Source organism: Allomuricauda sp. CAU 1633 (assembly GCF_017313225.1).
Lineage (GTDB): Bacteria > Bacteroidota > Bacteroidia > Flavobacteriales > Flavobacteriaceae > Flagellimonas.
On the sequence record NZ_JAFLNE010000006.1, the window covers coordinates 57,672 to 172,244 of the forward strand.

Annotated in this window: 83 protein-coding genes (1 of these 83 cut by a window edge); 33 read left to right on the forward strand and 50 right to left on the reverse strand. The window is 41.7% G+C overall.

The features are described 5' to 3' along the window. From J0X14_RS15460 to upp, 6 genes are all read left to right on the forward strand, one after another. Window positions 1–143: the final stretch of a hypothetical protein gene (locus J0X14_RS15460; RefSeq protein ID WP_207098716.1), read on the forward strand. Its footprint begins 238 nt before the window's first position; only the last 143 of its 381 coding nucleotides appear in the window; the start codon falls outside the window, past its left edge; the stop codon is at window positions 141–143. Window positions 144–231: 88 nt separating this feature from the next. Beyond that, window positions 232–636: a hypothetical protein gene (locus J0X14_RS15465; RefSeq protein ID WP_207098717.1), complete on the forward strand. Its 405-nt coding sequence runs from the start codon at window positions 232–234 to the stop codon at window positions 634–636. 1 nt (window position 637) lies between these two features. Then, complete coding sequence (gene deoC / locus J0X14_RS15470; RefSeq protein ID WP_207098718.1) at window positions 638–1,276, forward strand: deoxyribose-phosphate aldolase; 639 nt, start codon at window positions 638–640, stop codon at window positions 1,274–1,276. Between the two features lie 9 nt (window positions 1,277–1,285). Next, window positions 1,286–1,990, forward strand: coding sequence for a purine-nucleoside phosphorylase (deoD, locus tag J0X14_RS15475; protein ID WP_207098719.1), 705 nt, complete (start codon window positions 1,286–1,288; stop codon window positions 1,988–1,990). A 166-nt stretch (window positions 1,991–2,156) separates the two neighbouring features. Then, entirely contained in the window at window positions 2,157–2,678 is a 522-nt protein-coding gene (locus J0X14_RS15480; protein ID WP_207098720.1) for a flavodoxin domain-containing protein, read from the forward strand. Between the two features lie 71 nt (window positions 2,679–2,749). Beyond that, complete coding sequence (gene upp, locus J0X14_RS15485; RefSeq protein WP_207098721.1) at window positions 2,750–3,403, forward strand: uracil phosphoribosyltransferase; 654 nt, start codon at window positions 2,750–2,752, stop codon at window positions 3,401–3,403. Here upp and J0X14_RS15490 read toward each other — a convergent pair. From J0X14_RS15490 to J0X14_RS15510, 5 genes are all read right to left on the reverse strand, one after another. Then, entirely contained in the window at window positions 3,398–4,768 is a 1,371-nt protein-coding gene (locus J0X14_RS15490) for an MBL fold metallo-hydrolase RNA specificity domain-containing protein (protein ID WP_207098722.1), read from the reverse strand. The genes upp and J0X14_RS15490 overlap by 6 nt on opposite strands. Window positions 4,769–4,775: 7 nt before the next feature. Next, window positions 4,776–5,597 (reverse strand): ATP cone domain-containing protein, encoded by an 822-nt coding sequence (locus J0X14_RS15495; protein ID WP_207098796.1) that lies wholly within the window; start codon window positions 5,595–5,597, stop codon window positions 4,776–4,778. Between the two features lie 78 nt (window positions 5,598–5,675). Continuing rightward, window positions 5,676–6,656 (reverse strand): MlaD family protein, encoded by a 981-nt coding sequence (locus J0X14_RS15500; RefSeq protein WP_207098723.1) that lies wholly within the window; start codon window positions 6,654–6,656, stop codon window positions 5,676–5,678. Between the two features lie 4 nt (window positions 6,657–6,660). Further along, a complete protein-coding gene (locus J0X14_RS15505) occupies window positions 6,661–7,443 on the reverse strand; it encodes an ABC transporter ATP-binding protein (protein ID WP_207098797.1) in 783 nt (260 codons plus the stop codon). Next, a complete protein-coding gene (locus J0X14_RS15510) occupies window positions 7,443–8,222 on the reverse strand; it encodes an MlaE family ABC transporter permease (RefSeq protein WP_207098724.1) in 780 nt (259 codons plus the stop codon). The genes J0X14_RS15505 and J0X14_RS15510 overlap by 1 nt, the downstream gene beginning before the upstream one ends. Window positions 8,223–8,365: 143 nt before the next feature. Between J0X14_RS15510 and J0X14_RS15515 the strand changes: the two genes are divergently transcribed. From J0X14_RS15515 to J0X14_RS15530, 4 genes are all read left to right on the forward strand, one after another. Next, a complete protein-coding gene (locus tag J0X14_RS15515) occupies window positions 8,366–8,752 on the forward strand; it encodes a hypothetical protein (RefSeq protein WP_207098725.1) in 387 nt (128 codons plus the stop codon). Window positions 8,753–8,993: 241 nt separating this feature from the next. Beyond that, window positions 8,994–10,070 carry an efflux RND transporter periplasmic adaptor subunit gene (locus tag J0X14_RS15520; protein WP_207098726.1) on the forward strand — a complete coding sequence of 359 codons (1,077 nt, stop codon included), beginning with the start codon at window positions 8,994–8,996 and terminating at the stop codon, window positions 10,068–10,070. Further along, on the forward strand, window positions 10,067–13,165 hold the full coding sequence (locus tag J0X14_RS15525; RefSeq protein WP_207098727.1) for an efflux RND transporter permease subunit: 3,099 nt from the start codon (window positions 10,067–10,069) through the stop codon (window positions 13,163–13,165). Before J0X14_RS15520 ends, J0X14_RS15525 begins: the two co-directional genes overlap by 4 nt. Beyond that, window positions 13,155–14,465 carry a TolC family protein gene (locus tag J0X14_RS15530; RefSeq protein ID WP_207098728.1) on the forward strand — a complete coding sequence of 437 codons (1,311 nt, stop codon included), beginning with the start codon at window positions 13,155–13,157 and terminating at the stop codon, window positions 14,463–14,465. The genes J0X14_RS15525 and J0X14_RS15530 overlap by 11 nt, the downstream gene beginning before the upstream one ends. Window positions 14,466–14,715: 250 nt before the next feature. Here J0X14_RS15530 and J0X14_RS15535 read toward each other — a convergent pair whose 3' ends face one another. Both J0X14_RS15535 and J0X14_RS15540 read right to left on the reverse strand, forming a co-directional pair. Beyond that, complete coding sequence (locus J0X14_RS15535) at window positions 14,716–15,237, reverse strand: DUF5004 domain-containing protein (RefSeq protein WP_207098729.1); 522 nt, start codon at window positions 15,235–15,237, stop codon at window positions 14,716–14,718. A gap of 134 nt (window positions 15,238–15,371) precedes the next feature. Next, window positions 15,372–17,702 carry a TIM-barrel domain-containing protein gene (locus J0X14_RS15540; protein ID WP_207098730.1) on the reverse strand — a complete coding sequence of 777 codons (2,331 nt, stop codon included), beginning with the start codon at window positions 17,700–17,702 and terminating at the stop codon, window positions 15,372–15,374. A 463-nt stretch (window positions 17,703–18,165) separates the two neighbouring features. On the opposite strand from J0X14_RS15540, the gene J0X14_RS15545 reads away from it, so the two are divergent. The 3 genes from J0X14_RS15545 (at window position 18,166) to J0X14_RS15555 (ending at window position 26,098) form a co-directional block, all read left to right on the forward strand. After that, entirely contained in the window at window positions 18,166–21,174 is a 3,009-nt protein-coding gene (locus tag J0X14_RS15545) for a SusC/RagA family TonB-linked outer membrane protein (RefSeq protein WP_207098731.1), read from the forward strand. A 9-nt stretch (window positions 21,175–21,183) separates the two neighbouring features. Beyond that, the gene (locus J0X14_RS15550; RefSeq protein WP_207098732.1) at window positions 21,184–22,671 is read left to right on the forward strand and encodes a RagB/SusD family nutrient uptake outer membrane protein; all 1,488 of its coding nucleotides are present in this window, start codon (window positions 21,184–21,186) and stop codon (window positions 22,669–22,671) included. Between the two features lie 100 nt (window positions 22,672–22,771). Beyond that, a complete protein-coding gene (locus tag J0X14_RS15555) occupies window positions 22,772–26,098 on the forward strand; it encodes an FG-GAP-like repeat-containing protein (protein WP_242528057.1) in 3,327 nt (1,108 codons plus the stop codon). Window positions 26,099–26,110: 12 nt separating this feature from the next. Here J0X14_RS15555 and J0X14_RS15560 read toward each other — a convergent pair whose 3' ends face one another. The 3 genes from J0X14_RS15560 to J0X14_RS15570 all read right to left on the reverse strand — a co-directional run bounded on the left by J0X14_RS15560 (window position 26,111) and on the right by J0X14_RS15570 (window position 34,069). Further along, a complete protein-coding gene (locus J0X14_RS15560; protein WP_207098733.1) occupies window positions 26,111–30,253 on the reverse strand; it encodes a two-component regulator propeller domain-containing protein in 4,143 nt (1,380 codons plus the stop codon). Between the two features lie 595 nt (window positions 30,254–30,848). Then, a complete protein-coding gene (locus tag J0X14_RS15565) occupies window positions 30,849–33,392 on the reverse strand; it encodes an ABC transporter permease (protein WP_207098734.1) in 2,544 nt (847 codons plus the stop codon). Further along, on the reverse strand, window positions 33,392–34,069 hold the full coding sequence (locus tag J0X14_RS15570; protein ID WP_207098735.1) for an ABC transporter ATP-binding protein: 678 nt from the start codon (window positions 34,067–34,069) through the stop codon (window positions 33,392–33,394). Before J0X14_RS15570 ends, J0X14_RS15565 begins: the two co-directional genes overlap by 1 nt. A 77-nt stretch (window positions 34,070–34,146) precedes the next feature. Between J0X14_RS15570 and J0X14_RS15575 the strand changes: the two genes are divergently transcribed. Next, window positions 34,147–34,818 (forward strand): arylesterase, encoded by a 672-nt coding sequence (locus tag J0X14_RS15575; RefSeq protein ID WP_207098736.1) that lies wholly within the window; start codon window positions 34,147–34,149, stop codon window positions 34,816–34,818. A 24-nt stretch (window positions 34,819–34,842) separates the two neighbouring features. Here J0X14_RS15575 and J0X14_RS15580 read toward each other — a convergent pair whose 3' ends face one another. The 19 genes from J0X14_RS15580 to cobA form a co-directional block, all read right to left on the reverse strand. Then, window positions 34,843–35,826, reverse strand: coding sequence for an arabinan endo-1,5-alpha-L-arabinosidase (locus tag J0X14_RS15580; protein WP_207098737.1), 984 nt, complete (start codon window positions 35,824–35,826; stop codon window positions 34,843–34,845). A gap of 3 nt (window positions 35,827–35,829) precedes the next feature. Continuing rightward, window positions 35,830–36,822, reverse strand: coding sequence for a glycoside hydrolase family 43 protein (locus J0X14_RS15585; RefSeq protein ID WP_207098738.1), 993 nt, complete (start codon window positions 36,820–36,822; stop codon window positions 35,830–35,832). Between the two features lie 90 nt (window positions 36,823–36,912). Continuing rightward, window positions 36,913–40,170, reverse strand: a complete 3,258-nt coding sequence (locus J0X14_RS15590) for a VCBS repeat-containing protein (RefSeq protein ID WP_207098739.1) — start codon at window positions 40,168–40,170, stop codon at window positions 36,913–36,915. Between the two features lie 7 nt (window positions 40,171–40,177). Beyond that, window positions 40,178–43,525 (reverse strand): VCBS repeat-containing protein, encoded by a 3,348-nt coding sequence (locus tag J0X14_RS15595; RefSeq protein ID WP_207098740.1) that lies wholly within the window; start codon window positions 43,523–43,525, stop codon window positions 40,178–40,180. Between the two features lies 1 nt (window position 43,526). Beyond that, window positions 43,527–44,117 (reverse strand): hypothetical protein, encoded by a 591-nt coding sequence (locus J0X14_RS15600; protein WP_207098741.1) that lies wholly within the window; start codon window positions 44,115–44,117, stop codon window positions 43,527–43,529. Next, window positions 44,114–47,494 carry a VCBS repeat-containing protein gene (locus J0X14_RS15605; RefSeq protein ID WP_207098742.1) on the reverse strand — a complete coding sequence of 1,127 codons (3,381 nt, stop codon included), beginning with the start codon at window positions 47,492–47,494 and terminating at the stop codon, window positions 44,114–44,116. Before J0X14_RS15605 ends, J0X14_RS15600 begins: the two co-directional genes overlap by 4 nt. Window positions 47,495–47,602: 108 nt before the next feature. Beyond that, entirely contained in the window at window positions 47,603–49,138 is a 1,536-nt protein-coding gene (locus J0X14_RS15610; protein WP_207098743.1) for a RagB/SusD family nutrient uptake outer membrane protein, read from the reverse strand. A gap of 12 nt (window positions 49,139–49,150) precedes the next feature. Then, entirely contained in the window at window positions 49,151–52,099 is a 2,949-nt protein-coding gene (locus J0X14_RS15615) for a SusC/RagA family TonB-linked outer membrane protein (protein WP_207098744.1), read from the reverse strand. A 431-nt stretch (window positions 52,100–52,530) separates the two neighbouring features. After that, complete coding sequence (locus J0X14_RS15620; protein WP_207098745.1) at window positions 52,531–53,970, reverse strand: rubredoxin; 1,440 nt, start codon at window positions 53,968–53,970, stop codon at window positions 52,531–52,533. 2 nt (window positions 53,971–53,972) lie between these two features. Further along, window positions 53,973–57,506: a nitrate reductase gene (locus tag J0X14_RS15625; RefSeq protein WP_207098746.1), complete on the reverse strand. Its 3,534-nt coding sequence runs from the start codon at window positions 57,504–57,506 to the stop codon at window positions 53,973–53,975. 133 nt (window positions 57,507–57,639) lie between these two features. Next, window positions 57,640–58,329: a response regulator transcription factor gene (locus J0X14_RS15630; RefSeq protein ID WP_207098747.1), complete on the reverse strand. Its 690-nt coding sequence runs from the start codon at window positions 58,327–58,329 to the stop codon at window positions 57,640–57,642. Window positions 58,330–58,431: 102 nt separating this feature from the next. Further along, window positions 58,432–59,718, reverse strand: coding sequence for an alginate export family protein (locus tag J0X14_RS15635; protein WP_207098748.1), 1,287 nt, complete (start codon window positions 59,716–59,718; stop codon window positions 58,432–58,434). A 44-nt stretch (window positions 59,719–59,762) separates the two neighbouring features. Then, window positions 59,763–60,596 carry an ABC transporter ATP-binding protein gene (locus J0X14_RS15640; protein WP_410548708.1) on the reverse strand — a complete coding sequence of 278 codons (834 nt, stop codon included), beginning with the start codon at window positions 60,594–60,596 and terminating at the stop codon, window positions 59,763–59,765. An 18-nt stretch (window positions 60,597–60,614) separates the two neighbouring features. Continuing rightward, window positions 60,615–61,454, reverse strand: coding sequence for an ABC transporter ATP-binding protein (locus J0X14_RS15645; protein ID WP_207098749.1), 840 nt, complete (start codon window positions 61,452–61,454; stop codon window positions 60,615–60,617). 10 nt (window positions 61,455–61,464) lie between these two features. After that, the gene (locus J0X14_RS15650; protein ID WP_207098750.1) at window positions 61,465–62,571 is read right to left on the reverse strand and encodes an ABC transporter permease; all 1,107 of its coding nucleotides are present in this window, start codon (window positions 62,569–62,571) and stop codon (window positions 61,465–61,467) included. 12 nt (window positions 62,572–62,583) lie between these two features. Next, the gene (locus J0X14_RS15655; protein ID WP_207098751.1) at window positions 62,584–63,969 is read right to left on the reverse strand and encodes a CmpA/NrtA family ABC transporter substrate-binding protein; all 1,386 of its coding nucleotides are present in this window, start codon (window positions 63,967–63,969) and stop codon (window positions 62,584–62,586) included. Between the two features lie 341 nt (window positions 63,970–64,310). Next, window positions 64,311–64,973 carry a Crp/Fnr family transcriptional regulator gene (locus J0X14_RS15660; protein WP_242528058.1) on the reverse strand — a complete coding sequence of 221 codons (663 nt, stop codon included), beginning with the start codon at window positions 64,971–64,973 and terminating at the stop codon, window positions 64,311–64,313. Window positions 64,974–65,089: 116 nt separating this feature from the next. Further along, entirely contained in the window at window positions 65,090–66,508 is a 1,419-nt protein-coding gene (locus tag J0X14_RS15665) for an MFS transporter (protein ID WP_207098753.1), read from the reverse strand. Between the two features lie 186 nt (window positions 66,509–66,694). Further along, complete coding sequence (gene cobA / locus J0X14_RS15670) at window positions 66,695–67,459, reverse strand: uroporphyrinogen-III C-methyltransferase (protein ID WP_207098754.1); 765 nt, start codon at window positions 67,457–67,459, stop codon at window positions 66,695–66,697. 131 nt (window positions 67,460–67,590) lie between these two features. Between cobA and nirB the strand changes: the two genes are divergently transcribed. The 5 genes from nirB to J0X14_RS15695 are packed head-to-tail and all read left to right on the forward strand — an operon-like array spanning window position 67,591 to window position 73,359. Next, window positions 67,591–70,107, forward strand: a complete 2,517-nt coding sequence (gene nirB, locus J0X14_RS15675) for a nitrite reductase large subunit NirB (protein ID WP_207098755.1) — start codon at window positions 67,591–67,593, stop codon at window positions 70,105–70,107. Window positions 70,108–70,122: 15 nt separating this feature from the next. Continuing rightward, window positions 70,123–70,500, forward strand: a complete 378-nt coding sequence (gene nirD / locus J0X14_RS15680; RefSeq protein WP_207098756.1) for a nitrite reductase small subunit NirD — start codon at window positions 70,123–70,125, stop codon at window positions 70,498–70,500. A gap of 20 nt (window positions 70,501–70,520) precedes the next feature. Next, window positions 70,521–71,111 carry a DUF4202 domain-containing protein gene (locus J0X14_RS15685; protein ID WP_207098757.1) on the forward strand — a complete coding sequence of 197 codons (591 nt, stop codon included), beginning with the start codon at window positions 70,521–70,523 and terminating at the stop codon, window positions 71,109–71,111. A gap of 27 nt (window positions 71,112–71,138) precedes the next feature. After that, a complete protein-coding gene (locus tag J0X14_RS15690; protein WP_207098758.1) occupies window positions 71,139–72,974 on the forward strand; it encodes a type IV pili methyl-accepting chemotaxis transducer N-terminal domain-containing protein in 1,836 nt (611 codons plus the stop codon). Window positions 72,975–72,984: 10 nt separating this feature from the next. Next, a complete protein-coding gene (locus J0X14_RS15695; protein ID WP_207098759.1) occupies window positions 72,985–73,359 on the forward strand; it encodes a DUF7009 family protein in 375 nt (124 codons plus the stop codon). Window positions 73,360–73,389: 30 nt separating this feature from the next. Here J0X14_RS15695 and J0X14_RS15700 read toward each other — a convergent pair whose 3' ends face one another. After that, the gene (locus tag J0X14_RS15700; protein WP_207098760.1) at window positions 73,390–73,821 is read right to left on the reverse strand and encodes an RrF2 family transcriptional regulator; all 432 of its coding nucleotides are present in this window, start codon (window positions 73,819–73,821) and stop codon (window positions 73,390–73,392) included. A gap of 116 nt (window positions 73,822–73,937) precedes the next feature. On the opposite strand from J0X14_RS15700, the gene J0X14_RS15705 reads away from it, so the two are divergent. The 13 genes from J0X14_RS15705 (at window position 73,938) to J0X14_RS15765 (ending at window position 84,440) form a co-directional block, all read left to right on the forward strand. Beyond that, on the forward strand, window positions 73,938–74,450 hold the full coding sequence (locus J0X14_RS15705; RefSeq protein WP_207098761.1) for a c-type cytochrome: 513 nt from the start codon (window positions 73,938–73,940) through the stop codon (window positions 74,448–74,450). A gap of 5 nt (window positions 74,451–74,455) precedes the next feature. Next, window positions 74,456–75,037: a fasciclin domain-containing protein gene (locus J0X14_RS15710; protein ID WP_207098762.1), complete on the forward strand. Its 582-nt coding sequence runs from the start codon at window positions 74,456–74,458 to the stop codon at window positions 75,035–75,037. A gap of 33 nt (window positions 75,038–75,070) precedes the next feature. After that, the gene (gene nosZ / locus J0X14_RS15715) at window positions 75,071–77,023 is read left to right on the forward strand and encodes a Sec-dependent nitrous-oxide reductase (RefSeq protein WP_207098763.1); all 1,953 of its coding nucleotides are present in this window, start codon (window positions 75,071–75,073) and stop codon (window positions 77,021–77,023) included. Window positions 77,024–77,147: 124 nt separating this feature from the next. Next, window positions 77,148–77,759: a hypothetical protein gene (locus J0X14_RS15720; RefSeq protein ID WP_207098764.1), complete on the forward strand. Its 612-nt coding sequence runs from the start codon at window positions 77,148–77,150 to the stop codon at window positions 77,757–77,759. Window positions 77,760–77,770: 11 nt separating this feature from the next. Then, on the forward strand, window positions 77,771–78,205 hold the full coding sequence (locus J0X14_RS15725) for a nitrous oxide reductase accessory protein NosL (RefSeq protein ID WP_207098765.1): 435 nt from the start codon (window positions 77,771–77,773) through the stop codon (window positions 78,203–78,205). A gap of 2 nt (window positions 78,206–78,207) precedes the next feature. Next, window positions 78,208–78,675: a pyridoxamine 5'-phosphate oxidase family protein gene (locus J0X14_RS15730; protein WP_207098766.1), complete on the forward strand. Its 468-nt coding sequence runs from the start codon at window positions 78,208–78,210 to the stop codon at window positions 78,673–78,675. Window positions 78,676–78,789: 114 nt separating this feature from the next. Next, on the forward strand, window positions 78,790–79,989 hold the full coding sequence (locus J0X14_RS15735; protein WP_207098800.1) for a nitrous oxide reductase family maturation protein NosD: 1,200 nt from the start codon (window positions 78,790–78,792) through the stop codon (window positions 79,987–79,989). Further along, entirely contained in the window at window positions 79,986–80,696 is a 711-nt protein-coding gene (locus J0X14_RS15740; protein WP_207098767.1) for an ABC transporter ATP-binding protein, read from the forward strand. The genes J0X14_RS15735 and J0X14_RS15740 overlap by 4 nt, the downstream gene beginning before the upstream one ends. Further along, complete coding sequence (locus J0X14_RS15745) at window positions 80,689–81,471, forward strand: ABC transporter permease (RefSeq protein ID WP_207098768.1); 783 nt, start codon at window positions 80,689–80,691, stop codon at window positions 81,469–81,471. The genes J0X14_RS15740 and J0X14_RS15745 overlap by 8 nt, the downstream gene beginning before the upstream one ends. Before the next feature lie 21 nt (window positions 81,472–81,492). Next, the gene (locus tag J0X14_RS15750; RefSeq protein WP_207098769.1) at window positions 81,493–82,728 is read left to right on the forward strand and encodes a hypothetical protein; all 1,236 of its coding nucleotides are present in this window, start codon (window positions 81,493–81,495) and stop codon (window positions 82,726–82,728) included. An 88-nt stretch (window positions 82,729–82,816) separates the two neighbouring features. Continuing rightward, window positions 82,817–83,251, forward strand: coding sequence for an RrF2 family transcriptional regulator (locus J0X14_RS15755; RefSeq protein WP_207098770.1), 435 nt, complete (start codon window positions 82,817–82,819; stop codon window positions 83,249–83,251). Window positions 83,252–83,304: 53 nt separating this feature from the next. After that, window positions 83,305–84,033, forward strand: coding sequence for an iron-sulfur cluster repair di-iron protein (gene ric / locus J0X14_RS15760; protein ID WP_207098771.1), 729 nt, complete (start codon window positions 83,305–83,307; stop codon window positions 84,031–84,033). Window positions 84,034–84,092: 59 nt separating this feature from the next. Continuing rightward, window positions 84,093–84,440, forward strand: coding sequence for a hypothetical protein (locus J0X14_RS15765; protein ID WP_207098772.1), 348 nt, complete (start codon window positions 84,093–84,095; stop codon window positions 84,438–84,440). Window positions 84,441–84,486: 46 nt separating this feature from the next. On the opposite strand, the gene J0X14_RS15770 is transcribed toward J0X14_RS15765, so the two are convergent. The 10 genes from J0X14_RS15770 to J0X14_RS15815 all read right to left on the reverse strand — a co-directional run bounded on the left by J0X14_RS15770 (window position 84,487) and on the right by J0X14_RS15815 (window position 103,725). Then, window positions 84,487–86,115: a sulfatase gene (locus J0X14_RS15770; RefSeq protein WP_207098773.1), complete on the reverse strand. Its 1,629-nt coding sequence runs from the start codon at window positions 86,113–86,115 to the stop codon at window positions 84,487–84,489. A 5-nt stretch (window positions 86,116–86,120) separates the two neighbouring features. Further along, window positions 86,121–88,388, reverse strand: coding sequence for a beta-glucosidase BglX (gene bglX, locus J0X14_RS15775; protein ID WP_207098774.1), 2,268 nt, complete (start codon window positions 88,386–88,388; stop codon window positions 86,121–86,123). 14 nt (window positions 88,389–88,402) lie between these two features. Then, on the reverse strand, window positions 88,403–90,175 hold the full coding sequence (locus J0X14_RS15780; protein ID WP_207098775.1) for a discoidin domain-containing protein: 1,773 nt from the start codon (window positions 90,173–90,175) through the stop codon (window positions 88,403–88,405). A 3-nt stretch (window positions 90,176–90,178) separates the two neighbouring features. Beyond that, complete coding sequence (locus J0X14_RS15785; protein WP_207098776.1) at window positions 90,179–90,967, reverse strand: prolyl oligopeptidase family serine peptidase; 789 nt, start codon at window positions 90,965–90,967, stop codon at window positions 90,179–90,181. A 1-nt stretch (window position 90,968) separates the two neighbouring features. Beyond that, the gene (locus J0X14_RS15790) at window positions 90,969–92,351 is read right to left on the reverse strand and encodes a glucoamylase family protein (RefSeq protein ID WP_207098777.1); all 1,383 of its coding nucleotides are present in this window, start codon (window positions 92,349–92,351) and stop codon (window positions 90,969–90,971) included. 1 nt (window position 92,352) lies between these two features. Then, window positions 92,353–93,714: a glucoamylase family protein gene (locus J0X14_RS15795; protein WP_036383688.1), complete on the reverse strand. Its 1,362-nt coding sequence runs from the start codon at window positions 93,712–93,714 to the stop codon at window positions 92,353–92,355. 41 nt (window positions 93,715–93,755) lie between these two features. Beyond that, window positions 93,756–96,131: a LamG-like jellyroll fold domain-containing protein gene (locus J0X14_RS15800; protein ID WP_207098778.1), complete on the reverse strand. Its 2,376-nt coding sequence runs from the start codon at window positions 96,129–96,131 to the stop codon at window positions 93,756–93,758. 24 nt (window positions 96,132–96,155) lie between these two features. After that, window positions 96,156–97,700: a RagB/SusD family nutrient uptake outer membrane protein gene (locus J0X14_RS15805; protein ID WP_207098779.1), complete on the reverse strand. Its 1,545-nt coding sequence runs from the start codon at window positions 97,698–97,700 to the stop codon at window positions 96,156–96,158. Window positions 97,701–97,710: 10 nt separating this feature from the next. Continuing rightward, window positions 97,711–100,752, reverse strand: a complete 3,042-nt coding sequence (locus tag J0X14_RS15810; RefSeq protein ID WP_207098780.1) for a SusC/RagA family TonB-linked outer membrane protein — start codon at window positions 100,750–100,752, stop codon at window positions 97,711–97,713. Window positions 100,753–100,986: 234 nt separating this feature from the next. Further along, a complete protein-coding gene (locus tag J0X14_RS15815) occupies window positions 100,987–103,725 on the reverse strand; it encodes a Two component regulator three Y domain-containing protein (RefSeq protein ID WP_207098781.1) in 2,739 nt (912 codons plus the stop codon). 276 nt (window positions 103,726–104,001) lie between these two features. Here J0X14_RS15815 and J0X14_RS15820 point away from each other — a divergent pair, with 276 nt between their 5' ends. After that, window positions 104,002–106,392: a family 78 glycoside hydrolase catalytic domain gene (locus J0X14_RS15820; RefSeq protein ID WP_207098782.1), complete on the forward strand. Its 2,391-nt coding sequence runs from the start codon at window positions 104,002–104,004 to the stop codon at window positions 106,390–106,392. Window positions 106,393–106,457: 65 nt separating this feature from the next. On the opposite strand, the gene J0X14_RS15825 is transcribed toward J0X14_RS15820, so the two are convergent. The 10 genes from J0X14_RS15825 to J0X14_RS15870 all read right to left on the reverse strand — a co-directional run bounded on the left by J0X14_RS15825 (window position 106,458) and on the right by J0X14_RS15870 (window position 114,457). Further along, window positions 106,458–107,237: an alpha/beta hydrolase gene (locus J0X14_RS15825; RefSeq protein ID WP_207098783.1), complete on the reverse strand. Its 780-nt coding sequence runs from the start codon at window positions 107,235–107,237 to the stop codon at window positions 106,458–106,460. A 225-nt stretch (window positions 107,238–107,462) separates the two neighbouring features. Beyond that, window positions 107,463–108,194 carry an iron-sulfur cluster repair di-iron protein gene (gene ric, locus J0X14_RS15830; protein ID WP_207098784.1) on the reverse strand — a complete coding sequence of 244 codons (732 nt, stop codon included), beginning with the start codon at window positions 108,192–108,194 and terminating at the stop codon, window positions 107,463–107,465. A gap of 26 nt (window positions 108,195–108,220) precedes the next feature. Beyond that, window positions 108,221–108,520 (reverse strand): SUF system Fe-S cluster assembly protein, encoded by a 300-nt coding sequence (locus tag J0X14_RS15835; protein WP_207098785.1) that lies wholly within the window; start codon window positions 108,518–108,520, stop codon window positions 108,221–108,223. A gap of 37 nt (window positions 108,521–108,557) precedes the next feature. Further along, a complete protein-coding gene (locus tag J0X14_RS15840) occupies window positions 108,558–108,872 on the reverse strand; it encodes a 2Fe-2S iron-sulfur cluster-binding protein (protein ID WP_207098786.1) in 315 nt (104 codons plus the stop codon). Between the two features lie 4 nt (window positions 108,873–108,876). Further along, window positions 108,877–109,773 (reverse strand): tryptophan 2,3-dioxygenase family protein, encoded by an 897-nt coding sequence (locus J0X14_RS15845; protein ID WP_207098787.1) that lies wholly within the window; start codon window positions 109,771–109,773, stop codon window positions 108,877–108,879. Next, window positions 109,770–110,207 (reverse strand): hypothetical protein, encoded by a 438-nt coding sequence (locus tag J0X14_RS15850; RefSeq protein WP_207098788.1) that lies wholly within the window; start codon window positions 110,205–110,207, stop codon window positions 109,770–109,772. The genes J0X14_RS15845 and J0X14_RS15850 overlap by 4 nt, the downstream gene beginning before the upstream one ends. A 1-nt stretch (window position 110,208) precedes the next feature. Beyond that, the gene (locus J0X14_RS15855) at window positions 110,209–110,604 is read right to left on the reverse strand and encodes a group III truncated hemoglobin (protein ID WP_317194458.1); all 396 of its coding nucleotides are present in this window, start codon (window positions 110,602–110,604) and stop codon (window positions 110,209–110,211) included. 11 nt (window positions 110,605–110,615) lie between these two features. Continuing rightward, the gene (locus J0X14_RS15860; RefSeq protein ID WP_207098789.1) at window positions 110,616–112,853 is read right to left on the reverse strand and encodes a nitric-oxide reductase large subunit; all 2,238 of its coding nucleotides are present in this window, start codon (window positions 112,851–112,853) and stop codon (window positions 110,616–110,618) included. A 369-nt stretch (window positions 112,854–113,222) separates the two neighbouring features. Continuing rightward, window positions 113,223–113,666 (reverse strand): hypothetical protein, encoded by a 444-nt coding sequence (locus J0X14_RS15865; protein ID WP_207098790.1) that lies wholly within the window; start codon window positions 113,664–113,666, stop codon window positions 113,223–113,225. A 110-nt stretch (window positions 113,667–113,776) separates the two neighbouring features. Beyond that, window positions 113,777–114,457 (reverse strand): alpha/beta hydrolase, encoded by a 681-nt coding sequence (locus tag J0X14_RS15870; protein WP_317194459.1) that lies wholly within the window; start codon window positions 114,455–114,457, stop codon window positions 113,777–113,779. Between the last annotated feature and the right edge of the window lie 116 nt (window positions 114,458–114,573).

Sequence of the window (114,573 nt, forward strand, 5' to 3'; positions counted from 1 at the left end):
CACACTATCGATCCTACAATTTGAATCGTTCTCGTTATGAACGCATACGCAATTATTATGAAGATGATATTCAACGTTATCACCAGCAGAAAAATGTCGATAGAGGCCGTAGCAATAGAACTGTACAACGAAGGAACAACTAGGTAGCCAATTGCTGGCCAAGACCATGATCATTGTCATAAAAAGCAATGGAGATTGGTGCTACCTTTAATTGAAAATAAAAATGTAGCCATGCTCAATTCAGAAAAAATAGGAAACGAATTCTACCAAAATCTCGGTATGCTCTTTTATGCAGTGGCTATTGCCGATAAAAACGTTAGACCTGTGGAAATAAAAAGGCTACGAAAATATGTCCGACAACATTGGTTGAACGTTGATGATTTTGAGGATGAATTCCATACTGATGCGGCCTATCAGATAGAAATTGTTTTTGATTGGTTGGAAGATGAGGAGAAAGACGGGGAAGAATATTTTAATGAATTTAAGGAGTTCTACAAAGATCACCCCGAAAAATTCACTCCAAAATTAAAGGCCCTGATTGTAGAAACCGCAAAGAGCATTGCCTATTCCTTTGCAGGGAAAAACAAGTCGGAGATGTTGATTATCTTTAGATTGAAACAGCTCTTTAACCATTGATATGTTTTTACCGGATTTTATTGACCATACCAATCTAAAGCCCACCGCACTTCCATCGGACATTAAAAAACTGTGCGAAGAAGCCATAAACCATGGTTTTTATGCCGTTTGCGTCAATGGATGCCATGTATCGTTAGCAAAGGAAGCACTGAAAAATTCGAAAGTAAACCTTGCTGCCGTGGTCGGTTTTCCCTTGGGTGCCATGTCTACCAAAGCCAAAGTATTTGAAGCAAAGGATTGTGTGGAAAATGGTGCGGACGAAATAGACATGGTCATTAATTTGGGTTGGTTAAGATCCAATAATTATGATTTGGTACGCAATGAGATCCAATCCATAAAACAAACTATCGGCAGTACCATTCTAAAAGTAATCATAGAAACCTGTTACCTTACCACACCGGAAAAGGAAAAGGCTTGCACCTTGGCAGTTGAGGCTGGTGCCGATTTCGTTAAAACCTCCACAGGATTTGGAAGTGGCGGGGCCACTTTTGAGGATATTATTTTAATGAAAAGAATGGTAGGTGATAACGCAAAAATCAAAGCCTCAGGAGGAATAAAGGACAAAGAGACCGCCTTGAAATATATTGAATTGGGCGTGTCCAGAATAGGAACCTCTTCAGGGCCTTCATTATTGAACTAAACCATACTGATGAGCATACACATTGAAGCCAAAAAAGGTGAAATTGCAGATACGGTCTTGATGCCGGGAGACCCCTTGAGGGCCAAGTGGATTGCAGAAACGTTTCTGGAGAATCCCGTTTGCTATAATAGGATTCGTGGTATGTTGGGCTATACCGGAACCTACAAAGGGAGAAAGATTTCCGTTCAGGGAAGCGGTATGGGCATGCCCTCTTCCATGATTTATTTTCACGAATTGATCAAGGATTATGATGTGAAAAATATTATTCGGGTGGGGTCCGCAGGATCCTATCAAGAAGATGTAAAGTTGAACGATGTGGTGCTGGCCATGGCGGCTTCCACCACTTCGGGGATGAACAATTCAAGATTTATTAATTCTGACTATTCCCCTACGGCCGATTTTGAACTGTTCCAGAAAGCGGTGAACTACGCCCAACAGCAAAATATTCCCATAAAAGCGGGGAACATCCTTTCTTCGGACGAATTTTATGTGGATAATCCCGAAGAATACAAGCTCTGGGCCCAATATGGCATTTTATGTGTGGAGATGGAAACTGCTGGATTGTATACCATTGCGGCTAAATATAATATCCGGGCACTTACTATTTTGACCATCTCGGACTCTTTGGTCACTGGAGAACGTCTTTCCGCACATGAACGAGAAACTTCCTTTACCAATATGGTTGAAATTGCATTGGCGGCTGCCATGCCCTAAAATAGATTCCCTTTTCTAAAAAAGTACACCCAAAATCGCGGGCAACTTATCCTACCTGCAAAGCAGTGGGCATTATTTTTTTCCATTGACGAATGTCATTTCAGCAATAAAAAGCAGCTCTTACATTTACAATCATTCAATGCATTCAATCTAAAATCTTAACCTGATGAAAATTCTTATCGTTTACGCCACAAGTGAGGGACAGACCCGAAAAATTTCCCGCTTTATGGAAGAGATCCTACAATCAAAGAACCATAGCGTAGTGATTGCTGATGCAACCGAAGACCCACCATCACCAGAAAAATTTGATGCCGTACTGATTGGTAGTTCCATCCATATCCAGAAGTACCATTCCTCCATCAAAAATTATGTCATGCAGAATTTGGATGAACTTAATAGAAAGCATTCTGCCTTCTTTTCGGTTTGTATGGCTGTAGCTTCAGATATTAAGGAGGAGCATGAGGAAGTGAAGAAAATCGCGCAGCACTTTTTGGACCAAACGGGATGGAAACCCAATGAAATTAATCACATAGCCGGAGCGCTCAAGTATACCCAATACGACTATTTTAAAAAGCTTATCATGCGAATGATTGCTAAAAAAGAAGGTGGGTCCACAGATACGTCCAAAGACCATGAGTACACCGATTGGGATGCGGTGCGGTCTTTTGTCTTGGGTTTTGCAAAATAAAGGTGGTTTCCATTTTCTGATTACTTTTAGGGGTATTGTTCAATCTTTGAATTGACCTAAAACGCCATTCCATGATAATCCATCGTTTTGACTCAGAGAATTCAATCCTCAATACTTTTATGGCAGAAATTCGGGATAAAACCCTTCAAAAGGACTCCATGCGATTCCGAAGAAACATTGAACGCATTGGTGAGGTACTCGCTTATGAATTGAGCAAGAGACTGGATTATGAACCTATTGTGGTTGATACCCCTTTCGGAACAAAGAAAAGCGCGCAAACCATAGATTCGTTGGTGCTTTGTTCTGTACTCCGCGCCGGATTGCCCTTGCACCATGGCATTTTAAATTATTTTGATGGAGCAGAAAACGCATTCATCTCTGCCTACAGACATCATCCAGATGGTGGAGACGATTTTGAGGTCATTGTGAAATACTTAGCGGCTCCTTCCCTAAAGGGAAAAACCTTGGTTTTGACTGACCCCATGCTGGCAACAGGAAAGACCTTGGAAAATGTGTTGGAAGCCCTTAGTGGACACGGCACTCCTAAGAAAATCCACATTATTTCCGTGATAGGTTCAAAAGCTGGGGTAGCCCATGTACAGGAAATTTTTCCGGAGGAGACCGAATTATGGATAGCGTCGGTTGATGAAGAGCTTACCAGCAAAGGTTATATTATTCCGGGTCTTGGTGATGCCGGAGACCTGTCCTACGGTGAGAAATTATAATAGGATTTCAACCATTTCGTGAAGCGCAGGAATATGACAATGCCACCCATAGGTTTCATGTATCTTGTCCTTAAAGGCATATAGAGCTTCATCTTCACCATGAATCAAAAAAACTTTTTCTGGAATGTTTTTTATGGCACCCATCCAATGCAATAATTCGTTTTGGTCTGCATGTGCGGACAAGCTTTCCAGATGCTCAATTTTTGCCTTCACGGGAATATATTTTCCAAAGATTTTTAATTCTTGGGCACCTTCCAACAGTTTTCTTCCCCGAGTTTCTTCAGCTTGATACCCCACAAGCAAAACGGTGGTGGATTTTAAATCCATCAATTGCTTTAAATAGGTCAAAACCCTTCCGCCCGTAACCATACCGCTCCCTGCAATGACAATTTTGGGCCGTGGGTCATCAATGGTTTCCCAAGTTTCTCGATACGAGCTTACTAAGTTCACATGGTTGCACATGTTGTGATACTCGCTCATGGAAAGTTTATGCCACTCTGGAAAGTTTCCAAATACATCCAAAACATTGGTGCCCATGGGACTATCCACAAAAATTGGGATGTTGGGAATCTTATTTTTGTCGTACAGTTTCCATAGCAGATACATTAAGGATTGTAACCGTTCCACGGCAAAGGAGGGGATGATTAAAGTGCCTCGGTTTTTCAAGGTTCGTTGTACAAGATCCTTAAAAATGGTTTCCACATCTTCTTCAGGGTGGTCTTTGTCCCCATACGTGCTTTCCACAAAAAGATAATCGGCCCATTCCGGTTGTAATGGTGGGTCTAATAAGTCATCGTTCAATCGGCCTACATCTCCAGAAAAGACAAGTACCTTTTCATGGATGTTCAGTTCAATAAAAGTGGATCCTATAATATGCCCGTTGTATTTAAAACATGCACTGCAATTAGGAGCAAGTTCAATGTTCTCCCCTTCCTCAATACGCTTAAAATAATTTAGGGTTTGTTTTACATCTTCTTGATCGTAGAGTGGCAATGCTGGGTCATGTTTGCTGTATCCCTCTTTATTGGCTCTTTCAGCTTCTTCCTCATGTATTTTGGCACTATCATTCAATATAATTTCGGCTATGGCCAAGGTAGGTGCGGTACCCAGAATGTCTCCCACAAAACCTTGTTTTACCAAAAGAGGGAGATACCCGCAATGATCTAAATGTCCATGGGTCAAGAGTACCACATCAATCTTGGGTACATCAATGGGGAGAGGGAGCCAATTTTGCTGCCGTAGTTCTTTGGTTCCTTGGAACACCCCACAGTCCACCAAAATGTTGATATCTTCAGTCTGTAGATAAAATTTGGAACCGGTCACGGTGCCAGATGCCCCTAAAAAATGGACTTTAAGTTTTTTCATAGCGTGTTTATCCAATACACAATGATTTCATTTCGTTAATGATTCTTTCCTTTCTACCATTGGAGACCCCCAAATGATCGAGGTAAAACATATCTTCCCGCAATTGCCTGCAGAGTACCACATTTCTATCCAATAGAAATTGCTTTTCCCTGTTGGTGAGCAAAGTGGAAACGGTTATTGGATAGAGTCCCAATCGGTCAATCCTATCCTTAAGACCATCTCCTTCAGGATGGTCCCAACTCAACAAATAGAGTCCAACGCATTTTCCGTATTGCAGGGCATCCTCCGTAAAGCGGGTATTGGTGACCACCCAACCCAAGGTGTACTTATACTCTTTTTCCTTTTGGGATTCCAGTGGTCCCTTTACGTCATTGTATCTAGAATTGATGTACAAAGGCACTTTGATGTTGCAATTGAGACCGCCATCTCCATGGAATTTGCATTCGATGATGTTCAGGGTACCATTTTTAATGGCCAGTACATCAATTTCATGGGAAACACAATCTCCCTGGAGCACTTCGCCAACCTTGGTTCGGTACCCGGAGTAATGCAAAATTCCCGCAACAAAACGTTCAAATGGAAACCCTGTTGGACCCAGCTCATAAATGGCTTTTTTTAATTTGTATTTGGAAGCATATACTGATTTGGCCTTTTTCAATAAAGCAAATGCCCGATTATAGATTTCCCGGGTGGTAATTTCTGGATACAGCTCATCCATCACCTGATCCACAATTTTATTGATTACATTATGGGTGGCACCACTTGATTTTAAGGAGTTTCGCAATTTTTCAACAGAAAACCGGGTCTTCTCCCCTGAGGATTTTATTATATCGAATTCCTTTCTTTCATTCTTCTAAAATAGCATCAATTCTATAATCGTTTAAACAAAAAAGCGATCTACAATTGCCTAGTCCTTATTTTCCTTACTTGCTGCTTTTTCCTGTTTTCTAAAATACCTACGAGTCAAAAAATTATGCTTTAGGGCTTCCATGTTTTCATTAAAGCGTGCCGTTCCTTCCTCGATACTATGCATGGTTCGTTCCAATTGGTTTACCAGAACGGTGTCTGTCGCTAAGTAGTTTATGGTTCCTTTTCCTTTGGAAATTGTTGAGGAAAGACTATCGAGCGTATGGGAAATTGATACCATTTTTTGGCTCGAAGCCTCTAAGTTTACCAAGATGTTTTTCATCTGCTGACCAGAAATGGAGTCGCTCAATAATACATCGGCCACGCTATTTTCAAAATTAATATCGGTTATGATACCATTGAGTATTTCTAGGGTAACATTTGCTTCGTCACTCATCTTTTTTAGGTTGATGGAAGTTTGTAAAAGGTTGTTTGACATCACTGAGTCATTGAGCAACCTTCCCAAGGTTCCCTTGTTGTGTTTTAATTTCTCTGTTATTTCCAACAGATCAGCCGTTAAAAGCGCCGCATTTTCATTGGTGACATTCAAGGTGCTCAACATATCATCCGATCCTATCTTGCTGTACGAAACAATTTGATCCCCAGATACAATAGGCTCCCCTCCTCCACGTCCTGGTACAATGTTCACGATCATACTTCCTACCAAACCATCCGAGCCAATGCTGGCGATGGCATTTTTTTGGATATGTTGCAGCATTTTCTCTTGAATGACCATGGCAACTACAATCGTGGTGTCATTTAACATTTCTATCGAATTAACGGTTCCAATATCAATTCCGGAGTACCTCACATTATTGCCTTTTTGAAGACCGTTCACGTTTTTAAAAACTGCATTGATGGTAAAGGTGTTGCCAAACAGATTTTGTCTATTCCCAATAAAGTAGGCTGCAAGAACCAGCAAAATGGTCCCCAAGGTGACAAAAACCCCTAGCCTTATTTTTTCTGTTGTTGTTTTATCCATTTCGTTATTTTTTAAAAAATGCCTGCACTTTTGGATCATTGGAATTGGTAAGATCCTGAAAAGTGCCCTCAGCATAATTGACGCCATCAACGAGTAAAATCATTCGTTCGGAAATTACCCGGGCACAGTCCACATCATGTGTTATGATTAATGAAGATGTGCCATATTCTTTTTGGATATTGCGCATAAGTTCTATAATTTCTTTTGAAGTGATTGGATCCAGCCCACTTGTGGGTTCATCATATAAAATGATTTTTGGGCGCAATATAATGGCTCGTGCCAAGGCCACCCTTCTTTTCATACCTCCTGAAAGCTCTTCGGGCATTAAATCCATGGTATGCTCCAACCCAACACTTTTAAGGGCTTCCAAGACAAAGGGAGTGGTATCAGTGACCACACCCATTTTCTTTTGGTGCCTTCTCATGGGGAATTCCAGGTTTTCTCGAACCGTCATGGAATCGTAAAGAGCACTGCCCTGAAACAAAAAACCGATATCCGCCCGCAAAATATCAAGGGCTTCTTGGTTGAGTTCATTGATATCCTGACCCATGACAATGATTTTACCAGCATCGGGCTTTACCAAACCCACTAGACATTTTATCATTACTGACTTGCCTGAACCTGATTTGCCCATGACCACCAAATTCTCCCCCTCGTATAGATTCATGTTGAAGCCATTGAGTACATGGTTATCACCAAAGCTTTTGTACAATCCTTCAATGTGAATCATCTCTTTAAGGGCTTGACCCGGTACGGCTTCAGTCACTATTTTCTTTTCCTTGGACATCATAGTTCATAAAAAATATCGGATATAAACACCGCTATAAAATCAATCACAAACAATAGCATGGAAGTAAAGACCACAGCGGTATTTGCCGCCATCCCTACGCCGGCTGTCCCTTTTTTGCTGTAATATCCCTTGTAACATCCCACAAGACCAATAGCAAAACCAAAAAAGAATGATTTTATGGTAGCAGGGATCAAATCTCCGTAAGAAAGGGCACTGAATACTGCATTAAAATATAATTGAAAGGAAACATTGCCCTTAAAATTCTCTACGAGTGCTGAACCATAAAGTGCAACGGTATCTCCCAAAATAACCAAAAGGGGCAGCATTAATGTGGTGGCCATAATCCGGGTAACAACCAAGAATTTAAATGGGTTGGTTCCAGAAACCTCCATGGCGTCAATCTGTTCCGTTACCCGCATTGACCCCAGTTCAGCTCCTATTCCAGATGCTATGCGCCCTGCACAGACCAAGGCTGTAATCACTGGACCAAGTTCCCTTACAATGGAAATACCTACCATATTGGGCATCCACGAAACCGCGCCAAATTCAATAAGGGTGGGTCTGGATTGCAAGGTGAGCACCAAACCAATAATAAATCCCGTGACCAAGACCAAAACCAAGGAGCGATTACCCATGTTGTAGCACTGCCGTAAAAATTCCCTGAACTCAAAAGGAGGTTTAAAACCCACTTTAAAAAAACGTCCGGCTAAATAAGATAGCTCCCCAATCTCTATGAAGAACTTTCGTATTCGTAAAGTAGCTTGTGACGTTTGCATAATTCCATCATTTGAAGCAAGTCATTTTCAAAAGTAAAACTTGAGATAGGTTGTGGGAATGATTGAAATCATAATACTGACCGATATCATTTTGGCAGATAAGCGCAAAAACTAACTTTAAGAATCCTATAAAAACTTGCAAGATGGAAACAAAAGCGACGTATAACTCAGATTTACATTTTGAACATCTACAATGGGAAAAGGAGCTTGAATTTTGGGAAGATGAGCTTAAATCCTTTCAAAATAGACTTGATGAATTGGTAAACCGTTGGACAAATGAAAAAGTCTTGGCAGAATTAAGTGAGTTCCAAAACCAGTTTTTCATCCATAAATCCAAAATGGAAGAATTTAAGGAAAGGATACGGGAACATGAACTCAATATCTCCAGACACTTGGAAGCCCATGAAGATGTCATAAATCGATTACATTTTGAGCATCATACAAAAATCAGGGAGGGTATGGAAACAGAAAGGGGTATTTACAATGACCTGAAAAAACAGTTCTTTCGTTTCCTTTCTAAATATATGTGATAGGAGAAGAAATTTTTCTGCAAAAAAATGCCATTGCCATGGAATGCAGCTCTTTATTTGTGTTGCACCAAAAACACCTGTGGTTAAAGGCTCCATTATTGTCGTTGACCCCAAACTTTTGACCGTTCGCCCAATTTTGGGAGTTTAATAACATTTTGCCTTTCTATAAAATAATGCGTTCGGATTATCTTTGCCCAAACCCGTTTCTGGCCCCGATGGTGTTTGCTTTTTTTCAATCCGTATGAAAACAAAACATATCGTTTATACCCTACTGGGTATTGGAATTTTGGCACTTATTGGTTACCGAATAAAATCCAACGCTGAAATCGGTAAGGTAGAGAATACCGGTCCCACAATGCCCACAGTAACCGGAATCATCCTAAAACCTCAAGTATTTAAGGATAACATATCACTTTCCGGTACTTTGGAAGCCGATGAACAAATAGATATCCGAAGCGAAGTTTCCGGTGTAGTGGAAAGTATCAACTTTCAGGAGGGTGCCAAGGTATCACAAGGACAAGTGCTGCTGAAAGTAAACGATATTGAATTACAAGCACAACTTTCCAAAGCATTGACAGCAAAAAAATTGGCTTCGGAAAATGAACGAAGGGCCAAATTACTTTTGGAAAAACAGGCCATTAGTCAAGAAGAATATGACATTGCAAGTGCCGACTTTCAATCTGCCTCAGCTGAATCGGAATTAATTGATGCCCAATTATCCAAAACATTGGTACGCGCGCCCTTTTCTGGAACCATAGGATTGCGTTCCATTTCCAAAGGGACTTATGTTACCCCAACAACTACCATTGCCAAATTGGTGAACACCGATGAGCTGAAAATCACCTTTTCCGTTCCTGAAAAATATGCTTCGCAAATTCGTGTGGGTACGGTCCTGACCTTTACCACTTCAGATTCAAATGAAGAATATGAAGCCACCATCTATGCCATTGACCCTGAGGTAGACATTGCCACCCGGACCTTACGAATGCGAGCTGTAATGGACAATAGGGACAAGGGACTTTACCCTGGTGCCTATGCAAATGTAGAATTGCCCTTGGAAACGGTCAACGATGCCCTATTGGTACCCACCGAATCCTTGATTCCCGTACAAAACGGTAAAAAAATCTTTGTGTACAGAAATGGTAAAGCCCAAGAGGTGGATGTTGAAATTGGTGCCCGTACCGGTAGCGTTGTCCGGGTATTGACCAATCTTCAGCCCGGTGATACCATATTGTCTTACGGTGTTATGGCATTAAAAGATGGTGCACCGGTTGATGTAGTCCTACAAGAACTCCAACCTTTAACGGTAGCACCATGAATCTCTCGGCAATATGTATTAAGCGGCCCGTTCTTACCATTGTAATGAACATTTCCATTATCCTATTCGGGATTATTGGCTATACGTTTTTGGGTGTTCGGGAATTTCCTTCCATTGACCCTGCCATAGTTTCGGTTCGCACCAGCTATTCGGGCGCCAATGCGGATATTATTGAATCCCAGATTACCGAACCTTTGGAGAAGGCCATAAACTCCATAGACGGTATCCGAAATATTACTTCCAACAGTGTTCAAGGGTCAAGCTCCATAAACATTGAGTTTAATCTGGATAAAAATTTGGAGGATGCCGCCAACGATGTCCGTGATAAGGTTTCACAAGCGGTACGAAGCTTGCCTGATGACTTGGATGCCCCTCCCGTGGTTTCCAAGGCCGATGCGGATGCCCAACGAATCATTTCCATGACCGTGCAGAGTGACAATAAAAACATTTTGGAGCTATCCGATTATGCCGAAAATGTCATTGCTCAACGTGTTGAAACCATTCCGGGAGTAAGTGGCGTTCAAATATGGGGGCAACGCCGATATGCGATGCGATTGTGGATAGACCCCTTAAAACTGGCTTCCTATGGCTTAACGGTTGCTGATGTTCGAGCTGCCCTTTTGGCTCAGAATGTAGAGCTTCCCTCCGGAAAATTGACCGGTGATAATACAGAATTGACCGTAAAGACGATTGGAAACCTGAATACCGAAGAAGAATTCAATAATATCATTATTCTCGCTGATGGCGAAAAACTCGTTCAACTCCGTGATATAGGACAAGCTACTTTGGAAGGAGAGAATATGGAGACCAAAATGAGCGATTCAGGTCAACCCATGATTGCGGTGGCCGTTGTGCCACAACCTGGTACCAATTATCTTGAAATTGCCGATGCCTTTTACGAAGAATACGATAAGCTTCAAAAAGACCTTCCTGAAGATTTTAAATTGAATGTGGTCATTGATGATACCGTTTTTGTAAAAAGAGCCGTCACTGAAGTGGCCGAAACCATATTAATATCCATCATTCTGGTTATTCTGGTCATTTACCTCTTCTTCAGGAATTGGTCCTTGGCCCTTCGTCCACTTTTGGATATTCCCGTCTCTTTGATTGCCACCTTCTTTTTTATGTGGTTGTTCGGTTTTTCCATTAATGTACTGACCCTTTTGGCCATTGTTTTGGCAACGGGACTTGTTGTGGATGATGGAATTGTGGTCACGGAGAACATCTACAAAAAGATAGAAGAAGGAATGAGTCCCATTGAGGCTGCCGTGAAAGGATCCAAAGAGATTTTCTTTGCGGTTATCTCCATATCCGTTACCCTGGCAGCGGTGTTTCTTCCCGTTATCTTTTTAGAAGGATTTGTAGGTCGACTTTTCAGGGAATTTGGCGTAGTGCTTGGTGCAGCCGTTATGGTTTCCGCCTTTGTTTCGCTCACGCTCACTCCCATGCTCAATGCCTATTTGACCAAGCCAGGTAAGCAAAGTAGGTCGCGTTTCTATCAAGTCACGGAAAAATATTTTGTGGCCATGAACCAATCTTATGCCAGTGCATTGGAAAAGTTCATGCAGAAAAAATGGTTGAGTCTCCCTATCCTTTTTGGGTGTATTGGTCTTATTGTTATGTTCTACACACTACTTCAAAAGGAAACAGCTCCTTATGACGATAGAAGTTTTGTAAGATTGAATGTTAGTGCTCCAGAGGGATCATCCTATGAATATATGGATCGTTTGATGACCGGAATCACGGAACTCATCAACGATTCCATTCCCGAGAAAAAGGTGAGTTTGGTGTTGACTTCCCCGGGATTTGGTTCCTCATCCGTGAACAGTGGACGGGCCAATATTGCATTGGTAGAACCCCACGAGAGAGACCGTTCCCAACGAGAAATTGCCGATGACCTTGGAAGATGGGCCAAAGCTTTTGTAGGTGGAAGAACCAATGTTTCGGAACGACCTACCATCTCGGTAAACCGTCGCGGAGGACCTCCGATTCAATTTATCATTCAGGCCAAAAATTTCCAGAAATTGGAAGAGAAGATACCCGAGTTTATGGCTGAGGCTGAAAAAGACCCTACTTTTTCCTTTACAGATGTCAACCTGAAGTTCAACAAGCCCGAAATTTATGTGACCATTGATCGTGAAAAAGCGGAAAGCTTGGGAGTTTCGGTGCGGGATGTGGCACAAACGCTTCAACTGTCTTTGAGTGGTCAGCGCTTTGGGTATTTCCTAATGAATGGGAAACAATATCAGGTTATTGGCCAATTTGACAAGCAAGATCGTGATGAGCCTATGGATTTGACTTCCATATTTGTAAAAAATAAGGAGGGGCGCCTTATTCAATTGGATAATCTAGTGACCACGAGCGAGCACAGCAGCCCTCCCCAACTGTTTCACAACAACCGTTACATGTCTGCCACGGTTTCGGCCAATTTGGCCCCAGGTATGAGCATTGGTGATGGTATAGACGCCATGAATGCCATAAAAGATAGGGTTCTGGACGACACATTCACCACTGATTTGGGAGGTGAATCACGCGATTTTGTGGAAAGTAGCTCCAATACCGCATTTGCATTTGCTCTAGCTTTTTTGTTGATTTTCCTCATTCTGGCTGCCCAGTTTGAAAGTTTCATCGACCCATTCATTATTATATTAACGGTGCCCATGGCTGTTGCCGGAGCCATGTTCTCACTTTGGTTATTCGGTGAAACTTGGAATATTTTCAGTCAGATTGGAACTATCATGCTTATAGGTCTGGTGACCAAAAATGGAATTTTGATTGTAGAGTTTGCCAACCAATTGCAAGAAGAAGATGAAAGCATCTCTAAAATGGATGCCATTATGAAAGCTTCCGTATCCAGGCTACGTCCTATTCTTATGACCAGCCTTACGGTTGCCTTGGGCGCACTGCCCATTGCACTATCGCTTGGTGCTGCTTCGGCAAGTAGAACCGGAATGGGAGTGGTAATTATTGGCGGAACCCTGTTTTCTTTGGTGCTTACCTTGTTTGTTATTCCAGCGTTGTATTTTATGTGGTCCAGAAAAAAAGTACTACGACCCGAATTCAAAAATCTTGAACTTTCCTCACATGCTCATTAAGAAAAGAATAGGTGTTTTATTATGGGTAATTGGAAGTGTTTTTTGGGCAGATGCACAAGAAATCCTTACGGTGCAGGAAGCTGTAAAAATAGCCCTTGAGAACAATTATCAGATACAAACCGCACAAAACGAACTGAAGATTGATGAATTGGGAGTCACTCCGGGGCAAGCAGGTATTCTTCCAAGGCTAGATGCCAATCTATCGGACAACAATAGTGTTCAGAATTTATCCCAGCTACGAAACGATGGTACCCTTCAGGAACGGGACAATGTAAAGAATAGCAGCTTAAATTATGGTGTGGCACTTGAATGGACCGTGTTTGACGGTCTCCGCATGTTTGCCAATTTTGAGCAGTTGAAGGAAACCAAGAAATTGGGAGAAGCAGAGCTGAAACAGGCCATTCTGACCACAGTGGGCGAAGTAATGATCACCTACTATGACCTAGTGCAACAGCAACAGCAATTATTGGCACTGGACAGTACCTTGATTATTTCGGAACAGCGTGTGGAACTTGCACAGAACCGGTTTACGATTGGAAAAGCTTCCAAACTGGAGGTACTGAATGCGCAAGTAGATTTGAACACGGACCAAACCCTGATGCAACGCCAGCAAGAACTTTATAAAAACACCAAAATCCAGTTGAACGAACAATTGGCGCGAGACCTAAAGACTGATTTTAGTGTGATTCCAGAAATCTTTGTGGACCATAAACTGGCATTGGAGGAACTGGAAACCAAGGTAGCTTCGGAAAATCCGCAGTTACAGGCCGAAAAAATCAACAAGCGTATCAGTGAATTGGAACTCAAACAAATAAAGGCAGCGCGTTACCCCTCTGTATTTGTCACCTCCGGGTACAACATAGGTAGTTCCAAATCCGAGTTGGGGTTTGCCACAAGCTCAGAATCGAGAGGTTTTAATTATGGGTTTGGTGCCACACTCAACCTATTTGATGGTTTTAATCAGAACAGAAGAGAGAAAATGGGAAAAGTGGCCTTGGAAAATGCGGAGATAGCCATAGCCCAGCAGGAACAGGAATTGACAAGTCTTGTAAATTCGACCTATCAGACCTATTTGACCAATATCAGTTTGATAGAACTGGAAGACAGAAATGAGACCATAGCCAAGGAAAACTTGGACATAACCGTTGAAAAATATAGAATTGGAATTATCCCAACCATCGAATTTCGGACTGCACAATTGAACTACATCAATGCTAGGGTTCGGCATAGTAATGCAAAATTCCAGGCCAAGCTCTCGGAAATCATCTTAAAACAACTGGCGGGAAATCTGAATCTCTAACCCCTTTTGCTGAAAAAGTGGAGAACCTAAGTTCTATCCACTCTAGTCTTGCAACAACCCTCGTATAAAACAAAACGGCCAGCAATAGAAATTGCCAGCCGCATAGTTAAATCAAAACCAAATTTCTGAATTTGATGTGACGGTCAATATCCAGATTCAGTATTAATCAAAATCAGTCCAAAATTAGGAAAAAAAACAGTATTGTCCTGATCCCAATATAAGTTGTTGTTTTTGTGGTTACTCTTTAAAACTACGGAACCAAACTATAGGTAAAACTGACATTTACCTCACTGGTAGTTCCATTGACATCGGTAATATTAAAATCATCGGAAAATGTGAATTCTGTTTCGCTTCCGTTAAAAGTAATCGTCAAATTTTGAAGAATACATGCATCTACAAAACTCAGCGTGTTTGATGACAATTGCCATGTACCATCAAAAGTACCTCTGTTTTGGCAATCAGTACCGTTTAGACCTTGTTCAAACGTATATGTCCTATTTGCATTGAAGGTATATACACCATCTTTTTGGCAATCATTATATTGGGCAAAAAGATCGGTGCTCGGATTTTCTTGGTCATCATCGGTGATATCAACAGCCTCGTCTGCAACAATGGCGCTAAGCACCCATTCTCCGACCAGTTTCTCTTCATTGGCCACCAATGCCCCAGTAAAATCTTCAGGGCAATCAGAAGAACCATCATCTGTGCTACAAGAAACCATAAATCCACCCATCAAAAGCAATGTACCGACACTAAAAATCATTCGTTTCATAGTAAAAATCAAAATTTTAAGGTTTCTAGTTTGATGTAACAAACCCAAGAAGGTTGCATCAAAACAACATAAAAATTATACTTGCCAGATTAACCCATACAAAACCTTCACGCAAATCAAAAGATAATCGCTATCTAAAATTGTACTTCCATTGATGAGCCCGAATATGTAATTCGTTTTTGTTCCCCACTTGGCATCAACTCCACGATAAATTCTTTCTTGGAGTTATCCTCATTTTCTCCTTTGCCATCTTCAAGAGTCAAAATTCCATCTGTATCGTTCCACTGAAACTTGGTGATTTCATATTCACCCCCCAGATAATCCAAGCTCTTCCCATCATCGTTATAGAGTTCAAAGGTTCCATCGGCTCCAGTCCATATTTTTATTGTAGTTGGGGCATCTATTTCTTCCTCAGTATACTGTCTGATGGGGTCCATTGGTATAATGGCCCCGGCTCCAACGTAAATGGGCATGGTAGCCAAGTCTACTTTCTTTTGGATGGTCTTTCCTCCTTCTTCCAATTTTCCGGTCCACCAATCGTACCAAAGACCTTCCGGAAGATAAATTTCTCTTGATGTCGCCCCTTTTTCAAAAATGGGTGCTATAAGCATTTTTTCACCCCACAAGTATGCATCCCCAACGGATTTGGCCTGAACATCATCGGGATAATGCAACCAAAGTGACCGCATCATGGGCAAGCCTTCTTCCCTAGCTTCCCAGGCCAAGGTATAATTGTAGGGCAACAATTGGTACCGAAGTTCGGAATAGGCTTTGGCGATGGGTTCAATGGTCTGATTATTCATTTCCGATTCCAATGGTGGTGTCTTGGTTTCCAAAGGACCTCTTTCACTTAAACCCCATCCCCATGGAAGGTGTGTCCACCATGTTCTTCCGTGTGATCTAAAAGATGGGCAAAAAGCACTAAATTGAAACCATCTGGTGAACAACTCCGCGGTATATTCCTCATTGGGATAGAATCCTCCAATATCTGAGCCCCAAAAGGGTGACAAACTCATCGAAGAGTTAATCCCAACAGCAATTTGCGCTTCCAAGGTTTTCCATGAGGAGTCGGTATCTCCGGACCAAATCCAACCGCCCCATTGCGCAATCCCCAAATAGCCATTTCTGTGCAAACTCCAGGGTCTTACATTTGGTTTGGTCTGCAACGGGCCTTGGTAGTACATTTTGTGCCGCTCCATGCGTTCAAACAGATTGAACCAATCCCCTTCATCGGGCCAAAATGCATCAATTCCCATGTTCATCAGGGGCACATGCTCTTTCCAATGGGTCAGGATATGGGAACTATCAACCTTTTCATCTGTTTTAGGGGGGATTGAGCCATGTAATGTAGATAGTTTATCCCTATCCCATGGCACCACATGTAATACCATTTTGGCATTTTTGCTGTGAATTTCATCAATCACCGTTTGGGGCGACCTTTTAAAAACTTCGGGGTTAAATTCAAATGAAGGCTGTTCCTTGTTCCATCCTGTAGGAGTGAAACCTGTGCCCAAATAGATAACGGCATCCATGGGAATTTCCTTCTCACGGAATTTGTCCACTATGCCTACCATTTCTTTATCGGTATCCAAAGTTCTATGGGATTGCATATAACCCATGGTCCATTTGGGAGGCATAACCGCTGGACCACTAATGGTTGCAATATCTTTCATTAATGCTTTTGGGTCATGGCCATCAAATACATAAACATCGTAAAGTCCCTTAATATATTTAGGCGGAATGCCCTTTCCCGTATTGTCATGCTGATTTTTTTGGTGCTGTTGCACATAATAGCCGTCTTCCGGTGTAAATGGGGTATAGATTCCTTTGGTGTCGGAGGTCAGATCAATCTGCCCCCATGGTGTGACCATCCATAGTCCCCAACCTTTTGTACCAACCAACATGGACACCGGATTTCTTGAGCCATAGGCATTGGCCTGCCAACGGGGCAACATGTTGTGCAATCTGCCTTTTCGATCATACTCAATGGAATCCTCTCTCCAGTTTGTATCTTTTTCGGGTTTTGGACCACCTTCACCCAAACCAAGAATGGGAAACTCATCTATGGCGAATGATAGATTTCCATCGGCATCAAAAACCAGTTGCTGTACCAATTCACCTTTATCATTACTTACGGTGACCGTCAATGGGTTTATAGAAACGTTGACTTCCAATCCATTTATGGTTTTGGTCAATACGCCATTGATATCAGTAATATCAATGGCATATTCCGTCTGTTTTTTATCCTCAAAAACAATATGCCCATAGGATTCCATATCGTAGTCCAGAGGTTTTAGGGTTACCCGCAATGCATGATTTCCAGCAACGCCAATCTGTAGTTGGGCAGGTTGCCCCATGGTGGTAATTGGTTGGGACTGGATACAGGATCCAAGTACTAAACAAATAATGATGAAAGGTACAAAGGCAAATTTCACATTTTTATGGATTAAAAAAATCTTGAGCATAGTTGTCATTTTTATGTGTGGCTATAATAAATATATAAGATTAACCGAGACCATCCTCACATACATCACAAACTCGACAATATAGGTCCATAGTCTGATAATATTATACCAAGATTCAATACTTAAAAATATGATTCTCATCGAGTGCCCCTGGAGAATTAGCAAAATTGTGGTCATTCTTCCATTTATACTCCCTTTAATAGTATCCGAAATTTAACTGGAATAACCATGGATGTTACGGGCATAACACAAATGCACAAAGTTAGACATTGTTATTTTTTTGCATAAAAATTCACCGAAATGACAATATCAGTGGTTCATATATAAGATATTCCAATTTTAAGGGTGCTTATGCATCATATTTTACATGATATGCATCATTTCTTTTAGTGTCCACAGAACACCACCAATATCTTTGTTCTACAATGCATATAATACATTGACTAACTTAAACTTGTAGATTATGATTAAACTTAAACATGCGGTCATAACCCTATTAATAATGATTGGGCCTTTGGCATATTCGCAATCATTGACCGTATCGGGAACTGTTACCGATGAAACGGGGTCTCCTCTTCCTGGTGCTTCAGTAGTGGTATCTGGAACTACCAATGGAACCCAAACAGATTTTGATGGGAATTACACTATTTCCGATGTATCTTCCAATGCCACATTGGTATTTAGTTACATAGGTTACCTGAATCAACAAATTCCTGTAAATGGTAGAACTTCCATCAATGTAACCTTATCTGAAGATCTTGAGACACTGGATGAGGTTGTAGTTGTAGGTTACGGTACCCAATCCAGGGCAGAAGTAACGGGAGCCATCTCAACCGTAGGAGCGGAAGAGATAGCTGCATTACCCATAGCAACTGCCGACCAAGCATTACAAGGTAGAGCTGCTGGTGTTACCGTATTAAATACCGGTTCACCGGGTACGGCACCCGTAGTTCGTATTCGGGGTCTAGGTACCATGAACAACAACGACCCACTGTATGTAATAGATGGTATTATTGCAGGTGGTCTGGGAGATCTTAACCCAAATGACATTGAATCCATCAACATTTTAAAAGATGCCTCCACAACTGCTATCTATGGTTCATTGGGATCTAATGGTGTTGTAATGGTTACTACCAAAAAAGGGAAAAGAACAGGCAAAACGGTAGTCAATGTAGATTCCTACACTGGTATTCAGTATACCAACCAACGATATGATGTACTGAACACACAGCAATATTTACAGTTTGCACAGCAAGCTTTCGGTTTTACACCTACTTCTCCCCTTTCCTCATCCGGCAACAATACGGATTTTCAAGATGCTCTTTTTAGAACTGGGGTAATGAACAAGGTTGACTTGGGCATTTCTGGAGGTTCTGAGGATAGTGATTTCAGATTCTCTGCAGGGTACCAAAATCAAGAAGGTGCCATCATTGAGACCTCTTTTGAACGGTTCTCTTTCCGTGCCAACAGTAACTTTACTGTGGGTAAATTCAAATTCGGAGAAACTATGACGGTTGCCTTCAACAAGCAAAATCCTGAAAGAAACTTGGGCGCTCGTTCCTTATTGGAGCACGCTATTAAGATTCCACCATACCTGCCCATTTATAACCCAGATAACCTAGGAGGTTTTCAAGGGCCAAGTAGTGGTTTGGATGGACAGGATGCTGAAAACCCTATTCGGGTGCAAACACTTGGTGAGCAAATCAATAAGTCATCAGCCATTATTGGTAGTATTTTCGGTGAATTTGAAATCTTGGATGGGCTAAACTTTAAGAGTCAAGTTGGTTTGGAATACCGAAATTCAAATACCGACATTTTCCGTCCATCGTACAATGATGACAGTGAGGGCGCCACACATGCCTCTGATTTTGCTGCCATTACTAAAAACTCAAGCATACGGAAATCCATTATCATCACCAATAGCTTAAACTATGCCAAAACCTTCAACGACGTTCACAATTTGGAAGTTTTATTGGTAGCTGAAAAACAGGATAGAACAGATGATATTTTAAACTCGAACAGTCAAAATCCAATTTCAAACGATATCAATCAAGTATCCAATGAGCAGTCTTTTTTACAATCAACCTCATTTGAGTACAATAGAATTGGATACTTGGCCCGTTTAAACTACAACTTTGACCAAAAATATCTTTTTGCTGCCTCCATACGTCGTGATGCATCATCACGTTTCGGTTCCAATAACCGATGGGGTACCTTCCCTTCCCTTTCAGTAGGATGGAACATGGCCAAGGAGGATTTCATGACAGACACGCCTTTTAGCACCTTAAAATTGAGAGGTAGCTGGGGTGTTACCGGTAACGATAGAATTGGGGATTACCAATATAGTGCAACGCTTTTGGCCAATTTCTTCTATCCCATTGGCACTGGATTGGGCACTGGAACCACCCCAGGTGGTCTTGCCAATCCTAATTTGAAATGGGAGGAAACCACCATGATCAACGCCGGTCTTGACTTTGGTCTTTTTGATGGACAATTTACCGGTGCCATTGAATACTACAAGAATACCAGCGATGACCTCCTAATGAGTCGTCCGTTACCAGGTTCTTTGGGAATTCATTCCGGTGCTGTTACCGAAAACGTGGGAAGTGTTGAAACCAATGGTTTTGAAATCAGTTTGGGTTACAATGACTTTGAAGGTGATTTCACGTGGTCTGCCAACCTTAACTTGGGTACTACCACCAATGAGGTCAAATCATTGGGTGTAAACGAATCCCTTTCTGGAGGTACTTTTGAGGCTCAACAAATTTCTAGAATAGAAGTGGGTGAGCCCTTGTTCTTCTTCTTCGGTCTAGAAACTGACGGTCTGTACCAAACCCAAGAAGAAGTTACCGCACATCTTGGAGCAGGTTCGGACAAATTGCCTGGTGATATCCGATTTGTAGATCAAAATAATGATAATATGATCAATGCCGATGACCGAGTGAAAATAGGAAATCCATATCCAGACCTTACCTATGGTCTAAACTTGAATGCAAACTATAAAAAGTTTGACATGAATATGTTTATTTCGGGTGTTGCTGGTGTAGATGTTTACAATACCAACATTTATGACTTGGAAGGGATGCCTAGATTGTTCAACTCAGGTACCAATGTTCTAAATCGATGGACAGGACCGGGTACTTCAAACTCGGTACCAAGGGCAGATGGTTCTCCACAGAACTTTAACTCCATCTCTGATCGTTTTGTTGAAGATGGCTCCTATACGAGATTGAAAAATATCACTTTCGGGTATACTTTTCAGAGTCCCTCTTTGGACAAGTACCTTACCAAGTGTAGGGTGTATGTTAGTGGTCAAAACTTGATTACTATCTCAGATTATTCCGGTTTGGATCCAGAGATTGGTAACCCATTGACCAACAATGGCGGAGGAAGTCAGTACGAATTAGGAATTGATAGAGGAAACTATCCGCAACCAAAATCGATCTTATTAGGAGTTCAATTATCATTCTAAAAAAAAGTTATGAAAAAAAATAGATTAATATTAGCGATTCTGGCCACCATAGGCCTCGTGTTATCCTGTAATGAAGATTCGTTGGAGTTGAGCAACCCCAATGAGCTATCTCCAGATACATTCTTAACAAATGCCACCCAAGTGGAGTCTGCAGTTATTGCTGTGTATTCCAACTTGCAGACTAGGGGTCTTTTTAGCCGTCATATGTTTTTTATGATGGACAATATGGCCCATGAAAATGGAGGGAACAATCAGTTGGAAGCTGATAAACGGCAATATTTGGATTTTTCCTTTGATTCCAGCCACGGTGCCATTGGCGCCTATTGGGAAAGTTGCTACAGAGGTATCAACAAAGCAAACTATGTTATTGAAAACAAATCGCTCATTGATGAGATTATTCCTTCGGTAATGAGTAATGCCGATAAGGCAAAAGCCATTGCTGAGTCCAAGTTTTTAAGAGCTTTGTTCTACTTTTTCATTGTTACCCGATATGGAGATGCTCCATTGATCACCACTCTACCCCCAGACGATGGTGCAGGTTTTGGAAAAAGCACTAGTGCAGAGATCTATGCGCAGATTATTCAAGATTTGCAGGATGCCATACCAGATTTATTGCCTAAAGGGCAGGAGGAAAATGGTAGGGCCACAAGAGGTGCTGCTCAGGCTCTTTTAGGCAAAGTATATCTTTTCTTGGAGCGTTATGACGATGCCTTGGGTATGTTCAATGCACTTCAAGGTTACGATTTGGAAGATAATTACTTCGATAACTTCATGGAAGAGACCGAGTTTGGTGTTGAATCCATTTTCGAAATCCAATATGATGATGACCTAGGCTTTAGCGCCCAGTGGAATTCAGACAGAAGTGGAGAAGGACCCAATGAGGCTACCTTTAGAGGGCAAGAGTATGGCTTTAATGACTGGTTCAACGTTTTCCCATCAGATGATTTGTTGAATGAATACGAGCCCGGTGACATCCGCTACGAGCAAACGTTCTATGTAAATGGGGACACTTTTGGACCCGATGGTAGTTTAACTGTAACTCATTTTCCAAGTAACGGAGGTGGTAATGCGGGTTGGGCCAAATATCAGAACTATTATAAAGATGCCAATGAAGACCAGACTTCTGGTATAAACTTTAAATATTTAAGATATGCCGATGTGCTTCTTATGATGGCCGAGTGCGAAAGCATGAGACCTGGAGGAGATCAAGATGTGGCAGTAGGTTATATCAACCAAGTTCGGGAAAGAGCTGGATTGGCTGATTTACCCACTGGTATGTCTGCAGCACAAGTTTTTGACGCCTTGGTTCACGAACGCAAAGTTGAACTGGCCGGAGAACAGTGCAGGTTCAATGATATCATTCGCTGGGGTATTGCAGGTACAGAACTTGCCGGCACCAATTTTCAAGCAGGGAAACATGAGCTTCTGCCCATTCCCCAACCGGAAATTGATTCCAATATCAACCTAAGTTCTGCGGATCAAAACCCAGGATACTAAGATTTTAATTTTGAGTTAGTTTTTTTGAATTAATTTTAGTGAAAACAGCGTGTATTTTACACGCTGTTTTTTATCATTATAAATTTGAGCATTGTTTAAAATGAATTTTAGAAAGGTTTTTAAAAGTCCATATCTTTTCGTTTTTGGATTGGTAAGTTTAATCGTATTGCACAACTGTGCTAAAAAAGAATCGCCGGTCACAGAAACAGACCCAATGATTTTTTCATCCCGAAACGCTACAGAGACTGGAGTGGATTTTGCCAATCACCTAACTGAAAATGATTCATTGAACTATTTCACCTACTCTTATCTTTACATGGGAGGTGGTGTGGCCACTGGCGACATTAACAATGATGGCTTAGTAGATCTCTATTTTACAGGCAATCAAGTCTCAAATAAACTATACCTCAATAAGGGCAATCTACAGTTTGAGGACATTACCCAAAGTGCCGGTGTTGGAGGCGACGACAGATGGTACACAGGCGTAGCCATGGCAGACATTAATGGGGATGGATATTTGGATATCTACTGTTCCGTAAGCGGTAAGTTTGGCCTTAAAAACAACCAATTGTTTCTCAACAATGGTGATGGCACCTTTTCTGAAAAAGCGTCAGAATACGGTTTGGACGACCCTGGAAATAGCGTTCAGGCTACCTTTTTTGACTATGACAAAGATGGGGACTTGGATTTGTACGTGGCCAACTACCCACCCACTCCCTTTAGCTCGCCCACCTTTGTGTATACCTACAGAATGAATAATCTAAAGGACATTGAATCTGACCATCTCTATAGAAATGACGGCTCAACTTTCACGGATGTTACCTCAGAATCTGGTCTTAGGGTCTTTGCCCTCTCCTTGAGTGCCACCGTTGGCGACCTCAACAATGATTCATGGCCCGATCTCTATGTTTCCAGTGATTTTAATTCGCCAGACCTCATGTATTTGAACAATCAGGACGGTACATTTAAGGAAGTGGTTAAGGAAGCAACCTCCCACACAGCGTTCTATGGGATGGGTGTTGACATTGCCGATTTTAACGATGATGGCAATCTGGATATTTTTCAGGTGGATATGGATGCCCAAACCAATCGTCGAAAAAAAGCAAATATGGCCAGCATGAACCCAAAACTGTTTTGGGATGTGGTCGATGCAGGTTTCCACTACCAGTACATGCACAACTGCCTCCAATTGAATACTGGGTTCTATGAAGATGGAATGCCTCATTTTTCAAATGTTTCCAGAATTACGGGAACTTCATCCACAGATTGGAGTTGGGGACCACTCTTTGCCGATTTTGACAATGATGGGCTCAAAGACCTCTTTGTCTCAAATGGTACACGAAGGGAAATCAACAACAACGACTACTTCAACAAGCTCGAAGAAATGGATAACAAGGGGGACAGCCTGCTCCAATTAAGTCTGCACATCCCTTCAGAAAAAATAGACAACTTCATCTTTAAGAATAAAGGGAATCTTAAATTTGAACGATCCAACGAAAAATGGGGAATTCAATACGAAGGGTTTTCCAATGGATGTGCTTATGCTGATTTGGACAACGACGGCGATCTGGAAATCATCACCAATAACCTCGATGACTTTGCTTCAATCTTTGAAAATAAAAGCGCTGAACACAACAGCTATGTAAAAGTGGCCTTTTCTGGGCAACAAGGAAATGCTTTTGGGCTAGGCACACGGGTCTATGTCACCACAGATGGGCACACCCAAATGCAGGAATTGACCACAACCAGGGGATTCCAATCTTCGGTAGCACCAGAACTACATTTTGGGTTGGGTTCCTTCCAAAAAATAGATGAACTCAAGGTAGTGTGGCCCGATGGGAAGATACAAACGATGAATGATATTGACTCCAATCAAAAATTGGTCATGAACTATTCGGAGACCGACACTCCCAAAGAAAACATGGCAATTGCATCAAACTTGTTCCAAAAAGATAATACCCAACTTTTTCCTGAGTATGTACATCAGGAAAACAAAAACGATGATTTTGCCAAACAGGTGCTTCTTCCCCATAAAATGTCATCCTTTGGTCCCGCACTGGCTGTAGGTGATGTAAATGGCGATGGATTGAGTGACTATTTTGTAGGGGCATCCAAAGGCAGTTCAGGTGCGCTTTTTATACAGACCTCAACTGGATTTAAAATGGGCAATTCACAGTTTTTGGAACAGGATAAAGACAGTGAAGACAACGGTGCCTTATTTTTTGATGCTGATGGCGATGGAGACAACGATCTGTACGTGGTCAGTGGCGGGTATGAGTTTGAACCAAATTCGAGCCAGCTAGCAGACCGATTGTATATCAACGATGGAACAGGAAATTTTACCAAGGCCGACACGACTGCAATGCCGTCCTTACCTATAAGTGGGTCAAGAGCCTACAATGGTGATTTCAATAAGGATGGAAAAGAAGATTTGCTGGTGTTGGGGCGACAAGTGCCCGGAAACTATCCCTCCCCTGCTCAAAGCTATATTTTAATGAACAATAGCACACCCGAGCAAATTTCCTTTGAACCAACCCAGAATATGCAGCCTGAAGGTTTTGATGCATTGGGTATGGCCACCAGTGCCGTTTTGACCGATTTTAACAATGATGATCAGTTGGATATTATTGTAGTTGGGGAATGGATGCCCATTAGGGCTTTCAAGAACACAGGGGCAGGTTTTGTGGAAACTTCCGAAGAAATGGGTCTAAATATAGATAGCACAGGTTGGTGGTGGAGCATTGAACAGGGGGATTTTGATAAGGATGGCGATATGGATTATGTGGTTGGGAACAACGGCCTAAACTATAAATACAGAGCTACCGAAGAAGAGACCTTCGATATTTTCGTAAACGATTTTGATAAGGATGAGAGTGTGGATATTGTCCTCAGTTACTACAACGAGGGGAAACAATTCCCACTCAGGGGAAGAGAGTGTTCTTCCCAGCAAATACCCGGAATAAAAAAGAAATTTGAAAACTATGAAAGCTTTTCACAGGCCACTTTGGTGGATGTGTATGGTGAAAAGCAATTGGAGTCTTCACTGCATTATCAGGTAAAATCGTTTGCAAGCGTTTATTTGGAAAACAAAGATGGTAAGTTTGTAATGCATGATCTGCCCAGAGAGGCCCAACTCTCCAGTATCAACCAAATTTTGGTGGATGACTATGATAAAGACGGCCATCTGGACTTTCTAATTGCGGGGAATCTATATGTTTCTGAAGTGGAAACTCCTCGTAATGATGCTGGTTACGGACTTTTGCTAAAAGGTAACGGAAAAGGTAATTTTGAAGCAGTCAAGGCTTCAGAAAGCGGTTTTTTTGTTAAAGGAGATGTGAAAAATATGGCCGCTATTGAAGTCAAAGACAAAAAATACCTCCTTGTTGCCAAGAACGATGCCGCCATGCAGTATCGACGTATAAATTAAGTACAATACTCGCTATTTCAATTCTGTGGGCAACACACCAAATTGCGCCTTAAAGCATTTGGTGAAATAGGATGGTGATGAAAACCCAACTTTGTAGCATACTTCACTTATTGACTCTGTGCCATTTTCAATAAAGCGTTTGGCATGTTCTAGGCGTATTTTGCGTAAAAACTCTGTTACCGTAAGACCGGTCATGGCTTTGATTTTACGATACAACTGACTTCGGCTCAAATGTAATTCTTCTGCCAAAGACTCAACATTGAGGTTTTCATCGGCAATATTCTTTGTGATGTAATGCAGCACCTGGGTCATAAAGTTTTTGTCAAGGGAAGAGGTATTATCCGGAATTTTAAAATTATCCGAATCACTCAAATATTTATTGAACAAGACCTGCCTACTCTGGATAATTTGTCGGAGCTGAGCTCGAAGAACCTTCATCTCAAAAGGTTTCCGCAAATAGACATCGGCCCCAGAATCGATTCCCTTGACCCAATCATCCGTCATCGCCTTCGCAGTTAACATAAGAACTGGGATATGGCTGGTTTTTAAATCCTGACGAATTCGTCTACAAAATTCAAACCCGTCCATTTCAGACATCACCACATCGGTAAGAATAAGATCTGGAGGTCTTTTAAAGGCAATTTCCAGCCCTTGCACCCCATTGACCGCCTCAAATATGGCATATTCACTTTCCAATTCGTTTTTAAGATAGGTCCGCAATTCTGCATTATCCTCAACAATGAGCAGCGTTCTGTTGGAACCAGCACTGGTATATTCCATTTCAATGGCACATTCAGGCAATGGCAAGACCGCCGCATTGTCTTCAACCTCAGGACAGTGCAAGAGTTCATTTTCTTTGAAGTGATTATTGCCTAAGGGTAGGAAAATCCTAAACTTGGTCCCAACACCCTCTTCGCTCTCCACAATCACTTTACCTTTTAATAGATCCACAAAACTTTTAACCATTTCCAAGCCAATACCAGTGCCACCATAATACTGACTGTTCATTTCCTTTACCTGATAGAATCGCTCAAATATTTTTTCGAGTTCATCCTTTTTAATGCCATGTCCCGTATCCTCTATATAAATCTCCAAAGCTTGTACCTGCTCTTGGTCATCTACCAATGGAAAAACAATTTCTTGGCCACATTTAAAGACCCCTACGGTTATAAATCCATTATCCGGGGTGACCTTAAATGCATTGGATAGAATATTAAAGATTACTTTTTCCAATAGTGAGGGGTCACTCCATAAAGAAATTCGGTCATCATCGGATTCTACCATGAGAATAATGTTCCGTAATGCAGCTTCTTCATCAAAATGACCAGCGATCTCTGTAACAAATGATATGACTTCCAGTTCAGAAGCTTTAGCGGAAAACTTATTAATCTCCAACTTTCTAAAATCCATCAACTCGTCAATAAGTCGCTTTAATCTTGAAGTGTTTTTATGGATGGTACGGAGTTTTTCATGCGTTAATCTAGACAGTTTATGCCTAGAATCTGAAAGTACATCTTCCAGTGGGTTTAAAATAAGCGTCAAGGGAGTTCTAAACTCATGTGAAATGTTGGTGAAGAACTGTATTTTCTTATCGTTCAGGGCCTCTTCTTGAATTCTTCTTTCCCTTTCTGCTTCAACCGTTCTTTTTTCACGTATTCGCTGCGACATGAATTTGGCTAAAAAATAGGAAATAAGAAGTATGGCCAATAGGTAAGACATTAAGGCCAAATTGGTTGCCCACCAAGGGCTAAGAATGGTTATGCGCAAGGTTTTTGGGGTTTCGTTCCATACCCCATCATTGTTTGCAGCCTTTACTTTAAAGGTATAGTCTCCCGGCGAAAGGTTGGTATACGTGGCACTTCGGGTTTGACCAACGTAGTTCCAGGCATCATCAAAACCCTCTAGAATATAAGCATATTGGTTTTTTTTGGGTCTCGTAAAATTTATGGCGGCATACTCTATGGTAAAGACCGATTGTTTGTGTTTTAAAGTAAGTTTATCCGTCTGGGAAATAATCTTATCCAAAGGGGATTCCTCATCATTGGGTCCCACCCTTTTGTTGAAAAGTCTGAAATCTGTAAAGTAGATCTCGGGTTTATTGGTATTGGTTTTTACATGATCTGGGTCGATATAATTGATCCCGCCATAACTGCCAAAATACAGTAGTCCGTTATGATTCTTAAACGCTGAATTAAAGTTAAAGTCGTTTGCCAACAGCCCGTCATTAATATCAAAATTCTTAAAAGATTGATTTTCAATATCTAAGTGCGACAAACCGTTATTTCCACTAATCCAAAGGTCACCATTGTCATCTTCCAGAATGGAGGCAATGGTTTCTTGTTTTAAACCTTCATTTTGGCCATACCACAAAAAGCTGTCGCTGTTGAAATCGTACTTGCAAAGACCACCACCATCTGTACCGATCCAAATATTACCCTGACTGTCTTCGTACAAAGACACAACAGCATCCACCACAAGGGGATTGCCCAAGCTTTTGTACATGGGAACCCGCAATGGAATTGCTTTTTGTTCTTGGATGGGCGCACCAGCGACTTCAAGTTTATAGAGGCCTGCGGTGGTTCCCATCCAAATGGTTTTGTTTCTATCCACAAGTACGATACGCATAGCTCCTTCCCCTGGCGTTGGGTCATCAAATATCTGTTCATTATGGTGAACAAATTTTTTGCGCTTTGGATGATACGAGTGCAAACCTTCCACAAAAGATGCGATCCATATAGTTCCTTTTGAATCTTCGGCAAAGCTCATGATCCGATCAGACTTTAATCCCCCATCAGTGTTTGAAGCAGTATGGTTGATAAACGTTCTGGAGCCATTGGGGAGATGATAAATGCCCGAATTCCAAGTGCCAATCCAAACGTTATTACCACTATCTATAAAAAGGGCGGTGACATCTTCTGCGTTTAAATAGGCCCCAATTGAATTTCTTGGATTGGTAAGGTGTACTATATTCCCAGTTTTGGGATTGTATACATCAACACCACCTCCATCCAGACCAATCCACATTTTTCCATTCTTATCACTTGCCATTGCACTTACCGATGGGGATTGCAAAGAGTTGCTCACATTGGCAAGGCTACGTATGTCTTTAAACTTGTCATAGAGTTTGTCATAGACCCCTACCCCATTATTGTAGTAACCAATCCAAATACGGTCTTGTTTATCCACAAATAGGGACCATATTGAATTGGCTTTTATACTATTGACATCAAATTTATTGTACCGGTAGTGCTTCACCAGATCTCCATTCCTTTTTAATGCAAAAAGGCCATCGTTTTCGGTACCGCACAATATGTTCCCGTCCGGTGCTTGTGCTATGGATAGAATACGCTCAGTGCTTATCCTGTAATTATACGTTTTGAAGGAATTTAAAGGATTTATTTCAACTTTTAGCAAACCATTCTGAAAGGTTCCCATCCATATAGATCCCTCGTCATCTTTAATCATGGAGACAATGTAAAATGGAGTATTGTTATTACCTCCCAGATTTCCAAAATCCAACGAAACCTTAGCCACTTTTCCCTCTTCATAAGAAAAAAGACCTTCATTGGTGCCTATCAATAATTCCTTTTCCCTGTTCTTTATAATACTGTTTATCTGCAAGGAAGCGATATTGGTATCGCCCATAGGAATATTGTGTCCGGTCAAGGTTTCTGGGTCTACCAAAAAAAGTCCATTATAGCAAGAGCCCACAATAAGTTTCCCTGTTGCACATTCATGAATGGCCCAGATGGGAACACTTTCCAAAGCAACCGAATCACGATACAATGTTACTTGTTTGAAGGTGTCATTATCCCGGTCATAGAAATTTAATCCGGCCTCTGTACCTACCCACAATCGATTGCGTTGATCAACAAATGCTTTGTAAATCAAAGAGCTGTTCAGTGAACTATTATCGGTGAAATCTTGTTTATAGGAAACAAAATCGAAACCATTGTATTTTTGAAGACCAACCCCGTTGGTTCCCATCCAAATTAGACCCAGGCTATCTTGCACGATGGTAGAGACCGCTCGCTGTGAATTTAGCTGATCTATATTCACAAAATTGTATTCATAATCTGAAATCTGTGCATTAGCCCCTACACATTTCAAGAATATGAACCCAAGCGCAATTTTTAGTAGTTTAGTTGTTTTCACGAGGTTCAATGAAAAATCAATTTTGCAATTAGCTTTCAATTGGTACAAAATTTACAGATAAATTTTGCGAAAAATGGTGCTCAACACCTCCAATTTTTAATCTTGTTACTTTCTGAGTATCACAATCTGCACTTATAAAACACCACTTTTACCTGCATGTCTTTCATCAAAATTTGCAGTTTTTTTATGAATCATATCCAACTTGGAAAACCACTGGAACAGTAGAATTTGAATGAATCCATATACTCAAAAAACCAAATTATATTATTGACTTATAGTGTGTTGTCAGTCAATTTTGATAAGCTTTGTGCATTATGTAATGCCAGTTGGGTAGCATAAAAGAGAGAATGCCAACCTTGAAGAATAGAGTTTCATTTGAGTTTGTTTTTAGTTAAGGTTAATTAATTTTAGTTATTCAATTTACTCATTATTCTGAAATAATCGAAATCTGCATATCCTGCATTTCATAATGAGCCCCGAAAAAATCATTTTATGGCTGTGCTGCATAGGTGATTCATAGGTATCCCTATTCGTATCACGAACATTTCCAGTACATCTGTAAAAATGGTGATGGAGGTTTGGTTTTTGGCGTATCCTACTCCTTCTCTTTTCTCAAAACAACCAAAGGGGAGTTTCTAACGATTCCCAGGCTGTTCCCAACTCCTAGAAGAAATACCAACAGAATAATCAGTGGCATGATAATAAGAAATGGTGCAGCTGAAGGGGTAAATGTCATATCAAACAGCATCCATGCCAATAAAAAGTTGGCTAAAACGGCCAGTATCACCCCCATAAACGCTCCTAAAAACCCTAAAACGGCATACTCAATGGATAGTATACTTAAAATCTGTGACCCTTTGGCTCCCAAGGTTCTTAACAAAGCTCCCTGTTTTACCCGTTGATGTTTACTGCTGTAAATGGCTCCCATAAGCACCGCCACGCCAACAAAAATGCTAAAGAAGGCCATAAAGTTTATCACCCAGCTGATTTTGCCCAAAATATCTTCCAAAAGGGTCAGCATTCGATTCAAGTCCAAAATGGAAACATTGGGAAATGCCCTTACCAATTTTTGCTGAAGTTGTGCCGAACTTTTATCGTCTCCTGTTCTGGTCGTCATAACTTTAAATTGAGGTGCATTCTCGAGAGTGCGGGAAGGAAAAACTATGGAAAAATTGGGTTGTAACCTACTCCAATCCACTGCTCTGATACTTACCACACTGGTAGGGATTATTCTTCCTTGCACATTGAAGCTAACTTGGTCCCCCACAGCTATCTGGGACATTCTTGCAAAATCTTCACTCACCGAAATTGGAGGGTCACTATATTCCAGTGAAGGAGGCCATTCGCCCTCAATAGATTGCTCAGAGTTGATGAGGCTATCGCGATAGGTGACCCTGAACTCATGGTTCAATATCCAGCGATTGACTTGTGAAGTAGTATCCCTTCTGAGCTCTTCTACATGCTTTCCCTTTATGGTTTCCACACGCATGGTCACAATGGGAATCAAGTCTATCACATGCAATCCCGAAGCCATAATGGTATTGGAAATTGCATCAGCCTGCTCCGTTTGGATGTCCATTAAAATCATATTGGCGCTATTGGCATTATCCTCAATGGACGCCTTTTGCAAGAGCATATCCTTGGTAAAATATAGTGTGCTGATCAGAAAAGTCCCAATTCCTATGGACAGTACCAAAATAAGGGTCTGGTTTTGCGGCCTAAAGAGATTCCGTAACCCTTGTCTGGCCGTAAAACTCCAAGAATATGGGAAAAATCGTTTCAATAATGCCATAAAAAGTTTGGCCACGCCAGTAAGAACGAGAAAGACAACACCTAAACCAATCACAAAATAGAGTGACCTCTCAAAATCTCCCAGAAGCCAAAATGAGAAACCGAGCACAAAAAGGACTATACCCGTACCCACTGCTAGGGTTGCCTTGGAAGAACGGAAACCTTCCTCTTCCACAACGCGCAACGCTTGTAAAGGAGAAACATGCAATGTCCTGATCAAGGGGTACACTGCAAACAAAACGGACATGGTAATCCCTAAAGCGACTCCCAATACAACATCTTGGAGGGAAAGGGAAATTCCAACATCAATGGGCAGTAAATCTCCTAAGAGCGCTGGAAACAATCGCTGGATAAAATATCCAAACAACGTACCCAATAGCCCACCAATCATTCCCATACAGGCAATTTGAACGAAAAAAATGAGATAACTTTGATATTTTGTAGCCCCCAGACACTTTAGCACTGCGATGGACTTGAGTTTCATTCGGATATAGATACTCATTCCACTGGCGATACCCACACAGCCCAAAAGCAGGGAAATAAAACCAACCAAGTTCAAAAACTTTCCAAAATTTTCATAACGCCTACCCATTCGTCTCGCTTCTGATACATGGGTGTCAATGTCAGCATCCTCATTGTCAAGTATAGGATCCAGCACATCATTGAGAGCTTCCATATCCTGCCCTTCTTGAGCCTTAAAATAATATTTGTAGTCAATACGACTCCCCATTTGAACGAGACCGGTAGCATCAATATAATCGAAGGGAATCAGTACTGGCGGGGCAATGGCCCCAAAAACCGAATTACTGCCGGGTACCGTTTTTAAACCTCCTACGATAGGAAGGGTAACCGCTCCCAACTTAATGCTATCGCCCACTTTTAGATTGAACTGAAGCATAGTTGTGGCATCAACCAATGCCCCGTCCTTCCGAAAATCATCAACTGCCGTAGTAGGTTCGGTCTCCAGACCACCATAAAAAGGGAAATCCCCATCAACACCGCGCACTTCTACCAATTTTGTGCCCTCATTGCCCGGAAAGGCCCCCATGGAAAGAAAATTGATTTCTTTGGCATCAGCACCGCCCAAGGAGTCCATGATGCCCATTACCCGGTCATTGACCGGTTTATCGCTTTCAATCAGAAAATCAGCCCCCAAAAGCTCTTTGGACTGCAATGCGATGTTTTCTTTAAGCAGTCCACTGAACGAGTGAACACTTACAACCGCCGCTACTCCAAGAGTGATGGAGAAAATGAACAGTACCAATTTGCCATAGCTCGCCTTCCCATCACGCCATGCCATTTTGAACAGCCATACTATGCCAGTTCCCTTTTTCTGCTTATCAACCATCAACTGTAGCTTTCCTCAATTTTACCCGACCGTAACCGGATACTTTTATCTGTTTTTTGGGCCAACTCCAAATCATGGGTCACAATAATCAGAGCGGTACCTTGTTCCTTGTTGAGCTCAAATAGGAGTTTTTCAATCTTTGCTCCGGTTTCATCATCCAAATTTCCTGTGGGTTCATCGGCAAATAATACTGCCGGTTTATTGGCAAAGGCCCGGGCCAAAGCCACACGCTGTTGTTCCCCGCCTGAAAGCTGCGAAGGGTAATGTCCTGCCCTATCCCCCAATCCAACTTTCTCCAATAGTTCTTTTCCCTGTTGGGTTGCTTTTTTGATGCCCCGCAGTTCCAAAGGAACAATTACATTTTCCAACGCAGTAAGGGTTGGCAATAATTGAAAGTCCTGAAAAACAAATCCTACTTTCTCATTTCTTAACCTAGCCCTTCCATCCTCATCAAGTGCTGCCAAATTTTGACTACACAACCAAATATCCCCTTCATTGGTAATATCCAAGCCGGCACACAGTCCCAACAATGTTGTTTTTCCGCTTCCCGAGGGCCCAACAATGGCAAAGGTTTCACCACTATCCACTTCAAAAGAAACATCGTTTAATACAGTGAGGTTGTGTTCTCCACTTCGATAGGTTTTATGAAGGTTTTGAACTTTTAATATCTTTGACATAAATGCTTTTGGTTAAAACTCTCAAAATACTAAAATTGACTCTCACCAAAAAAAATCCTCGTCGCCCCAAGCAGTTAATGTTTTGTTATTTTTTGACCCTCCTGCTTTTAGGATGCGGTGGTAAAACCTCAGAAAAAAAAGTAAGCGAAGAATCGAAAACGGAAACGGAGCAGGAAACCATTTCGGTCACCAATGACTCCAAAAAGAAGATTCTATTTTTTGGGGATAGCCTCACGGCTGGTTATGGGCTTGAGTTGGGAGAAGCCTTCCCATCAATCATTCAACAAAAGATAGATTCCCTAGGGTTGGATTACCAAGTCATCAACGCGGGTCTAAGTGGTGAGACCACGGCAAGTGGAAAAAATAGATTGGAGTGGGTACTGGAGGAAGACATTTCGATTGTTATCATTGAATTGGGAGCAAACGACGGACTAAGAGGCGTTCCTCTCCATGAAACTGAATCCAACCTCCAAGCTATGGTGGATATGGTTCAGGAAAAGCTACCCGATGCTGAAATTGTTCTGGCTGGCATGAAGATTCCGCCCAATATGGGACCTGAATACACCTCCACCTTTGAGCGCATATTTCCAGAATTGGCAGAAAAGGAAAATGTACCCTTGATTCCCTTTCTACTTGAAAATGTGGCCGGTATACCAGACCTCAACCAAGGTGATGGGATACACCCCACCGTTGAAGGACAAAAAATTGTGGCACAAAATGTTTGGGCGGTTTTAGAGCCGATGCTCTAAAAGGTTTGTAAATAAATATCAGCCTTAATCCATAGGCTCCACGGAAGGCCAACCGTTGTTCCAAGTAATTTCCTTTACCACCAATTTTGGAGCACCATTATCGTTGGCGTCATAAGCATGGCTGAAATAGTAATCTTTCCCATCAAAGGTATAAACACTGTTATGCCCTACCCCGTACCAGTTCTCATTTCCTTCTATCAATAGCGTTCCCCCGCCTTGGTTCACTGCTTTTCCTGCGGCATCAACAAAAGGGCCTGTTGCAGACTCAGAGCGGCCAACCACCACTTTATAGGTGCTATTTTCACCACGGCAGCACATATCCCAAGATAAGAACAGGTAATAATATGCTCCTTTTTTAAAAATGAAAGGTGCTTCCAGAGCAGCGTCTCCGGGATCACTGTCATCCAAATTAAAACTGCGCTCTCTTCTGGCAATGGTTTCCCATGCTTCAGGATGAGATACGGACTTTAAATCTTTGCTCAACTTCACCATTTTTAACCCGTTCCAAAAAGAACCAAACGACATCCATGGAATCCCATTCTCATCAAAAATAATATTGGGGTCTATGGCGTTCCACAAATCCCTGTTTGGTACAGATTGAACTACAATACCCTGATCTTCCCACTTGTAGTTTTCATTTTTTGGGTCGAGGGTAGTGTTGGTGACCAATCCAATGGCCGAAGTATTTTTTGCAAATGCCGAAACCGAATAATAAAGATAATAGGTACCGTTTTGATGGATGATATCCGGTGCCCAAATATGATTCTTGAAATCGGGTACCACTTCATCTGTCCACAATGGTTTTTCCTTGAAAACCGGCTCCAGCTTCTCCCAATTCTTTAAATCCGTTGAAACAAAATGCGAAATACCCCTTCCTGTACAAAAAAGATGATAGGTGTTGTTTTCTTTTATCACCACAGGGTCATGAACCCTAGGGGTTTGTTGTGCCCATGAGAAGATAGACATGCCAAACATCGAAACAGCTAAAAGTATCTTGATACGCTCCATAACTTATTTTTGAATTCCTTCGGAGGTCATTACCACCCGTTTTAATGTACCATCTTGGTTATAAAACAGCTCATCCACACAAACTGAGCGTCTAAAACTACCTCCATTGGGTTGAATACCGCCGGTGTGGTAGATGAAATAATCCTTGCCTTTGTATTCCAATATGGCTTGGTGATTGGTGTTGGTATTTCCTGCCAATTCGTTCAATATGCCTTTGTATTCCCATGGACCATCTAAGGATTTGCTCATGGCGTAGGCTGTTTTTTCGGGGAATTGATACGCGTAGGACAAGTAATACCAATCTCCTCTTTTATGGATATAAGGTGCTTCGGTGAAGTTGGGTAAATCGATGGTCTTGATATCCCCATCCAACTCCACCATATTGTCTTTTAGTTTTGCATAATAACACGCTGTGTTTCCCCAGAACAAATAGGCCTGTCCATCATCATCCACAAGAACCGTTGGGTCTATATCATCCCAAGAAATATCGGTTGCTTTGGTCATGTCATTAGTGATCAATGCTTTTCCAAGGGCATCCGTAAAAGGTCCCACTGGACTATCAGAAACAGCAACACCAATTGATTTTCCAGGTATTGTGCCATGTTCAACGGTCACATACCAGTAAAACTTACCGTCCCTTTCAATGACTTGTGCTGCCCAGGCATCAGCTTTGGCCCATTTAAAATCCGAAACTTTTAAGGGGACTGGGTGCGGTTCCCAATCGACCATATTGGTAGAGGAAAAAACCAACCACTCGTTCATTCTATAAAAATTGAAATCGTCTGGCGCTTCATCATGTCCAGCATACAAATAAACCGTATCGTTATGCACAATGGCCGCTGGGTCAGCAGTAAAAACATCCCGTATCACCGGATTGTTCACTTCTTTTTGGACTATCTGGGGTTCCTGCTCCTTTTCATCAGGTTGAACCGACTCTTTCTTTGATTCGCAAGCCCAGATAAGACCCACTAAACCTATCAAAATACCATATCTCATTTTATACGTGTTGTTTTTACATTTATAAAATAACGAAAGATAATTGGTTAAACCAAACAATTGGACTGATAAGTCTGAAAAACAGCCTCTTTAGGGATTCAATCCATAAAGTTGAAGCCTTCCATTGTTCAACCCTAAAAGTAAGCCAGTTGCAGGTCCCATAGTCAATGGCTGGGCTGTATTGGCATTTCCAAAACTCTGGAATCCAGATGCACTTAGTGGAACTTCTTTGAAAGATCCATCGGTAGTTCCCAAAAGTAACCCTCCGGTAGAAGTATTGATTCGCCCTATGGATGGTGCAAAACCCGAAAAGTTCCCCACATAAACGATATCCATTATACCATCTTTGTTACAATCCCCGACAATGAAGTCATTAATGGGCGCTATCTGGGCCATGTTGGGGAGGGGTTCCATAGCAAACGTATCATTTCCAGTATTGTAAATTATTTGGGATTTCAGGGTGACAGTTTGTTTCAACTTGGCATCTTTGCGCATATCTGCTGTGAAGATGTCGTCCAGGCTTTTGTCCGCAAAATCGGAATATCTATTATACCTCCTGGCCAAGAAAGGCAACTGCTTTTTCAGCTCATCCAAACTGGCAAACACTCTATCCTTTCCAGCTTTGTACTGCACCAAAATAGGGTCGGTTTGGCCATTTCCATCCCAATCCTTGACCCAAAGTTTTAAAGGTTTCTCAGAAGAAGCATCCAAACCCAAATTTTCACCTACATTACCCAATACTAAATCCTGTGAACCATCACCATCCAAATCTGCCAAGGAAATGGTATTCCACCACCCACTTGATTCGGGTATTTCAGTTGCAACTATGTTTTCTTTGGACAATTTGAGCTTAGTAACGGGCATCCACTCCCCTACTACCCACAGTACCTTTTCATGTTCATCCCAAGCCGCATCCGTTACCATTCCCAAACGGGAAAGCACTTCGCGTTCATCCAGCTTGAATCCATTTTTGCCCTGGTTCCATACCACATAACTCTTTGGGTTTAGCCCATAGCTTCCCGGAATTGAGCGGGACCCTACGAACAAATCCACAAAGCCGTTGGCATCAAAATCCTGTGCCACTACCACCGACCCATTGTTGACAATTTTTGGAAAAGAAGTATCTCTCTCAAAGCTTCCGTTTTCAAATCGATACAGCCTATCCTCATTTTTAATGTCATTTCCTCGCTCTCCGCTACCAGCAACCACATATAGGTCTAAATCGCCGTCATTGTCCACATCAAAAAACAGGGCATCCACATCCTCTGCCATTTTATCTTGCTCAAAAGCGGAAACGTCCATTTTTTCAAAATAAATTTGGTCTCCATACTGCTGAAAATAGATTTGGGAAGTTTGACCACTAGCCCCGCCGACGAAAATATCATTCAATCCATCCTGATTCACATCTCCAATGCACAAAGCTGGACCTTCGGTAGAAAGTTTGTGTGGAATCAGGGTTTCTTCATTAAAATCGATGAACGCATTCTCCTTATGTAGAAAATCAACTCCAACACTGTCCAATAGGGTGAAATAGGTGGCCTTCTTTTCTTTAGGAAGTTTCATTGTATCAGCATTATCATACTCCAACCGAACCGTTTCATTCACCTGAAGGTTCTTTAATTCTTGCACTTTTCCATCTGGCCATTGTACTTTCAAGGATTCAACCTGATTATTTTCACCCAAACCAAAATTCAAATTATAGTCCGAGGAAGACAACCAACCTCTTACCGGGAACAGTTCCTGAACCAGTGTTTGATTCTCCAATGTAACCGTGACCTTTGCTCCAACCCCAAAAGGATTTGAAGCACTTCCCTTCAACTTTACACGCAGGTAATTTTGATTCGTAGTCTCCGCATTATTTTTGTAAAGGGTAGATGGCGCGTTTAAGTTGTTGACCACCAAATCCAAGTCTCCATCATTGTCCAAATCCGCATAAACGGCCCCCATGGAACAACCCAACAAGTCCAATCCCCATTCCTTGGAAACATTTTCAAATTGTACATCCCCGATATTTTTATAGGCATAATTATGCACTTTGCCCTCGGGCATTTTCTGGGTGAGTTGCATGCTGGGCACCCGCCCCACTCCGATGGGATAATCATATTTTATATAGTCCAAATCATTGGGTCTTCTTAAAATCCCGTTGGTTACAAAAATATCCTTGTTGCCATCGTTGTCATAGTCAGCCAGTAAAACGGACCAGCTCCAATCGGTGGCCTCAATACCCGAGTAACGAGCCAACTCGCTGAAAGCCATTCCTTCCTTAGATTGTTCGCCTTGATTCAGGTGTAGCATATTTCTTGGCCCCTGTTCTCCAAAGCCAAAACTCTTTTTGTACTCATAAATGTAGTAAGGGTCCTCCCCAGCACTACTTTTTTTGACGATTTCATCCTCTGGCTTCATGTCCAAGGTCATAATATCCACCAAACCGTCATTATTGATGTCGGCAGCATCACTTCCCATGGAAAAGTTACTGCTCAAGTCCATGCTGGTCTCAATCCCTTCCTTAAACGTGCCGTTGCATTGGTTATAATAGAGGTAGTCGTTGTCGTGAAAATCGTTTGACACGTAGATATCCGGGCAACCGTTGTTATCTAAATCCGTCACCATAACGGACAGTCCATACCCAGTGGCTCCGCTGTAAATTCCAGCTTCCTCACTAACATCCACAAAAGAGCCTTGATCATTCCGCAACATGCGATCACCAGATAAGCTGTCCCGTACTGTTCGTTTATCGGCTTTTACATAAACATCCAATTCATGTACGGAATGATTTAATTGGAATAAATCCAAATCACCATCCCCATCATAGTCAAAAAAGACACCTTGTTGGCAATATCCATTTAGATCCAACCCAAATTCGGATGCTCTTTCAGAAAAAGTGCCATTTTTATTGTTGACAAAAAGTAGATTATGCCCTTGAAAACGTGTTCCATCGGAAACCTGTGATACATAAATATCCTGCCAACCATCGCTATTGATGTCCACCACGGTTACACCAGTTGTCCAATTTTTTGCTCCTGTCAATCCAGCTACGCCAGCTTTTTCGGTTTCATCGGAAAAGACAAAATCTCCCTGATTGATATAAAGTTTATTACTTACCTGATTTCCGGTAAAATAAAGGTCCTGCAAGCCATCGTTGTTAAAATCCCCAACACCAATACCACCGCCGTTATAGGCATATAAGTATTCATTGATGTTTATGGAATCCGTTTCGTGCAGTTGATTGACAAAAGTGACGTTGGACTCAGAATTGGGAATCTCGCTGAACAAGGTGGTCTTTTTATCACAGCCGACAAGCAAGAGTACCAGAAAAAAACAAATCCGAACATCCATTGTACCCATCATAAATTGATTACTTGTGACCAACGGACAGTACCTCAACCTTATCGTTGTTCCGGGCCACTAGAAGTACATCCTGTTCATTGAGATTAATGGGTTGAATATCCCGTACCTGCCCCTCCAATTTTAGGCCAATTTCACGATTTGGCACCGTTTTGAATCCCTTTCCCTCCTGATTGAGAAGGCAGACCCCATAACTGGCATCGTAACGGCCAACTTCGGGTTTTACCTCAAATAGGTTTCCACCCATGAGCAAATCCATAAAACCATCGTTATTAAAATCCTCAACATGTATGGCATACATGGGGGCCAATTGCGCTTCTACGGGAAGTGCTTCCAATTGAAATCCATCGTCCGTGTTCCAAAGAACAGCACTCTCCAAATAGGTTACCTCTTGATGCAGGGCATCTTTCAGCTGTTCTTCTGTAAAAATATCTTCAACAGTTTTCAACTTGTAATCTTCATATTTCAAGAAACGCTTGTTGAGAAAGGGCATCTGTTTGGCCAAGTCATGTCGAAGCGCCAGCGGATATGAAGTACCATCGTTATAGGTGCAAATAATTTGATCCTGAAGCCCGTTTTTATCAAAGTCCTTGATGTAACAGCTTACAGGCTGTTCAAGACTGGCTTTAAATCGACTGTTCAATCCATGATTACCCAAGACGTAATCCATATCGCCGTCATTATCCAGATCTACTTCCTTGATAGTGTTCCACCAGCCCGTTTGCTGTTCTAAATCGTAGTCCTTGGTCACATTTTCAAATCTGCCCTCTTTATTTTGGAACATTTGTATGGGCATCCATTCTCCCACCACAATCAAGTCCACCGCTCCATCAGAATCAAAATCGGTCCAAACAGCATCCTTTATCATTCCAATGCTCTCCAATCCCTTTGCCAACGTTGCGGTTTGATTGGAAAAGCGACCTTTGCCATCGTTTACCAAAATATAACCGTTCTGGGGAATCCCATATGAGCAATCCTTTAGCCGAACCCCCACAAACAGGTCTAAATCGCCATCGGCATCAAAGTCAGAAGCCGCTACGCAGGAGGTACTTTCGCCAATTGAAGTGGGAAGGGGATCAAATGATTTGCTAAAATACCCCTTACCATTATTAAGATACAACCGATCTCTCAGCATTGGTGAGTCATACGGATGTTCATTGCCCCCACTGACCACATAAAGATCTTGGTCACCATCCCCATCGGCATCAAAGAACAGGGCATCTACATCTTCCGAGAGTTGGTCCAGACCAAAATCGGGCATGCTCACCATTGTAAGTTCACCACTGGTCTGTTGTATGAACAATTTTCCTGGGCTACCTGCTGCACCACAAAGGTAAATGTCATCCAATCCATCTCCATTACTATCTCCAATGGCCATTTTAGGTCCTTCGGTGGAATTCATGTGAAACAAAAGGGCATCTTTATTAAAATCACTGAATGGATTTTCTTGATGCACCATGTCTTGAGGCAACAAAGCTTCTTTAACCGTAAATTCAAAGTTATGCTTGTTGCTATTGAACCACATTTTACCGGGTAATGTAACCGTATCGGCCTCTTTTTCGCGAATGGTCAATTTTTGATTGGGAGCAATACCAGTTAAAATTGATTTTTTTCCGGACGGCCATTGCACCAACAAGGTGTCCAGTTGGTTACTGTTCTTCAGACCGAAATTTAGCACGTAGTCCATAGAAGACTGAAATCCCCGTGTTGGGACTTGCTCTTGGACTTGAATGAGGCCATCTTGAACCATACTCACTTTTGCCCCAATACCATGGGTGTTTTTTCCCTCGCCCTCTAAATGTATTTTGAGGTAATTTCGGTTGGGATTGACGTTTTCGGATGTGTTCTTGTAAACAAAAGCATCCATATTCACGTTGTTGACCACCAAATCTAAATCTCCATCATTGTCTAAATCGCCATAAGCAACCCCGTTTGAAAAACCGGGATCAAAAAGCCCCCATTCCTTAGTTTTATCCTGAAAGGTGGTTTGTGCACCTCCTTTGTAGGCCACATTGGAAATGGGAACTGAAGGTATTATGTCTATGAGCTTTTTAAAATCGACACCTTTCCCGGTAATCACACTCCGCATCACCACATCGTTTGAAATGTAGTTAAGATAATCTTGGTTCAAAATATCTTGATAAACCCCATTGGTAATGTAAATATCCTTGTAGCCATCCAAGTCAAAGTCAGACATTAATACCCCCCAACTCCAATCCGTGGCCTCCACTCCTTTGAGACGTCCATTCTCGGTAAAGCTGATTTCACCATCCTGAGCTATTTGCCCATTGTTGATTTGCAACATGTTTCGGGTAAACTGATTAAAGTAGTCGAATCTACGATTGTGCTGGTATTTGTCCCAGTTCTCAAAGGACATGGAAGTTTTTAGGCGCGATTCTTCCTTTGGAAGCATTTCAGTAACGAACATATCGGGGTAACCATCATTGTTTAAATCGGTGGCGTCAACACCCATGGAAGCCATGCCTATGGAGTTCATCTGTTGGGTAAGTGTCTCTCTGAAGGTACCATCCCCATTGTTCATATACACATAGTCCCGTTCAAAAAAATCGTTACAGATATAGAGGTCTTCCCAACCATCCAAATCCAAGTCTGAAACCATTACGCCAAGCCCAAATCCTATCTCACTGCCAAAAATGCCCGTTTCTTCACTGGCATCCCGGAAAATCCCATTGTCATTTACATAAAAACGGTCGCCATTTATGGAATCCCTTTGACCCCGTTCATTTTCCCGCAGGTTGAAGGAACCAATAGCTCGAAATGAATTGTTCAACACATAGGCATCCAAATCGCCATCGTGATCATAATCAAAAAAAGCGGCATGGGTAGATAATCCTTTGTCCGCTAAACCGAAGGATTCTGCACTTTCCACAAAAGTACCGTCCTTTTGGTTGATGAAAAGCTCATTCTGTTTGTTATCTCCTTCTATGTCCCCGGAATTGCATACGTAAATATCCAACCAACCATCACCATCAATGTCGACCATGGTCACCCCTGTGGACCAAGATTTTTCACCCCCTACCCCAGCTTTTTCGGTAATATCTTCAAAGGTGAAATCACCTGTATTTCTGTATAACTTATTCTGATGGAGATTGGAGGTCATATACACATCAGGGAGGCCATCCTTATCAACATCACCTATGGCCACACCACCTCCATTATAATAATTTCTATAGGTAAATACATTGAACTCCCGGTCATACGAGAGAGTATTGGCAAAATTAATTCCCGTTTGCTCAGGGGACATCTTTTCAAACAAAGGAGGCACTTCTTCTTTTGTCTTCTGACAGGAAACCCCAAGTAATAAAAGAACTAATAGATATGGAATATTCTTTTTCATGCTAACTTTTATGCTTTTCCGCTCTTTTTAGGTCATAATACCAAAGATTGACCAATTGTCCACTCATATCTGGAGAAATTGTTATCCTACAGTTGCCTTTTAGGTGGACATGAACATCATTTTTATAAAAAACCGGGCTTTTTACCTTAAAGGTTTTTCCTCCGTACCAATGGTCCATAAGTTGTAATACATCCAACAGAAGGCTATCGCTTTCAAAAGTACCATCTTTATATGTGGCCCCATTGTAGTAGATTGATGCATTCATTTCGGTGATGGTATCATTGGTAAAGGACGGATAAAAATTTATGGCAGCAGGATATTCCATGCCTTCAATTTTAGACTCTACCCATGCTGTATTTTTGCGTCCGCCCTGCCAAAACTGCTTTTGTATATTTTTTTCAAAACAGTACTCCCTAAATTCTTTTTTTGACATTCCAAAATACAGTCCCAAAAAAAGGGAATCTTGCACCACTCCCTTTTGAAGCTGCTCCTTTTCAAAGGCCACATACCGTTCTGCATCGCTCTTTTTGCAAGATGCCAAACAGACCATCCCGATGAAGATGATCCATACACGTATTGTCTTTAATCTCATTGTGCGCTATTCATTTTCAACACTACCAAACTGTCATTAAGTCGGGAAAGTACCAAAAACTCGCTTGCACCTACGTGCAAGGAACGAATTTCCCTTACTTCTCCTTCAATTTGCAACCCAGATTGTGCCATCGACATTGCTTTAAAATGGCCATTGCCCAACCCCTTCAACAAAACACCCCGCGAACCGTCATTGATACCAACTTCGGGCTTGGACCAATAAAAATTTCCACCAGCCAATATATCAGGTATTCCATCATCGTCAAAATCTTCAATGCGCAATCCAAAAATTCGGGATAGCTGCGCCTCTGGAGGAAGGTTAATTTTCTTGAAAGATTCCTTTTCGTTTAAGAAAACTGAGGAGGCGGTGGTAAACACCTCCAGCTTTTGGGATTCATCAATAATAGTCTTCCCAAAAATATCCTCCACGGTTTGTTCTTTGTAGGCGTGATATTTTAAATATTTTTTCTTTAGATAGGGTAATTGTTCCACCAGCTCTGAACGCCCTACCAGAGGATAGTCTTCTTCCCCGTTATAAATGGTTATGATATGTTCCGGCTTTCCATTTTTATCGAAATCCTGAACGTACATGGTAACTGGTTTATCTTCGGTAGAACGCAAACGGGTATTTTCACCCAAATTACCTGCAATTAAATCGGGCAACCCATCTTGATTTAGATCCGAAACCTCCAAGGTGTTCCAAAAACCATTGGTTTTGGACAATCCCAGTTCTGCGGTTTTGTTCGTTAATTGTCCATTGTTGTTTTCAAATAGGATCAAGGGCATCCAATCGCCCACCAAAGCCAAATCTTGATCACCATCTTGGTCGTAGTCGAACCATTGCGCATCTGTAATCATACCCAAATTGCGTAATCCAGGGGCAACATCCTCGCCAACTTCATTAAAGTTACCCTTCCCATCATTTTGCAATATATATCCGTTACTGGGCTCTCCATAATTGAATGGTTGCGACCGAATCCCCACAAAAAGGTCCATATCCCCATCGCCATCAAAATCGGCTGGGCTTACAACGGAACTGTTTTCGTAGCGATTGATGGGCAACCATTGTTTGGATATTGAAAATTGGCCTTTTCCGTTGTTGATATAAAGACGGTCTTTGAGCGAGGAAGAGCTATTGGGAAATTCATTCCCTCCGCTGCAGACGTACAAATCCAAATCCCCGTCATTATCGGCATCAAAGAAAGCTGAATTGGTATCGAGGCTGGATTTATCAGCTTCAAAAGCGGGCTGTATCATTTTTTGGAACTGCCCATTGCTATCTTGCAGATAGCATACCGCCGTTTCTCCCTTATTACCACCTAAATATAAATCCATTCTGCCGTCTCCATTGATGTCAGCAGTATTGATATGGGCAAAACCTGCGGAAATCATGTCAAAAAGCAGAAGATCTCTATCAAAATCGTTAAATGAGGATTTTTTATGGAGATAGGGTATGGTCATGGAATCGGATACATCGGTAAACCAGGTTTGGCCTTGGGCTTTCATCCAATCCCTGTTCTTTTCAACACCATCTGTGTGTTCTGAATACGAAATGGTAAGAAATTGATCAACCTCAACATTATTTAAAATATTGATGCTCCCATCGGACCATTTCACCTGTATGGAATCTATGCGGTCTGTATTTCCCAGACCAAAATGCAATCGATCATCCACAGTGGATTGATACCCCCGCATGGGCGCCAATTCTTGATAGTATATTTTGTCTTTTGAATATACCGTGGCCTGGGTGCCCAAACCAGAAGTATTTATTTCATTTTCGAGACCAACAAACTTCAGATTGATAAAATGATTATCCTTTTTTTGGGATTCTGCATTGTTTCGATAGATAAAGGCGGGCATATTTACATTGCTCAACACTAAATCCAAGTCTCCGTCATTGTCCAAATCCCCATACGCAGAGCCATTGGAAAAACTGGGGCAATTTAACCCCCACTCCTCCGATGTATTTGTAAAGGTGAGGTCTCCATTGTTCATAAAAGCAAAGTTGGGCATGGGATTGGATGGGATACTGTCTATCAACTGTTTTAAATAGCTCCCTTTTTCCCTAAATAATCTTGCTGTGGTAATGGGGTCTGCATAAAAATTAAGGTAGTCCAGGTCAATGAGATCTTTAAAAATACCATTGGCCACGAACATGTCCTTGTTTCCATCATTGTCATAATCGGCAATAAGGGCGCCCCAACTCCAATCTGTGGCCTCAACGCCTGCAAAACGGGATATTTCGGACATGCTAATATGCCCCTCACTGTTGGGAAGGCCTTGGTTGAGCTGTAGCACGTTTCTTGGGAATTGACGGTGATAGCCTGCATTTACATTGGCTTTATACTTGTTCCAATCCTCAAAAATGGCCTTGGTCTTTAAGCGAGACTCTTGCTTGGGAAGCATTTCGGTGACAAATATTTCGGGCCAACCATCATTGTTGATGTCGGCCATATCGGCTCCCATGGAACCCAAACTTATCTCACCAATGACCGTTTCCAAGGATTCGGTAAACGTACCATCGCCATTATTGACATAGAGATAATCCTTTTCAAAAAAATCGTTGGAAACAAAAATATCTTGCCAGCCATCCCTATTGATATCGCCGATGGTAACGCCTAAACCAAATCCGATGGCACTGCCATAAATTCCAGCAGGTTCACTTACATCTGTAAATGAATCGCCATCGTTTCTGTACAGTTTATTGCCCCCATTGGGATCACGAATCAACCGTTGATCTTTTTTTAAGGTATAGCCTCCTACGGAACGAATGGAATTGTTGAGCAAGTACATGTCCAGATCACCATCTTTATCGTAATCAAAAAAAGCAGCATGGGTTGAAAGGCCATAATCTGCAATACGATATTGCTCAGCTTTTTCTTCAAAACTTAAATTGCCGTCTTTATCAATTCCTTTATTGATAAAAAGTTCATTGTGCCGATTCTCTCCTTCGGGTTTTCCGGATTTACAAATATAAATATCCAGCCAGCCATCCCCATTTACATCAGCGAGACTTACACCAGTGGACCATATTCCCTCTGAATTCAATCCAACTTCATCCGTGACATCCTTGAATTTAAGCCCTCCTTGATTTAGGTACAATCTATTACTGACCATGTTTCCAGTAAAGAAAACATCGGGGAGTCCATCCTTGTCCAGATCCCCAATGGCCACACCCCCACCATTATAAAAATTGCGATAGGTGTATGTATTGAATTCCTCTGTGTATTTTAGATCGTTTCTGAAATCAATTCCCGTCTCTTCGGCCGATAATAAAGAAAAAAGAGCTCCATCCCTTGAACCGCAATCCAAAGATTCTGGATGTTTTTGACATCCAGCGAGCAGAATTGCCAAACCAATGAGCCCTCTTTTTATCATACTATCCTTCTTCTATTATTAAAAATAAGAAAAGACACAAAAAGCTAATTGTGTCTTTTCTATAAAACTAACTAAAACAAACTAATTCTATGTTGAAAACATATACCTCTAATAACCAGGGTTCTGGGTTAGATTGGGGTTTCCGTTCAACTGAGCGGTTGGTATTGGGAACACATTCTTGTTGGGATCGGTAATTGTTTTTTCCCACCAAGTGCTTGTGAATCGATCAAAACGAATCATAATGGTTCGTGCCTGTGCCTCAAAAGCCAATTCTCTTTGGATTTCATCATAGAGGGCATCCTCGGTCAAAGGTGAGATTGCTGCCAAACCAGCTCTTTCCCTAACCTGTCTTACCAATTCCTCAGCCTCGGTCATGTTTCCGCCAGAACGCCATAGCGCTTCAGCCCGCATCAGCAATATTTCGGAAAAACGAATGATTGGGAAATCATTATCCATAGCCAATGCGATTCCATTTTCAAATTCATATTTCCCTATCCGCGCTCCGGATTGGCTAAATGCAAAAGGAAACAATTCGTTGATATAAGGTGTAAAAATCAGTGGCGTGCCATCTGGGTCGGAATTTCCCTGAGAGTCAACCTCAATGGCACCATTGGGGTCATTAATAGGTTCACCTGATGATGTGAACTGTTGCCCAGTTATGAATATTTCTTTTCTATTATCGGCATCATCAAAAGAATTGTAAAATTCCTCCAAGGCGGTATAACCGTTCCAGGGACCATCTGTGAAATTATAGGTAGCACGGTTCAATGGGTGTAGGGTCCTCATGTGCATATTGAACTGTCCTCCACTGGTTTTGGACTGAACCACCACCATGATATTCTCACTACTACCTGTATTATCTATGGTGAAATTGTCCATGTAATTGGCCACCAAAGAATACTGTCCTCCATCAATAATCTGTTGGGTCAAATCCAACACTTTCTGATATTGCGGAGTTCCAGTGTACACCTCGGCATTGAGATACACTCGAGCCAAAATCCCCATAGCAGCCCATCGGTTCCATCTACCATAATATTGTCCTCCAACGTCAGCTGGCAACTGGGTAATCAAGTCTTCAAACTCACTGGTGATAAAGTTATACACCTCCGCTTTGGGTGTTCTGGATGGGCTGGCCTCTGCTTCAGCAAAGGAAGTTACCAAAGGTACATCTCCCCAAAGATCCATAGCAGTGAAGTAATAAAAAGCTCGTAGCGCCCGTAGTTCATTCACAGCCTCAGTGGGATCTTCCAACGTAGCCTCAAATTCCTCTATCAATCGGTTACAGGTGGCAATACCACTAAAACACATATTCCAGGTATTGTTGATAAACCATGCATTGTTTTCCCACTCATGTCTGTGCAAACGTGCCCAGATACCTCCATCATCCCATGGCCCAAACTTGGCGGGAGCGGCACTGGTTTCCGTTGACAACTCCTGAACTTCAAAATAGCCATTGTTTCCATACGAGCCAGCCAAAGGCGCATAGGCTGTAAGAATAGCAGCAATTTGAGTATTTTCTGTGGTGTACTCCGTATCTGGAGTTAGTTCGCTATACAAAGTGGTCTCCAAATCTGTGCAGGAATTGATACATCCCAGCAAGACGACCATCAAAGTCAATTTAGTTATTATTTCTGTCCTTTTCATTACAAATATTTTTTAGAATGTTACGTTTAGACCTAAACTAAGGGTACGAGACCTGAAGTAAGAGGTTCGATCATCAATACCTGGGGCAAGTGGGTCACCAAACCAATCGTAGTGTACCTCTGGGTCTACCCCTGTATATCCCGTAATCACAAACAGATTCTGTCCTGTGGCATATACCCTAAAGTTTTTAATAACATCGGTCTTTAAATCAATGTTATAGCCCACAGTCACGTTATCCAATTTAAAGAAATCTGCTTTTTCTACATAATAGCTGTTCCAGCTTTCTCCTTGGGTCAAGTCTGGCAAATAATATTTAGTACGCACAGGGTTGTAGTTCTGCGAAGCCAACGGAGATTCGTAGTATGCTCTGTTGATGTTCACCAAACTATGGCCAAAAGCACCTCGGAACGTAGCACTCAAATCAAACTTTCCAACGGTTAAACTGTTGTTCCAAGACAACTCAAAATCTGGAAGTCCATTACCCACTACCACTGCATCATCCTCTTGGGAAATTGTACCATCCCCATTTTGGTCCGTAATGATTCTAGAGCCATCTTCTGCCAGTCCTTCAAAAATAGGAGCCACGATTTCACCAATAACCTTTCCTTCCTCCAATTTAATTGGCTGAATTCCATTTAACCCCGGAGGACCTAAATTTCCACGGAACAATACCTGACGTTCCCCATCAAAACTGACTAATTTGGTGTTAAAGGTTGAAAAAGTAATGCCTGTTGTATAGTTTACCTTACTGGTTTGAACCACAGCACCATTTAAGGTCACCTCTACCCCTGTTGATTCCAATTCACCCACATTGACCAATGTCCTTCCAAAGAAATTAGGCGGTTGTGGAACTTCAAGAAAGCTAAGGATATCTGTAGAGTTTCTGCTATACACATCAATAGAACCATAAAGTCTGGAATTCAACAACCCAAAATCCAATCCAATATTGGTCTCCGCTTTTTCCTCCCATTTTAGATCGGGGTTAGGGTTGGAGGCAAAATTTACACCCTGTATCCATTGATTGTTAAATTGGGACCTACTACCCCTTGACAAGCGGGTTCTATACTCGTAATTCTGATTGGGCAAGTTCCCGGTTACCCCATATCCTGCTCTTAGTTTTAAGGAACTGAAAGGAATATCGAACAATTGGGCAAAATCCAAACCACCACTTACCGCATAAAAATTACCCCACTTCTCATTATCACCAAATTTGGATGATCCTTCACGTCTGTACGATGCACTCATGAAGAATTTGTCCTTCCAGTTAAGCATAGCCCTTCCAAAGTAAGAAATCAATCGAGATTCTTCCTTTTGGCTATTGAGTCCTACCAAAGCATCATTACCTGTAGCTGACCCCAATCCAAGTTCCAAGGAATTGTACAACAAGTCATTGGTTATAAAATTGGTATTGAACGCATCAAAGTTGGTGAAGGTAAATTCCTGCCAAGAATAACCTCCCAGCAATGAGAATTTTACATCACCAAAATATTTTTCATAGTTTGCGGTCAACTCAAAAAGTTCGTTTTCACGATCTTCAGCCTCTTTTCTAGCTCTACCGCCTTGTCCCGCTGCTGAAGAAAATCGCATTCTTGAGCTGTAATATTGAGATCGTTGGTCGCTTTCGTGCTGAAGGGAATAAAAACCTGCAATACTAAGATCATCAGTCAACTTATAGTCAGCTTTGATCGTACCCAAAAGCGTGGTGAAAATACCATCATCCGTAGTTTCTTGCGAAATAGCATATGGGTTATGGTATTCGGGAGTGGTTGGTTCCCAATACCCATTGGCAGGATCTCCATCAATGTAAACCGGAGCCGTAGGATCCGCAATGATAGCAAAACGTTGAGCCTCGTAGGGAATAAAAGAAGCTTTACGCTTGGTAATGGCCCCATTGATAGTAAGGGTAAGTTTGTCGTTGATGGCTCGTTGCACCAAATTAAAACGCGCATTGAATTGATCAAAGCCACTACCAATAGCGACTCCTTCCACATCTCTGTAGTTCACCGAAGCGCGGTAATGTCCACTTTTTATGCTATTGGACAGTGCCAAGTTGTGCACATTGGTTACACCAGTTCGCGTTACCAAGTCCAACCAATCTGTTTCGTAACCGTTATCGGTTCCTCCTGCTTCAATGAATTCTTGTGGAGAGGAGTTTTCCACAAATTTGGCCACACTTTCCATAGAGAAGTAGGTGTTGTACTCTACTCTGGCATTGTCAACCCCAGAAGCTCTTTTGGTTGTTACCAAAATAACCCCAGAAGAACCTCGAGTACCATAAATGGCTGCTGCCGAAGCATCTTTCAAGACTTCAATGGATTTAATATCATTGGGGTCTATACTTTGCAGTGAACCGCCCAATACTCCATCAATAACAACCAAAGGTTGCGCATTGGCGCCAAAGGTAGAAAGTCCCCTTAACCGGATATTATACCCTCCGTTTGGGTCACCCCCTGGTCGTGCAATAGAAAGACCAGCCACTTTACCTTGCAAAAGTTGTGCAGGATCATTAATGTTACCCGTGTTGAATTCATCAGAGTCCACACTGGCCACGGCACTGGTAACTTCCCTTCGTTCCACGGTACCATAACCAATTCCTGTGATGGTTACCTCATCCAATTGGGTAAAATCTTCTGTTAAGGATACATCAATAGTGGTCTGTGCTCCAACTTGAACTTCTTGTGTCCTAAAACCTACGTACGAGAAGACAAGAACGTCTTGGTCACTGACCTCAACTTGATAAATACCATCAAAATCTGTAACGGTTCCTGAAGTGGTTCCCCTAACAATGACATTGGCACCAGGGATAGGTGTCCCGGTAGCTGCATCCGTTACAGTACCAGATACTGTTTTTTGATCTTGGGCATGCACTTGCATCCCAAGAAAAAATGAGAAAATTGCCAGCACCCAAAGACTTTTGGGAACCCGCAACTTCACAAATGATAGTTGTGTGTTTTTCAGCATTTTGTTTAGTTTACGTTAAATAAGTGTGCGTTTTACACATGCAAGGAAACGAAATAAATTGGGATTTGCAAATATTCCGTTAAAAAAATGTGGTTTTAACACTTATAATGTCTCGAAATTGCTTGCAAGCATGATTTTTAAAGGATTTTTTTACATCTTGATTTTTGAACACCTAGAACATCCCATAGTGAGGAATGTGGCAATATCCTCAATGCCAGTTTATTATTGGAAAGGTAAAATGGATTGCAATTTGTGCAATTTTCTTGGGCTTAGGCTTTGGCGGTATTTCAAAGAAAAGAGCTAAACCCAAGAATGGGAAGTGTTTATTTATTAGGAGAGCAAAAAAGGAAGGAATTGATCAGTGGGGCCTGATTTTTGTGTTAACAATTATTTAATAAAGGTGGCGTTAAAATTTATCAATTAGCTACTTGCTAAACCATGGCAATTTCAACCTTTTTGAATATTGATTTTTCCGAACCGCAAACCAAGCAAACGTAGTCTTCCTGTAAATCTTCAAATTTGGTATTTGGGGCAATGTTGGACTGCGGCTCCCCAATGGCCTCATCATAAACCGTTAAACAACTTTGACATTGATGGACGGCATGCATAGTCTGCTCCATTTTCTCTGTCTTTTTCTCTTTTGGAGCATCTTCGTTCCCGAGTTGCAGGAAATATTGTTTGCTCAATTCAATCAACAAGTTGGGTAGTTCCTTTTGATCCACATCTTGGGCATAAATCAAATATTGTCTGGTATTGGGGTCAAAATTCTTAAAATGGCACACGTTGTAGGTTGGCTTCGCATTATATTTTTCCACCAACTGGGACAATGGGTTTATTTCAATTACAATAGAGGAAAAATGGGATTGTTTGCCTACATCTTTGCTGATGCCAAAGGTAAGTCCGTATGTACTGATGTCGTTTTGGTCAAAGCTGTTCACCAAATATTTTTTAAGCTCCAACGCTTCTTTATCATCAACCGGAAGGTGCCAGTTCATTTCCAATTGCGAATGCCTGACATTGATACCCCTTTGGCCTAAAAAACGTTCCAATTCTGGGCGACTTTCCTTGGGTATCCCTTTTATAATGAACGATTTCCAAGGGGTAATGCAGATTTTCCCAATACTATTGTCCAAACAAAACCCGCAAAATTCCTTCAAAAATTTCAGGTCATACCGATTGTTCCTCCAATACAGCCCCAACCAAAATTGATCTAAGCCCATGCGGTTCATCCCTTCATAATACGGGAAGGTTAAAAATGGAATATGAAGTTCCTTATTGATGGTTTTGTTGTTATGGGTCTGCATTCGCTGGTTCAGCACTGTGAAGAGTTGGTCCACATTGTCCATGGTATGGTACACCTCTTCAATGGCCCTACATAATGTGACCATATCCCAACTATAGATTAAAACAGGATAGTAGGCACTTTTCTTCCAATGGGGCAATTGTATGTTCAGGTACCAATAATCTTCTTGTTCCGATGCTACAAAGTTGAGGTTACCACTAAAAATGGGCACCAATCGTTGCTTGGGGTCTGTAATATTGATTTTTAGTTTGGGCAGAAAATCAAACTGCTCCAATAAATACAGATAGGTTGACCCCTTTAACCAATAGGTGGTATCAAAAATATCCACTGAAACATAAGAACACACAATATTTTGATAGGATCTATTGGCAATGATATCCGTATTGTACTTGGATATTTTTTCCAAATGATCCTTTTTTACATCGTTTAAGGGAAAAAGTAGGTCTTGGCGTGACCCAAAATACACTTCAGACAATCCTGCGGCTTCCAGCATGGCTATACTGTCCTTGAGTTCCCCTGGGGAAGTAATCCCCCCTTTAATCAGTATTCTGTGCAAATCGTCATTCATGGCTACGCTGGAACAGTTTTTAATTGTTGGTTTAGGATAGCCTTTACCTCAGGCTTGCAACTTCCACATCCCAATCCGGCTCCGGTTTGGGAGCATAGTAGGGCAAAGTCTGTACAGCCTCCCGCTATGGCATCTTTAAGGTTTCCATCCCCTACTTGGCTACAAGAGCAGATCAAGTTTCCTTTAAGGGGTTCCGAATTGGATACGCCCCGTAGCAGTTCATCCCGTTTTTCAGAAAGTTCTATTTCCTCTTCAATGAGTCTCTTAAATTCTGCAAACTCATTCTTGTCTCCCATCAAAATGGCCCCTTTTAAGGTATCGTCTTTTACAATACACTTCTTGTAAAATCGTTTACTGACATCCATCAGAAGAATCTCCTCATACGTTGGATCGTTTTTAGGGGTATTTACCATACCAATACTGCAAAGATCCAAGTTTTCAAACTTTAGAATATTCATCAGGACGGAACCTCCGTAAATGCTCCCCAAGTCGCCAAGGATATAATTTGCCGCTATATCTGCCTGTTGTTCTGCCGCCGATGTTATACCATACAATGCATTTTCAAACTCGGCGATTTCACCCAACGCAAAAATGGAGGAATCACTGGTTTTTAAATAAGGGTCCACCAAAACGCCCCGTCTGGTCTCCAGACCAGCATTTCTGGCCAAATCAATATTAGGGCGTGTTCCAATGGCATAGACTACGGCATTGCTCCGCAATGTGCGTCCCGTTTTAAGGTTGACCATGAGCGTATATTGGGATTCCTTTTCCTCAAAAATGGTACTCACCTCGTTATCAAAAAACAACTGGATACCCCTTTCAGAGACATCTTCGGCCAATAACCTACTGGAAATGGGGTCCAATTGCCGCTCCATCAATCTTGGGGCCCGTTGAATGATGCTAATATTAATGTTGATTTTTTTCAAAGCTGCTGCCAATTCCAATCCTAATAATCCACCTCCTACAATAACCACATGCTGTTCATCAGCTGGAAGTCCTGTTTCTGTCAAATATTTTTTGAGTCGGTCCGCATCCCCACGTTCCCGCATGGTGAATCTGCCCGGAAGATCTATCCGTACATCACCGGGTACAAATGCACTGCTCCCGGTGGCCATGACCAATAGATCATAGGAATGCTCGTTTCCTTGGTCATCGATGACCATCTTTTCTTGAGGATTGATGTTTTGGATACCATTTTTGGGATATAGATTAACCTTGAGCTTTTCCAATTCCCCTTGTTTTAATTTTTGAAGGGATTCCCAAGGAAGTTCCTCATTCACATATTCGGGCAACAGAACACGATTGTAGAAAGGGTGTTCTTCTTTTGAAAATACATGGAGTTCATCCACTCTGTTCTTTTCGCGATATGTTTGTATAAATCGATATGCGGCGGCCCCTGCCCCAACAACAACTATTTTTTGTTTTGGCTTCTTGTATTTTTCAACCTGAACCGCGCAATATTTAAAATCAGGCTCTTTTGAAATGGGATCTACAATATCATTGGTAAGGTTGTTGGCCCTACTGAAATCGTCATTTAAAATTTTCCCCCAGTGCATGGGCAGAAAAACCACCCGCTCCCGAATGTCATAATTGATTTTCACCTTAACCCTGACACTCCCACGTCTGCTCTTCACCAAAGCAATATCTCCTTCTCTAAGACCTCTCAAATAGGCATCCACCTTGTTCATTTCAAGATAAGGCGATGGAATATGGGTTAAAAGTCGCTTTACTTTTCCTGTTTTTGTGCGGGTATGCCATTGATCGCGAACCCTTCCTGTATTGAGAACCAGAGGAAAATCTGGTGTGGTTTCTTCCGATTTATTGTATAGATTTCTCGGGGCATTAAAATGGGCCTTCCCATTCGCGGTGAAATAACCATGATCTTGAAAAAGACGTGGCGTTCCTTTATGATCAGGAGATGGTACGGGCCATTGAAAGCTTCCCTCCTTTTTTAGCCGATTATGGGACAATCCAGAAATATCGATGTTGGTCCCCTTTGTCATCAAGCAATATTCGTCATAAACCTCGGCGACGTTTTCATAGTCAAATCCGCCATACCCCATTTCTTGGGCAAACCTCCATAAAATTTCAGAATCGGGCAACGCCTCTCCAGGAGCATCAATAACCTTGGGTAAGTAACTGATTCGTCGTTCAGAGTTGGTCATGGTGCCTTCTTTTTCCAACCAGCCTGCTGCCGGCAATAGTAAATCGGCATATTTGGAGGTTTCCGAATTATGGGAAATATCCTGAACAACAACAAAGCTAGCCTTTTGGAGCGCTTGCTCAATTTTTTTGGCATTGGGCATACTCACTATGGGATTGGTGCAAATAATCCAAATGGCCTTCATTTTTCCCGATTCCAGTGCATCAAACATTTCCGTGGCAGTATACCCGGGATCACCTTGTATCTCTTTTCCACCCCAAAATTCCTGCACTTCCTTCCTATGTGCTGGATTGCCCAAATCCCTGTGTGCCGCCAATAGACTGGCCATTCCCCCAACTTCACGTCCACCCATGGCATTGGGCTGACCTGTCAACGAAAAAGGGCCAGAACCCGGCTTTCCAATATGCCCGGTTAACAAAGAAAGGTTCAACAGCGAAACATTCTTGTCCACCCCAATCACGCTTTGGTTCAGTCCCATGGTCCACATGCTGATAAACCCTTTGGCATCGGCTATCATTTTGGCTGCCTTGCGGATTTCATCAGCAGTAATCCCACATTTTTCAGCAGCTTGGCGAATGCTAAGCTCAAAGGCCACTTGCTTGCAGGCTTCAAAATTGGACGTATGTTTTTGTATGAATGATTTATCGATTTTCTTTTTTTCAATAAGCCATCTGGCCATGGCATTGAAGAGAATTACATCAGTTCCCGGCAATATCTGCAAATGAAGGTCCGCCAAAGCACAGGTTTGGGTCTTCCGCGGATCTACCACAATAATTTTTACCTTGGGGTTTTGTTCCTTATGTTTTTCAATCCTGCGGAATAAAATAGGGTGACACCATGCAGGATTGGCCCCTGCGATCAAAAAGCAGTCAGCCAATTCAATATCTGCATAGGAAATGGGAACAGCATCATTTCCCACAGTTTTTTTATACCCGACCACAGCAGAACTCATACACAATCGGGAATTGGTATCGATATTGTTGGTTCCCAAAAAGCCTTTGGTAAGCTTGTTGGCGAGGTAATATTCTTCGGTAAGGCACTGCCCAGAAACATAGAGCCCAACACTATTGGGGCCATGCCGCTCTATGATGCTCTTAAAAACAGCGGCAGCCCTTTTTAACGCGGTATCCCAATTGACCCGTTGCATGGGATGGTTTCGGCTCCATCGCATTTCTGGATACAAAATTCGGTCTGTAGTGTCTTGGGCCACATAGTTCAAGGTCTTTCCTTTGGTACACAACATCCCTTTGTTTACCGGATACTCTTCATTGCCCTTGACTGAAAGAACTCCTTTAGAATCCTTTGAAACAGTTATTCCGCACCCCACGCCACAATAGGAACAAATAGTATTGTATGTGTCTTTTTTCTCCATAGAAAATTGCACCTCAATTTTAAAGGATGAAATTATAAAATTACGTATAAATACGTAGTGATAATATCGTAAAAGTGTTGCTTAAAATCGTAGGATTGGCAATAATTCTTGCCAAAATTTGACGATTATGAACCTATACCAGCTTGTATTTGTGCGCTTTTTTGGAAAGGTCAATGAGATTCTTGACTTCCATCTTTTTCATTAGGTTAAAACGGTGGGTCTCAATAGTACGCTTACTGTTCTGTAGTTTTTCGGAAATTTCTTTGTTGGTATACCCCGCCAACACCAGTTCCAGTACCTGAAGTTCTTTATTGGTCAGGTCAAAGGGATTGTTTTTGTCCTCTCGGGAAGCGGTCTTCCCATTGACGCTTTTGTCTGGACTAAACAAGTTGTTCACCAGAACATTGGATATGTCACCACTGAAATATTTTCCGCCTTCCTGCACCATGTGTATGGCCTTAACGAATTCGGTTTTTCCTGTATCTTTCAATAAATAACCGCTGGCCCCTGCCTGCACAGATTTTAGGATGTATTCCTCTGAATCGTGCATGGAAAGTATGATGCATTTGGTCTTTACATTTGGGTTTTTATTCAACCGTTCCACGGTTTCAATACCGCCCAGTTCAGGCATACGGATGTCAATAATAAGAATATCAGGCGATTTATTTTCCACCATTTTAAGGGCTTCCAAACCATTGGAAACCTCGCCTATGACGTCCAAATCCGGTTCTTCTTCAAGAAGTGCACGTATGCCATCACGAACCAAGGAATGGTCATCGGCCAATACAATGCTAATGGTTTGTTGAAGTCCAGATTCTTGCATTACACAAAAATAATCGAATTATTGAAATACCCTAAGAACAAATGAAGGGCCGCTCCAATATAAAAAGGAACAGCCCCATCAAAGCAAAGCTAATCACTTAAACTATTCCGCCTTGGCTGTAGTAAAAAGTTTGGGTTTTATAATCAACATGGCCCATGCCCAATTTTGGGTACTGGCTGCATCTGCCTCTGGCACCCCCTTAAGTTCGTACATGCCATCTGCAGGGAATAAGTGCGAGTATCCTATCTTTAAGGCATAGCCCTTGAACTTTTGGGTGAACACCAAATCCACCTCGGTTCCCAAAGCATTTTCCCCACTTGGGAGATCTTGTTCGCCTTTAAAGTTCCAAACCTTGGCCAATAGATCGGAGTTTTCGCCCAATTTAAAGTTGGCACTGGCATGAATATCGAATATCCCAACAGAGTTGGCATGGTTGCCCACGTAGAAATAATCCATAAGGCCGTTGAACTTGTGGTTGGTACCGTAAAGTGGAAAGAAGGCACTTGTTTCGCCAGCGGTTTGTCCATCATTCCCGCTTATAATTTCAATTCCAGCACCAAGACCTACTGTACTCGATGCTTTGTAACTGAGGTCGAGACCTAACAAATAAGCTCCTTTTACATCCAGTCCCCCTTGTCTTTCCCCGGTCTGAATAAATGCATTGGCCGCCAGTCCAAAACTTCCTTTTTTATAGGTCAAATGGGTGCCCAAGGTCTGTAAACTACTCAAGCCATCTGCATTGTCATTGCCATCAAAGTTTTGGAAGCCATTGTTAAGCAACACCAGACTGGCCGCAAAGCTCTCCCATTTTTGTTTTAGATAGAGCATCTGCATGGTTTTGTAACTAAAAAAGCCTGTGGTATTGTAGGCATTCCCAACAGATTGGAAACCGGTAGGGTTATCAAAATCCTGATTAAAGGCGAAAGCAAAATCAAGCATAAAACCACCGTTGGAATATTTGACCAGGGCAGCATCGTGGTTACGGGCCTGTTGTGTCCAGTCCACCCCACCCAATATACGTTGGTCGTCATAAGAAAGTATTTGTCTCCCTAATTTGGTGGACCATCCAGAGCCTAGGTTGAGTTCTGCCCATGCTTCAAACACTGCAAATGTGTCGTTTTCATCATCGGGTCGCAACTGGCGATTTTCGCCCCAGACCATAACATCCTGAAGACTCAGATAAAACTTATACTTTTCGGTTTGGTATCCTGCATTTAAACGTGCTCGGGTCGACGTGGCTAAACCTGGGTCAGCAGCATCGGTAATCAAACTACCAAAGCCGTTCCTGTATTCGGTTCTTGGCCTGAACTCCCCATCCAATGTAAATTGAGAGAAAGTGAATTGGGCCATTAAGATAGCCAAGGTGAGCAATACATATTGTTTTTTCATGATTGTTTTGAGTTTATTGGTTTACTTTTTTTATTTGGTCTTTATCAATGTTCCAAAAAGTCAATTAAGTGCTTGCGGTACTTGTAATAGTCTTCGTGCTCCAAAACGGCCTTTCTAGTTCTGGGGCGCTCAAAGTCTATGTTTAGAACATCCCCGATTTTGGCTCGGGGGCCACTGGTCATCATCACAACACGATCTGCCAAGAAAATGGCCTCATCCACATCATGCGTAATCATAACTGCTGTAATTTTTTCTTTGTTCCAGATTTCAATAAGAATATCCTGTAGTTCACCCCGGGTAAGCGAATCCAACATTCCAAAGGGTTCATCCAAGAGCAGGACTTTGGGTTTAATGGCAAAGGCCCTTGCTATGCCTACGCGTTGCTGCATACCTTGCGATAGTTCGTTGGCTTTTTTATTGAATGCCCCGTCAAGTCCCACTTTATGTAGATAGTATTTGGCAATCTCTTTTTGTTGGGACTTACTGGCATGTGGAAACACACGGTTTACCCCCAACAGCACATTTTGCAATGCGGTCATCCAGGGCATTAAACTGGGAGCCTGAAAAATAACCCCGCGATCCGGTCCCGGACCTTTAATGGGGTTGCCCAGTACGGCAATATTTCCATCAGAAATTGGGTTAAGACCCGCAATCATGGATAGCATTGTAGTCTTTCCACAGCCTGAATGTCCAATAATGGTCACAAATTCCTCCTTTAGGATCTGTAGGTTTAAATGTTCAAGAACCACATAATCACCTTTTGGTGTTGGGTAGACCTTTTTGAGATCCCTTAAATCGAGCATAATCCTGTCCGATGGATAAGAAATACCATTTTCATGCGGTATGTTGATGGTCTTGTTTTCTATTTGCATTTCCATAATCTGTTTTTTAGTATGCTACGCTACAAAGCTCTTTGGGCTCAAATCGGGCAGCTCGTACGTTTTTTGTGATACTGCTTTTCGCTCTTCACCAATTCCCATCAAATATTCGATGATGGCATTTCTGGTTTTCTTGTATTCGGGATTGTCGTTCAATGCTGTTTTATCCCGTGGACGTTCAATATCAATTTTGAACTCAGGACCCAAAGTGGCCTTGGGACCTGGTCGCAATGGTATAATCCTATCCGCCATATAGATCCCTTCATCCACATCATTGGTGATGAGCAATGCGGTGCGTTGGTCCTTGCTCCAGATTTTTAGGATTTCATCTTGAAGGTTCCCTCGTGTAAGGGCATCAAGAGCTCCCAAGGGCTCGTCCATAATGATCATTTCCGGGTTCATGGCCAGTGCCCTTGCCACCGCGACACGTTGGCGCATTCCACCAGATAGTTCCTTGGGCCTTTTATTGCTGGCAGGTGTAAGGTTCACCATTTCAATATATGCTGCCACTCGTTCCTTAATGGCTTTTTTGCTTTCCTTTGGAAAGGCTTCCTTAACCGCCATGGCAATATTCTGCGATACGCTCAGCCACGGAAGCAGGGAATAATTTTGAAAAATGACCCCTCTCTCATGGCTGGTGTCAACTACCGGACTTCCTTTAAAAAGCACTTCCCCACTTGTGGGTTGCAATAGTCCATTTATGAGGTTCACCAAGGTTGTTTTTCCGCTTCCTGTGAAACCAACTATGGCCACAAATTCGCCTTCTTCAATTTTTAGGTTGATATCCGAAAGCACTTCGGTACTATGAATACCCTGTCCGTAGGTCTTGCAAACGTTGTTCAATTCTAAATATGCCATAGTTTCTCTTTTAAGCGGTTGCATTTTTATTGAACGATACCATATTCTGAATCACCAACATGATCCTGTCCAACAAGAACCCTATGATTCCAATAATGAACATGGCCACGATGATTTTTGAGTTTGAATCATTGGCCCCATTCTGGAATTCTTCCCAGACAAAGGAGCCCAGGCCGGGACTTTGCGCCAAAAGTTCAATGGCGATAAGTACCATCCACGCTACGGAAAGTGTTATCCGAAGCCCTGTAAAAATCAGGGGCAGGGATGATGGTAAAATCACTTTAAAGACTTTTTGAAAGGGCCCAAGCTTCAATACCTTGGCAACATTGATATAGTCCTTGTCCACCGAAGACACGCCCATGGCCGTGTTCACCAAGGTGGCCCACATGGAGCAAAGCCCAACGCTAATGAACGATATGATAAAGGCACTATCTTGGTTGGAGTCTTTGGTCATAGTCTTTACGATCATAAAGACCAGCAACAACCAAACTACCGGCGATACGGGTTTAAAAACCTGAATCAACCAATTGAATGAATTACGCAATGTTTCGCTCAGACCAATGATGATTCCAATGGGAACCGCTATGATCAGGGCCAATAGAAATCCAGCAAATACAGTTTCCAAACTGGTAAAGATTTGGTCCACGAATGATGGTCTTCCCGTATAGGTAATCGGGTCTTTGCCCTCGGCTTTACGTTTTTCATTTATGGCTACCGTTTTCTCCTTGAACTCCAATTTATCCGCACTGATTTTCTTATGGTCCGCAATCAATGTGTTGAAAGAATCCCATACCTGATCTGGAGATGGCAATGTGTTGGGCTGACAACTGATATCGCCAGATAGAATACAGGCCTCCATAGCATCTGCTGCTTCTTGCCCTTGATCGGTCAATGCCTTTTGAATTTTATAATCGGCCTCAATATTGTACAACGCCTTGGCCCCCATGTGCCACAATCCAATAAAAAGTAGAATAGAAATTATAGGGATAATGAACTTTTTAAATACTGTCTTGAATTCCAGTTTTGGGGTCTTGACCTTCAATTTGGATAGGAGTGATTTTACCACTCCCGCCCATTTGATGTCATTCACTTTTGTTGCAGTTATGCTTTGCTTCATGATGTTAACTGTTTAAAGTGAGGAATCGTCCTTGTTCCCAATTTCAAAACTGTTGATGTAGCCTATGGGATCTTTGGCATCGTATGCGTTTCCATCGATAAAATCCGTGGTTGCAGGTTTGTAACCATCAGTTACCGGAATATCCGCAGCGGGAATATGCCCTTCGGCCACCAAAAGCTTGGCCGCTTTATTCCAGATGTCAGGACGGTAGATGTCCTTTATGGTCTCTTCGTACCATGCTGCTGGTTTTGGTTCTGGAATCTGACCCCATCTTCTCATCTGGGTTAAGAACCAAATTCCATCAGAATAAAAGGGATAGGTGGCGTTGTATTTATAGAACACATTGAAATCTGGCATAGACCTTTTGTCGCCTTTTTCAAACTCAAAGGTTCCAGTCATGGAGTTGGCCAAAACAACTTCATCAGCTCCTACGTATTGAGGCATGGACAATATTTTAACGGCTTCTGCCCTATTGCCGGGTTCGTCCAACCATTTTCCAGCACGAATCAACGCTTTGGTCACGGCAACAGCGGTGTTTGGGTTTTCTTCTACAAACTTTTTGGTCATTACAAAGACCTTTTCAGGATTGTTTTTCCAGATGTCATAATTGGTGGTTACGGGAACTCCAATTCCCTTGAACACAGCTTGCTGGTTCCAAGGTTCTCCTACACAATAGCCATATATGGTTCCCGCCTCCAAAGTGGCTGGCATTTGTGGTGGTGGTGTGACCGATAGCAAAACTTCGGCATCAATTTGACCTTGTACATTATCAGCAGTGTACATTCCAGGATGGATTCCGGCTGCGGCCAACCAATATCTAATTTCATAGTTGTGGGTGGATACCGGGAACACCATGCCCATTTTAAAAGGTTTTCCGCTATTTTTATAGGAGGAAATCACTGGTTTTAGGGCATCCGCCTTTATAGGATGAACGGGTTTACCTTCCCCATCTTTGGGTACATTGGGTTTCATTTTGGACCATACATCGTTGGACACCGTGATTCCATTCCCATTTAGGTCCATTGAAAATGGAGTGACCAATTGGGCTTGTCGCCCAAATCCGGCTCCAGCAGCAATAGGTTGCCCGGCCAGCATGTGCGAACCATCCAATTGCCCATCTATAACACGGTCCAGCACATTTTTCCAGTTGGATTGTGCTTCTACGGAAACAAAAAGGCCTTCATCTTCAAAAAAGCCTTTTTCCTTTGCAATGGCCAAGGGAGCCATATCGGTGAGTTTAATAAATCCGAAAGTCAACTGGGGCTTTTCAATTTCCAGTGAAGTTTCAGGTATACTGGCCTGGGCCGTTTCTGCTGTTTTTTTCTCGGTTTTCCCTCCACATGCCACTAGGAATGCAGACAGTAACCATGCGATTGATTTTAAAGTGATGTTTTTCATAATGTCAAGTTTTCTACGTATTAGTACTTACTTATGACAAATGTATACTTAGCTATCCAACTATTTTATGGTAAAGCCCATAGCCATACATCTTTTTAATACATGAGTAGTTATGCTCTTAGACATAAAGAAACCTGTCAAAAAACATATTTTGACTTTAACTAACTGATATACTTTTAGATATGAATCTCGAAAAACTACTGAACAAAAAGTACGTAGTACTTATAAAGTAAATTGGACATAGAAACATCCCAGCTTTTCAACTCAGATAGCTTTACTACGTCCAAACTGGAAGTACTATTGCTGGATAAAAAGTTGGAGTTAATAGGTTATGATGTGTGCTATCCAGCCAAGTAGAAGTTGTGCTCCAGGATTTCCCTTTTCAAATAATCGACATCAACAATGCCAATTCGCTTGCCTTTTGCTTTGATGAGGTTTTCCCTTTTGAGTGTGGAAAACGTTCTAATGACCTGCTCTTCGGTCGTTCCTGCATAATCGGCATAATCCCTTCTACTCAGGGGCAGGTCAAGAAAGCCATTGGATTGGCCAAATTTTCGGTTGATGTACAATAGGGTGTCAATAATTCGCTCCCTTACAGTCATTTGGGAAAGGGATTTTACTTTGGCCTCACTCTTGTTCAGTTCATTGGCATAGAAGAGCATTAAATCGTAAGCGAATGAGGCATCACTCTTCAACACTTCTTGGAGCAGGTCCTTGGAGAAATAGCAAAGGGTTGTATCTTCCAAGGCAATTGCACCAATGGGGTAAAATTCTTCGGTACCAAAACCACGGTGGCCAATGATTTCCCCCGCTTTGGCAAAACGAACAATTTGCTCCCTTCCGTTTATACCGGTTCTAAAAACCTTCACCTTACCCTTTAGGATAAAGAACAATCCGTTAACCGGGGCTCCTTCAATAATAAACTGTTGTCCTTTTTTACATCGGATATCGTTTTTACGTTCCGTGAACTTGGCAACAACGGGAGAACCGATATTTTTTTTCAACAAACAATTTTGATTGGTACAGCGAACGCACGAGGTGCCTGACAGGGTGAAACTTCCATGCCTTTCCTTACTTCGGTGCTCGTATGTGCTGTACAATTGCATTTGAAGCGATTTATTTATTTTGACTCCACATAAACAGGCTTTGGCTGACCTGCTTTTTGAATTTTCCCCTCTTTTTCATCAGCCGTTGAAAATTTAATGGCCAAAGACAAAAACGCCGTTGCCACCACAAATATCCCTATCATGAAGTATCCACCGGAAACTGCCGAAGACGCTGCGGTGGCTTGGGCTGCTTTTATGGCTTCTTCCCCCAACGAAGCATTGGCTTTTATTGCAGCAGTTTCAGCCATTGCTGATTTTGACTTTAACAATAGGGCTGCCAAGAAGGCGCCTACATTACCTCCGGCTCCTACAATTCCTGATATGGATCCGATTGCCTTTTTATTGATAAACGGAACTACGGAAAAAGTGGCGCCTTCAGCCATTTGAACGGTTAAACTAAAGGCCACCAAAAATAGTATTCCAATTGTAATACTGGTTGTTGTGGAAAAAATGGAGAGCATAATACCTTCCAACCCTAAAATCAGGGCCAAAAAAAGTACACGTCCCCTAAGTCCTTTTAGTTTTCCAAACCGATCGCCAAAAAAACCGCCCAAGGTTCTGGCAAAAATGTTCATCAAGGCAAATGACAGAACCAAGTTTCCAGCGGTTGTTCTATTTAAATGAAAGGTATTTTGGAGATAATCATCCATAGTCCCATAAACGGTAAGTTCCATCCCAAATGAAGCAGCGTAGACTATGAACAATATCCACACCCTGTAATCGGAAAGGGTTTTTAAAAATGGAATCTCATCTTTCTTTTTTGCCGGCAATTCCCCCTTTTCTTTTAGCTCGGAAAAATTTCCCTCAGGTGTATCTTGGGTGAAGAAGTAGTAAACCAACCCCATTCCAAAACAGATCATACCTGCAATAATCATGGAATAACGCCACGCTATTTCATCCGCCACTCCAAAGCTTACCACAGCTGCAGCAATCAAAGGCATTCCCAAACGATTGGCTCCACCACCAAGGTTTCCCCAACCTGCCGAAGTAGCATTGGCCGTACCAACTATATTTGGAGCAAACATAATTGAGGTATGAAATTGGGTAATCACAAAAGAAGCCCCAATAAATCCTATAAATAGACGGCATACCAAAAATTGCAGAGGAGTTTGCACAAAACCAATAAGAATAACCGGTAGCGCTCCAATGGTCAATAAAAAGGTATAACACAATCTTGGACCGTATTTATCGCATAGCTTACCGATAAGAAGCCTGGCGAAAACAGTGCCCGTCACCGCTAAAATGACCGAATTCCACTTTTGGTTCGGTGTCAACCCTAAATCCCTTACCACATCCGGCATAAACGGAACAATCCCGAACCAAGCAAAAAAGCAGGTAAAAAATGCTATTGAGGTAATCCAAAAGGTTCTGGTTGGAATACTTTTAAAGTTTAAAAGGTTTAAAGCAGTGGCTTTATGTGATGTAACTGACATGATACTTAGCTTTGATGTAGGTAAAAGTAAGTATTAATACGTATTTATACGTAACTTCTAAGCTGGAATTTAAAATTGAAGCTGATTTTTATGAAGTTTTTAATCAACGAGGAGAAAATAATGGAAATGGAAAAAAAATCCAGCTTTTATTCAGAATTGAAAAATTTAAACAGGTGGACTGGCTATCTAATAGGAAGAATGCAAGACCCTCATAACTTCATCTTCAAAGAAGGAAGGGTGATCTGCTACCACATCCCCTACCACAATAATTCCCGGTTGACTTACATCTATTGATTTAAAAATTGCTTCTGCATTATTTAATGTACCGGTACTACATGTTTCTGTGGCCAAAGTTCCATTTTGAATTATGGCTATAGGAGTCATCCCGTTTCTGTATTCCTTTATTTTATGGACTATTTCAACGAATTTCCGAACTCCCATCAGTATAATCAGTGTTGCCGAAGATTGTGAAGCTAAGCTTAAGTCTTCTGAAAATTCACCATCTTTTTTGGTTGCCGTCACCACCCAAAAACTACTGCTCACTCCTCTTTTGGTGACGGGAATACCCTGACTTGCAGGTACGGAAATAGCACTGCTCACCCCTGGAATAACATCAATGGATATTCCAAAGGATTCAATATAATCGATTTCTTCGGAGGCCCTTCCGAATACAAATGGGTCTCCCCCTTTTAATCGTACAGCATGACCATATTGAAATGCATTTTCCACAATCAACCGATTAATTTCATCTTGGGTATGGCTGTGCTTTGTACATCGCTTTCCTACGTATATTTTAGGTACACTGGAATCTACCTCTGTAAGAAGGTCCTTATTCGTTAAGGCATCGTACAAAACAACATCCGCTGATTGCAATGCCTTTAAACCCCTTACTGTTATGAGGTCCGCGCTACCTGGACCCGCTCCCACCAAACTTACTTTAGCCTCCCTCATATCGTGTTTCTTTGTTTTTGGATAAAAATTTTTATGAATCTGACAACAAGAATACGTAATTATTTTTAAATAATCAGTATTTAATTACGTAATTATACTTAGTTTTGGAATGTATTTCAAACTTCATGCGTATGAAAACTGTAATTGTAATAGGTAATGGTATGGTAGGATACAAGTTCTGTGAGAAATTCAGGGCACATCCCGCAAATGCTTCATATCGACTTCTTGTCTTTGGTGAAGAACCTAGGCCTGCCTATGATCGGGTGCATTTGAGTGAGTTTTTTGAAAACCAAGATGCCAAAGCTTTGGAATTAGCACCAGCTTCTTGGTATGTGGACAATGACGTTGAACTCATTACAAATCAAAGGGTTACAGACATCAAAAGTGAGCTGAAAGAAATACACACCATGTCTGGTGACTCCTATTCATATGACCAACTGGTACTCGCCACAGGTTCCGTTCCTTTTGTCCCCCCCATTAAAGGAGTTGAAAAGGAAGGCGTTTTTGTTTACCGAACCATAGAAGACCTTGAAGGCATGTTAGCGTACGCGGCTCAGATAAAAGCCATTAAACCAGACGGGAAAGCAGCTATACTGGGAGGCGGACTCCTAGGGCTCGAAGCTGGAAAAGCCGTTTTGGATATGGGACTTGAGCCTCATGTAGTGGAATTTGCGCCAAAACTTATGCCCAGGCAATTGGATGCGCGTAGTAGTAATGTACTACGTTTAAAATTGGAGTCCATGGGCATGCAGGTTCACTTGGGCAAAGCCACCAACCAAATATTGGGTGATAAGGTCATTGAAGGGATGGATTTTGGCGAAGATGACCAATTGGATGTGGATATGCTCATTATTTCAGCGGGAATACGTCCAAGGGACGAACTTGGAAAAACATGCGGATTGGAAATGGGTACGCGAGGCGGGGTTGTGGTGAACAACAAAATGGAAACCTCCGTAAAAGATATCTACGCCATTGGAGAGGTGGCCCTTTATAACCACATGATATACGGTTTGGTGGCGCCTGGCTACGAAATGGCCGATGTGGCCGTCAACCAGATTTTGGGAAGTCCAGAGGTTATCATGCCAGAAGAAATCGACATGTCCACCAAACTTAAATTAATGGGGGTGGATGTAGCCAGTTTTGGAGTCCCATATATGCCTGCGGATAAAGGCCTTTCCATCATTTTTGAGAACAAAACCAAGTTTCTCTACAAACGAATCAATGTAAGCCACGATGGAAAAACACTGCTGGGTGGTATTTTGGTAGGGGATGCAAATGACTACAATATTTTGCACCAAATGTATCTGAACAATATGCCCTTGCCCGACAATGCCGAGGAGTTGATTGTGGGGGCTCGTGGAGAAGGTGGCTCCGCTTTTGGAAGTGCCATGGATTTACCAGATACAGCCCAAATCTGTTCCTGCGAAAGTATCAGCAAAGGAGCGATTTGCAGCTCTCTCATTGAAGGGAAATGTAACTCCCTAAAAGATGTCATCAGTCTTACCAAAGCCACAACAGGATGTGGTGGATGCAAACCCATGGTAACTGATTTGGTCAATGAGACCCTTAAATCCTTGGGGAAAGAAGTAAAGGATGTTATTTGCGAGCATTTTGAATACACTCGACAAGAACTTTATGGCATTGTAAAGGTTAAAAAGATTACGACTTATGATGAAGCACTGGACAAATGTGGAAAAGGAGACGGTTGTGAGGTCTGCAAACCAGCTTTAGCGTCCATATTTGCCACCATATATAACGATACCGCCAACAAAGAGGAGGTAATTCAAGATTCCAATGATCGGTTCCTGGCCAACATCCAAAGAAATGGATCTTACTCGGTGGTGCCACGGATTCCCGGTGGTGAAATCACTCCCGAAAAATTGATTGTCATTGGAGAAGTGGCCAAAGAATACAATCTGTACACCAAGATTACTGGTGGACAGCGTATAGACCTCTTTGGAGCAGAACTGAACGATCTTCCCGCCATCTGGAAAAAATTGATTGATGCCGGTTTTGAAAGCGGTCATGCCTATGGAAAATCGTTGCGTACCGTAAAAAGCTGTGTGGGTTCCACTTGGTGCCGTTACGGAATGGATGAAAGCGTAAGCTTTGCCATTGAGCTCGAAGATCGCTACAAAGGTTTACGTTCGCCACATAAGCTCAAAGGAGGAGTGTCAGGCTGTATCCGTGAATGTGCCGAAGCCCGAGGCAAAGACTTTGGCGTAATTGCAGTAGAAGGCGGTTGGAATCTTTATGTCTGCGGAAATGGCGGCGCCACTCCCAAGCACGCCATCCTTCTAGCCGAGCAAATAGACAATGAAACCGTCATAAAATACCTAGATCGCTTTTTAATGTACTATATCCGTACCGCAGCACCTTTGATGCGTACCGCAGCTTGGTTGGAGAAATTGGAAGGCGGTATAGAGCAGCTCAAAAAAATTGTGGTGGATGACAGTTTAAATCTTGCCGAAGAATTGGAAATAGAAATGCAATCCTTGGTTGATAAGTACGAATGCGAATGGAAACAAGCTGTGGAAAATGAAGAAATCAAGAAACGCTTCTCCCATTTTGTAAATACCGATGAAAGGGACGATAATATGGTTTTTGTCCCTATGCGCGAACAAAAAATGCCAGAAGCCTGGACCTAATCAAAATAATCAACTATGGAATCAATAGCATCACTCTACACTGCTGTAGACCCCAATAAAGTTTCAGTATGGTTCAAAGCCTGTAAGGTTAATGACATTCCTGAAAATGGTGGAGCTTGTGTCAAATACAACAACAAACAAATTGCCGTGTATAATTTCAAACGGAAGCAAGCATGGTATGCTTGTCAAAATCTTTGTCCCCATAAAATGGAAATGGTTTTGAGCCGTGGTATGATCGGTGACGCGGACGGAATAGCAAAAGTAGCCTGCCCCATGCACAAAAAAACATTCTCTTTGGAAACAGGCGAAAACCTCAATGGGGATTTGCCCTCAATTGCCACTTTTCCAGTAAAAGTGGAAAATGGCTTTGTGTATATTGGTTTTTCTGAATAGCTTTAGAAAAATCATAAATCATGGGCAAATCCAAAAAACTTTTGGAAGCATTTCAATTATTTGATGAGGCCAATGCGAAAGATCCCAACAAAGAAATTTTTGAGGGCAAGGTATACGCCAAAGAACTTTTGTATGCAGAGCGCATGACGGAAATCTTGAACGAATTTGAGCCCAATGCCTCCGAAGCACTGCAGCTTACCGCCCGTTGCCAACATATTTGCCGTTGGGAAATACCTCGCGATAGCTATGAAATGAACCGGGTGGGTTATCTTAAATGGCGACAAGACCTTAAAAAGTTTCATGCGGAAAAAGCAGGTGCTCTATTGAAAAAGGTGGGGTATGATCAAGAAATCATAGATCGGGTCAGTTTTTTGTTGCTGAAAAAGCAATTGAAGAAAGATGAAGAAACCCAAACTTTGGAAGATGTAATCTGTTTGGTTTTTTTAAAATATTACTACGAACCTTTCCTGATAAAGCACGATGATGACAAAATGATTTCCATTTTACAAAAAACCTGGAAAAAAATGTCGCCTAAAGGCCATGAGGCAGCCTTGGCACTTTCTTTTTCCGATAGAGGCTCCGCCTTGGTCTCAAAAGCACTATCAGATTAGTGCACTACCTAATTTGGACGTAAAGCAATGAAAAGGAACAATCAGCAGCTAGCATTGGATGTCTCAACATTTTTGAGAATCCGTAAATGGTATTTGTTGGCGTTATCTGCCATTGCCTTAACCGTTATCATTGCCCAAATCCTCATCCAACAGCATTTAAACTCGCAATTGAGTGATTCCCGCGTCATCAATGTGGCGGGGCGTCAACGTGCCTATAGCCAAAAGTTGGTCAAGGAAGCATTGTTGCTCAACCAAGAAAATCTTGGCGAAGATGAGGAACAAGAACTTTTGAATAAGCTGAAAAACACCCTCTATGTTTGGAAGACATCCCATGAAGGGCTTCAAATGGGAAATGACAGTATTGGGCTTCCCAAGGAGGAAAACGAAGCCATACTTGAGCATTTTAAGGAACTTTCCGTGCACCACAGTGCTATGGTCAATGCCGTCGAGTCCATGCTGTCAGAACAAGATTCAGTGAAAAATCAAGCGCAGTTGAACATTTTATTGGCTAACGAATCACCCTTTCTGGAAAAGATGGATGCCATTGTAAACGAGTATGATGCCATCAGCAAGGAACAACTTCAGAATTTAAAGGTAAAGGAGTATTTATTGTTGGCCTTTTCACTGCTGATTTTGGTTTTGGAAGTGCTCTTCATTTTTAGACCCCTATCCATCCAAATCAGGGAAACCATCCGGGATTTGGTCAAGAGTAAATTACGATCGGACCAAGATGCCAAAGAAATCAAGAAAATATTTGAGGAGAAGGAAAAATCCTTGCAAGAGTTGAAGGAATTAAATTTTGTGGTGGACAATGCCGCTCTTTTTGCCAGTGCCCGTAGCGATGGGTCCGTTGTTTTTATCAGTAAAAAATTCCTAACACTTCTAGAAGAAACCAAAATCTCAGCAAACGCACATTTATCGGATATTTTGACCGTGGACGAGGGACAACGACAGTATTTGCATGAAATTTTGACCAAGCCCCGAAAAAGTATCCGCACGGAAGAAATAGAGATAAACACCAAAAGCGGAAAAAAGCTTTGGCTGGACATGTCCATTATTCCCATGCACGCATCGAGCTTAAAGCAAAGCGTTCTGTTGTTATGTTCGGACATCACCGAGCGTATGAACAATCAGAAAAAAGTGGAGCAGCTTACACTTCAGAATTACGAGGATCGAATGCGGCAAAAGCAATTACAGGCCAGCCTTATTGTTGAGGGGCAAGAAGAAGAACGAAAACGGATTGCCAAAGACATTCATGATGGTATTGGACAGATGCTCACGGCCTTACGGTTCAACATAGAATCCATCAACCTAAAGAACAAGGAGAAGACCAAGGAGAAAATTGATTACCTAAAAGATCTGACTTCAGACCTCATCAAAGGGGTTCGTACCGCCACTTTTAACCTGACCCCACCTGAGCTGGGGGATCACGGAATCTTTCCTGCTTTGCAAAAAATGACCTTGGAACTGAGCAAATTGACCGGAAAAAATATTTTATTTGAAAATAAGGCAGAGGAGAACATCCGTTTTGATTCGCTGGCTGAGACCAATATTTATAGGGTTACCCAAGAAGCAGTGAACAATGCCATAAAATATGCGGATGCCAATTACATTTTGGTGACCATTAACCATACGGGCGACCTGTTGAGCGTGGTGATTGATGATGATGGAAAAGGGTTTGACCCATCCATTTTGGACAAGCCACCAAAAAATAGTAGTGATGGTGGCATGGGCGTATTTTTTATGAAAGAGCGAATCAGTTATATTAACGGAAGGCTTTTCATCAATTCAACACCAGGGGAAGGAACCCGGGTCACCATAAATTACCATCTTGGTGAAACACTACAAAAAGTGGAAAAATAAATTAAGTGCTATGAAAATCAGGATAAAAGGAAATTCAATTCGATATAGATTAACCAAGACAGAGGTAGAAACCTTTTGCAAAACAGGCTTGTTCAAGGAAACCACAGATTTTGGAAATTCTGTGTTCACCTACGTGCTAAAAGCAAAAAAAGGTATTGATACGTTGGAGGCTTCTTTTGAGGAAAATACCATAACGCTATACCTCTCAGACAAGGAACAGCCTGATTGGGCAACATCAGAAAAGGTTGGTTTCAATGGCACTATGGATCTACCCAATGGACAACAACTCTCATTGCTCTTGGAAAAAGATTTTGTATGCTTGGATGAGACCGTTGAGGACCAATCGGACAATTATCCAAACCCAAGAGACAGCAATGCATGCTAGGTCTTTACGTTTAAAATTGAGAAAATAGGCTTATAATGGAAAAAACTGCTCAATATCCTGTTTTCCCTCAATCAAATCCAAAATGGTGGTGTTTTCAAGCACGTTGATAAATTTAGATTTGTTGGAGCCTACAAGTTTGTGAAGTACGCAAGGATTGTTCATATCACAATCCCTGATGCCCAAGACACATGAATTAACACGTTTTTCCCCATCAATGACCTTAACAATGTCCATAAGGGTATGCTTCCGGTCACCCTCACTCAAATAAAACCCTCCCCGTGGCCCCCTAGTGGAAGAAATAATACCATGGCGGGACAGTTCTTGCAGCAGTTTAGCCAAATAGGCTTCGGGAACATGCACCACCTCAAAAATATCCCTGACCATGATTTTATGGTCTTCATTGGAGTTCAACGCTAAATAGAGTACCCCTTTTATGGCATATTTGGATGAATTGGAAAGCATTTCTTTTAAATGTCCAACAAAGATTAAAAGACATTCTTATCCTTTTTATGATTTATATCATGTTATAGGTCTACACCACTATATACTTTTGAAACGAAATTTTAACCATTTATCACATGAAAGCAATAGTAAAAAGTATAACTCTGCTCTTCGCCCTTATTATGATCGGCTGCGGTGGAAAGAAAGAGGAAAAAAAAGAGGATGGCTTTAGTGTAGAACGAAAGAAAGCCCAAACGGAACAGCCTGCTGAGACGAATACCTCAAATCAAATCACGGCTTCTGAGCGCGTTGATATGACCACCAAGGGAGTCGGCCCCATCACATCTGTTGATTTGGCTTCCGAAATTGACCAAACCATGGCAGCCAATGGAAAAGAGGTCTATGACCAAATGTGTTTGGCTTGCCATAGAATCGGCAAAAAATTCATTGGGCCACCACCAAACGGGATTTTGGAAAGAAGGACCCCGGAATGGGTAATGAACATGATTTTGAACCCACAAGAAATGGTCCAACAAGATGCTTTGGCAAAAGACCTGCTCCAAGAGTTTAACGGATCACCCATGTCCAATCAAGGGTTGACCGAAGATCAAGCTCGAGCTATTCTCGAATACTTTAGAACCTTAAAATAAATTGTATGACATCCACCATCAAACTTAGTATGATAGGGCTGTTTACACTGCTGATGATTCTATGCAGCTGTAAAAAAGGGCCTCAAAACGAAACAAAGGACTCAGGTCAAAACGAATCTGCTGTTACCTCAGAGTACACTGAAGGACAGGCATTTATTGAAGATGACGAATCCACTCCCAATGTTTTACAGATTGCCATTGGATCACCGGACCACAGCACTTTGGTCGCTGCCGTGCAGGCCGCTCAATTGGAAAATGTTTTGGTAAATGCCGGGCCTTTAATGGTTTTTGCGCCTACCAATGATGCCTTTGACGCTCTGCCCGATGGTACTGTGGAAGACTTGTTGAAGCCCGAAAATAAAGATGCCCTGGCTAACATTCTAAAGTATCATGTAACCCCAGGTAACTATTCCAAGGAATTTTTGAGAAACTTCAAAAAGTTGGGGCAGGCCAATGATCAAAGCGTACCCGTGGAAGTGAAGGGTGATGATGTCTTCGTAGGAGGTGCTAAAATAATTGCCAGTGTACCCGCTGGGAATGGTATTGTCCATGTTGTGGATAAAGTCATCCTACCCCCTACTCAATAACAAATACAACTAAAACGAATAAATCCTAATGCAATGAAAATCTATAATCATTTACTGATGTCCGTAGGAGCAGCACTGATGCTGGTTTCCTGTGGTCAACAAAATCAAAGCTCAAACGGGGCGCTGTCATCCAGTGCCGCCGAAAAAGTGTATGTTGCCCCAGGGGAACAAGACGAATACTATGCCTTTTTATCTGGAGGATACAGTGGTAACCTTACCGTTTACGGATTACCATCTGGACGAATGTTCAAGGAGATTCCGGTATTCTCCCAATTCCCTACCTCTGGGTATGGCTATTCTGAAGAAACCAAGCCCATGCTTACTACGTCTCATGGATTTGTACCTTGGGACGATGCCCACCACCCGGATATTTCCCAGACCAATGGAGAATTGGATGGACGCTGGATATTTATCAATGGTAACAACACCCCAAGGATTGCACGTATCAACCTAAGTACTTTTGAAACGGAAGAAATCATTGAAGTGCCCAACAGTGCCGGTAACCACAGTTCCTCTTTCATTACAGAAAATACCGAATATGTGGTGGCAGGGACACGTTTCTCCGTACCCATCCCACAAAGGGACATGCCCATAAATGAATACAAGAGTAATTTTAAAGGGTCGCTTTCATTTATCAGTGTAGATCCAGAACATGGGCACTTGGATTTAAAGTTCCAGTTGTTGATGCCTGGATTTAATTATGATCTTTCACACCCTGGAAGAGGTAAATCCCATGGGTGGTTCTTCTTTACCACATATAATACAGAGGAAGCACACACGTTACAAGAGGTCAACGCCTCCCAAAACGACAAGGATTTTATCGCTGCGGTAAACTGGAAGAAAATCGAGGAATATGTAAACAATGGAGGTGGTACCAAAATGCCTGCCAATTATGCGCACAATGTGTATGATGAAAGCACCCATATGGCAACAACAACCGTGAAAAAAGAGGTGTTGACTGTTGACCCATTGCAAGTTCCCGGTGCGGTTTACTTTCTACCTACTCCAAAATCACCTCATGGCTGTGATGTAGACCCCACTGGACAATACATTATTGGAAACGGTAAACTGTCCGCCGACTTGACGGTTCACTCATTTGATAAAATGATCGCTGCCATTGAAGGGGAAAAATTTGATGGCGAGGCTTACGGTATTCCAATCCTTAAGTTTGAGGACGTTTTGGCCGGGCAGGTTAAAAGTGGCGGATTGGGCCCACTCCACACCGAGTTTGACGGAAAAGGAAACGCCTACACTACCTTTTTTATCTCTTCTGAAGTGGTAAAATGGCAGCTGGGTACCTGGGAGGTCATCGACAGAAAACCTACTTACTATTCCGTTGGTCACTTGATGATTCCCGGTGGTAACTCAAGAAAGCCTTTTGGTAAATATGTTGTGGCTATGAACAAGATTACTAAGGACCGTTATTTGCCCACAGGCCCCGAGATGGAGCACTCCGCACAGATTTATGACATTTCTGGGGATAAAATGGAACTGATCTATGACTTTCCAACGCATGGTGAACCTCACTATGCTGCAGGTTGCCCCGCTGAGCTATTGGCTCCAAAATCACAGAAAATCTATCGTTTGGATGAGAACAAGCACCCTTATGCTGTAACCTCACCCACTGGTTCTAAAGTTGTACGTGATGGAAACGAGGTGCATGTGTATATGTCCACCATCCGAAGCCACTTTACCCCGGATAATATTGAGGGCATTAAAGTGGGCGACAAGGTATATTTCCATATCACCAACCATGAGCAGGATTTTGATGTGCCGCACGGCTTTTCCATCTTGGGACAAAATACCTCCGAACTTTTGATCATGCCTGGACAGACCAAGACCTCAGTTTGGGAGCCTAAACAAGTTGGGGTATGGCCGTTCTATTGTACCGATTTCTGCTCTGCCTTACACCAAGAAATGCAGGGCTACGTTAGGGTTTCCCCGGCCAATTCCAATATAGACCTTAGTTGGTCACTTGGTGAGTAATTCGGATTGATTCACCATTAACTAAAGCGGGCTGCGTCCATGACCTGCCCGCTTTTCTTACAAATCAGAGTAGCATCAACCCACTAAACCACACTCAGTTTGTAACTTTTTAAAATCAAGAAAAATGAAAAAGGCTGGTATTTTAATGATTGTTGGCCCACTCTTCTTATTGGGATTGTATATTTTTCCACTTTGGAACATTATGCTGGGGGCACCTCAATATCCCGACCCTCTAGGACTGAACATCCATATCAATGGTCTTAAAGGTGTCAATGAATTTGATATACAAAATATTGATGGTCTCAACCACTATATTGGAATGCATACGCTTCCCAAGGTAGATGATATGTGGGAATTTGGTACTTTCCCAACAGTCATAGGAATTATGGTTGCTCTAGGCGTATTGATTGGTATTTTGGGCTATTTGGACAAGGTAAGCTACAAATGGTTCTTCGGATGGTTTATCTTGATGTCCATCTTGGGCATATTGGGTATGTACGATTTCAATGAATGGTTGGTGGACTATGGTACCAATCTAGATCCAAATGCCATCATGAAATTAACCAACCCCGATGGAACACCAATGACCTATAAACCCCCATTATTGGGCCATGTGAAAATGCTGAACTTTGATGTTACCTCCTTACCCGCCTCGGGAGCTTGGTTCATGTTTGTAGGTATGATGCTCACCTTGGCTGCTGGCTTTTTGGGTTGGAAAAATGCTAAAAAACAATAATTCATATAACGATGAAACCGTTTAAAATACTTCTATTTACTGCTTTTTGTTTGACCATCAGCTGCTCTGTAGGCCCAAAGCCCATTGATTATGGCCATGTAGGCTGTCACTTTTGCAGTATGACCATTGTGGACAAACAACATGCCGCACAATTGGTCACCCAAAAAGGTAAAGTCTATAATTTTGATGCCATTGAGTGCATGATGAACCATTTGAAAGATGAGGACGAATCTACCATGTCCCTATTCTTGGTGAATGATTTTGACCAACCCGGGGTCTTGGTGGATGCAACAAAGACCACCTACTTGATCAGTGAGAACATCCCCAGTCCAATGGGCGAATACCTAAGTGCCTTTTCCACTAAAGATGCTGCCACAAAAACAATGAGCGAGCATGGTGGCGAACTTTTTACATGGGCGGAAATTAATAACCGATTTAAACCTTAAACATGAGCATGATTTCAGATTTGGAACCGATAAAATGCACCGGACTTTTAGCAGACAATTATGTGGGACACCTAGCCTATATAGCCAACAACGAACCACATGTGGTACCATCAACCTATTTTTTTGATGAGGAACACAAGTGTATTCTGTGTTTTGCATCCAATGGGCATCGAATAAATGCCCTCAGAAAATACAACAAGGTTTCTTTTCAAGTTGATAGCGTCGAGTCGTTTCGCTATTGGCAATCGGTACAAGTACATGGCACTTTTGAAGAGCTAACTGGAGATTATGCCAAACTATGTCTAAAACGTTTTGCAGATGGCGTACAGCGAACCATAGACCATAAAAATGCTGAACGCCCCCATTTTTTAAGTCATTTTTCCGGTAAGTTGCAAGAAACAGAAATGCCCGTGGTATATCGTATTGCAGTAACGAAAATAACAGGGAAGTCGGTAGAGGATTTCACATAAATTAAATAAAAAAGAAATTATGACTCTTGGCATAGAATTCAGTGCTTGAAACGGAGGTAGATTATGAGATTGGATGTACAACATATAAAATATATACTAGGGTTCGCTTTTTTGATGGGCTTTCAAATAGGTTCAGCAAACACTTGGACCGTTTGTGGTACCTGCGAAAACACTTCCATAAAGAAAACTATTGATCGCGCCGCTCCCCACGACACCCTTTTGATTGAAAAAGGCACCTACAAAGAATTTGAAATACTGGTGGAAAAACCTTTGGTCATCAAGGGCATCGGTTATCCCATTGTGGATGGTGAAAAGAAAGGGGAAATCTTCAGGGTCACATCAGATAATGTTACCTTGGATGGGCTGTTCGTCATCAATGTAGGGGTAAGCTATACCAAAGACAATGCGGCCATACGAATAGTACAGAGCAAAAATTTCAGTATCCAAAATATGGTGCTGGAACAATTGTTCTTCGGCATTTATTTGGAAAAATCATCCCATGGCAAAGTGTACCACAATAGAATTATTGGTGATGCCGTGGACGAATACAATTCGGGCAATGGCATCCAACTTTGGTATTCTTCGGATGTGGAAGTGCGCAAAAACCATGTGCAAGGCACCCGGGACGGCATCTACTTGGAGTTCTCTGACCGAATTACCATTACCGATAATGTAAGTATGGACAATCTTCGATATGGGCTCCACTTTATGTTTTCAAACAATGATGTCTATTCCAATAACACCTTTGAAAATAACGGGGCCGGGGTTGCGGTCATGTTTTCCAAGTTCATCACCATGAAAAACAACACATTCCGCAAGAATTGGGGCACTGCGGCCTATGGCATGCTTCTCAAAGAAATCAACGATGCCGAGATTGTTGGGAATACATTTGAGGAAAACACCATCGGCATTAATATAGAAGGATCTAACCGGATCAATTACACCAATAATGATTTTATTGGCAATGGTTGGGCTATACGAGTGGTTGGAGCTTGTTACACCAACAGTTTTAAAGGCAACAATTTCTTGTACAATTCTTTTGACATCTCCTATAACAGCAAATTGAACGACAATGTGTTTGAAGGAAACTTCTGGAGCAGTTATACGGGTTATGATTTGGACAAAGACGGCTTTGGCGATGTACCCTACAGACCCGTAAAACTATTTTCCTACGTAGTGAATCGTACTCCAGAAACAATTGTCCTATTGCGCAGTCTGTTCATGGATATTATTGACTTCTCTGAACGAGTCTCACCTGTATTCACACCTGACAATTTAAAAGATGCCCAACCCTTAATGAAAATACGACCATGACCATCGAAATAAACAATCTTCATAAAAAATTTGGAAAAAACCAAGTGTTGAAAGGGGTAGACCTAACCATTGATGAGGGTCGTATCTATGCTATCCTTGGTCCTAATGGCTCGGGCAAGACCACCTTGATCAAGAGTATTCTGGGCATGGTGATTCCAAATAAGGGACAGATTTCGGTTTTGGAGGAACCCATAAAAAAAGGGTGGAAATACCGCAAAAAAATCGATTACCTCCCCCAAATCGCCAATTTTCCTCCCAACATAAAAGTCAAGGAATTGATTCACATGATCAAAGACCTCAGGAACAGTCCCAGCGAAGAGGAAGAACTGATCAAATTATTCGGACTGGAACCCTTTCTGAAGAAAAAATTGTCTACCCTTTCGGGGGGCACCAAACAAAAAGTGAACATTGTATTGACCTTTATGTTCGACAGCCCACTGATTATTCTTGATGAGCCCACAACAGGCTTGGACCCCAAAGCATTAATTCGTTTAAAAGAACTAATTCAAAAAGAAAAAGCACAGGGGAAGACCATTTTAATCACCTCACACATTATGCAGTTTGTGGAAGAAACAGCCGATGAAATTGTATATCTTCTGGAAGGGGAAATTTATTTCAAGGGCAGTATCGCCAAATTATTGGAACAGACCGAGCAGACCAATTTTGAACACGCCATTGCGGCCATAACAACGGGTAGTCATGCTTAAAATATTGAAATACAGTTTTTACGACCTGATACGCAGCCGCTGGAGCTACGTTTATTTTTTGTTTTACCTCGCCCTAGGATTTGTTTTGTTGTTCCTAAACAACGATGTCTCCAAGGCTGTAATCACCTTAATGAACGTCATCATTGTGCTGGTTCCACTGATTGGGACCATATTTGGCGTGATGTACTACTACAATTCCCGGGAATTTACCGAGCTGTTATTGGCACAACCCATTAAACGCAGTTCCATTTTCTTGGGTCAATATTTTGGTGTGTCAGGTTCCTTGACGTTAAGTTTGGTATTGGGACTAGGAATTCCATTTGTGTTATACGGGCTGTTACGGAGCAATGCCATTTTTGATTTTACCCTGCTCTTGGTCACCGGGGCTTTCTTGACTTTTATTTTTGTGGGACTGTCCTTCGTTATTGCCATATCCAACGAAAATAAGATCAAGGGTTTCGGCTATGCCGTTTTGTTATGGCTCTTCTTGGCGGTAGTTTATGATGGATTGTTCTTGATGTCCCTGATTATGTTTGAGGAGTATCCACTGGATACCTTTTCCTTGGTGGCCACTGCATTAAACCCAATTGACCTTTCCCGCATTCTGATTCTACTCAAATTGGATATTTCTGCCTTATTGGGATATACCGGTGCCATTTTCAAAAAGTTCTTTGGTACGGATTTAGGCTTTGTTATTTCCTTGACCATTCTATTACTTTGGACGATTTTGCCCATTCTTGGATTGCAGTACAAAGCAAAAAGAAAAGATTTCTAAAATGGGGATCGCACAGTTAGTATGAAAGGAAGTCAACACCCACAACACCTTAGCATTGCGGTAATGTATTTTGTCATTGCCGCTGTATTGGGCCTGTTGCTCCGCTTCTACCCCATTTTCGGCTTTAATTTCAATTATAGGTATATAGTCCACGCCCATTCGCATATCGCCCTTTTGGGTTGGGTGTATGTGGCTTTAACTACACTGCTCCATTATTGCTTTGTGGACAAGAAGGCATCTAACAAAAAATACAGGTTCATCTTTTGGGGTACACAAGGAACTTTGGTGGGAATGTTGCTCACGTTCCCGTTTCAAGGATATGCACTGTTTTCGATAATATTTTCCACCTTGTTTTTGGTTGCATCCTATGTTTACGTGTACCATTTTTGGAACAACATCGACTCAAAGTTAAAACAGAGCCAAAGTCTAAAGTGCATAAAAGCTGCACTTGTATATATGGTAATCTCCAGTTTGGGGCCTTGGGCGTTGGGAGTTATTATGAGTACTTTGGGAGCCCAATCCATTTGGTACCGTTTGTCCATCTACTTTTATTTACATTTTCAGTATAACGGTTGGATGCTATTGGCCTTGCTTGGACTGTTTCTGTATGTTTTGGAACAACTAAATTTTTCAATTCCCAAAAGAAAGTTCGACCGCTTTTTTACAGCCATCAATATAGGCATTGTCCTTACCTTTTTTCTTTCAACACTGTGGACGGAACCACCCACAGAATTGTACCTTCTCGGAGGATTTGGAGCCATTACTCAAATTTATGCCTTGGTAGCCTTGTGGATATTCATCAAGAAGAAGGTTGCCAAATTGGAGTTTTCAAAAATTCAAAATTTATTGCTCTGGACAGTTATTGTCCTTACCAGCATAAAAATACTGTTACAACTCATCTCAGCGCTACCCTATTTTGCTCAAATGGCCAGCACGTATCTTGACTTAACAATCGGCTATCTGCATTTAACTTTCTTGGGGGTCATTAGCTTTGGGCTTTTCTTTTTTATGGACTACTTTGGTTTACTTCAGATATCGAAGAAATCCTACCTACTGTATTTTTTGGGTTTCATGCTTACCGAATGCCTAATTTTTTACAAAGGCTTGGCGGCTTGGCAACAATGGGCCATTTTTAGTGGGCATACGTCATTATTGGCCATTTGTTCCCTTTTGATTCTTTTTAGCCTACTCCTCTTGTTGATGCAAAACTTGAGCAAATACAAAAAACATAAACGTTTTAACTCAATAGGAGAGTAATCTTTGATTTATTCAGAAAATAATAAAGGACATTTTTATCCTATTTAATTTTTTAATACTACCTTTGTACTGTAATTAAATTTTTATAATGTTTTCAAAAGCCTGTGAATACGGTATTCGAGCAGCAGTCTATGTTGCACTGCAATCTTTGGAAGGAAGACGTGTGAGCGTTATTGAAATTGCCGAAGAGATAGACTCCCCTATTGCTTTCACAGCAAAAATATTACAACAGCTTTCAAAAAATGATATAATAAATTCGGTAAAAGGACCTACAGGGGGCTTTGAAATTGAACGGGAGGACATGGATGCTGTAAAATTGAGCAAAATCGTAAAAGCCATAGATGGAGATAACATTTACGTGGGTTGTGGATTGGGACTCAGGGAATGCAATGCGGATAAACCCTGTCCCCTTCACGACAAGTTTGTCGATATAAGAACTGATCTAAGAACAATGTTACAAAATACAAGCTTATTTGAGCTTGCTACTGGCTTGGAGGTAGGTTTGACCTATTTGAAACGGTAAAAAAATTTAAATCAATAAAGGACATTTTTGTCCGAATTATAAAATTAGCAATCATGAACGATACCATGGAAAAAACAATTGGGCAAATGGTAGCAGAAGACTACCGAACCGCTCAAGTCTTTAAAGCACATAAAATAGATTTTTGCTGTAAAGGCAATCGCACGCTCCTTGAAGTTGCCGAGAAAAAAGGACTTGATTTGGAAATACTGCTACAAGAACTTGATGCAGTGCAGCACAACAAAACAGAGGATGAATCGGATTTTAAGAACTGGCCCTTGGATCTATTAATCGATTATATCGAAAAAAAACACCATCGTTATGTAGAACAACAAATCCCCATCTTAAAACAATACCTCAACAAGTTATGCAAGGTACATGGCAACAAACACCCTGAATTGTTTGAGATTCTTGAACATTTCAGTGCTTCTGCTGGGGAATTGGCCAAGCATATGAAAAAGGAGGAGCTTGTGCTCTTCCCCATGATCCGTAAAATGGTCGGTTCAACACAGGATAAAAAAGCTTTGGGTCGCCCCCAATTCGGCACTATTAAAAATCCCATCCAAACGATGATGGAAGAGCACGATAATGAGGGGGAACGGTTCCGTAAAATTGCTGCTTTGAGCAGCGATTATACGCCACCCGCAGACGCCTGTAATACCTATCGGGTTGCTTTTTCACTCCTTCAGGAATTTGAGGAAGACCTTCATAGGCACATCCACCTAGAGAACAATATTCTATTCCCAAAAGCTGAAATCCTGGAAAAAAGACTGTTGAACAACTAAAATTTATATGCCCAAGACCTATTAAGAAATACAACAAGTATCATAAAAAACAGCGTACCATGAAACATTCAACAACAATCCCAATGACCCATTCTAGAACGGAACACAAATCAAGTGCATTAAAAAACTTATACAAATGGTTGTTCTTTGAATTTAAAAAAAATCGACTCGGTTATTCAACTATAGCCATAATTGGGCAGAGCTGCCTGGGTTCTGCTGCAGCCATGGTTCTATTAATGGGAACGATGGATATGGCTCTAAAGATGACATTGCTCTTTTTTGTCACCATCTTCTGCATGGCTTTTAATGGAGCTGTACTGGCTCAATTAAAACCTGCAACCACTTTTAACATTCTGATTCTAAGTGTTCTTTTCAGCACTTTGGTCATTTTGGCCCATCTTATTTAATTTTAACGGAATGGTTCACTCTGTCTGAACCATAGTACCAGAACCTTTACCGAATTGGTGTTCCCCGTAATTTTTTAAAGGAATCATAGGTTTGGTCCACCTTTTCTTTAGGGGTGGTCTCAAACTCCTTTTCAGTGACTTTGTAATAAGACTGTAAACTATCCAATTTTTTGTGCATTGAGGCTATGATGTCTTCATATCGCTCATCATTAATATCATTGTGAATTTCTTGTGGATCCTTTTGAAGGTCGTAGAATTCCCATTCATCTATATCATCATAAAAATGGATGAGTTTATATCTATCTGTTCTAACACCATATTGCCTTTTGACCATGTGGAAGGCCGGAAAATCGTAATAGTGATAATAGACCGCGTCTTTGAAATCTTCCTGTGTGCCATCTAAAAGTCCTTTGAAGGATGCTCCCTGCATATCAACAGCATACTCTTGTCCTCCAGCCAAATCCAGAAAGGTGGGGGCAAAATCCAAATTTTGGACCATGGCGTCAATAGTGGTATTGGGCTCAATTACACCAGGCAACTGCATCAAAAGCGGCATTTTCATAGATTCCTCGTACATAAAACGCTTATCGAACCAACCATGTTCTCCTAAATAAAATCCTTGGTCAGAAGTATACACCACCAAAGTGTTTTCATCCAGTCCCGTTTCCTCCAAATAGTCCAAAATTTTACCCACGCTCTCATCCACAGCCTTTACTGTAGCCAAATATTCATGCAAATACCGCTGTCCTTTCCATTTCGCTAATTCTTCTCCATGTAAATTGGCTTCGTAAAAGGCATTGTTCTTTGGTAAATAGGCCTCATCCCAAATTTTTCGTTGTTCAGGGGTCATGCGATCAAAATCCGTGGTCCACGGATTGTGCGCCAAATCTGTGCTTCCGTAACCGTCACTCATTTTCAGGTCGTGGCCTTCATACATATCCTTATAAATGGTCTGCTGTTGTTCCACGGAAGCCCTCTGGTTCTCAAATTCTGGAAAATAAGTGTCTGGTAAAGGAAAAGTAATGGAATCATAAATATTCAAATGACGCAATGCGGGCATCCAATTTCGATGGGGAGCTTTATGATGTACCATCATATAAAAAGGTTTTTGGTCACTATCCCTTTGTTTTAACCATTTCAAACTCTTGTCCGTAATCAAGTCTGTGGCATACCCTTCCACCACAGTGGTATCCTCTCCTTGGATAAATTCGGGATTGTAATAGTTTCCTTGATCGTTCAGAATGTCCCAATAATCGAACCCAGTAGGTTCTCCGTGCAAATGCCATTTACCGACAATGGCGGTTTCGTAACCCAACTTTTTTAAATGTTTTGGCAAGGTCGGTTGACTATTATCAAACCGTTCCCCGTTCATCCGAAATCCATTAATGTGACTGTGTTTTCCTGTAAGGATGACCGCTCTGCTGGGGCCGCAAATGGAATTCGTGCAAAAGTTGTTCTGAAAAATGGCTCCATTTTGAGCAATTCGGTCAATATTTGGTGTGGGTGCCAATTGGCTCAATTCATGGCCGTAAGCACTAATAGCCTGAAAAGCATGGTCGTCCGACATAATAAAAATGATGTTCGGAGGACTTTGGGCAACTTTTTCCTTGGGCTTCTCTTCCTGTTTGCACGAAACAATAAGAAATAATCCAAGAAGTGTTAATCCTATGCGCATGATATTTATTTTAGGGTAAATGTTTCTGATAGATCAGCATCGGAATTGGTTCCAACAAAAATTTCAAACTCCCCTGGTTCTGAAACAAATTCCAGCTGGGCATTGTAGAATTTTAAATCGTCTGGAGATAAGGTAATGGTCACTTCTTTACGCTCCCCTTTCTTAAACATGATTTTTTGAAAACCTTTTAATTGACGTTTTGGCGGTGTGATACTTCTGACCACATCCCTCAAATACAATTGCACCACTTCTTCCCCATCATAATCACCCGTATTGGTAATAGTAACAGTGGCAGAAACAGCCTCCCCTTGACCAATAGATTTCTTATCCAATCTAAGATTGGAATAGTCAAAGGTGGTATAACTCAACCCATAACCAAAAGGAAATAAAGGGGTGTTGGGTGCATCCAAATAATTAGATCTAAACTTTTGAAAATCGCCGTTCCCAGGAGCTGGCCTACCCGTAACTTTAGCACTATGGTAAATAGGTATTTGCCCAACATTTCTTGGCCATGTAGCGGTTAGTTTTCCTGAGGGATTGTAATCTCCAAACACAACATCGGCAATGGCATTACCCGCTTCAACTCCGGGATGCCATACCTGCAGAATGGATACCGGCATGTCAAATTCCTCGGGGATGGTCAATGGCCTGCCGCTCATCAATACCAGGGCAACCGGTTTTCCCGTATCCACCAATGCCCTAATCAATTTCTTTTGACTCTCGGGAATGGAAATATCAGTTCTACTTGCAGCTTCCCCACTCATTTCGGTGGCCTCACCAACCACAGCGACCACTACATCCGAAGTCTTGGCCAATTCCACGGCTTCTTTCAGCATAACCGCTGGAGAACGTTCATCAATTTCAATTCGAGGACCAAATACGTTCACACGCTTGGCAAATTCGGCATCATCTGAAATGTTGGCTCCTTTCGCATATTGAATGGAAGCATTAGGCGCTACATTTTTGAAACCTTCTTTGACGGTCACTGCCAAGTTAAAATCACCCGTGGGTGCCCAAGTTCCCAACATATTTTTCCTGCTATCGGCCAAGGGACCAATCAAAGCAATCTTTCCCTGCTTTTTCAAGGGAAGTATGGTGTTATGATTTTTGAGCAGCACAAAGGAGTGAGCAGCCAATTTGCGTGACAATGCCCTATTCTCTTCGGTCAAAATATCCTTTTCTGGACGTTCGGAATCCAAATACCTATAAGGATCATCAAACAATCCGGAGATATATTTGGCTTCCAAGACATGTCGACAAGCATTGGTGATTTCCGCTTCAGTGATTTTGCCGTCATCCAATGACTTTTTTAAGGTGGTCAAAAAACCTTCACCCACCATATCCATATCCAAACCAGCTTTTAGTGCTAATGCCGATACCGCTTGAAGGTCTCCCAGCCCGTGGGCGATCATTTCATTGAGGGATGTATAATCCGAAACCACAAAACCATCAAAACCCCATTGCGTGCGGAGCAAATCCGTAAGCAACCATTTGTTCCCCGTTGCCGGTACGCCATCCACATCGTTAAAGGAAGCCATCACACTGGCAGCACCTGCATCAATGGCTGCTTTATATGGTTGCATATATTGGTTGAACATTTTAATCTTACTCATATCCACTGAGTGATAATCACGACCTGCTTCTGCCGCTCCGTACAATGCAAAGTGTTTTACACAGGCCAACATGGTATGAGAAGCAGCTAAATCATCGCCTTGATATCCTTTTACCATGGCCTCTGCTATTTTGGAACCCAGATACGGATCTTCTCCCGCTCCCTCAGAGATACGCCCCCAACGAGGGTCTCGGGAAATATCCACCATTGGGGAAAAATTCCAATTAATTCCATCTGCAGTGGCTTCTTTTGCAGCCATTTGAGCGGCTTGCTTTACCAAATCCATGTCCCAACTCGAAGACAATCCCAGTGGGATTGGATAGGTGGTCTTGTAGCCATGGATAACATCGGAACCAATCAACAAAGGAATACCCAAACGGCTTTGCTCTACAGCCATTTCTTGAGCCACTCTAACTTTGTCTGGTCCAGTCACACCAAAGAGACCACCAACCTGTCCAGCCTTAATCTTGACTTCTACATTTTCACTGACCACAGATCCTGTGGCCACTCCCCCACCCGGGGTCAACAAATTCAACTGACCTATTTTTTCTTCCAAGGTCATTTTATCAAGTAATTCCTCAACTTTGGGAATGCTCTGCTGGGCATTCGCCACAAAAAAGGAAAAAGCTATAATGCTGTAAAAAATATTTTTAATGTTCATAATCAGATATTTGTTTATTCTGATTTTACAATGGCTGTCCGCTCCGAAATACCATTGGTATTGAATGCTTCAATCTGAAAATAGTAGGTGTCCGTGCGGTCCATTCCTGAAAAGTAATACTCATTGACGCCATACACCATAATGCTTCCGTAAAGCTTGTCCTCAGATTTCCCAAAATAAATGACATAGCCATCGGCGAGATCATTGGCCTTCCATTTGATCCAGGAGTTTCGTCGTTCCCCAAACTTGTCGGGGTTATTACGCAAAACGATAAAGTCCTCCACTGGATTGGGTTTTTCCCCTCTTCCCTTGCCAAACACCCGAAAACCGCTCAAGGCAAATTTTCCTGTCGGCATTTTGATGTTTTCCAGTTTTAAAAATCGTGCGTTTGCCGGTTTTTCCAATTCAATATAGTCATGGGGCACATCGGTTTTGTTAGTACTTTTGTCCACCAAAACAGTCCACTTTTTACCATCATTTGAGCCATAAATTTTGTATTGGTGATACACTCCTGACGATTTCCCCAGAAACTCGGCATCTTGGTCGGCATAATTAATCTGAATGGCATTTATGGTGGAAACTTCTCCCAAATCGGTTTGGAACCATTCCCCTTTGTCACCTGTTTTGGCACTCCAATAGGTACGCATATCCTCATCCACGGCAAAATTGGGTTTATACCCTCCAAGCGTAGAGGAAACCTGAACGGGTTTGTTATAATTCAACAGCATCCAACCCGCAAAAAGTCCTTTGATGTGATTGGCATTTTCTTTGGGCAGATAGGTAGGGTAATCCCCGTAAGCCGTATTGGAATATAGTATATCGTCTTGATCAAAACCTGCTGGCCAAATCCCAATCCTGCGCTCAAAACTATTTTTCTGATTTAAAATGATGGTGGATACATGCCACCAATTGCCGTACACATCTTGATAGGTTGCTCCGTGACCTGCCCCGCGTGCAAATCCACCCGGCTTGTATGAAAACGGATTATGTTTTTGGTATGAAAATCCATCCAAGGGGCTGTCACTGACATAAACACCGTCTCCATACCCGCTGAACTCTGTGCCTGGTGCTCCATATTGGAGGTAATATTTGTTGTTGTATTTGGTGACCCACGCCCCTTCCATAAAGGGCTGTAAAAATGTATTATCATTATGTTCCCCGAAGCGCTCCCAACCATGGTCCTCTGGAACCAGACTGATCAAGGGTTTTACATAGCCCTCGGATTGCAAGGTCTTGGTATTGATTTCCGTGCCCAAGAGCGGATAAACATTGCTGGAACCCCAGTACATGTAGAGTTTATCTTTTTCCTCTTCATACAAAAAGCCAGGATCCCATGCACCCGCTTTTAACGAATCTACGGCTATCTCCCAATTATCTCTGGTAGGATCTTTACTCTTCCACATTGAAAATGCAGGACCGTGCGTAGAGCCTATGAGATACAGTTCATCCTTCATGACAAAGGCAGCAGGAGCACACAATTCATCATAGACCTTGTTGCGTTCCCGCAAAAACTTACGGGGGATAAACTTCCAATCCACCATATCATTACTCCACCAATACCCCCATTGATTCGTGGAAAACAAAAAATAGTTTCCCTTGAAAGTCACTATTACTGGATCTGCCGTTGCCCTATGCTTGCCTTGGGTGGCAAAATTGGGAATGGGAGTGTATCCATAATCAATGTTAATGGGATTGCAATAGGTTTTCTGTTGGGCATTTGTACTTCCCCAGCAACACAAAAAGAGGACTATAAGGAGTATGAAATTATTTTTTTGGTAAGGTTTCATAGATCAGGGCATTGCTTTTTGATGCGAAAACAGCCACGGCAATAAATCAGGTTCGGCGAAGGCAGGGTCCCAACTGTTATGATTGGCAAAATCGTATACCGTAAACTTTGGGTAAGCCCCTGCGCTTAAAAGTGCGGATACCATTTCCATGGATTGTAGTGGATTCACCACATTGTCCTGTGCACCATGAAATACCCACAGCGGTATTTTTTTGGCATAAGCGGATACGGAATCAGGGGCTCCTCCCCCACAAATTGGAATTGCAGCTGCAAACGTATCTGGCTTTCTACTCAACAATTCAAAAGTCCCCATGCCCCCCATGGACAATCCCATCAGGTACACTTGATTGTCATTAGTATAGGGTTGCTGAATAGTGGTTTGAAGTAAATCCATCACCATTTCCAAAGGTTTGGTAGGACCTCCTGCGTAATTAAAGTTCAATTTTATGGGATAGGTACTTCGGTTCACATCCACATTGGACCAATAACTATTGGTTGGACACTGTGGAAAAATAACGATTGCCGGATATCGCTCTTGCAGATAATCCGTGGCAAACAACTTACCGCCATGTGTCAATTGCTTCTCATTATCGCTTCCTCGTTCTCCAGCTCCATGTAGAAAAAGCACAACTGGATAATTCCCATCTTCCTGAAAATTCTTGGGATACATTATCCTATACTTTAGCGTATCGTTGCCATCAATATGCATTTTTGCTTCATATTTTGATTGCCATTGTGCGGAAACCAAGGAGCAAGCAAGAAATACTAAAACGAAGGTCAGTTGTTTTTTCATATCAAAATCCAAGTTTGGTCAAACCGGCCTGTACATCTTCGTTTGCCATAAACAGATTCCAAAGCAACCCAGTTCGGTAGTTTTCAATCATAATAATCTGAGGACCTTGGTCTATGGCCAAGTACGCTTCGGCCACCCAATAATTATTTTGCGGACTAAAGGCATCATAAAATCCGGCTGGGCCCAATAATTCCTCTTTATTTTTATAAAAATAATGCATTGCGGCCAACGATTCGTCAGGAGTGTACGGAATTGAGCTTATGGCAGCCGTAGGTGATATAACCCCGGTATCATTTGATGGACTATGGGCATTATATCCTATACTGCCATCATTATTTCTAGAGTAGCTCGCCGTTAAGCCCCAACAGTCTTCACCATAATCCAAATAATTGTTGGGATTGTCTACACAGTACGCATAGTTGATCTTGGAATGATTCACATTCACATCCCAATAATCCACATAATCATCGGACAGGTTTCTTGGATCTAGTCCCAAATAGGAATAGTGTGCCCAAAACAAAGGGCCACCAAACTGTTCTGATCCATTATGCTTAACCAAAAGTGGATATCCGTATTGGGTATTGGCCGAGACTATACTACCATCTGAAGCCCAACCGCTAGTATAAACTTCCTTTGATATACCATAATCAGGAGAAGCTGCGGCCATAATGTAGGTGATTAATACCTCGTTATATCCCCTCAGTTGAAAATTGATATCGAATCCAAAGTTTGGACTCCAATGCCAATACAGCACGTTTTGGCCTTGGGTGTACCAGTCCCATTCAACACCTTTCCAGAGATCATCTGCTTGTTGTGCCAGTGTTTGTTCTGATGCACTTCCACTCTTAAAATATTCTTTTACACATATAAGGCCTTGAGCCAAAAACGCCGTCTCGACCAGATCACCTCCATTATCCATTGCGCTGAATGGAATCACAGACCCATTGGCGCCATTGATCCAGTGCGACCATGCCCCATGAAACCGGTCTGCATTCTCCAGAAAATCCAAAAGCGTAGTCAATCGTTCCATACCTTGTTCCCTACTGATAAAACCTCTCTCAATTCCAACTAAAATGGCCATCAGTCCAAAACCCGTACCGCCTGAGGTCACCACTTGGGCATCCCGACCAGGGTCATTTGGATGGTATCGTTCCCTGGCCCCTCCTGAATTTTCTTCGGCATAATCCCAAAAATATTTAAAGGTTTCTTCCTGGGTCAGGTCCATGAGTTCTTCATCAGTAATGGTCTGTTCCTCCTCCTCCTCAACGGGAACCTCATCATCCGTAGGCAATTCTGATAGCCCTGTAGGTCCTTTACCATCATCAGAGCATGAAAGCAAGAAAAGTGTGCAAAGCAAAAAATATACAACTATGTTTTTTACCATGTTATTCTTGGGTTTTAAAGCCTAGCTTTTCCAATCCTTTTTGTACATCTATATTAGCCATGAACAATTTCCACAACAAACCACTCCTGTAATTTTCAATCATTACAGGAATTGGACCTTGATCTATGGCCAAATATCTGGGCAAATACCAGTTGTCTTCCAAACTAAATGCATCATACGGACCGTATTCCCCAACCAAACTATCCTGCTCGGTGTACATAAACCGTAAAAACTGCATACTTTCTTTTGGTGTATACGGCATGGATGACAGGGCTGCGGTGGGTGAAATCACTCCTAAATCCATCCCTGGACGGTGACCGGCATATCCTTTTATGGAATAGCTCGATGTTAGTCCCCAGCAATCTTCCCCATATCCTTTATAGCCTTTTGGATTGTCCACGGCGTATTTATACTGAATCATAGCGTGATTGGTGTTCAATTTCCAATAATCCGCGTATTGGTCTTTAAGGTTTTTTGGATTGAGCCCCAAATAGGAATAATGCGCCCAAAACAAGGGACCAACAGGTGCATTATCATGCTCATAATGATTCAATTCGGTTTCCAAACCATAATAGGTGGTGTCTTGTGCTATTTTGCCATCCAAGGCCCAGCCCTTTTCATACACACTTTTTTTGATGGAATGGGTTGGCGATGCAGCTGCAAGGACGTACATAATCAGGCATTCGTTATACCCTCCCACAGGGAAATTCATTTCCCATTTGTATTCTGGGCTCCAGTGCCAATACAGCACATCTTCCCCATTCTTGGTATACCAGTCCCACTCAACACCTTCCCAGAGCTGCTGGATTTTATCCGCTAGCTTTTGTTCACGTTCATTGCCATCTTTGAAGTACTCCTTTACAGCCAAAAGTCCCTGTACGAGAAATGCAGTCTCCACCAAATCACCTCCATTATCCTTTTTACTGAAGGGAGTCACTTTTCCTGATGGCAACAGCCAATGGGGCCATGCACCATGAAAACGGTCTGCTTTTTCCAAATAATCCACAATTTTCTCATAGCGCTCCAACGCTTGTTGACGTGTGATGAACTTCCGTTCCACACCAACCAAGATAGCCATGAGTCCAAATCCAGATCCACCTGTGGTAATGATATCTTTATCGTGATTGGGATAAACATTGTCCATATGAAAACGTTCCCGCGCCAAACCAGAAATGGGCTCCGCTCCCTCCCAAAAATAGTTGAAGGTTTGGTACTGAACCGAATCCAACAATGCTTCATCAGAATATGTTTTCTTAGCTGGAGTATTATCCGCTACACTTTTGTCCTTTTTAGTTTTTTGGCCATTGCATCCCATAACCAAGGATGCAACAGCCAAAGCAATTGAAATTAAAATTAACCGCATATAAATCAACTAACTCAAAAAACTTAACTTTTTGATTTTTATTAATCATTCATTATTTCTTGTATTTCCTCTTGGGTCAATGCCTTATCGAACAGGTAAAGCTCATCCATGAAACTTGAGTCTGATAGATGCCCCCATCCAATAAAATTGGGCGCTCCTGAACCAATGGAAAGTATGGAACAGTTTTCCCAACTAATGGTCTTACCCGTCATATCCCCCATGTTGGCCACAGGTTCTCCATTGAAATAGATCAGTGTTGCAGTTTCGGTCACTGTAAAGGCTACATGTACCCATTCTCCTGCGGTAACGTCGATGACCTCCCCATCATTCCACACATCTCCGGCATCACTTCCTACATGAAGTTTTATGCGTTGTGATGCAGCATCTCCTTCTCTAAACAATCGGAAACCAGCACTTAAATCATTATCGCTCCCATTCATGGGTGGGCTAACTGTAAGTAGTCCTGCCCTATCAGGGTTTCCATCCACTTTGTACCAGAAAGCAGCACTGAACTGATTGTTGAACAATCCATCGATAGGGAATGTGAGATAAGAATCTGCTGCGCCTGCGTAGGCGTCGCTTCCCACACTACTTTCCCCAGCAAATCCTGGAGTTCCTTCCACAGTGGGTTCTGAGTTGCTATTGGCCTCTGTATAGGCACCGTCAAATGGCATATATAAGGTTGAACCGTAGTTTGGTATGGTTACCGTACCGCCTGCAACCGCTGCTACTTCTTCAGGCGTAAGTGCCTTATTGAAGAAACGAAGGCCATCTATGGTGCTATTATCCGATAGGTGATCCCAATAACTGAATGTTGGGCCTCCGGAACCAATGGTGAAGGTTTCGCAACCTGTCCAGTCGATAGGTGCAGACATGGCAGAGGAAAGCACTTCGGTACCATTAAAGTAAATGGTGTTTTTATCACTGGCTATGGTAAAGGCGATATGCACCCATTCCCCGGCGGTAACATCAATGATATCACCATCGTTCCAGCTTTCACCAGCTCCTGTTCCTACATTGAGTTTGATCCGTTGTTCATTGGCATCACCTTCCCGGAAGAGCCTGAACCCTTGGAAACGGTCCACTTCATCGTCGCCAATGACAATAATTCCAGCCCGTGTAGGCTCTGCATCCACCTTATACCAGAAGGCTCCGCTGAATTCGGGAGTAAGCAGTGATGCGTTAGCTGGATATTCAATATAAGAATCCGTTGCTCCAGCATAGGCTTGGTCACCTACCTGACTTTCATCTGTAAATCCGGGTGCACCTACTTCACTGGCTGCCCTACTTCCCACCAAGTCAATATAGTCGCCATCAAAAGGCATATAGAATGACTCTCCAGGATACTGTGGCATATACGGATTCAATGAATTCAACATAATTTGTATGTCTACATCGGTCAATGCCTTATTGAAGATTCGGAGTTCATCTATTTCACTATAATCCGATAAATGATCCCAGTAATCAAAAGTAGGACCACCTGAACCAATGGTCAAAACTTCACAGCCTGTCCAATCGATTGGTGCTATTAAATCTGAAGACAACATCTCGATCCCATTAAAGTAGATAGTGGTCTTGGTTTGGGAAATGGACATGGTCACGTGGACCCATTCTCCGGCGGCAACATCGATGACACCGCCATCATTCCAGCTTTCGCCAGCTCCAGTACCGACATTTAATTTTATCCGTTGTTCATCACCATTTCCTTCCCTGAACAATCTAAAGCCTTGGAAACGGTCTTCGGCATCATCGCCAACTACCAATATTCCGGCTCTGTCCGGCACAGCATTTACCTTATACCAAAATGCGGCACTGAATTCCGGGGTTTTTAGTCCATCCATGGGAAAATTGAGGTAGGAATCTTGTGCTCCAACGTAGGCATCGGAGCCCACGTATCCATCTCCATTGAATCCTGGCGAGCCTACTTCCTCTGGCTGTTGAAAGCTAATAAGATCCATAAATTGCCCATCAAAAGGCATATACATTACCTCCCCATCAAACATGGCCTCATAAGGTGGCGACTTGGTGAAATTGACTTCCTCAGTAGAAGTTTTGCCCTCAAGGTCTGAAGCTGTAACAGTTAGTATGTGGTCGCCATCACCCAAATTATCATAGGAGAACTCTTTGAGTACGATACGATAATCTGTGAAGGAGTTAAAATTGGCAATTTGCGTGCCATTCAACATGACCTTAACATCCTTTACCTCGATATCATCCGTGACCTCAATGTCAATATCCAGGCTAGTCACTTCTTCAAAAACTTGGATTTGCGTCCCTTCTGTAGGGTAATTTATGGTAATCTGAGGCGCGGTTTCATCGGCTCCTGCAGCTATTTCGGTAATAGAATCTATACCTTCATTACAGGAGACGACCAACAGTACCATCAAGAACAATATGGGTTTAACTATATATTTCATCTTTCGTAGTTTTTTGTTTAATCGTTAGTTGTTACTTCCCCCTAAGCTTGGCAATGCATCTATTTGTGCTTGTGGATAAGGCAGCAACTGCTTATCAGAAGAGAATGTTCTTCCGTCGTAACTCAATTCAGAGAAGTTGTCCAAACGAATCATATCGTAATAGCGGATGCCCCACTCCAAGGCAAGTTCCGCAAATTTTTCGTCCATAACCTGATCAGAGGTTACACCTGACAAACCGGTCATGCCCGCACGGGTTCTAACCATATTCACAGCTTGATCTGCTGTCATTCCAGTACCACTGGCCCCTCTGGTCAAGGCTTCGGCATACATCAATAATATCTCGGCATAGCGGATAACAATCATGTTTTTTCCACCTCCATAGTTATTGCGACCACTGGTAATCTGAACAGATGGTAAATAGTGCTTCCCGCTGGCAAACAATGCCCTTGCATAATCATTAATGATATCACCATCCCGTGTAGTGTTGCTGACAAAGGAGGGCAGAGTGGCGTAGTTGGGGTCTGCTTGTAATTCAGCAATGCCACGATCAGTCCACAATACGCTGGTTTCCAATCTTACGGTTTCATTTCTATCCAACATAAATTTGATGAACTTCATGCTGGGCTCATAAAAACCCCATCCATCTGAAGCATTTTCCCTTGCAGGTGTCCAACCTTGTGGGCCAAAAGGAGCATATAAATGGTAAAAAGTGTCTCCTGTACTGGAACCGTAATCGGAAAATTGCATTTCCAACAAACTTTCATCGCTTAACTCACCTGGTTTTTTGAACAGACTATAAAAATCAGGGTAAAGCATAAACTTGTTTGAATTGATAACGGCACCACAGGCATCGGCAACTGCTTGATAGTTCTCCATTTCCAAATTGGCCATGGCTTTTAAGGCATAAGCAGTGTAGCGTGTCACTCCACCTGGTATATCCTCACGCTCATTGGGCCTCAAATTAGGCAACAGTGGAATTGCTTCGTCCATCTGATCGGACACGAACTGCATAACCTCATCTTTGAGTGCCGCTCCATCTGCAATCTCGGTGTCGGGTTGAGTGGTCTGAATGATGAACACATCTCCCCAGACTCTAGCTAGATTAAAGTGCAACCATGCCCTTAAGACCTTAATTTCGGCAATGTATTGATTTGCGGCATCTTGACCACTTTCATCGGCAAAACCCTTAAAATTTTCTATAAGCTCTATTTCTGTATTTAGGCCTACAATGTCGCCGTAGTGGATATTCCACAAGGAATTGTACATCCAATAGCCCTGGTCGTACACAAAATTGTCAGTATCGGCAAAAGGTTGTTGATCGCCAAGCCCCCCTGCATTCACATCATCCCCCCGGACTGAGAGCAATAAGGGTTCTTCCCATCCCCTAGTGGCAAAAATATTGTAGGATCCCACCAAGGCCTGTACCATATCTTCAGTTGCCGTATAATCCAAATCATCTGCATTGAGCTGACCTTCAATGTTCTCAAACTTGTCACTGCAAGATTGGATGAAAAACATCGCAATCAATACAAACATCCATTTGTAAATTGGGTTCATTTTATTTTTCATTTCAATTTTTTTATAGTTTAACATTTACACCTATGGTATATATTGCTGGTACCGGATAGGTTTGACGGTCCACCCCGTTGGAAACTTCAGGGTTAAATCCGTTGTAGCTGAACAAAGTCAGTGGTCTTTCAGCAGTTAGGGTGAATTTGAAATCAGGCACATTGTTACCCTTGAACTTCCCTCCTTTTAAAGTGTAGGCCAATTGAATATTCTGAATCCTAAAAAAGTCCCCGTCCTCTACCCAAAAGTTGCTGAGTTTTTGGTTCCAACCATCACGAAGTCCTGCGGATGATGGGTAGGTGTTACTGGTCCCCTCGCCATGCCAACGGTTTTTGGCCAAGTCAGCATCCATATTGGTATCGTTAGTGAAGATAATCTCTCCACGCTTTCTGTTCAAAATCTTGTTACCGGTTTGTCCATAGAAGTTCATGGTGAATCCAAAATCCTTGTAATTGACCCCAATGTTTCCTCCATAGGTGAATTTTGGAAGAAAAGAACCCAGTACCGCTCTGTCATCATCAGTAATACTGCCATCTCCATTTCTATCATTGTAAATCAAATAGCCTGGTTCGATGTCCTGCCCTTCAGCTATTGCATTTTGGGCTACCGGGTCGGCATCAATTTGGGCTTGATTTTGATATACTCCTGTGGTCTCATAACCATAGAAAGCATACAAAGGTTCGCCCACAATGGTCCTTTGACGGAATTCCGCAGAACCTGAGTCAATGTAACCACTTTCATTTTCTACTTCAAGGGTTTCGTTCTTTACCGTAGTAAAGTTGGCCCCTATGTTATAACTTAGGTCCTCAGAGATATTGTCGTTCCAGTTTAAAGCCACTTCTACCCCAGAGTTTCGGATAACACCAGAGTTCCTATCAATCGTTACATTGGCAATAGGAATGTATACAGGCATAATGGCGTTCTCTGTATCCCTAATGTAATAATCGGCCTCTAAGGACAAACGATTGTTAAGGGTAGTTAGGTTAATACCAAAATCCAATTCCTCAACCACTTCCCAACTCAAGTCAGAGTATGTACTAGTAGCTGTGATTCCCGTAACAGGAGTGTCTCCCAAATCCACAGTGGTGTTACTGATGGTGTTTGCTCCAGAACTTGCATTGACATTATCATTGCCCAAGCGACCCCATGCGGCTCTTAGCTTTAAGAAGTCAAAAATAGTATTGTTCCGCATAAACGGTTCCTGGGATATAACCCACCCTGCACCAACTGCTGGGAAATAACCCCATTGATCTTTGGTGAATTTTGACGATCTATCGGCTCGAAAAGTCCCATACAACAGATAACGATCCTTAAAGTTATATGCCACCCTTCCAAAGTATGACTGACCATATATCCTATTGTTTTCCTCTTCAACATTGTTGTTGAATGAAAGGGGATCAGCAAAATCAAGATACCAGGACGTTTCATAATTTATTCCGGCTATATCGCTACCCGTGGCCTCAAACCTATTTGCAGCTTCATCTCTATATGAAGCACCCGCCATCATAGTAACATTGTGATCTTGGTCATACGTATCGGTATAGGTTAAAATATTATCCCATATTTGGTTGTAATAATTATTCTGCTTCCTATTGATTGAAGAAATACGCTGGTCACCAAACCCCATATTGTAGGGTAGGTTTACATATCGCTCCTCCAATGCCGAAAAATCAACATTATAGGTTGACCTAAAAGTCAACTTATCTTTAATGAAATCGGTTTCTAGATAGATATTGGCCAACAACTTGCGTATTTTCAACCTATTATTGTTATAGTCCATATCTGGAAAAGGGTTTTGGGTACCCCTGTATCCAAGCGCTTGGGCATTGGCATAACGAACTGGGGTGGCATCTGTGTTCAGCTCATCAAAAACGGGAAGTATGGGAACTGCAAAATAGGCCTTGAACCAAGCTGAATCTTCTGGGGTAAATTGTGTGGCGTTACTAAATACCGTATTTACTCCCATTTTTAAATTATCAGAGACATCAACATCCAATTTTGAACGAATGTTGAATCGCTCATATTTATTTTTCATATCGAGCAGACCTTCTTGAGAAAAGTAGTTGGTACCCATGGAGTAAGCTACGTTGTCTGTACCTCCAGTAACACTCAAACCATGGTTTTGAATAATCCCATCCCTCATAATCTCATCATACCAGTCCGTATTCACATCCGGAACATTAGGGTTAATTCGGCTTCTCCCATAGCGTTGCATAGCATTGAGCACAAATTGTACATCGGGCGCAGAACCTGATTCAACGGCCATGGTAACGAACTGCTCTGCGTTGGCCATTTTTAAAACATTTTGGGCACGCTGTACCCCGGTATATCCATTGTATTCAATCTGTGGCCTTCTGTTTTTTACACCCGACTTGGTCTCGATAATGATGACTCCATTTGCAGCCCTTACGCCATAAATGGCTGAAGAGGATGCATCTTTGAGCACATTCATGGTTTTAATGTCATTGGGATTCAAAAAGTCAATGTTGCTGTAGAACATCCCATCAACCACATATAGAAGATTGGTTGCGTCCGAGTAGGTTCCCAAACCGCGGATTCTTACTGTTGGTGATGCACCCGGACTTCCCGTGGTTACGATTTGTACTCCGGCTACCTTGCCTTGTAGTGATTGTACCGGGTTGGCCGATGGTGTTTTTTCAATCTGTTCGGCATCAACAGTTACAATTGAACCCGTTAAATCAGCTTTCTTTTGGGTACCATACCCTACCACAACGACTTCATCCAAAGCCTGGGTGTCCTCCTGAAGGGAGATATTAATGGTGGTTCTACCACCAATGGGTACTTCTTGGGTACTAAAACCAATGTAACTGAACGAGAGTGTTCCGGTACTTGAAACATTGTCCAAACTGTAATTTCCATCGAAATCGGTTTGGGTTCCGGTTGTAGTACCCATTAAGATAACACTCGCCCCAGGCAATGGTGTACCTTGATCATCGGTAACTGTACCCGAAACCGTTATATTGTTTTGGGCCAAAAGCACCGCCTGAAACAATAAAAACGAGATTGTTAATAGTTTGCTTTTAATTTTCATAATTGTGCAAAAATTGAGTTAGATTTTTACTAAATTAATAAAGTGTTGTTCCCGTTGTCCGATGTACCATTACATAATAAATACATCATTAAAATATGCCCTAGAATGCCTTATTTCGCTTGATTTGCAGTAGCACCACCCTAATTTGATGTAAAAAAATTTAACATAGTGATGTAGTGATGATGTAGTGGATAAAGTGCCGGATTTATCCCTTTTTAATGGGCAACACCACTATTAAAAAGTTATGAGGAAATTGGAAAGGTTGTCAGAACTGTCCATATCCAGTTTTTTGCGCAGTCGGTATCGATGTATTTCAACACCCCTGATGGATATCGCCATCAATGGTGCTATCTCCTTTGTGGAAAGATTCATTTTTAGGTAGGCACATAGTTTTAAATCCTTGGGTGTCAATGCCGGATATTCTGCTAAAAGTCTTTCAAAAAAGTCCTCGTGCAATTCCTTAAAATTTACTTCAAAGCGTTTCCAATCTTCGGTATCTTGAATAGACCTGTTCAATTTTTTGATGAACGACCTATATCGTTGTGAATTGGAAAATTTGTCCTTGTTCATCAGGAGCATGTTTTTTAATTCCAATATCATTTCATTCTTTTTGGCAATGTTGAGGGTCGTACTCGCCAATTCGTTTTGCTTCAGCCGTATTTCCTTTGCCAATTTTTCCTTTTCCAGCTTGGCCAATCGCTCCTGCTGTTCTTTTTCCATCTGTTTCTCCAATTCCCTTTGCTTTCGCATAAATTTTCGGCGATTGTATAGCCTTATCGTAATAACAACCAACACCGCACCAATGCCATAAAATATCATGCTGATGGTAGAAAGGTACCATGGCGGTGTAATTTCAAAATTGATGATATTGGGAGCCGAAACCTTATTGTCCATCCCGGCAGTGGATACTTTAAACGTGTATTCCCCATGAGGGAGGTTCTGAAAGTTTATGAATCCATCCTCGGCATATTCGGAATATTCTTTTGGGCCTTCTAGCTCATAATAATATCGGGATTGGATAATTTCCGGACAGGATGCTTCTATGATTATTGACTGAGAATTTTTGTAGGGTATCTCAATTTTACCCTCTACAGAATATTTGTTCTTTTGGTCATTTAAAACGGTAATATCGGGAACGGGAAGGGCACGCTGGTTGGACTGACTTTTTAATCTGTAATCGTTGACTTTTGCAAAACCATCACTCAACGTAATAAATGAAATGGAATCGTTCATTTTAATCAACCGCTGGGAATCTGGAATCAATCGTTCCCGTAACGGCAGATCCGTAATCATAAGACTATCCCTTTTTAAATCGGTATAGATAATTGATTTTCTTCCTTCGCCATCAACAAACCAAAAGTGGGTGTCATCAAAAAATAATAGTTCTTTGTTGGAATAATTGGAAAATTCCTCAAAAGAAACAATGTTCTCGCCAATGGGATTGTACTTGAACCATTTGCCTTCACTGGAGAAGACCATTTGATTTTTAATGTTGTACACCTTTACGTTATATTCACTCGGGGCACTTTCTTCATGAAATCTTTGTGTTTGCACAACCTGCGCGTAGTCATCATCCAAATGTATCCTATAAAATCCCTTGTAGGGGTGGGCCGCCCATAAAATGCTAGGAGTTTCAAAAGACAATTGTTTTACAGGAAAATCTATTCCTCTAATCTTGGTGACCTCCCATTCTCCATTGGGTTGTTTTACAAACTTTGTGAGTCCATTGTAGGTACCCTGGATATATGTTGCATATTGATCGGGTACTTTTATAATTTGATAACCCCCCGATTGTGAGGTCAGCAATTTGAACCCATTCTCTTCAACTTTATACGTTCCAGTATTGTGTCCGCACAGGAGGTCGCCCTCAACTTCAATCAAATTCCATACATGCCCTTGCGAGCCATTAACAAATTTCAATGTGTTCCCCTCAAAATAAAAAACACCCGTATTACTGCCCAGATATAATCTATCGTTATGATTTACCATGTCGTAGACCATTCCCAATGTTCCGGAATAATCTGTGTAATACATAATTGAGTTGTTGAGCTTTGCCCTTGCTATTCCATTGTCCAATCCCAACCACAACTGATCATTGAAAAGCAACATGGACAGCACCGTGTTGTTCTGAAGTCCAGATTCACGGTTTATTATTTGATACGAATCTGTATTGGTATTGAATAGGTACATCCCATTTTTTATGGTTCCAAAGCCGATCTCATTTTCGGCCAAGCGCACTATTTTGTTCAACTGATGAAGTTTAAGCTCATCATTTATCTTGGGGTTCCAGGGTTGTAGGCGCTGACCATCAAAAAGGTAGCATCCACTTAATTTGGTTCCCACCAAAAGCTTATCCTTTAACACAATCATATCCGTCACCGTCTTTCCCTGCAATAATTCTTGATTGGGCAACGGGAAAAGTTCATCGTTCTTAAACTCAAATAGACCTCGTAATCCGCCTGCAACAATGATCTTATCATTAAATTCTACAATATCTGATATGACGGGTTGTGGATCCACAACTTCTATCTTGTTGCCATCGTAGCTGTAAATGGATGAAAATGAGCGGAAAAAAACTTTATTATTTACAGGTAGAATTTCCCAAAACTCCTCACTGGTAAATTCATGGTCTTTAATAAGTTGGGTCAATGAAGTGTATTCCAGTTCGCCCAGCCGGTTTTTCTTCCAATACCCAAACTCTTCATAAGAACCCGTGTAGATCCTTTCCCCCACGGACTCAACTGATCGTATTATGGTATTGTTAGGCAGTTTGTTCAGGTTCCATTGCTCCCCATTAAAATGTAGCAACCCCTTGTTATTGGCCACAAATAACTCTCCGTTGGCATTCACGGACAAATCCCAATTCTTGCTGGCTCCTTTATATTCCAGTAAGCGGTAATTATAAATGGGAGGAAGCAGGTTTTGGCCACTCAGCAACAAAGGGATCAGGAAAACAATAACCCTAAACAGCATAAAACAGATATTATTTTTGTTGGTTGCCCAAAAAAATTGTTTGTAGTACTCAATATACAAAACTGGTCTTAAAGAAAAACAATCGTTGGTTGATGTCTGTTAAAATGTTGGAGCTGCCATTGGCTGATTGAAAATCCATACATACCATAGAATGTTTTTTTGATTACCTTATGTTGGTTTTAAATCAATTTGACCTGTAGTGGTTCAAATGTAAGTGAAAAACAACACCTAAACAGCAGGATAGTTCTTGCAAATTAAATCTCTTAACTGACCTTTATGAAGCTTCGCTTTCGAATAACCCATCTCCTTCCGATTTTTACTTTTTTAATTCCTGTTCTTCTTTTGGGACAGCTTTCTAATGAAATCAATCCAAAATTATTGGAGTCATCATGGGATGCAAACTGGATTGCCCATCCCACCGAATCCAGGACCGAATATGGAGTGTACTTGTTCAAAAAGGAATTTAATCTGGCCACTCTACCTGAGAAATTTGTAGTTCACGTTTCTGCAGACAACCGATACAAACTTTATATCAATGGTAATTATATCACTAATGGTCCAGCAAGGGGAGATGAACAAAACTGGCGTTTTGAGAGTTTGGATATAGCATCTTATCTTAAATCCGGGACAAATGTGGTAAGTGCTGTGGTTTGGAATTTTGCCCAATATAGACCCTTGGCCCAGCACTCTACAAAAACAGGTTTTCTATTACAAGGAAATTCTTATGTGGAGAAGGTTTTGAATACTGATGAAACTTGGTCCGTTGCCAAAGATAAGGCGTATAGTCCTCTCCCCGTTTCCATGAATGAATTCTATGTAGTTGGCCCAGGAGAACATTTTGATGGATCCTTACACCCATGGTCTTGGATGAATGCTGGTTATGAGAGTGATTTTGTAAAGGCCAAAGCCTTTGAGCCTGCCCAAACCCAAAAAAGTTTGAAACATTGGGGCAATATACCCGCCCTTGTACTTACACCCCGAACCATTCCCTTGATGGAGGAGCATCTTCAGCGTTTTGAGTCCGTGCGGCGTTCTTCACATACAAACGACATAAAATCAAATTTTCTTTTGGGTGAAGGGTCACTCAGCATCCCCAAGAACACACAAACCAGTATTTTGATAGATCAAGGTCATTTGACCAATGCCTATCCGGTTTTGAACTACGGAGGTGGCAAAGGGGCATCCATCAAAATAACCTATGCAGAAAGCCTTTTCAACACAAATGGCCAAAAAGGAAATCGTGACGCAATAGAGAACAAATCCATAAAAGGAAATTCCGATGCGATTATCGCGGATGGTGGAGCCCAAAGAACATTCCAAACACTGTGGTGGCGTACCTTTAGGTATGTGCAATTGGATATTGAAACCAAAGATGAGGCATTGAAAATAGATGATTTTCATAGCATATCCACAGGCTATCCCTTTAAAGAAATTGCTTCGTTCAAAAGTTCGGTTCCTGTGCTTTCCAACATTTGGGATGTGGGATGGCGAACCCAGTTATTGTGCTCTGGAGAAAATTATTTCGACTGTCCTTATTACGAACAATTGCAATATGCCGGGGACACTAGAATCCAATGCTTAATATCGTCTTATATATCAGGCGATTTTAAGTTATTTAAAAATGCACTGGAATCTTACAATCATTCCAAAATGCCCTTTGGTCTCACCCAAAGTAGGTATCCCAGTTTTGATACGCAGATTATCCCCACTTTTTCTTTGGTTTGGATAACCATGCTTCACGATTATTGGATGCTAAACCCGGAGAATGATTTTGTGGAACAAATGATACCCGATGTTCTGGACATTGTACAGTGGTTTGAAAACCGACTGGATAACAATGATATGTTGGGGCATTTAGAATATTGGCAATTCGTGGACTGGGTTAATTATGAGGGTTGGGAACACGGAGTCCCGCCAGGGGTGTATCACGACAATTCTGCCATTATTAGTCTTCAATTGGTATATACACTACAAAAAGGGGCAGAATTACTAGAGCACCACAACCGACCTGACGAATCCCAAAAAATGGAAGCTTTGGCCAATAAAATAAAAACGGCAGTACTAAAACAGTGTTGGGTTGAGGAAAAAGGTTTGATTGCTGATACTCCAGATAAGAAGCTATTCAGTCAGCATGCCAACATCTTGGCCATTTTAACGGAAACCATTGCACCAAAAAATGCTAAAAATCTGATGGAAAAGGTTTTGGTTGAAAAAGAAATGGCACAATGCACCTATTATTTTACGTTCTATCTGGTGGAAGCATTGAAAAAAGCAGGAATGGCCGATAAATATCTTTCCACCCTTGAACCATGGGAAGAAATGTTGGATAATGGGCTCACCACCTTTGCCGAAAAACCTGACCCTACACGTTCGGATTGTCATGCTTGGAGTGCATCACCTAATTATTATTTCCTCTCACTTATCACGGGGATAGAACCCATGGAACCTGGGTTTGAATCAGTAAGAATTGCACCAAATCTTGGTGATTTACCTGAAATTGAATCTTCCATGCCCCACCATTTGGGAATGATACAGATAAAGTTGAAAAAAAGTAAGGAAACTGGTATTACCGGTACGGTGCAACTTCCAGAAAAACTTGATGGCATTTTTGAATGGAACGGAAAGCAAATTGCCCTTAACCCCGGTACCAATACTATCAATTTGTAGATTCATGCATTGAATGGGTTGAATAGTTCAATTTTGACTGGCTTCTTGACTGATTTTTGGATGAATTATAGGCTTTTTGTGTCCGGGCCGTTGGGTCCAAATCTTTTGATCAGTGCATCTTTAAAAGATGGAGTGGCCACATCATTGTGTTCTACATTGTAATCTGTCCTGAATTCCAATAAATGATCTAAGTTTAGTTTGTTCAACCGTTCAGCCAACACATTCACCATATCATGATTTCCAGAAATTGTGGCTGTGGTCAGATACCATTGTGTATTGGAATCAGTTATATTGGCCTTATTTTTTTTGATTAAGTGAATGTTCTTTTTATAGTTGGACCAAACGGCCGGGTCAAATATCATATAATGCGAAAAAACCGTCTTTGTTGGCTTTTCCAAAAAAGTGAACAGAACACCGGCATTCCCTCCCAAGGAACAGCCTTGAAAGGTTCTGCTACTGTCAATAATTCGGTAGTTTGATTCTACTTCAGGAATCAGTTCCAAGGAAAAAAACTTAAAGTAAGACGAAGCACCGGGCAGGGTATAGTCCACAGCCCTTCTTTTGTTTTCTTCCCCTCCTGCTTCTATGGTCACTAAGATTACATCCCATTCAAGATTTTCCAAAATCAAGGAAAACTCATCGAATGTCCACTGTCCATCGGTCGCATAGATTACCTCATATTTCGCATCGGTGTTTTTATGGTATGATTTAGGAAGATAAACATGATAGGTATAAGAGAAATTGGTATATGATGATGCTATGGAGTTATTTTTTATCGTTCTCTTTTCATAACTAGGGTCCTCTCCATTTGTTTGGCCATAGCTTATTGCACATACTAGAATCAAAAAAGTTAAAAGGTGTTTTTTGATGGGGTAAAAAGGCATTTTGATATCTTTTTTAATTTGAATAAAGAGGGGCACCAATCCAATTTGTTACACCCTGTTTCCTATTCAGCCATTTTTCTTTTGCCATAGTACCTTCTATGGTCTTACTATTTCGAATGTCCTGCAAGGGGTTCTTGTAAAGCAATATCTAATTATCAATACTTGTTTTAGTATTGGAAGTTATTGCTAAATCAGCTCTTTTTCAAGAGCAATGGCCTTTCTGAACAAAATGTTGTTTTCCAAATGGATGTGGAAATGAAGGTCTTCCTCAAATTCCCTTAGTTTTTCCATGGTGATGCGGTACGTGTTGCATCCATCCTCCGGTGTAGCATAGTTCTGGGTCAAGAGTGCTATTTTTCTAAAAGCTTCTCCTTCAAAGTCATGTTCATCATCCATTTTTGATATGGGATTTACAATAGAGCCGAATGAAGGGAGTTCCAGTGTTACCCCTGAGTTTTTGGCCCGGACCATTTTCTTTATGTAGGGAAACAACATCAACTCTTCCTTTTTGAGGTGCATGCTCAGTTCCCCCATGGCTTCCTTAAAAATGGTTTGTACTTCGTACAGTTCCATATGCTTATCGCCATGAACGTTTACAATCTTTTCCAAGTACCCATTAATAATTGGAATGTTTTCTTCAATATAGGCATGATGCTTTTTCTCGATATAATCAACAAGCAGGTCCAAGGGCCAAGAAGTAACGTCCATGGAGCTGGTTTGCGGTTGATCAATCATAGCATTTAATTGCACGACCAACTCGTCAATGTCACTGTCTGTTAGATCTACCAGTCGGCATGCCTCATCGACTGAATTGTTGCCACCACAGCAAAAATCAACTCCTTTTGCCTTGAAAAGGTCGGATGCCTTATAATTTTGGGTTACAATATCCCCAACATTGCTATTCTTTGTAATTTTCATTTTGATATGTTTTTGATTTAATTTCTTTATAAAAACCCGAGTGCCAGCTTGGCCTCATCACTCATTAATTCCCTATTCCATGGTGGGTCCCACGTCATTTCCACCTCTACCTTGCCCACTTCCTGTACTTCCATCACCCGATGTTTTACCTCTTCGGGCAAGGATTCTGCCACCGGGCAGGACGGAGAGGTCAGGGTCATCAAAATCTGTACGTCCCCTTGCTCTGTAATGAATACATCATAGACCAAACCCAAATCATAAATATTGACCGGGATTTCGGGATCGAACACCTCTTTGATTTTATCGATAACTTTTGTTTCAATCATCATAATGCTTTTTGATACGATTACTTTCCCATCTTTTCTAATACCCTTCCAGCACCCGAACTTTTACTCCATCCAATTCATGGGTCAACATCAGTTGGCAAGCTAATCTTACCTCTTCCCCAGTCAGGTTCATGTTCTGGAATACCTCCATTTCCTTCTTATTGGGTGGTTCTGTAAGTGAAGAACCTTCACCTATTTCAACTACACAGGTACCACACAATCCTCTACCTCTACACTCCCCAATTTCGTCATAGCAGGTATTGACGATCAGTTCCATCAAGTTTGCATATTCGTATCTTTTAAAAGGAACAATCTGTGTTTCGTTAGCGGTATCAACAACTGTTATTTGCATTACCTTACTGATGTATTTGTCCCCATTGTGATTTCTCTTTTTCTGACCATAGTGTTGGAAAAAAAATCCGTTTCTGATTTTTAGGGTGTAAGTATTCGACCCAATTTGAATCTCCAGTGGATTTTGAAGCTTTTGATTTAAATTGGAGGTAATGCTGTGCCGTATCCAAGTGAACCAATGGCCATGCCACATTATACAAATAGTCAAACTCCTTTAGCATTTCTCTTAAGTCCCCAGGGATATTTTGCATCAAAAAAATCTTATCTTCCAAAGTTTTTCCCTTTACTTTTCTTAAGGTTTCAATCAGCTCGTCCCGATATTTTAATTCAAACTGGGCCATGGTCAAGGTGGTGTCCCCGTTGGATTTTAATCCTGCTTTTTTCCAATACAGATTGTCCAATCGTTCCTCTTCAGACATTATTTTGAATTCCTCCAATTCCCCAGAAACAAGGTTGGAATACGATGTACAATGCAGTTCTATAAGCCTGTATTGGATGCTCTGCAAACCACTGGCCGGAGCAAGCGTGTTTCTAAAAAGTTGATACTGCTCCATATCCATGCCATGCTTCATAATATCAAATGTGTTGATAAGCATGTTTGTATACCGCACCAATCTGGAAACCCGAGTCAAAAGATCATCCAATTCATTCTCTTGGTTGTCCCATATCTGCTTCAGCTCCCGTAACATCAATTTAAAGGTCAGTTCCGTATTTTGGTGATAAATGATGAAAATCTCCTCATCCCCATAAATAGAGCGTGGTTTTTGGAGGGTAAGCAAGGTATCCAACTGTATATACTCCCAATAATTCAATTCCTTGGCATGCAATAATCCCTTGAGGTGTGTATGGGCATCTGAGGAGAGTGCTGCATATTTGTTTTCCAATTGCTTGTAAATCTTCATGTATTTGCTTTTAGGTACTTAAATGTTAGATAGAGAAGTCCGAACACCTTAAGGCATTCCAAAATCACATAGACAAAATGCAGGTTGGAGTGGCCCACCGTTCCATTATTGATGATTTGATTAGCTCGCTCATCCAGTTGGGGAAGTAGATAGACCGTCTGAAACAGTAGGATGCAGAAGGCGCCATAAAAGCCGACTTTTTTATAGATCGGATCCCTTGGTAGCTTAATCACTAAAATCAGCATAACGATGGCAAAAAATAGTTCCACCTTATTCAGTACTGAAAAAACCAATCTTCCAATACTCAACCCTATTTCCCGTGTTACACCATCGGCTTTGAACTTTAGCCAAGCCTCCATAAAACTAATGGCACAGACAAAACCTGTCCACAACAGTCCAAAGACCACGATGAATTTATGTATCCAACTTTTCATATCAGTTGTTTTGGAATTCGTCACCTTTTAGGTGGGCGAGCTTATATTGAAACATCTCTGCTATTTTGTTGGCCCTGAACATTGCCATTTCCGCAATTTGTCCTTCAAAGTTTTCATCAATGGTTTGTTGAAACAGTTTTAGCCACTGCTCAAAATGATCCTTACCGATGGGCAGGGAAAGATGGGGATGAAAAGGAGTACCCTGATAAGCTTTCTCATGAAAGAGTACCGTTTGCCAGAAGGCATACATCTTTTCCAAATGCCCACTCCAATCATCCCCTATTGTATCGTTAAAAATAGGACCCAACAATGGGTTAATCTTGACCTTTCCATAGAACGTATCCACCAATAATTTAATATCCTCCCGATTTCTTATTTCGTTTTTCATAACAGGCATAGCAAAGAATTTTATTTGACTTCATTCGCATGAAGTTTTTGTTTTAAGGCATAAAAAGTTTCCCGAACCACGAACCAACAAAAGCTGACAATACCGATAGAGAAGACCACATCACCAACAATTCGCAACCATTTCAATGTTTGAATAGTGGGTGAATACAGTAATTCACTTTCCCGAGCATAGGAATATCCCTTGGTAATGGAGGTATACGCCTGAATGATTCCCACAGGCAACAAGCTTAAAACTACCATCAGTAATAATCCCAGGTTTAGGCCCCAAAAAGCGGTTTTGATTAATTTTTGGTTCCATGTTCGTTTGGAGTATATCCGAAGACACATGAGTATGAATCCCATACCCAGCATTCCGTAAACGCCAAATAAAGCCGTATGGGAATGTACCGCTGTGGTGTTCAATCCTTGGATGTAATAGAGCGCAATTGGCGGATTGATTAAAAAGCCAAATACCCCTGCCCCCAACAAATTCCAAAATGCCACAGCAATGAAGAACATAATGGGCCATTTATAGCGTTGAATCCATTCGTGCTCTTTTAATAGGTTCCAATTTTCCCGAATTTCAAACCCCATAAGTGTTAGGGGAACAACCTCGAGAGCACTAAAGGTTGCACCTAGGGCTATCGCCTGCACTGGTGTCCCCGAGTAGTAGATGTGGTGCAGTGTACCTATGATGCCCCCTGCAAGGAAAATGGTGGCGGAAGCAATGGATGCCCTTCCCGCTGTTTTGACGGAAATAATTTTCATTTTGGAAAAAAGATAGGCTATGATCACGGTAGCAAATACCTCAAAGAAACCTTCCACCCAAAGGTGAACCAACCACCAGCGCCAATAATTGATGACAGGTAGGGTACTGTTCTCCCCATACATCAAACCCGAAAAGAAGAAAAGTCCAATGGCAACGACCGCAATCAATAGGATGCTTAGCAAGTGTTTCGATTCCTCCTTTTTCCGAATCCCGAAGAGCACATGCCTGCCCACCATGACCATCCACAAAATCATTCCAACCGCCAGGAACAATTGCCAAAAACGACCAAGGTCCATATATTCATAGCCTTGGTGCCCAAAGAAAAAGTTGGTGGTCAAACTCAAGAATTGATGAACGCCCAACCATTCTCCCAACATAGATCCCAAAACAATGATCAATAAGGCCACAAACAAGAAGTTCACTCCAAAAACCTGATACTTCATTTCCTTGCCACTGATCAACGGCGCCAAAAACAGACCGGTTGCCAACCACGTTGCCGCAATCCAAAAAATGGCCAACTGTGTATGCCATGTCCTGGTAATTACATAAGGGATAAACTCTGATATATTAAACCCAAAGAAAGCTTGGCCCTCTACAGAATAATGTACTGTTATGATTCCCAAGACCACCTGCAAGAAAATCAATAGGGAAATAACAAAGTAGTACTTGAGCACAGTTCGCTGGGATCGGAACAACGTAATATGAAGCAAGGTATCTTCAACAGGCTTTAAAATGGCCTCTCCCTTCTCATGGTTTCTCAAGTAGTAGTAGGTCAAAATTCCAATAAACAAGATCAAAAGGATGATGGAAAAACCGGACCAAATCTGTGAATCGGGGGTAATGGTGTTATCAATTAATGGTTCATGGGGCCAATTGGAGGTATAGGTATACGCCTTGTCAAGCCTATTGGTACTGGCGGCCCACGAGGTCCAAAATAAAAATGCATTGAGCTTTTTGAGTTTTTCTTTATCGGTCAATGCTCCTACTTGAATGGCATATTCTTCGTGCCCCTTGGAAAAAATGGACGTATAATGCTTTACATTGGATGAGATAGCCTCTTGTCTTACCTTGGGAATGCTAATTGTTTGGTCTTCACTGTTATAGGTATTGGTCTTTACAGTCTTGACCAATCGTGCGCGTAAAGCTCCCTTTTGTTCTACATTGAGCGACTCATACGATTGACCAAAATCCTTTTGGGACCAATGCTCCAATAGGTACAGCGCTTCCCTATGAATCCAATCGGCTGTCCAATCCGGGGCCACGTAGCTTCCGTGCCCCCATATGGACCCCATCTCCATCCCTCCAATCGATTCCCAGATATTCTGCCCCTCTTTAATATCCTTTTTTGTATATAAAACCTCATTGGTTTCTTTTACAATCACCTTTTCAGGTATAGGTGGCTGTTGTTGATATATTTCTGTACCAACCCATATCAATGCAGCAAATGACAATGTCACCACAATGGTAAATACTATCCAAACTTTTTTCATTTCAAATAATTAATTAATAAAATATATAAAGACCTTTTTATCTTCTTAAAGATTAAACACTATCGTTCTATCTAAAATTGATTCCATATATCATTTGTAAATAAGATATCGTGTAAATTATTGGTATCTTATAAAAGCTTTATCAGTTTTCTTTTAACCACGGGTTTATGATTTAGGACATGGGAATTTACATCACATTGCCAATACCTCACCTTTTGTTTTCTTGTGAAAACATGGCCTCTCCTATTTTACGCTGCAATATTAGATGATATTTTAATAAAGGACAAATTTATCCTTTATTTTTTCTTGATGCATCCATTGCTAATTTACTTCGGAAAAGAAGAAAAGAGCTGATAATGGCCTGTAGTTTTATTTTATGGGTTTGGCGAACCTAAATAAATTCTTGCAGTATTCAACGTAAACATATTTCCATGGAATAACCACAACATCAATAACAATCCCAATGGCCATGGGTAAAAACCACGATTGAATATTAGCATTGATAGCACCTAAATTTATGGCTGGCAGATAAACGCCCAGCAACCAAGCTGATTTGTAGATAAGTTGTATCAACAAAAGGGGAGTAAACTTTAAAGGGAACCTTATACCAAATAGACTCAGTAGGGAGAGCGCTGCATAAAAACTTACTCCGACACCAGACAAGGGATCCAATTGTTCCTTTGTGAAGAGAATTATGGACCAATTATCAACTGCTAAACTTATAAAGTTTAGAAAAAATAAGCCACTCATCATATAAATCCTCCATTTTGGTGGGATGGTTGTTTCTGATGTATTCTGAAAAGTTGTATTCATATTGATAAAAATGGTTACTTACTAATTAATTGTTCTTTGGATTTCAGAGAAAAGCTTGAAATCCAAAGAACTTTATTTTTTGAAAGGGAATAATCCACAAGAATTAGAAATTATGCCTTTAAAATCAGTTTTGCCAGTTCTTCTGGATTTTCGATTTGTGGTACGTGCCCGGTACTTATGGTAAAGGCTTTGGAAATCCCTACAGCTTTACTCATATTTCTTTGTGCATTTGGAGAAAGTATTTTGTCGTGTTCACAGACAATAAAGGTTTTTTCTATTTTCCCAAAAGCATTTTCACTAGTGCTTACAACAGCAAAAAAAGGTTGAGTGGCTTGGCGTACCAATTTAGGCGCAGCAGCATTAATTTGTTCAATCGTGGCGCCATTGTAGACAACCTCCTTCAATGCCTCCATATTGACAGTTACCCAACTTTGATCATCAGAAAACACCAAATTTTGTAAAAGTTTACTTTGGTTATCTTCTTTTATTATTTCAAAAACAGATTTACCAAGATGCGGTATCATGGTCGCGATGAAAACCAACTTTTCAATCTTCTCTGGCATCTCCTCAGCGACTTGGGAAATAACAAAACCAGCTAAACTATGCCCAACCAATGTGATTGGGGTCGATAATTTTGCTATTTCTGCCTTTACCTTTTGAACATAACCTGCAAAGGATACTTCACCGATTTCTGTCTTGTCATCACCGTGCCCTGGAAGGTCAAATGATATCACTTTAACACCGGCATTTTCCATAATCTGCTTTGTCTGCGTAAAAGACCATGTGTAGATACCCCGATCTTTAGGACAGTTTCTCTACAAAACTAACATAATTATCAAGCTGCTTTTCTATAAACATCGTTTGGTCTTTGGTATTCAATGGACTGGTGTCTTCTTTCATGGTTGTA

What these genes read in the sequence shown, in the direction of transcription:
- J0X14_RS15465 (WP_207098717.1), top strand. Translation starts at nt 232, where the DNA reads ATGCTCAATTCAGAAAAAATAGGAAACGAATTCTACCAAAATCTCGGT.
- deoC (WP_207098718.1), top strand. Translation starts at nt 638, where the DNA reads ATGTTTTTACCGGATTTTATTGACCATACCAATCTAAAGCCCACCGCA.
- deoD (WP_207098719.1), top strand. Translation starts at nt 1,286, where the DNA reads ATGAGCATACACATTGAAGCCAAAAAAGGTGAAATTGCAGATACGGTC.
- J0X14_RS15480 (WP_207098720.1), top strand. Translation starts at nt 2,157, where the DNA reads ATGAAAATTCTTATCGTTTACGCCACAAGTGAGGGACAGACCCGAAAA.
- upp (WP_207098721.1), top strand. Translation starts at nt 2,750, where the DNA reads ATGATAATCCATCGTTTTGACTCAGAGAATTCAATCCTCAATACTTTT.
- J0X14_RS15490 (WP_207098722.1), bottom strand. Translation starts at nt 4,768, where the DNA reads ATGAAAAAACTTAAAGTCCATTTTTTAGGGGCATCTGGCACCGTGACC.
- J0X14_RS15500 (WP_207098723.1), bottom strand. Translation starts at nt 6,656, where the DNA reads ATGGATAAAACAACAACAGAAAAAATAAGGCTAGGGGTTTTTGTCACC.
- J0X14_RS15505 (WP_207098797.1), bottom strand. Translation starts at nt 7,443, where the DNA reads ATGTCCAAGGAAAAGAAAATAGTGACTGAAGCCGTACCGGGTCAAGCC.
- J0X14_RS15510 (WP_207098724.1), bottom strand. Translation starts at nt 8,222, where the DNA reads ATGCAAACGTCACAAGCTACTTTACGAATACGAAAGTTCTTCATAGAG.
- J0X14_RS15515 (WP_207098725.1), top strand. Translation starts at nt 8,366, where the DNA reads ATGGAAACAAAAGCGACGTATAACTCAGATTTACATTTTGAACATCTA.
- J0X14_RS15520 (WP_207098726.1), top strand. Translation starts at nt 8,994, where the DNA reads ATGAAAACAAAACATATCGTTTATACCCTACTGGGTATTGGAATTTTG.
- J0X14_RS15525 (WP_207098727.1), top strand. Translation starts at nt 10,067, where the DNA reads ATGAATCTCTCGGCAATATGTATTAAGCGGCCCGTTCTTACCATTGTA.
- J0X14_RS15530 (WP_207098728.1), top strand. Translation starts at nt 13,155, where the DNA reads ATGCTCATTAAGAAAAGAATAGGTGTTTTATTATGGGTAATTGGAAGT.
- J0X14_RS15535 (WP_207098729.1), bottom strand. Translation starts at nt 15,237, where the DNA reads ATGAAACGAATGATTTTTAGTGTCGGTACATTGCTTTTGATGGGTGGA.
- J0X14_RS15540 (WP_207098730.1), bottom strand. Translation starts at nt 17,702, where the DNA reads ATGCTCAAGATTTTTTTAATCCATAAAAATGTGAAATTTGCCTTTGTA.
- J0X14_RS15545 (WP_207098731.1), top strand. Translation starts at nt 18,166, where the DNA reads ATGATTAAACTTAAACATGCGGTCATAACCCTATTAATAATGATTGGG.
- J0X14_RS15550 (WP_207098732.1), top strand. Translation starts at nt 21,184, where the DNA reads ATGAAAAAAAATAGATTAATATTAGCGATTCTGGCCACCATAGGCCTC.
- J0X14_RS15555 (WP_242528057.1), top strand. Translation starts at nt 22,772, where the DNA reads ATGAATTTTAGAAAGGTTTTTAAAAGTCCATATCTTTTCGTTTTTGGA.
- J0X14_RS15565 (WP_207098734.1), bottom strand. Translation starts at nt 33,392, where the DNA reads ATGGTTGATAAGCAGAAAAAGGGAACTGGCATAGTATGGCTGTTCAAA.
- J0X14_RS15570 (WP_207098735.1), bottom strand. Translation starts at nt 34,069, where the DNA reads ATGTCAAAGATATTAAAAGTTCAAAACCTTCATAAAACCTATCGAAGT.
- J0X14_RS15575 (WP_207098736.1), top strand. Translation starts at nt 34,147, where the DNA reads ATGTTTTGTTATTTTTTGACCCTCCTGCTTTTAGGATGCGGTGGTAAA.
- J0X14_RS15580 (WP_207098737.1), bottom strand. Translation starts at nt 35,826, where the DNA reads ATGGAGCGTATCAAGATACTTTTAGCTGTTTCGATGTTTGGCATGTCT.
- J0X14_RS15585 (WP_207098738.1), bottom strand. Translation starts at nt 36,822, where the DNA reads ATGAGATATGGTATTTTGATAGGTTTAGTGGGTCTTATCTGGGCTTGC.
- J0X14_RS15590 (WP_207098739.1), bottom strand. Translation starts at nt 40,170, where the DNA reads ATGATGGGTACAATGGATGTTCGGATTTGTTTTTTTCTGGTACTCTTG.
- J0X14_RS15595 (WP_207098740.1), bottom strand. Translation starts at nt 43,525, where the DNA reads ATGAAAAAGAATATTCCATATCTATTAGTTCTTTTATTACTTGGGGTT.
- J0X14_RS15600 (WP_207098741.1), bottom strand. Translation starts at nt 44,117, where the DNA reads ATGAGATTAAAGACAATACGTGTATGGATCATCTTCATCGGGATGGTC.
- J0X14_RS15605 (WP_207098742.1), bottom strand. Translation starts at nt 47,494, where the DNA reads ATGATAAAAAGAGGGCTCATTGGTTTGGCAATTCTGCTCGCTGGATGT.
- J0X14_RS15610 (WP_207098743.1), bottom strand. Translation starts at nt 49,138, where the DNA reads ATGAAAAGGACAGAAATAATAACTAAATTGACTTTGATGGTCGTCTTG.
- J0X14_RS15615 (WP_207098744.1), bottom strand. Translation starts at nt 52,099, where the DNA reads ATGCTGAAAAACACACAACTATCATTTGTGAAGTTGCGGGTTCCCAAA.
- J0X14_RS15620 (WP_207098745.1), bottom strand. Translation starts at nt 53,970, where the DNA reads ATGAATGACGATTTGCACAGAATACTGATTAAAGGGGGGATTACTTCC.
- J0X14_RS15625 (WP_207098746.1), bottom strand. Translation starts at nt 57,506, where the DNA reads ATGGAGAAAAAAGACACATACAATACTATTTGTTCCTATTGTGGCGTG.
- J0X14_RS15630 (WP_207098747.1), bottom strand. Translation starts at nt 58,329, where the DNA reads ATGCAAGAATCTGGACTTCAACAAACCATTAGCATTGTATTGGCCGAT.
- J0X14_RS15635 (WP_207098748.1), bottom strand. Translation starts at nt 59,718, where the DNA reads ATGAAAAAACAATATGTATTGCTCACCTTGGCTATCTTAATGGCCCAA.
- J0X14_RS15640 (WP_410548708.1), bottom strand. Translation starts at nt 60,596, where the DNA reads ATGGAAATGCAAATAGAAAACAAGACCATCAACATACCGCATGAAAAT.
- J0X14_RS15645 (WP_207098749.1), bottom strand. Translation starts at nt 61,454, where the DNA reads ATGGCATATTTAGAATTGAACAACGTTTGCAAGACCTACGGACAGGGT.
- J0X14_RS15650 (WP_207098750.1), bottom strand. Translation starts at nt 62,571, where the DNA reads ATGAAGCAAAGCATAACTGCAACAAAAGTGAATGACATCAAATGGGCG.
- J0X14_RS15655 (WP_207098751.1), bottom strand. Translation starts at nt 63,969, where the DNA reads ATGAAAAACATCACTTTAAAATCAATCGCATGGTTACTGTCTGCATTC.
- J0X14_RS15665 (WP_207098753.1), bottom strand. Translation starts at nt 66,508, where the DNA reads ATGTCAGTTACATCACATAAAGCCACTGCTTTAAACCTTTTAAACTTT.
- cobA (WP_207098754.1), bottom strand. Translation starts at nt 67,459, where the DNA reads ATGAGGGAGGCTAAAGTAAGTTTGGTGGGAGCGGGTCCAGGTAGCGCG.
- nirB (WP_207098755.1), top strand. Translation starts at nt 67,591, where the DNA reads ATGAAAACTGTAATTGTAATAGGTAATGGTATGGTAGGATACAAGTTC.
- nirD (WP_207098756.1), top strand. Translation starts at nt 70,123, where the DNA reads ATGGAATCAATAGCATCACTCTACACTGCTGTAGACCCCAATAAAGTT.
- J0X14_RS15685 (WP_207098757.1), top strand. Translation starts at nt 70,521, where the DNA reads ATGGGCAAATCCAAAAAACTTTTGGAAGCATTTCAATTATTTGATGAG.
- J0X14_RS15690 (WP_207098758.1), top strand. Translation starts at nt 71,139, where the DNA reads ATGAAAAGGAACAATCAGCAGCTAGCATTGGATGTCTCAACATTTTTG.
- J0X14_RS15695 (WP_207098759.1), top strand. Translation starts at nt 72,985, where the DNA reads ATGAAAATCAGGATAAAAGGAAATTCAATTCGATATAGATTAACCAAG.
- J0X14_RS15700 (WP_207098760.1), bottom strand. Translation starts at nt 73,821, where the DNA reads ATGCTTTCCAATTCATCCAAATATGCCATAAAAGGGGTACTCTATTTA.
- J0X14_RS15705 (WP_207098761.1), top strand. Translation starts at nt 73,938, where the DNA reads ATGAAAGCAATAGTAAAAAGTATAACTCTGCTCTTCGCCCTTATTATG.
- J0X14_RS15710 (WP_207098762.1), top strand. Translation starts at nt 74,456, where the DNA reads ATGACATCCACCATCAAACTTAGTATGATAGGGCTGTTTACACTGCTG.
- nosZ (WP_207098763.1), top strand. Translation starts at nt 75,071, where the DNA reads ATGAAAATCTATAATCATTTACTGATGTCCGTAGGAGCAGCACTGATG.
- J0X14_RS15720 (WP_207098764.1), top strand. Translation starts at nt 77,148, where the DNA reads ATGAAAAAGGCTGGTATTTTAATGATTGTTGGCCCACTCTTCTTATTG.
- J0X14_RS15725 (WP_207098765.1), top strand. Translation starts at nt 77,771, where the DNA reads ATGAAACCGTTTAAAATACTTCTATTTACTGCTTTTTGTTTGACCATC.
- J0X14_RS15730 (WP_207098766.1), top strand. Translation starts at nt 78,208, where the DNA reads ATGAGCATGATTTCAGATTTGGAACCGATAAAATGCACCGGACTTTTA.
- J0X14_RS15735 (WP_207098800.1), top strand. Translation starts at nt 78,790, where the DNA reads ATGGGCTTTCAAATAGGTTCAGCAAACACTTGGACCGTTTGTGGTACC.
- J0X14_RS15740 (WP_207098767.1), top strand. Translation starts at nt 79,986, where the DNA reads ATGACCATCGAAATAAACAATCTTCATAAAAAATTTGGAAAAAACCAA.
- J0X14_RS15745 (WP_207098768.1), top strand. Translation starts at nt 80,689, where the DNA reads ATGCTTAAAATATTGAAATACAGTTTTTACGACCTGATACGCAGCCGC.
- J0X14_RS15750 (WP_207098769.1), top strand. Translation starts at nt 81,493, where the DNA reads ATGAAAGGAAGTCAACACCCACAACACCTTAGCATTGCGGTAATGTAT.
- J0X14_RS15755 (WP_207098770.1), top strand. Translation starts at nt 82,817, where the DNA reads ATGTTTTCAAAAGCCTGTGAATACGGTATTCGAGCAGCAGTCTATGTT.
- ric (WP_207098771.1), top strand. Translation starts at nt 83,305, where the DNA reads ATGAACGATACCATGGAAAAAACAATTGGGCAAATGGTAGCAGAAGAC.
- J0X14_RS15765 (WP_207098772.1), top strand. Translation starts at nt 84,093, where the DNA reads ATGAAACATTCAACAACAATCCCAATGACCCATTCTAGAACGGAACAC.
- J0X14_RS15770 (WP_207098773.1), bottom strand. Translation starts at nt 86,115, where the DNA reads ATGCGCATAGGATTAACACTTCTTGGATTATTTCTTATTGTTTCGTGC.
- bglX (WP_207098774.1), bottom strand. Translation starts at nt 88,388, where the DNA reads ATGAACATTAAAAATATTTTTTACAGCATTATAGCTTTTTCCTTTTTT.
- J0X14_RS15780 (WP_207098775.1), bottom strand. Translation starts at nt 90,175, where the DNA reads ATGAAACCTTACCAAAAAAATAATTTCATACTCCTTATAGTCCTCTTT.
- J0X14_RS15785 (WP_207098776.1), bottom strand. Translation starts at nt 90,967, where the DNA reads ATGAAAAAACAACTGACCTTCGTTTTAGTATTTCTTGCTTGCTCCTTG.
- J0X14_RS15790 (WP_207098777.1), bottom strand. Translation starts at nt 92,351, where the DNA reads ATGGTAAAAAACATAGTTGTATATTTTTTGCTTTGCACACTTTTCTTG.
- J0X14_RS15795 (WP_036383688.1), bottom strand. Translation starts at nt 93,714, where the DNA reads ATGCGGTTAATTTTAATTTCAATTGCTTTGGCTGTTGCATCCTTGGTT.
- J0X14_RS15800 (WP_207098778.1), bottom strand. Translation starts at nt 96,131, where the DNA reads ATGAAATATATAGTTAAACCCATATTGTTCTTGATGGTACTGTTGGTC.
- J0X14_RS15805 (WP_207098779.1), bottom strand. Translation starts at nt 97,700, where the DNA reads ATGAAAAATAAAATGAACCCAATTTACAAATGGATGTTTGTATTGATT.
- J0X14_RS15810 (WP_207098780.1), bottom strand. Translation starts at nt 100,752, where the DNA reads ATGAAAATTAAAAGCAAACTATTAACAATCTCGTTTTTATTGTTTCAG.
- J0X14_RS15815 (WP_207098781.1), bottom strand. Translation starts at nt 103,725, where the DNA reads ATGCTGTTTAGGGTTATTGTTTTCCTGATCCCTTTGTTGCTGAGTGGC.
- J0X14_RS15820 (WP_207098782.1), top strand. Translation starts at nt 104,002, where the DNA reads ATGAAGCTTCGCTTTCGAATAACCCATCTCCTTCCGATTTTTACTTTT.
- ric (WP_207098784.1), bottom strand. Translation starts at nt 108,194, where the DNA reads ATGAAAATTACAAAGAATAGCAATGTTGGGGATATTGTAACCCAAAAT.
- J0X14_RS15835 (WP_207098785.1), bottom strand. Translation starts at nt 108,520, where the DNA reads ATGATTGAAACAAAAGTTATCGATAAAATCAAAGAGGTGTTCGATCCC.
- J0X14_RS15840 (WP_207098786.1), bottom strand. Translation starts at nt 108,872, where the DNA reads ATGCAAATAACAGTTGTTGATACCGCTAACGAAACACAGATTGTTCCT.
- J0X14_RS15845 (WP_207098787.1), bottom strand. Translation starts at nt 109,773, where the DNA reads ATGAAGATTTACAAGCAATTGGAAAACAAATATGCAGCACTCTCCTCA.
- J0X14_RS15850 (WP_207098788.1), bottom strand. Translation starts at nt 110,207, where the DNA reads ATGAAAAGTTGGATACATAAATTCATCGTGGTCTTTGGACTGTTGTGG.
- J0X14_RS15855 (WP_317194458.1), bottom strand. Translation starts at nt 110,604, where the DNA reads ATGCCTGTTATGAAAAACGAAATAAGAAATCGGGAGGATATTAAATTA.
- J0X14_RS15860 (WP_207098789.1), bottom strand. Translation starts at nt 112,853, where the DNA reads ATGAAAAAAGTTTGGATAGTATTTACCATTGTGGTGACATTGTCATTT.
- J0X14_RS15865 (WP_207098790.1), bottom strand. Translation starts at nt 113,666, where the DNA reads ATGAATACAACTTTTCAGAATACATCAGAAACAACCATCCCACCAAAA.